This is a genomic window from Streptomyces sp. ML-6 (assembly GCF_030116705.1).
Lineage (GTDB): Bacteria > Actinomycetota > Actinomycetes > Streptomycetales > Streptomycetaceae > Streptomyces.
The window spans coordinates 171,447-286,789 of record NZ_JAOTIK010000001.1 but is presented as its reverse complement, the minus strand read 5'-3'; the positions used below and the strand labels follow the sequence as shown (position 1 = coordinate 286,789).

General features: G+C 71.5%; 94 protein-coding genes and 5 pseudogenes (2 of these 99 cut by a window edge). 47 read left to right on the top strand and 52 right to left on the bottom strand.

Annotated elements, in window-relative coordinates; genetic code table 11:
- The 5 genes and pseudogenes from OCT49_RS01350 to OCT49_RS01330 form a co-directional block, all read right to left on the bottom strand.
- A protein-coding gene (locus tag OCT49_RS01350; RefSeq protein ID WP_283850041.1) for a right-handed parallel beta-helix repeat-containing protein crosses the window boundary here: on the bottom strand, positions 1-30 show its beginning. 1,902 nt of this gene lie to the left of the window's left edge; 30 of the gene's 1,932 nt are visible here — the first part of the coding sequence; it begins with the start codon at positions 28-30; its stop codon lies off the left edge, out of view.
- A 103-nt stretch (positions 31-133) separates the two neighbouring features.
- Positions 134-1,042 carry a carbohydrate ABC transporter permease gene (locus tag OCT49_RS01345; protein ID WP_283850040.1) on the bottom strand — a complete coding sequence of 303 codons (909 nt, stop codon included), beginning with the start codon at positions 1,040-1,042 and terminating at the stop codon, positions 134-136.
- A 9-nt stretch (positions 1,043-1,051) separates the two neighbouring features.
- Positions 1,052-1,978: a carbohydrate ABC transporter permease gene (locus OCT49_RS01340; RefSeq protein WP_283850039.1), complete on the bottom strand. Its 927-nt coding sequence runs from the start codon at positions 1,976-1,978 to the stop codon at positions 1,052-1,054.
- The gene (locus OCT49_RS01335; RefSeq protein WP_283850038.1) at positions 1,957-3,201 is read right to left on the bottom strand and encodes an ABC transporter substrate-binding protein; all 1,245 of its coding nucleotides are present in this window, start codon (positions 3,199-3,201) and stop codon (positions 1,957-1,959) included. Before OCT49_RS01335 ends, OCT49_RS01340 begins: the two co-directional genes overlap by 22 nt.
- A 354-nt stretch (positions 3,202-3,555) precedes the next feature.
- Positions 3,556-4,824 (bottom strand): annotated as a pseudogene (locus OCT49_RS01330) (alpha-L-fucosidase); the annotation flags it as partial.
- Between the two features lie 84 nt (positions 4,825-4,908).
- Here OCT49_RS01330 and OCT49_RS01325 point away from each other — a divergent pair.
- Positions 4,909-5,724: an RraA family protein gene (locus OCT49_RS01325; RefSeq protein ID WP_283850037.1), complete on the top strand. Its 816-nt coding sequence runs from the start codon at positions 4,909-4,911 to the stop codon at positions 5,722-5,724.
- Positions 5,725-6,006: 282 nt separating this feature from the next.
- On the opposite strand, the gene OCT49_RS01320 is transcribed toward OCT49_RS01325, so the two are convergent.
- From OCT49_RS01320 to OCT49_RS01305, 4 genes are all read right to left on the bottom strand, one after another.
- Positions 6,007-6,801 carry an SDR family NAD(P)-dependent oxidoreductase gene (locus OCT49_RS01320; RefSeq protein ID WP_283850036.1) on the bottom strand — a complete coding sequence of 265 codons (795 nt, stop codon included), beginning with the start codon at positions 6,799-6,801 and terminating at the stop codon, positions 6,007-6,009.
- Between the two features lie 103 nt (positions 6,802-6,904).
- Positions 6,905-7,729, bottom strand: coding sequence for an aldo/keto reductase (locus tag OCT49_RS01315; RefSeq protein ID WP_283850035.1), 825 nt, complete (start codon positions 7,727-7,729; stop codon positions 6,905-6,907).
- Between the two features lie 107 nt (positions 7,730-7,836).
- On the bottom strand, positions 7,837-8,256 hold the full coding sequence (locus OCT49_RS01310; RefSeq protein WP_283850034.1) for a GlcG/HbpS family heme-binding protein: 420 nt from the start codon (positions 8,254-8,256) through the stop codon (positions 7,837-7,839).
- A 76-nt stretch (positions 8,257-8,332) separates the two neighbouring features.
- Positions 8,333-9,535, bottom strand: a complete 1,203-nt coding sequence (locus tag OCT49_RS01305) for an MFS transporter (protein ID WP_283850033.1) — start codon at positions 9,533-9,535, stop codon at positions 8,333-8,335.
- Between the two features lie 166 nt (positions 9,536-9,701).
- On the opposite strand from OCT49_RS01305, the gene OCT49_RS01300 reads away from it, so the two are divergent.
- Entirely contained in the window at positions 9,702-10,169 is a 468-nt protein-coding gene (locus tag OCT49_RS01300; RefSeq protein WP_283850032.1) for a MarR family winged helix-turn-helix transcriptional regulator, read from the top strand.
- 270 nt (positions 10,170-10,439) lie between these two features.
- On the opposite strand, the gene OCT49_RS01295 is transcribed toward OCT49_RS01300, so the two are convergent.
- The 5 genes from OCT49_RS01295 to OCT49_RS01275 all read right to left on the bottom strand — a co-directional run bounded on the left by OCT49_RS01295 (position 10,440) and on the right by OCT49_RS01275 (position 15,084).
- The gene (locus OCT49_RS01295; protein WP_283850031.1) at positions 10,440-10,631 is read right to left on the bottom strand and encodes a hypothetical protein; all 192 of its coding nucleotides are present in this window, start codon (positions 10,629-10,631) and stop codon (positions 10,440-10,442) included.
- A 19-nt stretch (positions 10,632-10,650) separates the two neighbouring features.
- Positions 10,651-11,307 carry a phosphatase PAP2 family protein gene (locus OCT49_RS01290; protein ID WP_283850030.1) on the bottom strand — a complete coding sequence of 219 codons (657 nt, stop codon included), beginning with the start codon at positions 11,305-11,307 and terminating at the stop codon, positions 10,651-10,653.
- The gene (locus OCT49_RS01285) at positions 11,300-12,673 is read right to left on the bottom strand and encodes a diacylglycerol/lipid kinase family protein (RefSeq protein ID WP_283850029.1); all 1,374 of its coding nucleotides are present in this window, start codon (positions 12,671-12,673) and stop codon (positions 11,300-11,302) included. Before OCT49_RS01285 ends, OCT49_RS01290 begins: the two co-directional genes overlap by 8 nt.
- A gap of 349 nt (positions 12,674-13,022) precedes the next feature.
- Positions 13,023-14,021, bottom strand: a complete 999-nt coding sequence (gene gap / locus OCT49_RS01280; RefSeq protein ID WP_283850028.1) for a type I glyceraldehyde-3-phosphate dehydrogenase — start codon at positions 14,019-14,021, stop codon at positions 13,023-13,025.
- A 106-nt stretch (positions 14,022-14,127) separates the two neighbouring features.
- Complete coding sequence (locus tag OCT49_RS01275; RefSeq protein ID WP_283850027.1) at positions 14,128-15,084, bottom strand: GlxA family transcriptional regulator; 957 nt, start codon at positions 15,082-15,084, stop codon at positions 14,128-14,130.
- Between the two features lie 613 nt (positions 15,085-15,697).
- Here OCT49_RS01275 and OCT49_RS01270 point away from each other — a divergent pair.
- Positions 15,698-16,492, top strand: a complete 795-nt coding sequence (locus tag OCT49_RS01270) for a GH25 family lysozyme (protein WP_283855635.1) — start codon at positions 15,698-15,700, stop codon at positions 16,490-16,492.
- A gap of 231 nt (positions 16,493-16,723) precedes the next feature.
- Positions 16,724-17,866, top strand: a complete 1,143-nt coding sequence (locus OCT49_RS01265) for a glycoside hydrolase family 3 N-terminal domain-containing protein (RefSeq protein ID WP_283850026.1) — start codon at positions 16,724-16,726, stop codon at positions 17,864-17,866.
- A gap of 61 nt (positions 17,867-17,927) precedes the next feature.
- On the opposite strand, the gene OCT49_RS01260 is transcribed toward OCT49_RS01265, so the two are convergent.
- The 4 genes from OCT49_RS01260 to OCT49_RS01245 form a co-directional block, all read right to left on the bottom strand.
- On the bottom strand, positions 17,928-18,488 hold the full coding sequence (locus OCT49_RS01260; protein WP_283850025.1) for a cysteine hydrolase family protein: 561 nt from the start codon (positions 18,486-18,488) through the stop codon (positions 17,928-17,930).
- Between the two features lie 330 nt (positions 18,489-18,818).
- Positions 18,819-19,841 (bottom strand): endonuclease/exonuclease/phosphatase family protein, encoded by a 1,023-nt coding sequence (locus OCT49_RS01255; RefSeq protein ID WP_502963324.1) that lies wholly within the window; start codon positions 19,839-19,841, stop codon positions 18,819-18,821.
- 111 nt (positions 19,842-19,952) lie between these two features.
- The gene (locus tag OCT49_RS01250) at positions 19,953-21,329 is read right to left on the bottom strand and encodes a cryptochrome/photolyase family protein (RefSeq protein ID WP_283850024.1); all 1,377 of its coding nucleotides are present in this window, start codon (positions 21,327-21,329) and stop codon (positions 19,953-19,955) included.
- 180 nt (positions 21,330-21,509) lie between these two features.
- On the bottom strand, positions 21,510-22,631 hold the full coding sequence (locus tag OCT49_RS01245; RefSeq protein ID WP_283850023.1) for a PP2C family protein-serine/threonine phosphatase: 1,122 nt from the start codon (positions 22,629-22,631) through the stop codon (positions 21,510-21,512).
- Between the two features lie 173 nt (positions 22,632-22,804).
- Between OCT49_RS01245 and OCT49_RS01240 the strand changes: the two genes are divergently transcribed.
- Together OCT49_RS01240 and OCT49_RS01235 are read left to right on the top strand one after the other, a co-directional pair.
- Positions 22,805-23,839 (top strand): helix-turn-helix domain-containing protein, encoded by a 1,035-nt coding sequence (locus tag OCT49_RS01240; protein ID WP_283850022.1) that lies wholly within the window; start codon positions 22,805-22,807, stop codon positions 23,837-23,839.
- A 132-nt stretch (positions 23,840-23,971) separates the two neighbouring features.
- Entirely contained in the window at positions 23,972-27,364 is a 3,393-nt protein-coding gene (locus tag OCT49_RS01235) for a S8 family peptidase (RefSeq protein WP_283850021.1), read from the top strand.
- Positions 27,365-27,435: 71 nt separating this feature from the next.
- Here the strand turns inward: OCT49_RS01235 and OCT49_RS01230 are convergent, their stop codons facing one another.
- Both OCT49_RS01230 and OCT49_RS01225 read right to left on the bottom strand, forming a co-directional pair.
- Positions 27,436-28,968 (bottom strand): amidohydrolase family protein, encoded by a 1,533-nt coding sequence (locus OCT49_RS01230; RefSeq protein ID WP_283850020.1) that lies wholly within the window; start codon positions 28,966-28,968, stop codon positions 27,436-27,438.
- A gap of 135 nt (positions 28,969-29,103) precedes the next feature.
- The gene (locus OCT49_RS01225; RefSeq protein ID WP_283850019.1) at positions 29,104-29,868 is read right to left on the bottom strand and encodes an aminoglycoside adenylyltransferase family protein; all 765 of its coding nucleotides are present in this window, start codon (positions 29,866-29,868) and stop codon (positions 29,104-29,106) included.
- Positions 29,869-30,157: 289 nt separating this feature from the next.
- Here OCT49_RS01225 and OCT49_RS01220 point away from each other — a divergent pair, with 289 nt between their 5' ends.
- The 3 genes from OCT49_RS01220 (at position 30,158) to OCT49_RS01210 (ending at position 32,196) form a co-directional block, all read left to right on the top strand.
- Positions 30,158-30,367: a hypothetical protein gene (locus OCT49_RS01220; protein ID WP_283850018.1), complete on the top strand. Its 210-nt coding sequence runs from the start codon at positions 30,158-30,160 to the stop codon at positions 30,365-30,367.
- A 152-nt stretch (positions 30,368-30,519) separates the two neighbouring features.
- Entirely contained in the window at positions 30,520-31,131 is a 612-nt protein-coding gene (locus OCT49_RS01215) for a restriction endonuclease (protein WP_283850017.1), read from the top strand.
- 195 nt (positions 31,132-31,326) lie between these two features.
- Positions 31,327-32,196, top strand: coding sequence for a hypothetical protein (locus OCT49_RS01210; protein ID WP_283850016.1), 870 nt, complete (start codon positions 31,327-31,329; stop codon positions 32,194-32,196).
- Positions 32,197-32,275: 79 nt separating this feature from the next.
- Here OCT49_RS01210 and OCT49_RS01205 read toward each other — a convergent pair whose 3' ends face one another.
- Positions 32,276-32,716: a hypothetical protein gene (locus OCT49_RS01205; RefSeq protein ID WP_283850015.1), complete on the bottom strand. Its 441-nt coding sequence runs from the start codon at positions 32,714-32,716 to the stop codon at positions 32,276-32,278.
- A gap of 364 nt (positions 32,717-33,080) precedes the next feature.
- Here OCT49_RS01205 and OCT49_RS01200 point away from each other — a divergent pair, with 364 nt between their 5' ends.
- From OCT49_RS01200 to OCT49_RS01190, 3 genes are all read left to right on the top strand, one after another.
- Positions 33,081-33,224, top strand: coding sequence for a hypothetical protein (locus OCT49_RS01200; RefSeq protein ID WP_283850014.1), 144 nt, complete (start codon positions 33,081-33,083; stop codon positions 33,222-33,224).
- A gap of 75 nt (positions 33,225-33,299) precedes the next feature.
- A complete protein-coding gene (locus tag OCT49_RS01195; protein ID WP_283850013.1) occupies positions 33,300-33,848 on the top strand; it encodes a GNAT family N-acetyltransferase in 549 nt (182 codons plus the stop codon).
- 177 nt (positions 33,849-34,025) lie between these two features.
- Positions 34,026-34,709, top strand: coding sequence for a maleylpyruvate isomerase N-terminal domain-containing protein (locus OCT49_RS01190; protein WP_283850012.1), 684 nt, complete (start codon positions 34,026-34,028; stop codon positions 34,707-34,709).
- Positions 34,710-34,740: 31 nt separating this feature from the next.
- Here the strand turns inward: OCT49_RS01190 and OCT49_RS01185 are convergent, their stop codons facing one another.
- Both OCT49_RS01185 and OCT49_RS01180 read right to left on the bottom strand, forming a co-directional pair.
- Complete coding sequence (locus OCT49_RS01185) at positions 34,741-35,535, bottom strand: SAM-dependent methyltransferase (protein ID WP_283850011.1); 795 nt, start codon at positions 35,533-35,535, stop codon at positions 34,741-34,743.
- A complete protein-coding gene (locus OCT49_RS01180) occupies positions 35,532-36,401 on the bottom strand; it encodes a helix-turn-helix domain-containing protein (RefSeq protein ID WP_283850010.1) in 870 nt (289 codons plus the stop codon). Before OCT49_RS01180 ends, OCT49_RS01185 begins: the two co-directional genes overlap by 4 nt.
- A gap of 164 nt (positions 36,402-36,565) precedes the next feature.
- On the opposite strand from OCT49_RS01180, the gene OCT49_RS01175 reads away from it, so the two are divergent.
- The 3 genes and pseudogenes from OCT49_RS01175 to OCT49_RS01165 all read left to right on the top strand — a co-directional run.
- Entirely contained in the window at positions 36,566-36,865 is a 300-nt protein-coding gene (locus OCT49_RS01175) for a hypothetical protein (RefSeq protein WP_283850009.1), read from the top strand.
- 66 nt (positions 36,866-36,931) lie between these two features.
- The gene (locus OCT49_RS01170; RefSeq protein WP_283850008.1) at positions 36,932-37,600 is read left to right on the top strand and encodes a phosphotransferase; all 669 of its coding nucleotides are present in this window, start codon (positions 36,932-36,934) and stop codon (positions 37,598-37,600) included.
- A gap of 257 nt (positions 37,601-37,857) precedes the next feature.
- Positions 37,858-38,220: pseudogene (locus OCT49_RS01165) on the top strand (aldo/keto reductase); the annotation flags it as partial.
- A 99-nt stretch (positions 38,221-38,319) separates the two neighbouring features.
- Here the strand turns inward: OCT49_RS01165 and OCT49_RS01160 are convergent.
- Complete coding sequence (locus OCT49_RS01160; protein ID WP_283850007.1) at positions 38,320-39,231, bottom strand: poly(ethylene terephthalate) hydrolase family protein; 912 nt, start codon at positions 39,229-39,231, stop codon at positions 38,320-38,322.
- A 449-nt stretch (positions 39,232-39,680) separates the two neighbouring features.
- Complete coding sequence (locus OCT49_RS01155) at positions 39,681-40,550, bottom strand: hypothetical protein (protein ID WP_283850006.1); 870 nt, start codon at positions 40,548-40,550, stop codon at positions 39,681-39,683.
- A 637-nt stretch (positions 40,551-41,187) separates the two neighbouring features.
- On the opposite strand from OCT49_RS01155, the gene OCT49_RS01150 reads away from it, so the two are divergent.
- Positions 41,188-43,761, top strand: a complete 2,574-nt coding sequence (locus tag OCT49_RS01150) for an SdrD B-like domain-containing protein (protein WP_283850005.1) — start codon at positions 41,188-41,190, stop codon at positions 43,759-43,761.
- A 201-nt stretch (positions 43,762-43,962) separates the two neighbouring features.
- Positions 43,963-44,793 carry a hypothetical protein gene (locus OCT49_RS01145; RefSeq protein ID WP_283850004.1) on the top strand — a complete coding sequence of 277 codons (831 nt, stop codon included), beginning with the start codon at positions 43,963-43,965 and terminating at the stop codon, positions 44,791-44,793.
- A gap of 74 nt (positions 44,794-44,867) precedes the next feature.
- Here the strand turns inward: OCT49_RS01145 and OCT49_RS01140 are convergent, their stop codons facing one another.
- Positions 44,868-45,968, bottom strand: coding sequence for a Dyp-type peroxidase (locus tag OCT49_RS01140; RefSeq protein ID WP_283850003.1), 1,101 nt, complete (start codon positions 45,966-45,968; stop codon positions 44,868-44,870).
- Between the two features lie 268 nt (positions 45,969-46,236).
- Between OCT49_RS01140 and OCT49_RS01135 the strand changes: the two genes are divergently transcribed.
- Positions 46,237-47,421 (top strand): right-handed parallel beta-helix repeat-containing protein, encoded by a 1,185-nt coding sequence (locus OCT49_RS01135; RefSeq protein ID WP_283850002.1) that lies wholly within the window; start codon positions 46,237-46,239, stop codon positions 47,419-47,421.
- Between the two features lie 173 nt (positions 47,422-47,594).
- On the opposite strand, the gene OCT49_RS01130 is transcribed toward OCT49_RS01135, so the two are convergent.
- From OCT49_RS01130 to epsC, 11 genes are all read right to left on the bottom strand, one after another.
- Positions 47,595-48,365, bottom strand: coding sequence for a hypothetical protein (locus tag OCT49_RS01130; protein ID WP_283850001.1), 771 nt, complete (start codon positions 48,363-48,365; stop codon positions 47,595-47,597).
- Positions 48,366-48,787: 422 nt separating this feature from the next.
- Positions 48,788-49,411, bottom strand: a complete 624-nt coding sequence (locus OCT49_RS01125) for a flavin reductase family protein (protein ID WP_283850000.1) — start codon at positions 49,409-49,411, stop codon at positions 48,788-48,790.
- Positions 49,408-50,895, bottom strand: coding sequence for a dihydroorotase (locus OCT49_RS01120; protein ID WP_502963323.1), 1,488 nt, complete (start codon positions 50,893-50,895; stop codon positions 49,408-49,410). Before OCT49_RS01120 ends, OCT49_RS01125 begins: the two co-directional genes overlap by 4 nt.
- On the bottom strand, positions 50,883-52,133 hold the full coding sequence (locus tag OCT49_RS01115) for an acyl-CoA dehydrogenase family protein (RefSeq protein ID WP_283849999.1): 1,251 nt from the start codon (positions 52,131-52,133) through the stop codon (positions 50,883-50,885). Before OCT49_RS01115 ends, OCT49_RS01120 begins: the two co-directional genes overlap by 13 nt.
- A complete protein-coding gene (locus OCT49_RS01110; RefSeq protein ID WP_283849998.1) occupies positions 52,112-53,212 on the bottom strand; it encodes a PrpF domain-containing protein in 1,101 nt (366 codons plus the stop codon). The genes OCT49_RS01115 and OCT49_RS01110 overlap by 22 nt, the downstream gene beginning before the upstream one ends.
- A complete protein-coding gene (gene asnB, locus OCT49_RS01105) occupies positions 53,209-55,068 on the bottom strand; it encodes an asparagine synthase (glutamine-hydrolyzing) (RefSeq protein WP_283849997.1) in 1,860 nt (619 codons plus the stop codon). The genes OCT49_RS01110 and asnB overlap by 4 nt, the downstream gene beginning before the upstream one ends.
- 8 nt (positions 55,069-55,076) lie before the next feature.
- Positions 55,077-55,904: a cupin domain-containing protein gene (locus OCT49_RS01100; protein WP_283849996.1), complete on the bottom strand. Its 828-nt coding sequence runs from the start codon at positions 55,902-55,904 to the stop codon at positions 55,077-55,079.
- Between the two features lie 364 nt (positions 55,905-56,268).
- Positions 56,269-57,219 (bottom strand): DMT family transporter, encoded by a 951-nt coding sequence (locus OCT49_RS01095; protein ID WP_283849995.1) that lies wholly within the window; start codon positions 57,217-57,219, stop codon positions 56,269-56,271.
- Between the two features lie 50 nt (positions 57,220-57,269).
- Entirely contained in the window at positions 57,270-57,854 is a 585-nt protein-coding gene (locus tag OCT49_RS01090; protein ID WP_283849994.1) for a cupin domain-containing protein, read from the bottom strand.
- Between the two features lie 2 nt (positions 57,855-57,856).
- Positions 57,857-58,840 (bottom strand): PLP-dependent cysteine synthase family protein, encoded by a 984-nt coding sequence (locus tag OCT49_RS01085; protein ID WP_283849993.1) that lies wholly within the window; start codon positions 58,838-58,840, stop codon positions 57,857-57,859.
- Between the two features lie 133 nt (positions 58,841-58,973).
- Entirely contained in the window at positions 58,974-59,705 is a 732-nt protein-coding gene (gene epsC, locus OCT49_RS01080) for a serine O-acetyltransferase EpsC (RefSeq protein ID WP_283849992.1), read from the bottom strand.
- A 252-nt stretch (positions 59,706-59,957) separates the two neighbouring features.
- On the opposite strand from epsC, the gene OCT49_RS01075 reads away from it, so the two are divergent.
- The 3 genes from OCT49_RS01075 to OCT49_RS01065 all read left to right on the top strand — a co-directional run bounded on the left by OCT49_RS01075 (position 59,958) and on the right by OCT49_RS01065 (position 61,988).
- Entirely contained in the window at positions 59,958-60,200 is a 243-nt protein-coding gene (locus tag OCT49_RS01075; RefSeq protein ID WP_283849991.1) for a tautomerase family protein, read from the top strand.
- A gap of 68 nt (positions 60,201-60,268) precedes the next feature.
- Positions 60,269-61,183: a hypothetical protein gene (locus OCT49_RS01070; protein WP_283849990.1), complete on the top strand. Its 915-nt coding sequence runs from the start codon at positions 60,269-60,271 to the stop codon at positions 61,181-61,183.
- Between the two features lie 397 nt (positions 61,184-61,580).
- On the top strand, positions 61,581-61,988 hold the full coding sequence (locus OCT49_RS01065; RefSeq protein ID WP_283849989.1) for a hypothetical protein: 408 nt from the start codon (positions 61,581-61,583) through the stop codon (positions 61,986-61,988).
- 154 nt (positions 61,989-62,142) lie between these two features.
- Here OCT49_RS01065 and OCT49_RS01060 read toward each other — a convergent pair whose 3' ends face one another.
- Positions 62,143-65,112 carry an AfsR/SARP family transcriptional regulator gene (locus tag OCT49_RS01060; protein ID WP_283849988.1) on the bottom strand — a complete coding sequence of 990 codons (2,970 nt, stop codon included), beginning with the start codon at positions 65,110-65,112 and terminating at the stop codon, positions 62,143-62,145.
- A gap of 910 nt (positions 65,113-66,022) precedes the next feature.
- Positions 66,023-67,231, bottom strand: coding sequence for an IS701 family transposase (locus OCT49_RS01055; protein ID WP_502963322.1), 1,209 nt, complete (start codon positions 67,229-67,231; stop codon positions 66,023-66,025).
- A gap of 199 nt (positions 67,232-67,430) precedes the next feature.
- On the opposite strand from OCT49_RS01055, the pseudogene mobF reads away from it, so the two are divergent.
- A pseudogene (mobF, locus tag OCT49_RS40000) lies at positions 67,431-69,159 on the top strand (MobF family relaxase).
- Positions 69,156-69,495, top strand: a pseudogene (locus OCT49_RS01045) (hypothetical protein). The pseudogenes mobF and OCT49_RS01045 overlap by 4 nt, the downstream one beginning before the upstream one ends.
- Positions 69,496-69,694: 199 nt before the next feature.
- Here OCT49_RS01045 and OCT49_RS01040 read toward each other — a convergent pair.
- Together OCT49_RS01040 and OCT49_RS01035 are read right to left on the bottom strand one after the other, a co-directional pair.
- The gene (locus OCT49_RS01040) at positions 69,695-70,549 is read right to left on the bottom strand and encodes a MerR family transcriptional regulator (RefSeq protein ID WP_283849987.1); all 855 of its coding nucleotides are present in this window, start codon (positions 70,547-70,549) and stop codon (positions 69,695-69,697) included.
- A gap of 172 nt (positions 70,550-70,721) precedes the next feature.
- A complete protein-coding gene (locus tag OCT49_RS01035) occupies positions 70,722-71,261 on the bottom strand; it encodes a DEAD/DEAH box helicase family protein (protein WP_283849986.1) in 540 nt (179 codons plus the stop codon).
- Between the two features lie 347 nt (positions 71,262-71,608).
- Here OCT49_RS01035 and OCT49_RS01030 point away from each other — a divergent pair, with 347 nt between their 5' ends.
- From OCT49_RS01030 to OCT49_RS01020, 3 genes are all read left to right on the top strand, one after another.
- Positions 71,609-72,616, top strand: a complete 1,008-nt coding sequence (locus OCT49_RS01030) for a hypothetical protein (RefSeq protein ID WP_283849985.1) — start codon at positions 71,609-71,611, stop codon at positions 72,614-72,616.
- A gap of 165 nt (positions 72,617-72,781) precedes the next feature.
- Positions 72,782-73,534 carry a hypothetical protein gene (locus OCT49_RS01025; protein ID WP_283849984.1) on the top strand — a complete coding sequence of 251 codons (753 nt, stop codon included), beginning with the start codon at positions 72,782-72,784 and terminating at the stop codon, positions 73,532-73,534.
- Between the two features lie 9 nt (positions 73,535-73,543).
- On the top strand, positions 73,544-74,194 hold the full coding sequence (locus OCT49_RS01020) for a hypothetical protein (protein ID WP_283849983.1): 651 nt from the start codon (positions 73,544-73,546) through the stop codon (positions 74,192-74,194).
- 941 nt (positions 74,195-75,135) lie between these two features.
- Here OCT49_RS01020 and OCT49_RS01015 read toward each other — a convergent pair.
- A complete protein-coding gene (locus OCT49_RS01015; RefSeq protein WP_283849982.1) occupies positions 75,136-75,702 on the bottom strand; it encodes a group II intron maturase-specific domain-containing protein in 567 nt (188 codons plus the stop codon).
- Between the two features lie 186 nt (positions 75,703-75,888).
- Here OCT49_RS01015 and OCT49_RS01010 point away from each other — a divergent pair, with 186 nt between their 5' ends.
- Positions 75,889-76,683, top strand: a complete 795-nt coding sequence (locus OCT49_RS01010; protein WP_283849981.1) for an IS5 family transposase — start codon at positions 75,889-75,891, stop codon at positions 76,681-76,683.
- Here OCT49_RS01010 and OCT49_RS01005 read toward each other — a convergent pair.
- A complete protein-coding gene (locus OCT49_RS01005) occupies positions 76,640-77,185 on the bottom strand; it encodes a hypothetical protein (RefSeq protein ID WP_283849980.1) in 546 nt (181 codons plus the stop codon). The genes OCT49_RS01010 and OCT49_RS01005 overlap by 44 nt on opposite strands.
- Positions 77,186-77,675: 490 nt before the next feature.
- On the opposite strand from OCT49_RS01005, the gene OCT49_RS01000 reads away from it, so the two are divergent.
- The 7 genes and pseudogenes from OCT49_RS01000 (at position 77,676) to thpR (ending at position 84,285) form a co-directional block, all read left to right on the top strand.
- Positions 77,676-78,947, top strand: coding sequence for a sensor histidine kinase (locus OCT49_RS01000; RefSeq protein ID WP_283849979.1), 1,272 nt, complete (start codon positions 77,676-77,678; stop codon positions 78,945-78,947).
- A complete protein-coding gene (locus OCT49_RS00995) occupies positions 78,944-79,618 on the top strand; it encodes a response regulator (RefSeq protein WP_283849978.1) in 675 nt (224 codons plus the stop codon). The genes OCT49_RS01000 and OCT49_RS00995 overlap by 4 nt, the downstream gene beginning before the upstream one ends.
- A gap of 158 nt (positions 79,619-79,776) precedes the next feature.
- On the top strand, positions 79,777-81,024 hold the full coding sequence (locus tag OCT49_RS00990; protein WP_283849977.1) for an alpha/beta hydrolase: 1,248 nt from the start codon (positions 79,777-79,779) through the stop codon (positions 81,022-81,024).
- A 308-nt stretch (positions 81,025-81,332) separates the two neighbouring features.
- A complete protein-coding gene (locus OCT49_RS00985; RefSeq protein WP_283849976.1) occupies positions 81,333-81,653 on the top strand; it encodes a hypothetical protein in 321 nt (106 codons plus the stop codon).
- A gap of 152 nt (positions 81,654-81,805) precedes the next feature.
- Positions 81,806-82,960: an aminoglycoside phosphotransferase family protein gene (locus OCT49_RS00980; RefSeq protein ID WP_283849975.1), complete on the top strand. Its 1,155-nt coding sequence runs from the start codon at positions 81,806-81,808 to the stop codon at positions 82,958-82,960.
- A 63-nt stretch (positions 82,961-83,023) separates the two neighbouring features.
- A pseudogene (locus OCT49_RS00975) lies at positions 83,024-83,425 on the top strand (nSTAND1 domain-containing NTPase); the annotation flags it as partial.
- A gap of 263 nt (positions 83,426-83,688) precedes the next feature.
- The gene (gene thpR / locus OCT49_RS00970; RefSeq protein WP_283849973.1) at positions 83,689-84,285 is read left to right on the top strand and encodes an RNA 2',3'-cyclic phosphodiesterase; all 597 of its coding nucleotides are present in this window, start codon (positions 83,689-83,691) and stop codon (positions 84,283-84,285) included.
- A 187-nt stretch (positions 84,286-84,472) separates the two neighbouring features.
- Here thpR and OCT49_RS00965 read toward each other — a convergent pair whose 3' ends face one another.
- The gene (locus OCT49_RS00965) at positions 84,473-85,111 is read right to left on the bottom strand and encodes a TetR/AcrR family transcriptional regulator (protein ID WP_283849972.1); all 639 of its coding nucleotides are present in this window, start codon (positions 85,109-85,111) and stop codon (positions 84,473-84,475) included.
- A 181-nt stretch (positions 85,112-85,292) separates the two neighbouring features.
- On the opposite strand from OCT49_RS00965, the gene OCT49_RS00960 reads away from it, so the two are divergent.
- From OCT49_RS00960 to OCT49_RS00940, 5 genes are all read left to right on the top strand, one after another.
- Entirely contained in the window at positions 85,293-86,786 is a 1,494-nt protein-coding gene (locus tag OCT49_RS00960) for an APC family permease (RefSeq protein ID WP_283849971.1), read from the top strand.
- On the top strand, positions 86,786-87,886 hold the full coding sequence (locus OCT49_RS00955) for an alcohol dehydrogenase catalytic domain-containing protein (RefSeq protein ID WP_283849970.1): 1,101 nt from the start codon (positions 86,786-86,788) through the stop codon (positions 87,884-87,886). Before OCT49_RS00960 ends, OCT49_RS00955 begins: the two co-directional genes overlap by 1 nt.
- A gap of 88 nt (positions 87,887-87,974) precedes the next feature.
- Positions 87,975-89,309, top strand: coding sequence for an NAD-dependent succinate-semialdehyde dehydrogenase (locus tag OCT49_RS00950; protein ID WP_283849969.1), 1,335 nt, complete (start codon positions 87,975-87,977; stop codon positions 89,307-89,309).
- 24 nt (positions 89,310-89,333) lie between these two features.
- Positions 89,334-90,707 carry a hypothetical protein gene (locus OCT49_RS00945; RefSeq protein ID WP_283849968.1) on the top strand — a complete coding sequence of 458 codons (1,374 nt, stop codon included), beginning with the start codon at positions 89,334-89,336 and terminating at the stop codon, positions 90,705-90,707.
- 359 nt (positions 90,708-91,066) lie between these two features.
- Positions 91,067-92,251 (top strand): cytochrome P450, encoded by a 1,185-nt coding sequence (locus OCT49_RS00940; RefSeq protein ID WP_283849967.1) that lies wholly within the window; start codon positions 91,067-91,069, stop codon positions 92,249-92,251.
- A 481-nt stretch (positions 92,252-92,732) separates the two neighbouring features.
- On the opposite strand, the gene OCT49_RS00935 is transcribed toward OCT49_RS00940, so the two are convergent.
- Positions 92,733-93,404, bottom strand: coding sequence for an AAA family ATPase (locus OCT49_RS00935; protein WP_283849966.1), 672 nt, complete (start codon positions 93,402-93,404; stop codon positions 92,733-92,735).
- Between the two features lie 273 nt (positions 93,405-93,677).
- Here OCT49_RS00935 and OCT49_RS00930 point away from each other — a divergent pair, with 273 nt between their 5' ends.
- The 4 genes from OCT49_RS00930 to OCT49_RS00915 all read left to right on the top strand — a co-directional run bounded on the left by OCT49_RS00930 (position 93,678) and on the right by OCT49_RS00915 (position 99,950).
- Positions 93,678-95,930, top strand: coding sequence for an MMPL family transporter (locus OCT49_RS00930; protein WP_283849965.1), 2,253 nt, complete (start codon positions 93,678-93,680; stop codon positions 95,928-95,930).
- 133 nt (positions 95,931-96,063) lie between these two features.
- A complete protein-coding gene (locus tag OCT49_RS00925) occupies positions 96,064-97,572 on the top strand; it encodes a streptophobe family protein (protein ID WP_283849964.1) in 1,509 nt (502 codons plus the stop codon).
- Positions 97,573-97,641: 69 nt separating this feature from the next.
- Positions 97,642-98,382, top strand: a complete 741-nt coding sequence (locus OCT49_RS00920) for a response regulator transcription factor (protein WP_283855631.1) — start codon at positions 97,642-97,644, stop codon at positions 98,380-98,382.
- On the top strand, positions 98,379-99,950 hold the full coding sequence (locus tag OCT49_RS00915; protein WP_283849963.1) for a sensor histidine kinase: 1,572 nt from the start codon (positions 98,379-98,381) through the stop codon (positions 99,948-99,950). Before OCT49_RS00920 ends, OCT49_RS00915 begins: the two co-directional genes overlap by 4 nt.
- Here the strand turns inward: OCT49_RS00915 and OCT49_RS00910 are convergent.
- From OCT49_RS00910 to OCT49_RS00900, 3 genes are all read right to left on the bottom strand, one after another.
- Complete coding sequence (locus tag OCT49_RS00910; protein WP_283849962.1) at positions 99,895-101,226, bottom strand: MFS transporter; 1,332 nt, start codon at positions 101,224-101,226, stop codon at positions 99,895-99,897. The two genes, OCT49_RS00915 and OCT49_RS00910, sit on opposite strands and share 56 nt — an antisense overlap.
- A gap of 20 nt (positions 101,227-101,246) precedes the next feature.
- Positions 101,247-101,396 carry a hypothetical protein gene (locus OCT49_RS00905; RefSeq protein WP_283849961.1) on the bottom strand — a complete coding sequence of 50 codons (150 nt, stop codon included), beginning with the start codon at positions 101,394-101,396 and terminating at the stop codon, positions 101,247-101,249.
- A 208-nt stretch (positions 101,397-101,604) separates the two neighbouring features.
- Positions 101,605-102,504 (bottom strand): alkyl sulfatase dimerization domain-containing protein, encoded by a 900-nt coding sequence (locus tag OCT49_RS00900; RefSeq protein WP_283849960.1) that lies wholly within the window; start codon positions 102,502-102,504, stop codon positions 101,605-101,607.
- An 11-nt stretch (positions 102,505-102,515) separates the two neighbouring features.
- On the opposite strand from OCT49_RS00900, the gene OCT49_RS00895 reads away from it, so the two are divergent.
- Entirely contained in the window at positions 102,516-103,586 is a 1,071-nt protein-coding gene (locus OCT49_RS00895; protein WP_349632821.1) for an alkyl sulfatase dimerization domain-containing protein, read from the top strand.
- A 150-nt stretch (positions 103,587-103,736) separates the two neighbouring features.
- On the opposite strand, the gene OCT49_RS00890 is transcribed toward OCT49_RS00895, so the two are convergent.
- Positions 103,737-105,857 carry a SpoIIE family protein phosphatase gene (locus OCT49_RS00890; protein ID WP_283849959.1) on the bottom strand — a complete coding sequence of 707 codons (2,121 nt, stop codon included), beginning with the start codon at positions 105,855-105,857 and terminating at the stop codon, positions 103,737-103,739.
- A gap of 974 nt (positions 105,858-106,831) precedes the next feature.
- On the opposite strand from OCT49_RS00890, the gene OCT49_RS00885 reads away from it, so the two are divergent.
- Positions 106,832-107,032 carry a response regulator transcription factor gene (locus OCT49_RS00885; RefSeq protein WP_502963321.1) on the top strand — a complete coding sequence of 67 codons (201 nt, stop codon included), beginning with the start codon at positions 106,832-106,834 and terminating at the stop codon, positions 107,030-107,032.
- A gap of 234 nt (positions 107,033-107,266) precedes the next feature.
- On the opposite strand, the gene OCT49_RS00880 is transcribed toward OCT49_RS00885, so the two are convergent.
- Entirely contained in the window at positions 107,267-107,989 is a 723-nt protein-coding gene (locus tag OCT49_RS00880) for a response regulator transcription factor (protein ID WP_283849958.1), read from the bottom strand.
- On the bottom strand, positions 107,986-109,212 hold the full coding sequence (locus OCT49_RS00875; protein ID WP_283849957.1) for a sensor histidine kinase: 1,227 nt from the start codon (positions 109,210-109,212) through the stop codon (positions 107,986-107,988). Before OCT49_RS00875 ends, OCT49_RS00880 begins: the two co-directional genes overlap by 4 nt.
- A 253-nt stretch (positions 109,213-109,465) precedes the next feature.
- Here OCT49_RS00875 and OCT49_RS00870 point away from each other — a divergent pair, with 253 nt between their 5' ends.
- Both OCT49_RS00870 and OCT49_RS00865 read left to right on the top strand, forming a co-directional pair.
- The gene (locus tag OCT49_RS00870) at positions 109,466-111,730 is read left to right on the top strand and encodes an MMPL family transporter (protein ID WP_283849956.1); all 2,265 of its coding nucleotides are present in this window, start codon (positions 109,466-109,468) and stop codon (positions 111,728-111,730) included.
- Between the two features lie 313 nt (positions 111,731-112,043).
- The gene (locus OCT49_RS00865) at positions 112,044-113,783 is read left to right on the top strand and encodes an alpha/beta hydrolase (protein ID WP_283849955.1); all 1,740 of its coding nucleotides are present in this window, start codon (positions 112,044-112,046) and stop codon (positions 113,781-113,783) included.
- A gap of 593 nt (positions 113,784-114,376) precedes the next feature.
- Here OCT49_RS00865 and OCT49_RS00855 read toward each other — a convergent pair.
- Positions 114,377-115,343 carry the 3' portion of a glycosyltransferase family 39 protein gene (locus OCT49_RS00855; protein WP_283849954.1) on the bottom strand. 314 nt of this gene lie beyond the right edge of the window, so 967 of the gene's 1,281 nt are visible here — the last part of the coding sequence; its start codon lies beyond the right edge, outside the window; it ends in the stop codon at positions 114,377-114,379.

The window sequence follows — 115,343 nt, the reverse complement described above, 5'->3', positions numbered from 1 at the left end:
GGCCGCCACCACGGACAGGGACGCGAGCACGGCGCCCGCGGACCACGGGCCCCGACGGGACCGTGACCACCATTTCCTCAGCACAGCATGTCCTTTCTCCTTCGACGGACGGTCCGCGGACGGCGGGCCCGGATCATCCCTTCACCGCACCGACCGTGAGGCCGCTGATGATGTGGCGCTGCATGTAGATGAAGAAGATGATCACGGGCGCCACCGCGAGCAGCAGATTGGGGAACACCTTGGTCAGATCGGTCGAGTACTGACTGACCCCGGCGTAGATCGCCGTCGTCACGGTGTAGTGCCCGGACGACGGGCTGAGCAGGATCTGCGGGCTGACGAAGTCGTTCCAGATTCCTATGGAGTTGAGGATCAGCACCGTCACGACCGCCGGACGCATCAGCGGGAAGATGATGGTCCAGAAGGTCCGGTACCTGCCCGCCCCGTCGATGGTTGCCGCATGGTCGATGTCCACCGGGATGGTGCGGATGAAGCCGACGAACAGGAAGATGCTCACCGGCAGGGTCGTCGCCACGTCGTGCGCGACCAGACCGGTCACGGTGTTCGCGAGACCGATCTCGCGCAGCACGTAGATCACCGGAATGATCACGGCGGCGCCGGGGATGAAGGTGCCGGCCAGGAAGTACAGCAGCACCAGTTGGGTGCGGCGCTTGAGACTGCGCGCGATCGCGTACGCGGCCGGCCCGGCCAGCAGGATGCACAGCACGTCCACGACCACGACCAGGAAGAGGGTGAACCCGTAGCCCCCGATCACGTTGTACTGGGGGCTGTTGACGGCCGCGGAGAGGTGCTCCAGCGTCAGACCGCCGAGCGGCAGCGAGAACGGGCTGTCGAGGATCTCCTCCTGCGACTTGAACGCGTTCACGACGAGCAGGTACACCGGCACGATCATGACGAAGAACAACACGCCCAGCAGCAGCCCGCGCAGGAGCGAGCGGGGCTCGCGCCGCTCGTCCCCGGCCCGGGGGCCGGGCACCGGCGGTGCCGTCCGCTCCTCGCGGACCTTCGCCTCGGTTACGACCACCACCTGCTCCTAACCAGCCGCGGCTTGATCTTGACGGTTGCGCAGCGCCGTCACGAGGAGGGCGAGCACGGCGGACACGACCATCAGGAAAACCGCCTGGGCTGTTGCATAACCGACCTTGGTGCCCTCGAAGGAACGGGCGAGGATGAGATAGGTGAACGTCTGCGTCGAGCCGGCGGGACCGCCGCCGGTCAGGCTCACCACGATGTCGTAGGCCCGGATCAGGCCCACCAGATTGAGCACCGTCGCCACGGTCACCACCGGCGCGATCATCGGGACCACCACGCGCAGATTGGTCTGGCGCCGGGTGGCGCCGTCGATCGCGGCTGCCTCCAGCAGCTCCTTCGGCACCGTCTGCAGCGCCGCCACGAACAGCACGACGTTGAACCCGAACCCGGCCCACACGATGACCCCGATCAGGGTGATGAGCGCGAGCTTCTCGTCGAAGAGGAACCCGATGGGTTCCATGCCGAACTTGGCGAGGGTGTTGTTGACGGCGCCGTTGGTGCCGAGGATCGCCGCCCACAGGTACCCGAGGATCAACGCGCTGATCACGTGCGGGAAGTAGGCCACGGCCCGGAAGAACGAGTTCGTGCGCGACCGTCCCTTGAGCACCAGCGCGTACACCAGGCCCGCGCCGACCATGAGCACGGTGCCGACCCCGGCGATGAGCGCGGTCACGTACCAGGCGTCGCCCGAGCTCGGGTCGTCGAACAGGTGCCGGTAGTTGTCGAGGCCGATGAACCGGGACGGCGAGAAGCCGTCCCAGTCCGTCAGGCTGAGATACACCGCGACGCCCACCGGAATCACGGTCATCACGGTGTAGAGCAGGACGGCCGGCCCCATGAGGCCCAGGGAGACGGCGGTCTCCCGCAGCCGCACCCGCCGCCGGGCGGCGGTGTGCTCCCGCCGGGTCAGCTCTGCGAGTTCCACCACTTGTCCAATCCTTCGGCGGCGTCCTCGGCGGAGGCGCCCGTGTACAGGGACTGGACCTGCTTGTTGAGCTCGTCGCCGAAGCCGGCGATGGGCTGGGTGGGGCCCGACTTGACGATCACCGACGGTGCCCCGTCCAGGATCTTCTGCACCGAGGTGCCGAGACTGGACATCGGGTAGCTGAACCCCTCCCGCAGATTTCCGTCGGCGGCCAGCTGACTCTTGATCGCGACCGGGTCGGTGACCAGCCACTTCACGAAGTCGATCGCCTCGGCCCGGTGTCGCGACTTGTTCACCACGACGTACGGGTTGGACATGTTGCCGAACTGGCCCGAGGGGTACGCCCCGTCGGTCGGCATGGTGAACACGCCGATGTCGTCGCTCTTCTTCGCGGCGTCCGCGGCGGGCACGAAGTACGAACCCATGATGTACATCGCGGACTTGCCGTTCAGGAAGGCGGTCTGGCCGTCCGCGTAGGTGAGACCGAGGGAGCTCTTGTCGAGGTGGTCGGAGTCGATCCACTCCTTGTAGTGCTCGAAGTAGGGCAGATAGCCGTTGTCGGCGAAGGAGACCTTGCCGTCGTGGCGCTTGGCCGTCCACTTCGGGTCCTCGGTGAGGACACCGGCGTCCGCCATCATGGAGAACTGGGCCCCCGTCACCCACTGGCCGGCCGTCTGCAACGGCTTGTAACCGGCGGACTTCAACTTCCCCATGGCGTCGGTGAACTGATCGATGGTCCGGATCTTCGTCGCGTCGAGCCCGGCCTTGGCGAAGGCGGCCTTGTTGTAGAAGACGAGCGACTGGATCTGCTCGCCGACCCCCACCACGTAGCGCTTGCCGTCGATGGCGTACTGCTCGGCCAGCGGGGTGTCGGCGGCCCAGGGCTGGTCCGAGAGGTCGGCGAACAGGGAGGCGTTCTCCGTCGTCGGCGTGATCTGCTGGGCGACGTCCGGCGGGTCGCCCGCCGCCAGGTCCTGGGTCAGCTTGGCGTTCGCCGAGATCGTGCCGGTCAGTTCCAGCTTCACCTTCACGCCGGGGTTCTTCTTCTCGTACTGCGCGAAGAGGTCGTTCCAGTACTTCTCCGTGAGGTTCGGAGAGATGTTGACGATGACGCGCAGGGTGGTGCCCTCCGCGTCGTCGCCGGAGCCGCCGCCGCAGGCGACGGCGGAGGCCATCACCAGCGGAGCCACGGCGAAAGCGCAGGCCCGGCGCCAGGTAGTTCTCATTCGAGACACGCTCCCTTGCGTAGTCGTGAGTGATCGATAGTCGGCTCTTCCTGCCGGCTTGCGGCTCCGCAGGCAGGGGAGGGCGGGCGAGCTGCCGGGGTGGCACGGGGACTCGCTGACGCGCGGTGAGGGCGGGGTCGGGGATGGCCCGGCGCCTGGGGGCCTCACTCGGGGAACTATCGTCTATCGATTACTGATGCTATGGGTGGCACCCCGGCATGTTCAAGGGTGCTGCAGCCAATCCGCCCGCCCGGATCCGTACCGTCCCGCCGAACGGCCCCGCCAGGGAGCCGATCGCCGGTGCGCGGACCGGGATCCGGCACCGGCCACCTGCGGGAAGAAGCTGTAGTGCCCTCACTCGTCGTCCAGTTCGAGCTCGATCACCGGGAGCAGCACGTCCGGCCGGATGACCGGGAGCGTCAGCGTGAGCGTGCCCGGAGCGCGGCCGGGCGGCGCCATGTTGACGTGCTCGTGCTGCGTTCCGTCCAGTTCGTGGAACCGGATCTCCGAACCGTCGTGCAGCAGTTGCGCGTACCGCACCCGCCCGGCGAGGCCCGGCAGATGGAGGTGCTTGAGGGGCCATGAGAGCAGATGCAGATAGAGGTTCCGGCCGGACTGCGTGCAGAGGGTGTTCGGCGGCGCCTCGAAGGCGCTCGGCCCGGCGCCGTGCACGGCCCGCGCGTGCGGAACCATCCACCGGCCGATGGCACGCAGCGTCTCCCGGGCCCGCGGATCAAGCGAACCCCGCCCGGTGGGGCCGACGTTGAGCAGCAGATTGCCCCCGCAGGCGACGGACTGCACCAGCATCCGGACGAGCATCGCCGGATCCTTGTACTCGTGGTTGTCCCGGTCGTAACCCCATGAGCCGTTGAGCGTGTGGCACGCCTCCCACCGCACCGCCACGCCGTCCCGTTCCAACGGGCGGTCGGGTTGGTACTGCTCGGGCGTCACGTAGTCGCCCGGGATGCCGAGCCGGTCGTTGACGAGGATGCCCGGCTGCAACTCGCGGACCATGGAGATCAGTTCCTCCGCACCCCACTCGGCCGGCCCCTTGCCGGGATAGGTGAAGTCGAGGAAGAGCAGGTCGACCCGCCCGTAACCGGTCAGCAACTCGCGCACCTGACCGTGCAGATACGCGCGGTAGCGCACCATGTCCCGGGGCTCGTCGGCCGCGGCCGTACCCCGCAGCGGATGGTGCTGGTCGACGGTGAAGTCCGGGTGGTGCCAGTCGAGCAGCGAGTAGTACAGGCCCACCCGCAGCCCCTCGGCACGCATCGCCTCCGCGAACTCGGCCACCAGGTCCCGGTCCGCGGCACGCACCGAGGTGTAGTCGGTCAGGGCCGAGTCGAACAGGCAGAACCCGTCATGGTGTTTGGCGGTCAGTACGGCGTACCGCATCCCGGCCTTCCGTGCCGCGCGGGCCAGTTCCCTCGCGTCGAACAGGTCGGGATCGAATTTCCGCAGGTAACGGTCGTACTCCGGCTGCGACATGGCCTCCCGGCCGCGGACCCACTCGTGCCGCGCGGCGAGGCTGTACAGACCGAAATGAACGAACAGTCCAAAGCGTGCGGCGTCGAACCAGCCGACGGATGGTGTGGGCACTGAACTCTCCTGCCGCTGTTGACAGTTCTCATTGGTCGGCTGTTATCTACCATCGATAGGCGATAATGTCACTGGCGTTGCGTGCGGCGGAGTACGCGGAGAGGCATGCGAATGAACCCGACCGGGGACCGAGAAGCGGCGTCGACGGTGGAGGCCGAGACCTACGAATCGATGCGGGCTCCGGTCCACACCTCGTCCTTCGTACGGCCGACCGCGCGCATGGTGGAGGCACTCGCGGACGTGAGCGCCGCCACCGCCTGCGCGAAGCTGCACCAGATGGGCATCACCCGCACCTTCATCGACGGCCCCGTGCCACTGCACCGGGAGCCGGACGTCAAGGTCACCGGCGGTGCCGTGACCCTGCAGTTCCTGCCGCAGCGCGAGGACGTCTTCTCCGGCGCGGAACAGGAGGACATCGAGCGCAAGACCGCGTTGTGGGGCGTGCTGGAGTCCATCCGCCCCGGCGACGTGCTGGTCGTCTCGGCGTACGCCAGCCACTTCACGGGCTGCCTCGGGGACATGCTGGTGCGCTACTTCAAACTGCGCGGCGGCGCGGGCATCGTGGTGGACGGAAGGGTGCGCGACGCGGCACGCATCCGCGCCCTGGGCGTGCCCGTCTGGTGCACCGGAGTGACACCGCACTACGCCTCGCAGACGGAGCTCTTCCCCTCCGCGTTCAACGTCCCGGTCGGTGTCGGCGGCACCCTGGTGACCCCGGGGGACCTCATCGTGGCCGACGAGGACGGCGCCGTGGTGGTGCCGCAGCACAGCGCCGTCCCCCTGGCCGAGGACGCCCTGCTGCACCAGGACCGCGAGGCGTTCGCACGGCAACGCCTCGACGAGGGCGCCCGGTTGTCCGACTACTACCCGCTCACCGGTGCGGGCATGGCCGAGTACCTGGCGAGCCGCTCCGCCGACTGAGGCACTGGGGCACCGGCCACCGCGCGAACGGGCCGGGACGGACCGCGGCCTCCCCGCCCCGCCCCGGACCGCAAGTCCTCGGACGGACCGGGGGCGGTGGAGAGAGAACGGACTTTCTCACTCACTGGGGCGGCGATACCCGCCGGACCCTGGGCCGGAGACGGACGGAACCTCTCACGGCCCGGTGGTCGTCCTCTCGTGCTCGATGTTCGTCATGCAGACCCTGGTCGCGCTGCTGACCTGACGGACCACCGGCCAGTGCCCACCGGGCCGGCGCCGGGCTCAGGGCAGGATGGAATCGATGTAGCCGCCGTCGACGCGCACGGCGCCGCCGGTGGTGGCCGAGGCGTGGGGCGAGGCGAGGTAGACGACCATGTTGGCGATCTCCTCGGGCTCGATGAGGCGCTGGAGCAGGGACTGGGGGCGGTGCGTGACCATGAACTCGCGCTGCGCCCGGTCCCAGGGCAGCTCGTCGCCGACGAGTTCGCGGACGAAGTTCTCGACGCCGCCGGTGTGGGTCGGCCCGGCGAGGACGGAGTTGACGGTGACACCGGTGCCGGCGGCGTCCTTGGCGAACCCGCGGCTGACGGCGAGCAGCGAGGTCTTCGTCATGCCGTAGTGGATCATTTCGGCGGGGGTGACCACGGCCGAGTCGCTGGCGAGGTTGAGGACGCGTCCCCAGCCCCGTTCCTTCATGCCGGGCAGGTACGCGCGGATGAGCCGGACGGAGGCGAGGACGTTGACCTCGAAGTAGCGGCGCCACTCGGCGTCGTCGATCTCCAGCGGGGGCACGGAGCCGAAGATCCCGAGGTTGTTGACGAGGATGTCGACGTCGGGCACGGTCTCCAGCACGGCGGCGGCGCCCTGCTCCGTCGCCAGGTCGCCCGCGGCGCCGGTGACATTGTCGCTGCCGGAGCCCTCGCGCACGGTGCGGACGGCCTCCGCCACGCGCTCCTCGCCGCGGCCGTTGACGACCACACGGGCCCCTGCGCGGGCCAGACCGGTGGCGATGGCGTGGCCGATGCCCTGGGTGGAGCCGGTGACCAGGGCGGTGCGGCCGGAGAGATCGATCTGCATGAGGCGTTCTCCTCGTCGGGACGGTGGAGCGGCTGCGGTGACGACGGCGCCCCGCGGTGCCCGTCCGGTGTGGACGGGCGCCGCGGGGGCGAATCGATCGGCGTCAGTTGAAGGTGTCGGGGTCCGGGCCGGTGCGCAGGTCCCGGTCGAGGCCCGCGATGGCGGCCATGTCGGCGTCGGTGAGTCGGAAGCCGAAGACGTCGAGGTTCTGCCGGATGCGGGCGGGGGTGACGGACTTGGGGATCACGATGTTGCCGGTCTGCAGGTGCCAGCGCAGCACGACCTGGGCCGGGGTTACGCCATGTGCCTCGGCGACTCCCACGATCGCCTGGTCCTCTAGGACCGCGCCCTGGGCCAGGGGGCTCCAGGCCTCGGTGGCGATGCCGTGCTCGGCGTGGAAGGCGCGCAACTCCTTCTGCTGGAGGCCGGGGTGCAGCTCCACCTGGTTGACGGCCGGGGTGACACCGGTGTGCTCCATGAGCTGCTGCAGGTGGGAGACCTGGAAGTTGGAGACACCGATGGCACGGGCCCGTCCGTCGGCGAGGATCTTCTCCAGCGCCTTGTAGGTCTGCACGTACAGATCGCGGGCCGGGGTGGGCCAGTGGATGAGGTAGAGGTCGACGTGGTCGAGGCCGAGCTTGTCCAGGGAGGCGTCGAACGCGGCCAGGGCCCGGTCGTAGCCCTGGTCCTCGTTCCACAGCTTGGTCGTGACGAACAGCTCCTCGCGGGGGATGCCGGAGGCGGCGAGGGCCTTGCCGACCCCGCGCTCGTTGCCGTAGACCGCGGCGGTGTCGATGCTGCGGTAGCCGGCCTCCAGGGCACTGGCGACCGCGGCGGTGGTCTCCTCGTCGGGGACCTGGAAGACGCCGAAGCCCAGCTGCGGCATGGTCACCCCGTTGTTGAGCGTCACGTTCGGTACGGAGGTCATCGGGGGTCCTTACATGGTGAGTGGGTTGGGTCGAAGGGGCCCGGGGAACGGGGCGGGCGGCGGTCCGTCGTTGCCGGTCGTCGCCGCCCCGCCGGCCGGGGGTGGGTTCAGAGGGCCTGGAGGGCGGTCCGGGCGAAGGAGTGGTCCTGCTCGGGGGCGCCGCCGCCGAGGCCGAGGGCGCCGATCAGCTGTCCGTCGCGGTGGACCGGTATCCCGCCGGCGATGAACAGCAGGGGCTTGTCCAGCGCGGTGGGCAGGGAGTGGAAGGGTCCGCCCGGCTTGACCAGGTCGACCAGGTCGGCCGTCGCCGCGTTCAGCTGAAGGGCGGTGCGGGCCTTGGCCGTGCTGGTCTCGCCGGAGATGAGCACGGCGCGCTCGTCACGGCGGAAGGCCAGCAGGTTCCCGCCCGCGTCGAGGACGGTGATGCTGACGGGGACGCCTGCCGCGTCGGCGGCGTGGCGGGCGGCGCGGACGAGGGTCTCCGCGTCGTCGGCGGTCAGCGGGGCCACGGGGGCGATGGTGCTCATGAGCATTCCTTGTATTGGTGGGAGGGGGGAAGAGTGGTGAGGGACACGCGGCCGGTACGGCGCGGGTGTGGGTGAATCAGGAGTGGACGGCTTCCGCCGGGGCGGCGGGGACCGTGGCGGGGGCGGCGGTGCGGGCCGGCCTCAGTTCGAGCCGGTGCGAGACGACGGCCAGCACCAGGGCGGCGGCGGCCAGGACGGCCCCGACGGCGTTGGGCGCGGTGTAGCCGAGACCGGCCGAGATCACCAGACCGCCGAGCCAGGCGGACAGGGCGTTGCCCAGGTTGAAGGCGCCGATGTTGACCGCGGAGGCCAGCGTCGGGGCGCCGTGGGCGTGGTCCAGGACGCGCTTCTGCAGCGGCGGGACGGTGGCGAAGCCGAGGGCCCCGATGAGGAAGACGGCCACGACGGACGCGGCCTTGCCGGAGGCCAGGAAGGTGAACAGCAGCAGGACCAGTGCCAGACCGCCCAGGGCGGTGTAGAGCATCGGCATGAGCTTGCGGTCCGCGAAACGGCCGCCGATGAGGTTGCCCGCCACCATGCCCAGCCCGAAGACCACCATCAGCCAGGTCACGGAGGACTCCGCGAAGCCGCTGACCTCGGTCATCATCGGCGCGATGTAGGTGATCGCGGCGAACACGCCGCCGAAGCCGAGGACCGTCATGGCCATGGCCAGGATGACCTGGGTGTTCCTGAAGGCGGCGACTTCGTCCCGCAGTCGCACCCCCTCCGGCGCGGGCACGTCGGGCACGAGCTTGGCGACACCCACCAGACCCAGGACGCCGAGTCCGGCGACGATCAGGAAGGTCACGCGCCAGCCGGCGCTCTGGCCCACGAAGGTGCCCAGGGGGACCCCGACGACGTTGGCCACGGTCAGGCCGGTGAACATCATGGAGATGGCACCGGCCTTCTTCTCCGGCGCCACCAGTTCGGCGGCGACGACGGAGCCGATGCCGAAGAAGGCGCCGTGGGCCAGCGAGGCCACCACCCGGCCGATCAGCATGACGGCGAAGACCGGGGCGACGGCGGAGATCAGGTTGCCGAGGATGAACAGGCCCATGAGCAGCATGAGCATGTTCTTGCGGGAGATCCTGGTGCCGAGGACGGTCATGATCGGCGCACCGATCATGACACCGAGAGCATATCCGGTGACCAGGAAACCGGCTGTCGGCACGGACACGCCGAGGTCCGCCCCGACCTGGGGCAACAGCCCCATGATCACGAATTCCGTGGTGCCGATTCCGAAGGCCCCTATGGCCAGGGCCAGCAGTGCGAGTGGCATGACAGGGTCCTTTGACATGCTGAGAAGGGGGTTGCGTGAGCGCTTTACGTGCTCCGACAATAGTTGCATGCGATGGCTAATGGCAAACGCGGGTATAGTGAGATCCGTGATAAGCCGTCGGAGCCCACCGACGCCCCGCCCGCCCGACCCGACCGAGGAGCCGCTCATGACCGCCACCGATCCGGCGATGACCGCACTGGCACACAGCTGGTCGGCACTCTCGCTGCTGCACGGACGCATCGAGAGCAGAGTCGAACGCGCGCTCCAGGCCGGACACCGGCTGAGCGCACGCGAGTACTCGCTGCTGGACGTGCTGAGCCGCCAGCACGACGGCGAGGGCGGACACCTGCAGATGCGGCAGGTCGCCGACTCCGTCGTCCTCAGCCAGAGCGCCACCACCCGGCTGGTGACCCGGCTGGAGGACCGCGGACTGCTCTCGCGCTACCTGTGTCCCACCGACCGCCGGGGCATCTACACCGACGTCACCGAGGACGGCCTGCGCCTGCTGGAGGAGGCCCGCCCCACCCACAACACCGCCCTGCGCGAGGCCCTCGACCAGGCGGCCGCCGACCCCTCGCTGGCACCCCTGGTCCAGGCCGTCCAGCACCTGCAGAGCGAGACCCGGTCGGCCTGACCCGCCGCCCGGGGCGAGGGCCGGCCGCCCCCGGCCGGCCACCGGAACCGTACGGGGCCTCCGGCGCGGCCGGCCTGCCACACATCGGGCCCGGGACACACCAGGGCTGGGACACATCCGGCCTGGGCCACACCGGGCCCCGCGCGCGCCAGGTCGGCCGGACCCCACCGCGCGCTCACCGGGCGGATCCTTCCGGGGCACGCCGCGCCCCGCGGACCGGTGCGCGGACCGGTGCGCGACGCGCGAGCCGGCGGGCGACGGGCTCCGCCGTCACGCCGGGCGGGACGGCACCGGGCAGGCGGTCGCGGCCGCCACCAGGAGGACGAACGCCCCCTCGCCCGGCGGGAGCCGGGTGTGCGCGAGGGCCGCGAAGACGATCGAGGTCACCCTGCGGGAACCGAGCCGGCCGCCGGCGCCGCGCTCGGCCAGGTCGAAGCCGGCGCCGGTCCCGCCCCGGCGCACGGGAAGCCCCGCCCGGCGGTCACCCGGACGACGGCCTCCGCATCCGGCCCGCCGCCCTTCGTACGACCGCTCGGACCACGTGGTGGCCCGGCCGGACCCGCCCGACGGCCAGGGACCCGGCGGCGGCCGCGAAGCCGAGGACCGCGCCGGCCGCCACATCGCCGGGATAGTGGACGCCCGTGTGGACGCGGGAGTAGCCGACGGCGGCGGCCAGCGCCCCGAGCGGCACCGCCGCCGGGGGCAGCACGACGCCCACCGCCGTGGCGAACGCGGTCGCCGACGCCGTATGACCGGACGGGAAGGACGCCGACTCCGGCATGGGCACCTGCCGGGCCACGATCACCCGGGCCAGCTCCCGGTCGGGCCGGCGCCGACGGACCATCCTCTTGCCGAACAGGTTCGCCGTCGCCGACGCCAGCGCGATCGCGCCGACCCCGGCCACCGCCGCCCTGCGGGAACGGCCGGGCCTCAGCGCGAGACCGGCCGCGACCGCCAGCGAGATCTTCGAGTGGTCGGCCGAGTGCGACAGCCGTCGCAGCGCACGGTCCAGCGTGGGCGTGGGGGTGGCGGCCACGCTCGCGTACAGAGCTCCGTCGATCGCCTGCAGATCGCCCAGCACGGCCGCCGCGGCCCGGCGGACCGACGCGACGGACGCGGGGAAGCGGTGCTCAGTCATGGTGCCGCCCTTCGGAGGTCTTGCCGGGCCGGCCGAACGCGAGGTCGACGAGGCGTCGCCAGTCCACGGGCGGAGCGGGCGCGGCCGCGCCCGGCCGGTCGCGCGGCACCAGGACCCGCAGCGCCCCCGGCCGCGACGTGCACACGACCGGTGTGGACATGCGCAGTGCCTCGCCGTCCACCGCCACGGGGAGTTCGTCCGTGTCGGAGGTCACCTCGACCCGGTGCGCGGACAAGACGGTCAGCCCCGTGGACTGCGCGCCCCGCACGGCCAGGTCGGCCGCCTGCACGGCACTCTCCACCCGGATGCCCAGCACCCCCAGCACACCGTCGTCGAGCCGGGGCCGACGGCCGTCGCCGGTGATGTCGTCGGGGGAGACGTACGGGTTGTTGCTGATCAGCAGCGCCTGCTGGGACGAGAGCTCGACGCCGTCGACCCGGGCGTCGAGCCGTCGTACCCCCTCGCCGACGAGCAGGTCCGGCATCAGGCTCAGCGCCGTGCCCGCCTTGTCGTCCCGGTACTCCGGGTGGTGCACGACGTCCGCGTACACACCGAAGGACACGGTGTTGACGAAGCTCCGGCCCGCGACCTCACCGAGGTCGACCCGCAGCTCCTCGCCGTCGGTCAGCGCGTCGAGGCAGCGGACCGGGTCGGCACGGTCGAGGCCGAGGTCCATCGCGAAGTGGTTGCGGGTACCGGCGGAGATCACGAGGAACGGCAGGTCGTGCTCGACGGCGACCGCCGCGACCAGCGCCTGGGTGCCGTCGCCGCCCGCCACTCCGAGCAGGTCCGCGCCGTCGGCCACCGCCTCGCGGGCCAGCGCGGCCACGTCGGTGGAGGTGGACAGGTCGAGCAGGATCACCCGGGCCCCCAGCGCCTCCGCCCGTTCGACCAGGCCGAAGCGTTCCACCTTCCCGTCCCCGGACTTCGGGTTCATGATCAGCGCCGGCCGTCTCGGGCGGGGTGCGGCGGCTCCCCGCTTCGGCCGCTTCGGCCCCGACCTCCGCAACGCGGCCCGGGCGCAGGCCAGGGTCACGGCCCAGCACAGGAGCCCGGCCGCCGCCGTCGGCCACAACCCGTTCCGGGCGAAGAGCAGCACGACGCCGACCGGCGCGGCGATCGCGACGAGAGCACCGCCCAGCCGCACCACACCGCGGTACGCGAGGAACCACCACACGCCGACGGCACACGCGACCAGCCCGAGCAGCCCGGCCCCGATGACCAGGAGCCCGCGCTGGCCGAGCGGGAACACCAGCACGAGCACGGCCCCGATCGCCGTCAGCACCGCCAACCGCGCCAGCACCCGGGCGCTCGTGCCCCCGCCGGGATCCGCCGCCCGCGTCCCGCCCGTGTCTCCTCGCCCCATGCCGTGTTCCGCCTCCCGGCCTCGCCCGTCACCCCAGTCTGCGCGCTCCCGGGCCGCGGATCATCCCCGCTGCGCCGGGTGATTGAGTACCGTGCCCCGCCCGGGGCGTCCTCAATCCCGGCCGCCGAGCCATCGGTGGACGGTGAGTGCGGTCGTACGGAGGTGTTCCTCCAGCACGGTGGAGTGGGCCCCGGGAACGGCGACTTCGGCGGGCGGCGGGCGCCGTTCCCGGGACGGACCCGGCCGGACGGCACCCTCCCGGCGTGCTCCGGCCGGGCCCGACCGGAGCGCCCGCACGAGGTGCCGGGCGGTTGCGGCCGGCCGGAGGCGGATGCCGCCCGGCGTCCGGTCAGTGGGCGGCGAGGAGACCGAGCGTGTCGATCACACGGTTCGAGAAACCCCACTCGTTGTCGTACCAGGCGACCACCTTGATGTGGCGTCCGTCGACGCGGGTGAGGGCCGAGTCGAAGATCGACGAGGCCGGGTTGCCCGTGATGTCGGACGACACGAGCGGGTCCTCCGAGTACTCCAGCACGCCGGCGAGCGGACCCTCCGCGGCGGTGCGGTACGCGGCCAGCACCTCGTCGCGCGTCACGTCGCGGGCGACGGTCGTGTTGAGTTCGACGATCGAGCCCACCGGGACCGGCACCCGGATCGAGTCGCCCGACAGCTTGCCGTCGAGGTTCGGCAGCACGAGGCCGATCGCCTTGGCGGCGCCCGTGGTGGTCGGCACGATGTTGACCCCGGCGGCGCGGGCGCGGCGGGGGTCGCGGTGCGGGCCGTCCTGCAGGTTCTGCTCCTGCGTGTAGGCGTGCACCGTCGTCATGAAGCCGTGCTCGATGCCGGCGAGCTCGTCGAGCACCGCGGCCAGCGGCGCGAGCGCGTTGGTGGTGCAGGAGGCGTTCGAGACGATGGTGTGCACGTCCGGGTCGTACGCGTCGGTGTTGACGCCGTACGCGAGCGTCACGTCCGCACCGTCCGACGGGGCGCTGACCAGGACCTTCTTAGCACCCGCGTCGAGGTGGCCGCGGGCGGCCTTGGCCGAGGTGAAGCGGCCGGTGGCCTCCAGGACGATGTCCACGCCGAGCTCCGCCCACGGCAGCTGCGCCGGCTCGCGCTCGGCCAGCACCTTGATGCGGCGGCCGTCCACGACGAGGACGTCACCGTCGACGCTCACCGGGCGGCCGAGGCGGCCGGACGTCGAGTCGTAGGCCAGCAGCCGGGCGAGCGCGGTGGGCTCCGTGAGGTCGTTGACGGCGACGACCTCGAAGTCGCTGTCGCGCTCCAGCAGTGCGCGCAGCACGTTGCGTCCGATGCGGCCGAATCCGTTGATGGCGATGCGAGTCATGAATGGTGTCCCTTCGGTTCGCCACCAATGTCGCCCGCCGCGCCCGCCCGCGACAGCGGCATGATCGCCATGGTTCAAAAGGATCTCGCCACACGGTGGCGGCGGGCTACTCGCCCTGGGTGAAGGTGCGCCGGTACTCGCTGGGCGTCGTGCCGAGGATCCGCTGGAAGTGCAGCCGCAGATTGGCCCCGGTGCCGAGACCGACGTCGATGGCGATCTGCTCGACGCTCCGTTCCGAGCGTTCGAGCAACTCGCGGGCCAGATCGAGGCGGGCGCGCATGATCCACTGCATCGGTGTGTATCCCGTGTCCTCGACGAAGCGGCGCGAGAACGTGCGCGGCGACACCGCCGCGTGCCGGGCGAGCGCGTCGAGGGTGAGGGGCTCGCCGAGTCGGTGGAGCGCCCACTCGCGGGTGGCCGCGAACCGCTCGCCGAGCGGTTCGGGCACGCTGCGCGGCACGTACTGCGCCTGGCCGCCGCTGCGGTAGGGGGCCGCGACGAGGCGCCGGGCCGCATGGTTCGACGCGGCCACTCCGAGGTCGCCGCGCAGGATGTGCAGGCACAGGTCGATGCCCGAGGCGGCGCCGGCCGACGTCAGTACGCTGCCCTCGTCGACGAACAGGACGTTCTCGTCGACCCGGACGAGCGGATGCCGTGCCACCAGTGCCCGCGTGTAGTGCCAGTGCGTCGTGGCGCGCTTGCCGTCGAGCAGGCCCGTGGCGGCGAGCGCGAAGGCGCCCGTCGAGATGGCGGCGAGCCGCGCGCCCCGGCCATGGGCGGCGATCAGCGCGTCGAGCACGGCCCGCGGGGGATCGTCGCGGTCCGGGAACCGGTAGCCGGGGACGAAGACGATGTCGGCCCACGCGAGGGCGTCGAGGCCGTGGGCGACGTCGTACGACAGGCCGTCGCCGCCGGTCACGAGACCGGGCGCCGCCCCGCACACCCGCACCTCGTACGGCATGCTCGCGCGGGTCGCGAAAACCTGCGCGGGGATGCCGACATCGAGCGGCTTCGCCCCTTCGAGCACGAGGACGGCGACGCGATACAGACGGGAGGGTGACACGGGAGAGAGGTTACGTGGGGTGCGCCCCGGCGCGCCCACCGCCCGGACCCGTCGTCATCCCGTACGCCCGCAGGCCGGACCGGCGGCCCGTACGGCCCCGCCACTTGTAAAAGTTCTGTCGGGGCCGATGTGTTTCCGCAGCTCACCGGAGCGCGGATTGGTCTGGACCACTAACGAAGCGGAAAACCGTTTACCGCGTGCGCGTTCCTGTGGCTCACTATGACGTGTCCGCATCAAGTAGACGCGCGTAGACCGCTCGGCGGGAAGCGCGCGGCCGAGCCTTTCGACCGGACGCGATCGGTGCCGTCCGGGCACGACCACTGCCACCGGGGCCCGCACCACGACGCAGGTGTACCCGCGGCGCCGCACGGACCGGCCGCTCCTGGCGGCCGACCCCGCACCATGCCCGTCCTTCCGTTCGTCGTGCCACCCCCACCCCGGGCGCGCCGAGGTCCACCGCACCGGAGCACCGACCGGCACCACCACCGCATCCCGTCCCTCGACCAAGCAGGAGGAAACCTTGTTCTCCCGGATCCGTTCCGCGAAGTCCGTACAGGGAAGACTCACCGTGGCCGGTGCCGTCGGCGCGAGCGTCGCACTGACCCTCGGCCTGATGTCGGGCACCGCCTCCTCGGCGCCGCTGCCCTCCGACAGTGCCGTGCCGCTGGGCAAGGGCTACATGGGCGTGGGCTACGTCCAGGACGGCAAGGACTTCAAGCCGGACACCCGGCAGCTGCACCTCGGGAAGAAGGTGCCGGGCGTGGACCTCCTGGCGAACCCCATGGGGGTGGACGTCTCCCACTACCAGGGCACCATCAACTGGGGCTCGGTGCGTGCCGCGGGCATCGAGTTCGCCTGGATGAAGGCGACCGAGGGCACCTCGTACAAGGACCCCAAGTTCAGCGCCAACTACCTGGGCGCCTACAACGCCCGCGTGATCCGGGGCGCGTACCACTTCGCGCGGCCCGACGTGTCCGGTGGCGCGGCGCAGGCGGACTTCTTCGCCAGCAACGGTGGCGCCTGGTCCCGCGACAACCTGACGCTCCCGGGCGTGCTGGACATCGAGGGCAGCTGCTACGGCAAGTCGGCCTCGGCGATGCAGTCGTGGATCCTCGACTTCTACAACAGGTACAAGGCCCGCACCGGCCGCGACGTCGTGATCTACACCAGCCCGAGCTGGTGGAACTCCTGCACCGGCGGCTGGACCGGCATGTCCGCCCGGAGCCCGTTGTGGGTGGCCCACTGGACCACCGCGGGCAGCCCGAGCATCCCGAAGGGCTTCCCGTACTGGACCGTCTGGCAGTACACCTCCACCGGTTCGGTGAGCGGCATCTCCGGGAACGTCGACCGCGACCGCTTCGGCGGCGACCGTTCCCGCCTGCTGGCCCTGGCCAACAACACCCCGTGACGGCGGGCCCGGGCGCACGGTGACCGTCCCCGGGGGCCTGTGCCCCCGGGAGCGACCGCCCCCTCGGGGCGGAGCGGGCCGACGGGCCCGCCCCGCCCCGGGGCGGTGACCGATGACCGGGGCAGGGAGGTTCCCTGCCCCGTCGGGCGGCCCCCGTTCCGGACCGGGCCGTGCGGCGCGGTCGTACTTGCTCCGGCCGGACACCACGGCAGTTCGCGAAGGAGAAGAACCATGAGTTCGACATCGGAGTTCCTCAGCAGGCGCGGCGCCCTGCTCGCCGGAACGGCGGCCCTGGTCGCCGGGCTGGGCCCGGCGGGCCGTACGGACGCGGACGTGCGGATCCCCGACAGAACGCGTTCCCCGCTGCCCGCCCTGACCCCGGCCCAACGCGCCGGGCAGTGCGTCATCCACTCCTACCCGGGGCCCACCCCTCCGGCCCGGCTGATGGACGCGATTGGTCAGGGCCGTACGGCCGGGGTGATCTTCTTCGGGGAGAACATCGGGAGCCCGAGCCGGATCGAAGGCGTCCTCCGGGAGATGAACGAGGCGAACGCCTCCGCCCCCGTCGAGGCCCCGCTCCTCCTGATGACCGACCAGGAGGGCGGCATGGTGCGCCGCCTGCCGGGCGAGCCCCTGCTGTCCGCGAAGGACGTCGGCGCCTCCGCCGACCCGGAGGGGCGGGCGGAGTACACCGGCAACGGCGCGGGCCTGAACCTCGCGGGCGTCGGCATGAACGTCAACCTGGCGCCGGTGCTCGACGTGTACCGCAGGACCGGTGACTTCACCGACCAGTACGAGCGGTCGTACGGCAAGCGCCCGGAGGCGGTCGGCGCCTGCGGCTCGGCCTTCATCACCGCGCAGCAGAACGTCGGGGTGGCGGCCACCGCCAAGCACTTCCCGGGCCTCGACCCCGCCGCCGCGAACCAGAACACCGATCTGGGCCCCGTCACCCTCACCACGTCCGCGGCCACCCTGCGCGGCATCGACGAGGTGCCGTACAGGGCGGCGATCTCCGCCGGGACGAAGCTGGTCATGCTCTCCTGGGCCGTCTACCCGGCACTGGACGCCGACCGGCCCGCCGGTCTGTCCCCCACGGTGGTGGGCGAGTTGCGGGACCGGCTCGGCTTCCGGGGCGTGACGGTCACCGACGCCCTGGAGGCCGGAGCCCTTCAGTCGTACGGTGGCGCGGCACGGCGCGCCGTACTGGCCGCCGCAGCCGGCATGGACCTGATCCTGTGCTCGGCCCGCGACGTCGACCAGGGGGACGAGGCCGTGATCGCGCTGAGCGAGGCCCTGGGGGACGGAACCCTCGACGGGACCGCCTTCGACGCGGCCGCCGGGCGCGTCAACGCCCTTCGCGGCAGCCTGTCCTGACCGGGCTCGCCGCCCTCCGGGCGCCGGTGCGGGGCCCGGGCGCCGACGGCCCGGCCCGCCCCTAACGGGGTGCGACGGTGCTGAGCCAGTCGTCGACGGTGACGACGTCCGCCCACTGCGGGAACAGCTTCTCGGTGAGGAACCGGTGCACCTCGGCATCGATGTCCAGGCAGGCGTCGGCGAGGACGGTGAGGCCGAAGTCCAGGTCGTTGGCCTGGCACAGGGTGTGCAGCACCACGGCGCTGGTGGCGATGCCGGTGAGGACGAGGCTGTCGATGCCGCGTGCCCTGAGCACCACGTCGAGGTCACTGCCCGAGAACGCGCTCGCCCGCCTCTTGGTGACCACCACCTCGCCCGGCCGGGGCGCGATGTCGGGGTGGATCTCGGTGCCGGGATCACCCTCGACATGGAGCCCGGCCCGTGCGACGGCGGTGAGCGCCCTGTTGCGCGGGCCGACTTCCGGGAAGCCCGGACGCAGCGCGATGACCACGTAGATGACAGGAATGTCCGCCGCCCGGGCGCCGTCGATCGCCCTGCGCAGGCGCGGCAGGTATCCGGAACCGTCGTCGGCGATGTCCACGACGGCGCGCTGGACGTCCATCACGAGAAGGGCGCTGCTCATACGGTCTCCAGGAACGGTGTCGGTGCGGGGCCGGGAGGCAAAAGGGGTCTGGGAGGCGGGTGTTGGAGCGGGCCGGGCTCTCCGCAGCGTACAGGCGCGGCGGATTCGACGCGGACGGCGCCCGGCAGGTGAGCGCGACGGTCGAACCGCCCGGCATCCACCCGGCGTGCGCCCTGATCGCCGAGCGGCTCCAGCAGGTGGCGAGCGCCGCGCCGCCACCACGCCCGGCCGCCCGGGTACCAACAGCCGTTCCTCCTCGCCGTGCGCTGCGGCGAAGGCATGCTCTCCCGGACTTTCACATCCACCCCGTAAGGAGGTCGAATGCGTCACTCAGTCCAGTTCGATCCGGGCGACGACCGGCAGATGGTCGCTTCCGGTGGGCGGCAGGGTGCGGATCTGACGGACGGTCGCCGAGCGGGCCATGACCTGGTCGATCCGGGCCAGCGGGAGGCCGGCGGGGAAGCTGAAGGCGAAACCCCGTTCCGCCGTGTTCATCCGTGAGGTCAGCGGGGCCAGCCCGCGGTCGTCGACGGTGCCGTTGAGGTCGCCGAGCAGGAGGACCGTTCGCACGCTCTCGGCGGCGACGGCCCTGCCCAGCAGACCGGCACTCTCGTCGCGCCGGGAGGACGCCAGGCCGCTCGCCCCGACGCGGACCGAAGGCAGATGTGCGACGTACGCCGCGATGTCACCGTGCGGAGCGCGGACCACGGCCCGCAGCCCGCGGCTCCAGGCCCCCGTGATCCCCCGGGGTCTGATGTCCACCGTCCCGGCGTCGGCCAGCGGATGCCTCGACCAGAGCCCGACGGTGCCCCGGACGGCGTGGTACGGGTAGTCCGGGGCGAGGGTTTGCGCGTACACCGTCAGCGCCGGGGGCACCAGCTCCTCCAGCGCGATGAGATCGGGCCCGGCGTCGGCCAGGGCACGGGCCGTACCCGCCGGATCGGCGTTCTCGTCGCTGACGTTGTGCTGCACCACGACCAGCTCGTCCGGCCCGGGCCCGGCCCCGGGCAGGAGCAGCCCGCCGAAAAGGTACGTCCAGGCCGCCACCGGCAGCAGCAGCGCCGTCAGTGCGAGCGCCGAACGGCGCAGCAGCGCCAGGACCAACAGCACCACGACCACCGGGCCGAGCCACGGAAGGAACACTTCCAGCAGACTGCCCAGGCGGCCCACGGAGTTGGGCACCGCCCGGTGGAAGGCCATGAGCCCGGCCGTCAGCACCGCGCACACGGCGAGCACCCGCCCCCGCTCCCAGGCCGGCCGGTGCGGCGCGTCCCGCTTCGCGCCGTCGCCCGCGGCCCGCGGCACGGATCGCCGTCGTATCCACCGGGCCCCTGCTGTCTTCCCCTCCACCATGGCTCCCCATCTGCGTCCGCTTGCCTCGCTGCCCAGGACGGGCCGGCGGGCAGAACAGTTCCCGGCCTCCGCCCCAGGAGGGTACGGGCGGGGGCCCGGGCCCGGACGCGCTCAGTCCGCCAGCCCGCAGGCCCTTCGGAAACGGTCCCTGCCCTCGGCCAGCGTGACGACGGGGTCGGGGTAGTCGTACCGGGCCCGCTCCGGGGCCGGCAGTTTCCACGGCTCGTGCACCGCCGTCCCCGCGATCCCGCCCAGCTCGGGCACCCAGCGGCGGACGTACACCCCCTCGGAGTCGTACCGCTTGCCCTGCGTCACGGGGTTGAGCACCCGGTTGGGCCGGGTGTCCGTGCCGGTACCGGCCACCCACTGCCAGTTGAGCTGGTTGTCGGCCACATCGCCGTCCACCAGCAGGTCCAGGAAGTGGCGGGCGCCGACCCGCCAGTCGACGTACAGCGTCTTGACGAGGAAGCACGCCGCGAGCAGACGCCCCCGGTTGTGCATCCAGCCCTCGTGGGCGAGCTGTCGCATCGCCGCGTCGACCACCGGATATCCCGTACGGCCCTGCTTCCACGCGGCGATGTCACCTGCCGCCGCCGTACCCGAACGCCAGCGGTCGTGCCGGGGCCGGTAGTCCACGACGGCTGCCTCGGGCCGGGCCGCGAGCACCTGGTGGTGGAAGTCGCGCCAGCACAACTGCCGGACGAACGCCTCGGCACCCGCACCCCCCACCAGGCGCGCACGGTGGACGAGTTCCGCGGGGGAGAGCGTGCCGAAATGCAGGTGCGGGGAGAGCCGGGAGGTCGCGTCGCCGGCCAGATCGTCATGGCGGTCCCCGTAATCCGCCGCACCGGTGCGCCACCAGGCCGCCGCGCGCCTGCGGCCCTCGCTCTCCCCGCCCGTGGCCAGCCCCTTCGACACCCCCGTCACCGAGGTGCGGGAAGGCAGGTCCTCCGACGCGACGCCGTCGGGCACGGGCACCGCCCGCGGGGCGGGCAGCGGGGTCCGCGGGAGCACCTGCGACCAGCGGCGGAAGTACGGGGTGAAGACCGCGAAGTGGTCCGACCCCGCGGGCGTCACCGCACCGGGCGGGACCACGGTGGTCACCGCGTCGTGCACGCGCAGGCGCCGGCCCGCCGATGCCAACGCCTCACGCAGCCGCGCCTCCCGCGCCAGCGCGAAACGGCTCACCCCGGCCGACATGTGCACCTCGTCCGCGTCCACCTCCGCGGCGACCCGGCACACCTCCTCCACCGCGCCGCCCGAGCGCACCACCAGCCTGCCGCCGCGCCCGCGCAGGGCGGCGTCCAGGTCGGCCAGGCAGTCGGCGAGGAACGCCCGGCGATTGGGCGGGGCGAAGCCGGCCGCGTCGATGGCGGAGTCCCGCACGAACAGCGGTACCACCTCGCCCGAGGCCGCGAGCGCCGCGCGCAGCGGCGGGTGGTCGTGCACCCGTAGATCGGCGGTGAACAGGACGATCGGGACGGTCATGGCATCACTCCTGGTCGGGTCCGGCCGAGGGAACGGCCCCCTGACAACCGCGCGGACCCCCGGGCGGTGGCGGGGCCGCGGCTGTTTTTCGGGCCCGTGCGGCGCGTCCCCGTCGGGCGGCGACCGGCGACGGGGCGACGGGCCCGGCGGACCACCGGAACACCGGACGCGCCCGGCCCGTCAGCGGCGCGGGGACCGGCGCACCGTCAGCACCGCCACGTCGTCGTGCCGGTCGCCGCCCCCGGCGAACGCACGCGCGTCGTCGCAGAGCGCGCGCGGCAGATCGGTGGGGGAGAGCGACACGTACCGGGTGAGGCTCTCGGTGAGGGGGTAGAACGAACCGTCCGCACCACGGGTCTCGGTGAGCCCGTCCGTGGTCAGGAGCAGGGTCGCCCCGGGCGGGAAGACGAACCAGTCGACCGTCGCGGGTTCGTCCGCGAGATCGGCGAGACCGAGGGGGACACCGGAGGTGAGGGCCGGCGTCGTGACGGAGGCGTCCTGCAACAACTGCGGCAGGATGTGACCGCAGTTGATGGCCTGCGCCTCCGCGCCCGCGTCGATGCTGAGGACGAGCGCGGTGACGAACCGCTCGTCGTCGCCGGTCTGCGCGGCATAGGAGTTGTGCCGTACGACGGAGGCGTCCAGGGCGTCGACGAGCGCGGTCAGGGTGGGCTCCCGGTGGGCCGTCGCACGAAAGGCACCGATGACGGCGAACGCGGCGCCGACCGCCGGAAGACCCTTTCCCTGGACGTCGCCGATCAGCACCCGGGTACCCCACGGCGAGTCGACGACGTCGTAGATGTCCCCGCCGACCAGACGGTCCTCCTGCACCGGCTCGTACACCCCGTTCACCAGGACGTCGTCGGTGAGCATCGGCAGGGGGCGCAGGATGTGACGCTGCATCGCGGCCGCGGTGGAACGCAGCCGCATCATCTCCTGCTCCCGGTTGATGCGGCGGTGGCACGCGTAGACGGAGGCCGCCCCCAGGACGAGGGTGAGCAGGATCATGAGGATCCTGTCGAGCCACGGCCATCCGTCCCCCTGCCGGACCAGCATGGCGAGAACGACGACGAACTCGGTCCAGGCGGCCACGAACTGCGTCTGCCGGACGGTGCACAGCGCGGACGCCGCCCCCGGAAGGAACACGAGAAGCCCGAGAAGCCACACCGGGGACTGCGACAGGGCCCCCAGAACCGCCACCAGCAGAGTCACCACGGCGACGGCGATCACGACTTCGGTCCCGCTCGGGGGCTCGATGGCCTCCACCGGGCGCGTCGGCTTCTTCGAATGCTTGCGGAGCACGGGACCTCCGGGACAGATGGTGCATTTCCCTTTACCGTAGACAGCCCCCGACCGCAGGGCGACCGCGCCTCGCCGGACGTCCGCGCCCCTCCCGGCGGCAGGCATTCCGGGTCGGCGCACGGCGCGCCGGGCGGCAGGGATAGGGTTCCGTCCGAAAAGGGGGAGGGAACCGGATGCTGCGGGCGCTGGGGCTGGGACCGGCCGAGGAGGCCGTCTACACCGCTCTGCTGCCCCGGTCGTCCGCCTCCGCCCAGGACCTCGTCCGGCAGACCGGACTGGAACGTGCCGGCATCGCCCGCGTCCTGCGCGACCTGGCGGCACGCGGCCTGGTCGCGGTGGTGTCCGAGGAAGCGGGCGGCGGGGCACCCGCCCCGGCCGGCCGGGAAACCGGCGACGGCCCCGCCACCCGCTACCGGCTCACCCCGCCGTCCGTGGCCCTCGCCCCGCTCCTCGTCGAGCAGCGCAACGCGCTGCAACGGGCCGAGACCGCGTTCTCGGTGCTCACCGAGCAGTACCGGAACACCGCCGCGCACTCCGCGGGCAGCGTCGTGGAGGTGGTCGTCGGCGTGGAGCAGGTCGCCCACCGGTTCCACCAGTTGCAGCGCGGCGCGCAGCGCGAACTGCTCGTGTTCCTCGTGGGCGCGCCGATCGCGGTGCCGCGCGAGGACACCGACCTGGCGGAGAGCTCCGCACTGGACCGCGGGGTCGAGTTCCGGGTAGTGGCCACGAAGGACTACCTCGACGGACACGAGGTGGCGCCGGACATGCGGGAGGCCATCACGGCGGGGCTGGAACTCCGCCTGGTCGAGACCCTGCCGCTGAAGATGGTCGTCTCGGACCGGGAACGCGCCATGGTGCCGCTGGAAGTGGTCGGCTCCTGCGGCGAACCGAGCGCCATCGTCGTGCACCGCAGCGGCCTGCTCACCGCCCTTGTGCACCTGTTCGAGAAGGAGTGGGCGCAGGCCCGGCCGCTGTACCCCACCACCACGGGTGTACGGGCGCAGGTCGCAGCGGAGAAACAGCCGACCGAAGGCGAACTCGAGGTCCTGTCCCTGCTGTTGGCGGGGGTCTCCGACCGGCGTGCGGCCTCGCAGCTCGGCGTCTCCATCCGGACCGTGGAGCGGCGGACGCGCCGCCTGATGGACCTCGCGGGAGCGGACTCCCGACTGCAGCTCGGCTGGCACGCGGCCCGCGCGGGCTGGCTGTGACCAGCACCCCGGCATGACCGCCTGACGGAAAACCGACATGCGGGAAACCCGTCACGCGCAGGCATCCCTGCACCATGCGCATGTCTGCCAGGCTGCAGCCGCACCAAATCTTTGTGCCGAGTAGGGAGATTCATGCATCCCATCACGCGTATAGCCATGGGTGCGGCGTCCGCCGCGACCCTGGCCTTCACGGCGGTCACGCCGTCCGGGGCGGCGGACGCGCCCCATGACGCCGCCTCGGGGAAGAGACCCATCGTCGGCAGCGAGGCCGCGCAGAACCGCGGCAAGCAGACGACGGTCACGCTCGTCACCGGCGACAAGGTCCTTGTGACCACGGACAAGTCGGGCCGCAGCTCCGCGGCGGTGCTGCCCCGTGAGGACGGCACGCAGCCGATGTTCCGGACCTACCAGTCGGGCGAGGACCTCTACGTCTATCCCGACGGCGTCACCCGGGCCATCAGCGAGGGCGTGGTCGACGACCAGTTGTTCAACGTCACCGGTCTCATCCGCCAGGGCTACGACGACGCGCACACCGACGCGCTCCCGCTGATCGCCACCTACGGGAATGGCGTGAATGTCGCCAGGAACGCGCCGGAGGCACCTCGCGGCTCCGAGCAGAGCCTGCTGCTCCCCGCCGTGGGCGGCGTGGCGCTCAAGGCGGACAAGGACACCGCCGCCACGTTCTGGCGGGACGTCACCGACCCCCGCTCGCGTTCCGCCTCCGCGCTGAAGAAGCTGTGGCTGGACGGCAAGGTCGAGGCCACTCTGGACCGGTCCACCAAGCAGGTCCACGCGCCCGAGGCATGGGGGGCCGGCTACGACGGCAAGAACACCAAGGTCGCCGTGCTGGACACGGGCGCGGACGCCGAGCACCCGGACCTGGCCGACCGGATCACCGGTACCAAGAACTTCACGGACTCCAAGACCTCCGACGACTATGTGGGCCACGGCACCCACACCGCCTCCACGGTCGGCGGGTCCGGCGCCGCGAGCGACGGCAAGAAGAAGGGCGTCGCCCCCGGCACCTCCCTGCTCATCGGAAAGGTCCTCAACGACAGCGGGGCCGGTCTGGACTCCTGGGTCATCGCCGGGATGCAGTGGGCCGTCGACCAGCAGGCCGACATCGTCTCCATGAGCCTGGGCAACCTGTCGGCCAGGGACTGCACCGACCCGGTGGCACAGGCCACGGAGCAGCTCGCGCAGAGCAAGCACACCCTGTTCGTCGTCGCCGCGGGCAACTCCGGACCGGGCACCGAGACCGTCTCCTCGCCCGGGTGCGTGCCCGACGTGCTGACCGTCGGCGCCGTGGACCGGGACGACACCACCGCCCAGTTCTCCAGCCGCGGCCCCGTGGCCGTCACGCACACGCTCAAGCCCGAGATCGCGGCCCCGGGCGTCGACATCTCGGCGGCCTCCGCCGGCGGCCGCGGCGTCTACGCCTACCGGTCGATGTCCGGCACCTCGATGGCGACCCCGCACGTGGCGGGCGCCGCGGCCATCCTCCGCCAGGCCCACCCGGACTGGACCGCGCAGCAGATCAAGGCCGCACTCGTCTCCTCGGCCCGCACCGGCGGGAAGGTGGCCGGTGCCGAGGAGACCGGCGGCGGCGTCCTCGACGTGTTCGCCGCGGTGAACCAGAAGGTGCTCGCGGCTCCCTCCGTCCAGGCCGGCAGCTACAACTGGCCCCAGGACGCGTCCGACCGCACCACCGTGCAGGTGCCGTTCACCAACACCGGCACCAAGGACGTCACCCTGGACCTGAAGGTCAGTGACGTGCACGGCAACGACGGCAGCGCGGTCCGCTCCGGCATCATCAAGGCGGAGCAGCGCAAGCTGACGGTCCCCGCAGGGGCCACCGTCCAGCTGCCGGTGCGGATCGACCCCACCGCCCGCCTCCAGGACTCCCAGTACGGCGCGGTCACCGGCCGGATCCTGGCCACCGGAAACGACGTGCACGTCTCCGTGCCGGTCACGCTCCACGTCGAGCCGGAGACGGTCACGCTCCGGGTCAAGACCCTCGACCGCAACGGTGCCGCCGCGACCGGCGACTCCTCCCTGGACCTCGTCAGCCTGGACACCGACGAGGGAGAGCGCCGCAAGAACGCCGGAGCGCCCGACCAGACCTACCGCGTCCGTCCGGGAAGCTACTCCCTCAGCGGCTTCGTGACGACGTACGGCGCCGGCAACGCGCCCGAATCGATGAGCTACCTCGCGCAGCCGCAGCTCCGTCTCACCCGGGACACCACCGTCGTCCTCGACGCCCGCAAGGCCCACCGGCTGAGCCTGGACACCGAACGGCCCGCGAAGGTGGACACGACCACCTTCAGCTATGCCCGCACCTGGGACGACACCTGGCTGGTCTCCGGCTCGCTGACCACGGACGGCACCGTCCAGAAGTTCTACGCGGACATCGACGGGCGCGTCACGGACGGCACCTTCACGTTCCGGCCCACCTGGCGTGCCTCCGGCTCCCAGGACGACTCGTCGTACGTCTACAACCTGACGTTCCCCACCCACGGCCCGCTCGGCGCCGACCGGACGTACCGGCCCAAGGACTCCCGGCTGGCGCGGGTCACCGAGACCTGGAACGCCATGGGCAAGGAAGCGGACTACCTCGACGCCCTGTTCCTGCGCCCCGCCGAGGACAGCGCCGCGTACGTTCCCGTGAGCCCGTACGGCTCGGTGCACGTGCCCGGTACCCGCACCGCCTACTACACGGCCGCCGAGGACGCCGTCTGGTACCACGGCGCCATGACCAGCTTCCCGTTCGCCGCGTTCATGGGAGACCAGAACCGTGTCTACCGGCCCGGGGAGCACCGCACCGAGGAGTGGTACGGCGACCTCCTGAGGCCGTCCGCGCCGCGTGACACCGACGGCAAACTGCTGCTGACCGCCGAGCGCCAGGGCAACCTGATGGGCTTCCAGACCGGGTTCTGGCTCGACGGCTCCGGGGACCACTGGTCCTACGGCGGCTCCTTCGGTGACATCGGCAACCTGGCGCTGAAGCGCGACGGCGAGCTGATCGGCAAGCGCGTCGACCCCTACGGCGTGTTCGAGGTGCCGGACGACGACTCCGTCTACGAGCTGACCCAGAACCTGCAGAAGATCGCGTCCTCGGACCGGAACTGGCTGCGCTCCACCGCCGTCTCCACCTCCTGGACCTTCCGCTCCCACCGGGAGACGGACGTCTTCTCGCGCGGCCTGCCGCTGCTCTTCCCGGCCTACGACCTGCCGGTGGACGGCATGAAGACCCTGCCCGCGGAGAAGGACCTGAAGGTCGGCCTGTCCGTCGAGGGCCACGCCGGATACACCCCGGCCGCGCTCACGAAGGCCACGCTGTCCTACTCCTACGACGGGGGCACCACCTGGACCCAGGCGCCGACCGAGCAGCAGGACGGCCGCTGGACGGCGGTCCTCGACCACACCGGAGCCTCCGGTGAGAAGGTCACCCTGAAGGCGGCCTTCACCGACGCCAACGGCAACGCGGTCACCCAGACCGTCACCCGCGCCTACGACGTCCGGTGAGCACCCGGTAGACACCCGGCAGGGCCGCGTGGGCCAGTACGTTCGCCACGCGGCCCGGCCGGGTCGGGCCGTCAGTGGGCGCAGACGTGGGGAGCCGCGACACCCGTGGCCGGGGGCTCGCTCGCGGCGGCGGCGCGTGCCACGTCGGACAGCAGGCGCAGGCGCTCCGCACGGTCCAGATAACGGCCCGCGACCAGGACGGAGTCGATCCGTCGGGTATGGCGGACATCGGTGCGCGGGTCCGCGTCCAGGACCAGCAGATCGGCGCGGTCGGCGGGCAGGCCGAGCATCCGGGCGGGCGCGGTGGTCGCGGCGCGGAGGACGTCCCGGGTGGGCAGCCCGGCCTCGGCGAGCAGTTCCAGCTCGTGGTGGAGGGAGAAGCCGGGTACCGCGTAGCCGGTGCCGGTGTCGGTGCCCGCGAGCAACTGCACACCGGCCCGGTGGAGTTCCGCGACGAGGCGCAGCCGGTGCTCGTAGATCCGGTGGATGCGGGCGGTGTCCCGCGCGGTCCGTCCTGCGGTCAGGGCGGACCAGACGGTGGGCCATTCTCCGGTCATCCAGCCGGGCAGATAGGCGAACTCGGGCGAGTCATCGGGGAGTTGGGCGGTGCGCTCCAAGGAATGGTGGACGGTGAGGGTCGGTACGACGCGGGTGCCGTTGGCGGCGAGCCGGTCGAACAGGGCACGGGCGCGGCCGACGTCGTACGTCTGCACCGCCCGCCACTCCACCGCGTGCACCTGCCGGAACCAGCTCGCATAGCGCTCGAAGCTGGTGCCGGTGGCGGGGTCGATGCGGACCTTCGCCATGGCCCGCCTGATCTCGGACTCCCGGGCCGAAGTGGCGAGGAGGAGGGCGTGGAGGTGCTCGATGGACTGCTGCCCGGCGTCACTCGCACGGGCGATGGGCAGGGTGTCGGGGCAGTGACCCGCGTAACGCAGGCCCTGCCGACGGGACTCGTCGGCGATCGCCTCGTACGCCTCGGGCGTGAGCCGCGAGTACACCTTGACGAAGTCGGCGCCGCTCGCCTTCGTCCCGCGCACCGCGCGGCGCGCGGACGGGGCGTCGGTGACCTCGACGACGCGTTCTTCGAGGTCTCCGGCCCACAGCGAGGGGCTCCCGTCGATGATCGAACCGGCGATCACCCAGCGGGGGCCGAGGAGTTCACCCGCGCGGACCTTGTCCCGCCACTCGTGGTGGACCGGCCTGCCCCACATCTCGCGCACCGCGGTCACACCGTTGAGCGGGAAGAGGGGCGGCAGCACGTCTTCCGGCCCGTTGTTGTGGACGTGGGACTCGACGAGGCCGCCCGGGACGATGTACTTGCCGGTCAGGTCGTACACCGTCGCCCCGGGGGGAACCGGAACCTCGGCCGAACGGCCCGTACGGGTGATGCGGCCGTCGTGCACGAGGACGGTGTGGTCGGCGCCCGCGCCGAGGACGGTGGCGTGGGTGAGGGCGATGGCGGTACCGGAACGCCGATCGGACACGGCCGCCGCGCGTTCCGGCGTCGTGCGGGGACCGGCCGCCGCGGACGGTGCGGCGGACAGGAGGACGCCGCCGGTGAGGGCGGCGGAGGCGGCGAGGGTTTCGCGTCGAGTGGGCATGGCACCACTCTGGTCCCGGCCCGGGCACCGGTCACTGGCTCCAGGCAGCGGGTGGGAGGTGTCGGTGGCGACACCAAGGGGGGTGGCACCACGGAGTCCCCGCCGACGACCGGCGGGGACTCCCTCGTACCGGGATCACGGCCGTGGGTGGTGCGGAGCGTCGATTTCGGTGAGCACGTGCTCGACGTGCGGGCGCACCCGGGCCCTCAGCTCGTCGCTCCAGGTCTCGTCCTGGTAGTGGCGGGTGAGGTACAGGTTCCTGGCGTGTTCCAGGACGGGGCGGTGCTCCGGGGGCAGTCGGGCGAGGGCCCAGTCGGCGGCGGCGTCCTTCGACCTGATCCCGCCCGTGGCGAGGGTGGTCCAGACGCGCGCGAGGGTGAGCAGGACGTTGCGGGTGTCGTCCTCCACTTCCTCCAGGAGCGCGGGGACGCCCTCGACGCTCGCCCGCACGAGGTCGGCGTGCGGCACCGGGTCGAGGACCTCGGCGGGACGGGGTCCGGTCAAGGGGTGATCGCCCGCCAGGACCGCGGTGAGCACGAGGGCGAGGTCCGGCATCGGACCGGGCCGCGGAACGTGTCCCGCCTCGTATTCGGCACGCAGCCACTCGCCGTGGAGGAAGTCACCGGTCGGCGGGAACCTCCAGGGACGGACCTCGGACTGGACCACCACGGTGAGTTCGACCGGCCGGACCGCGGGCGTGAGACCGGAGATCTCCAGCAGCCCCTCCAGGAGCGATCTCCGCTGACGGCCACTCAGGCTCCGGCGTGCGACGGCCAGGACGTCCAGGTCACTGGCCGGGACGAGACCCCCGAGCACGGCGGACCCGTGGAGATACGTGCCGACGAGGTCCGGCCCCAATGTGTCGCGGACGATTCCGACGGTCTGTTCGAGCTGATCCATCACCACAGTGTCGGACACGCGCGACCACGGCGACCACATCGGCATCGGAGAAGGGCACACCCCCCTCCCCGATGGCCCGCCTGAAGGCATGGATCCACCTCGTGCGTGAGGGGCGGGGCGGGGCAGGTTCCTCCGGCCGGCAGTCGCGTGATATTCGGCCAGGACCGATCGCTTCGTGCCATTCGTCAGCAACTGTCCTCCGGCCCGACCGGTATCCGGCTACACAGGAGAACGGGACTGACACTCTGCGTCCCCGAATGGTGACTGGTCGTTGAGGAGGTCTGGACGGTTGCTGACCATCAATGTGGCGGTGCTGCTCGCAGTTGTCGTCGTCCTGCGGCTGCGTCGGCGTACGCAGGCCCGTAGCCGCTTCGACGAGAAGATGACCGTCGTCATCGTCCTGGCGCTCGGAATACTGCTGGCCCCCACCCCGGTGGGCCAAGGCACCCTGCACGTCCTGGGGCAGCTCGCGAGCGGCGTAACGCAGGCCGGCCGGTGAGCCCCCGCAGACGTCGGCCCGCGGCGGCCGGGCACCCGTCGGCCCGGCGGCGCACCCGTGGACCCAACAGGCCCCGCCGCCCCAACAGGCCCCGCCGTCCCAACCGGCTCCGCAAACGGCGACAGGCCGACGACCAACTGATCGGACCCCGCGTGGCCGTGGCCCTGGGCGTCGCCCTGACGGTGACCGTCGTCAACTGGCTGCTGGCCCACTGGTGGGTCCTGATCGCCCTGTGCGTCCTCGCGGCACTGGCCGGCGCGGGCCTGCTCCGCCGGAGGCAGCAGCGGGCACGATGGGAAGCGGTCCGGGCACGGGGACTGCGCTACGCGCTGCCCCAGCTGGACACCCTGCACCACACCCGGTTCGAGGACGCGGTACGGGACCTGATGCACCGTGACGGCTGCCGGGACGCGACCCGGGTCGGCGGCAGCGGCGACCTGGGTGCCGATGTGAAAGCCACCGACCCCTACGGGCGCAGATGGGTGATCCAGTGCAAGCACCGCCGTGACGGCCTCGCCGGCTCCGCCGTGGGCACGCCGGACCTCCAGATCCTCAACGGCACCGCCCGCCAGGTCCACGGCGCCGACATCGCGGTGATCGTCACCAACGGCCGGGTGACCGCCCCCGCCGTGACCTTCGCCGAGCAACAGCGCCTCCACGTCGTCGACCGCCACACCCTGGGAGCGTGGGCGGCCGGCTCGCGCCCGTTGTGGGAGCTGCTCCGCGCCGTCCCGCCACCCCGCGGACCGACCTCGCTCTCCTGACCACCGAGGGGCCGCGCCGAAAAGGACGTCCCCACCGCGAAAACCCCCGCCGCTCCGGGCCGTCGACCCTCGTCCCCCGCGCGAGCTGGAGCCGGATGCCCACCGTGAGGTGGTGCTCCTCGGCCACCGGATCCGTGGGGGAGGCTGAGGAGTACGACCCACGACGGCGGCCCGACCGACAGAACGGGACATGCGATGGCCGAGGCACGGCAGGACGACGCGGGGAAGCCCGCGCAGCACACGATGACCTCGTTCGACGACATCTACGACCAGCCCGACCCCCGCGCCTTCTTCCGCGAACTCGGCGCGTTCGGCTACCGGACACCGCACCACGCCCAACGCGTCTTCCGCCGCCTGGCGGCGCTGCGGCTGCGGGCCCCGGGGGAAGCGGTGCTGGACCTGTGCTGTTCGTACGGCATCAACGCGGCCCTGCTCAACCACGAGTTGACCCTGGACGACCTGTACGCCCACTACACGTCGCCGCGCGTGACCGCCATGACCTCGGAGGAACTGACCGAGTACGACACGTCCTTCTACCGCGCCCACCGCAGACGGGACGCCGTCCCGGTGATCGGCCTCGACATCGCGCCCCACGCCATCGCCCACGCACGGGCGGTCGGCCTGCTCGACGCCGGGTTCGCCGAGAACCTGGAGACCGCCCGGCCGACCCGGGACCTGCTGGACGCGGTCCGGAGCGTCCGGCTCATCACCGTCACGGGCGGGGCCAGCTTCCTGTCCCGGGCCACGTTCCAGCCCCTCCTGGAAAACGCCCGCACCCTGCCGTGGGTCGCGGCCTTCGTCCTGCGCACCGGCTCCTACGCGCCGATCGCCGAGCATCTGGCCGGTCACGGCCTGGCCACCGAGACGTACACCGGGCGCACCTTCGTCCAACGCCGCTTCACCGGCGCCGCCGAGCAGCGGTACGCCATCGACGCGGTGACCGCCCAGGGACATGACCCGGACGGCAGGGAATCGGCGGGCCATTTCCACACCGCACTGCACCTCGCCCGCCCCGCGGCCGAGGCCGGCACGCCCCCGCTCGACGAACTGGTGGCGGGCGAATGACCCCCGCCCTCCACCGGGAGCGCGGAACACGCCCCTCGGGCCACCGCCCGGCAGGGGCCGCGGCCCCCGGCCCCCGTGCTCAGCCGTCTTCGCCCAGGACGACCCCGTACTCGTCGTCGTAGCCCTTGTCCTTCAACCGGAGCGACAACGTGCCGCGTTCCCCGGCGAAGCGGATGTCGACGGTGCTCTCCTTCTCTCCCGGGAAGAAGCGGGCCGTGGCCGGACGTCGGGCGGCCTCGCCCCAGCGGGCCACCCAGCGTTTCGCGTCGTCCCCGGAACCCTCGCCCTCCACCGCGAGACCGGCCAGCCCGTCGACGTCCCCGGCCCCGAGCCGCGCCAGAACCCGCTCCGTGACGGAGAGACTGCCGGGGGTGGGGCGGCCGGTGACCTCCAGATCGAGCTCGGAGACACCGCTCTTCACCCGGGCAGGCGTCTTGTCCGTGTTCAGGGCATTGCACCCGCCGAGCAGCAGCGCCGCCGCACCCATCAGGCCCAGGGCCCGGTACGCCGCCCGCCTCAACTGCGCCTCCCCGGACGGCCGACGGCCAGCGGGCCACGGAACACCGGGCCGAGGGCCGAGCACCACCTGGATCCGGGCATGGCTGTACGCAGCAAGAAGAACCCCTCCCACAAAGGCCGAGAAATTGTGAAGGTAGTGGATTCTTCCTGTTCCACGAGTCTTCCAAGGTCCCGAACCGGACAGGCCCAAAGTCCCGTCTCTTCGCGACCACGCAGGCGCAGGGGCGGAGCGAGGGCCCGTCGGACAGACGGGCCACGGACGGCGCGCCCCGGACACTCCCGGCCGGGGCCCGCCGCTCTGGCGGAGCGGCGGTCGGCGCGGTGACGAACGCGGTGGCGCCGGTCGCGTCGCCACCACCCACCCGATGCACGACGCCGTCGGTCAGTACGGTCTCGATGTCCCGCCCGCCGTCGGGCCGGGCTTCCCCGGCCACCGCGAACGGGATCTCGGCGCGGGCATGGCCCCGGAGGAGGCCGCCGCGCTCGCCCGTACCCCGACGGCGCACTGAGCGCGCAACCGGCGAAGCGAACCACCGGCATACGCGAAAACCGATCGGGGCAGCCGGGACGATAGGTTGCCCCCCATGACCGAACTCGGACCCGACACCTGGCCCCCCGCCCCGATACGGACCGAACGGCTCGTGCTCCGTGAGTCCGGGGCCCGGGACCGCGCAACGTTCATCGAACTGTTCGCCTCGCCCGAGGTGGGCACGTACATCGGCGGTGCCCGGCCGCGCGACGAACTCGAACGCGCGGTGCCCGAAGTGCCCGGGCAACGCCCCGGCTGTTTCGTCGTGGAACTCGACGGAGCGATGATCGGCATGATCACGCTCGACCGACGCGGCGCGGACCGCCGGGGGCACGTCCGCCCCGAGGGCGGGGAGGCCGAGTTCGGCTACCTGTTCCTGCCGCAGGCATGGGGGCGGGGGTACGCCGCCGAGGCGTGCGCGGCGGCCCTCGAATGGTCCGCCGCCGCACTGCCCGGCGAACCGGTGGTGCTCAGCACGCAGAGCGCCAACGAACGCGCGATGCGCCTGGCGGCCAAGCTGGGGTTCACCGAGGTGGAACGGTTCGAGGAGTGGGGCGCCGAGCAGTGGTTCGGCGTACGGCACCCGGGTACGCCGGCCGATTGAGCCGATGCCCGGCCTCACACCCCGCACAGCGCCGGCCCGGCAGGCCGGTCAGGTACTACGTGCACGTCCGGCGGCCACGTGCACGCCTGGCGGCCACGGGCACGCCCGTGGCCGCGGGCAGCGGAACGACCCGATGATCTACTCCATGCTCCGCACGGAGCGGAACGGTGGTGCAGCATGAACCAGGACCGTGTGCGCGAAGCGTTTCGTCTGGAATCCCAGGCACTCACCGATGCCGTGTCGGGGCTCTCCGGGACCGAGTGGAACCTCCCGACCCGCTGCACCCCCTGGACCGTGCTCGGCCTGCTCGGGCACGTATGCGTGGTGGTGGACTGGCTTCCGGCCATGCTGGACGCGCCGGCACCCGGGGAAGCGGAGATCTCCGCGGTGGAGTACTACCGGCCGGACGACCGCTTTTCGCCGCGGACCAACGGTACGCGGATCGCATTGGCCCAGGACCGTGCGGCGCGGTCGGCGGACGGCACCGCCTGCGCCGAGGATTTCGCCGGGACGTGGCGACGAGCCGATCGGCTGTGCCGCGCCCAACCGGCCGGCCGGACCGTCCGGACGCGCCATGGCGACGCCATGCTCCTGTCGGAGTTCCTCCTCACCCGGGTCGTGGAGGTCGCCGTCCACGGCCTCGACCTGGCCGACGCGCTCGGCCGCAAACCCTGGCTGACACCGGCGGCCGGTGAGGCCGTGACGGAGCTGCTCCTCGGTACGGAACACGCCGCGGCCATTGACGGGCTGGGGTGGAGCCGGCCCCATTTCCTGCGCAGGGCCACCGGCCGGGAGCCGCTGACCGAAGCCGAAGCGGCGCAGATCGAACGGCTCGGCATCCGATGGCTCGCCCTGGGCTGAGCCCGCGTCCGGCCGTCCGCCCCGGCGCGTCCTAAGCCGCCTTGTAGGCGACGTACCCCCATTGCTCGCTGTCCGGGCCGGGGCCGGCGTGCGGGTCGGGGAACCAGTGGTTGATCGGTCCGAGGCCGGGCGGAGGAATGGTGAGGCCCTTCGCCATCGCCGTCATCGTCTCGGCGGAGCTCGTCACGTAGGGGACGGCCCCGGAAGATCCGTAGGAGTCGCTCGCGGCGTCGGCCTCGGGGGACGCCAGGGTCGTGCACAGCACCAGACAGCTGCCCGGCGCGAGGCGGGTCATGTACTCCTGCACCAGGGCGGCGGCCTCGACGGGGTCGGTGACGTGGCCGATGACGGACATCAGCATCAGCGCGACCGGCCGGTCCAGGTCCAGTGTCCGCGCGGCGTGGGCGAGCACCGTGTCCGGGTCCGTCAGATCGGCGTCCACGTAGTCGGTGGCGCCCTCGGGCGTGCTGGTGAGCAGGGCGCGGGCGTGCGCGAGGACGATCGGGTCGTGGTCGACGTAGACGATCCGGGCGTCGGGCGCGACGCGCTGCGCGACCTCGTGGGTGTTGTCGGCGGTCGGCAGCCCGGTGCCGATGTCGAGGAACTGCCGGTACCCCTGCTCGCCGGCCAGGTGCCGCACCGCCCGCCCGAGGAACGCGCGGGTGGCGAGGGCCAGGTCGACCACGACGGGGTACTCGCGTTTGATCTGCTCGCCGAGCTCCTGGTCCGCGGCGAAGTTGTCCTTGCCGCCCAGCAGGTAGTTCCAGAACCGCGCGGAGTGCGGTTTCTCGGGCTGGAGGTCCAGGTCCTGCGTGCCGTCGGTCATGAGGGGGCGTCCTTTCCGGTCCGGATGCGGGTGGTCGGGGGCGGGGCGAGGGCCGCGGTCGCGTCCATCGCGGCGAGGTAGGCGAGGACCGCCCCCTTGTCTTCCGTGACCGTCGCGGCCTCCGGGTGGAGGCCGCGCACGATCAGCCGGTCGGCGAGCTGTTGGTGGGGGTAGCGCATGATCTCCGCCGCTCCGCTCAGCAGCAGCGGGTGCTGTCCGGCCGTCGCGGGGATCACCTGCAGGGTGACCGCTCCCCGGTGCACGGCGAAGTGGTCCAGGTGGGCGAGCTGCTCGGCCATCACCTCCCGGCTCCCGATCACCCGCTCCAGTACAACGTCCTCGACCAGGGCCCACAAGCGCACGGGCCGGTCCGCGCGGTGGATGGTGTGCCGCTGGCGCTCCTCCAGGAGCCGCAGCCGCCGGCAGATCTCCTCCGCGCCGGCCCGGGGGTGCCGCAGCTCCAGGAGCGCGCGGGCGTAGCCGGGGGTCTGGAGCAGTTCGGGAACCACGCCGGGGGCGTAGGCACGGATCAGGCTGGCGGCCGATTCCAGGTCGATCACCCCGGCCAGGTGGTCGGGGAGGATGTCGCGGTACGGGTGCCACCAGCCCGGCCGCCGCACCTCCTCCAGCGAGGCCAGAACCGCCTCCGCCTCGGTGTCCGGGGTCCCGTACAGGCGCAGCAGGTGGCTCACCGTCGCGCGGCGCGGGGCGGTCCTGGCGAGCTCCAGACGGCTGAGCGTCATTTCGTGCACGCCGAGCGCCGCGGCGGCGGCCTCCAGGGTGAAGCCCGCGGCCTCGCGCCGGGCGCGCAGCTCGGAGGCGAACAGGCGCAGGGCCACCGTGGGGCCGGAGCGGGGCCGTGACACAGACAGAGCCCTTTCTCGTCGGCGGGTCCGCGTTCCACGATCCACCAGGGACCGCCGCCCCGCACTCTGCAGGGTTGCAGAGTGTCAGGCGACCCTAGATAGTGGTTTAGGCCACCTGGCCGAAAATTCTTCTCCTGGGTGTCCCCCGAGGAGTGGAGGTACTCATGTACGTCTGTATGCCGGCAGGCCTCGGCTCGATCCGTCACACCCAGCGCGTCGTCGCCGCCGAGCTTCGGCTGCGACGCTGTCCGCCCGAGCAGATAGCCGATGCCCAGCGGGTCGTCGCCGGTCTTCTCGATCCGCTCTGCCGGGCCGCGGACGTCAGCCAGTACGGCCTCACCGTCCAGCAGTCCACCACCCTGGGCACGGTCTTCGTGAGCGTGGACGCGGGCGGGACGAACATGCGACGCGAGATACCCATCCCCCGCCCCCGGCCCCCTGTCGACGACGTCCCGGGATTCTGACGACGTCGCCGGAGTCCCGGGGACTCCGAGCGGGCAGTGGGCGGGCCGACGGGACAGACTTCCCGTATGGAGCTGATCGCGCGGGGGCGGGACGCCGACGTGTACGCCCTGGACGGGGCCAAGGTGCTGCGGCGCTACAGGCACGGGGGACCGACGGAGCTGGAAGCGCGGCTGATGGAGCACCTGGCGGCCCGCGGGTATCCGGTGCCGCAGGTGTACGGGTTCACCGACACCGACCTGGTCCTGGAGCGGCTGACCGGGCCGACGATGCTGGACGAGCTGGCCCGGCGCCCGTGGCGGGTCGGCTCCCTCGGCCGGGCACTGGGCCGCCTCCACGACCGGCTGCACGCGTTGCCGGCGCCGCAGTGGCTGCCCCGGCGGTTCGCGACGGCGGACGACGACCGGGTGCTGCACCTGGACCTGCATCCGGGCAACGTGGTTCTGACCCGACGCGGTCCCGTGGTGATCGACTGGCGCAACGCGGGCGCCGGCGATCCCGCCGCGGACCTGGCGATGACCCTCGTGACGGTCGGCGGCGCGGAGGTCTCCGGACCGGCCGCCCGCCTGGGCCGGAGCCTGTTCGTGCGCGGCCTGCGCAAGGGCTGCCGGATCGACCCCGAGGGACGCGTCGAGGAAGCGATCGAGGCCAGACTGGCGGACCCGAACCTGACAGCCGCGGAGGCGGCATGGCTGCGGCGTCACGCCGGCGGCCGGACCGGACGACGAGGCCGCTGAACGGAGGCCGGGCGCGCGTGTCGCCCCCGCCACTAGCCACGACGTACCCCGCGGCGCCGAATCCGGCCCTTGACTTCGAGTCCGCTCCAACTCGTAGGCTCCGCCGGGCATACCGCAGGCACCACGGCCCAGGAGTCCTCTTGCGATACCGCACGCTCGGCAGAACCGGCATCGAGGTCAGCGTCCACTGCCTCGGCACGATGATGTTCGGCGCGATCGGCAACCCCGACCACGACGACAGCGCCCGCGTGATCCACGCCGCCCTGCAACCGTTCCGCTTCGACCCCGCGCTTCCGGAGAACGCCGCCAAGTACGAGGCCGTGGAACAACTGGCCGAACTGGCGGCCGACCTCGGCTGCTCACTGCCCGAACTGGCCGTCGCCTTCGCCGCGACGCACCCCGCCGTCACTTCGGTGATCATCGGCCCGCGCACCACGGACCAGCTCGAGGGTCTGTTGAAGGGCGCACGACTCGCTCTCGACGACGCGACCCTGGACCGCATCGACGAGATCGTCCCGCCGGGCACGGACGTCTACCGCACGGATGCCGTCTGGACCCCGTCGTCCCTGACCGACCCGGCCCGCCGGCGCCGCCCCCTCGCGGAGCGCTCCGCGGCTTGAACACCGTATCCACTCCGGGGCGGACGGTGCCGCCAGCCCCGGGGCGGGACAACGAACTCACCAGCCGGTCAGCCGAGTTGACCGATGCGGGGCTGCCCCTCAGGCCGTCGGGGCGGAAAGCCGCAGCGCGGCGGCGTTCCGCTCCCAGCCGGACCACAGGGCGGAATCCGTGCAGTAGCCGCAGTCCGGGCCGAAGAACATCCGGCCGGCCGCCCCGTCCCCCATCAGCCAGTAGCGGAACCAGGCGGTGGCCGGGGCACGGAAGTCCCCGCCGTCGCCGATCGAGTCGAGGTGACCGGCGCCCCGGACCTCGCCGTAGACGGCAGGGACGTGGTCGGAGTCCTGGTACATCCCCTTCACCAGCACCGGCCACACGATCCTGTCCTGCTGCCCGGCCAGATAGAAGACGGGCTCGTCCATCAGATCCGGATCGGTCAGGGGACCCGGCTGGATGGGCACGGCGGTGATCACCCGTGGATCGATCGCCGCGTTGACGGCGGCCGCGCCGCCCTGCGAATGACCGGCCGACCCGATGTGCGCCAGATCCACCTTGCGGTGGTAGGGACTCGAACTGTCCGCGTTCCGCTGCTCCAGCACGTCGATGCCCAGGCGCATGCTGATCGCGTAGTTGGAGGTGGGCGTGTTGGCGGCGGCCACGATGAAACCGTGACTCGCCCAGTGCCGCAGCAACGAGCTGTACACGGCGGGCACCGCGCCCGTGCCGTTGCCCCAGATGATCACGGGATGGGGCTTGCCCGACTGCCCCAGGTCCTGCGGCCGGTAGAAGGTGTGCACGATCCCGACTTCCACGCTCACGGCGTACGGCCCCGGCGCACCCCAGTCGGTGCCGACGGCCGGGACGCTTCCCGCGTCCACCGAAACCACCGACGGCACCCCGGCCGCGCCACCCGCCCCGACGGCACCCGCGGAAACCCCGGGCGCCGCACCCACCATCAACACGGCGGCGGCCAGAAGCCCACCGACCGTACGCCACCTTCTCCTGCCCGACATGGCAACTCCTCCACGGATACGGCACGTTGCGCGTCCTCGCATCGTGACCAGAGCCATGATGGGATCTCGTTCCGCTCCTGTCTGTCCGCAGGTGCCCAGCCGTCACACCGGATTCCTGGGCATCTGCACAACGCCGCTCACGTGTTCCCGGGGCGAGCCGGGGTGCGGCGGACCCCACTTCTCCCACGGGGCGACGCCGGCACGTACGCTGCGGTCATGGACGACCCCGTGCTCACCGCGCATTGGCCGAAACCGCCGCGCAGGCGATGTCCGGCGACGTGAAGCCCTTCGCCGCGGTCGTGGCAGAAGTGCTGGACCGGTTCGGCGGCCCCCTGTGGGACGGGTACGCCATCCGAGGAGTCCGGCGGGGCGGGTTCCCGGACGGCCGGGGCCCGCTCACCGGGACGCAGCCGGACGGGACCGAGCCGTTCACGCGGGGACCGGCATCCTCATCCGCCGTTGAAGAAGACCGACAGCCCTTGCGCCGAATCGGACGCGGTGGACAGGTTGGCCACCGCGACAACAGCCACGACCAGCGACAACGCGACCGTCAGCACACCGCATGCCCCCAGCGCACGCCTGGAGTGCTCGCCGGACGGTCCCGTGCGCAGGAACCGCCTCCACAACACCCCGCTCAGGGCGACGAGGGCGACCGCCACGATCGCGGCCGTCACCGCCAACGCCACGTGATACCGGGAGTTGTCGCTGATCATCGCATCGAGGGCGGGCGGGGGAGAGGCGCCCGTGGTCAAGGAGTCGGCCAGTCGCTGCCGGACTTGATCGAGCGTGTCGGCGAGTTTTCCGTGGCGGGTTCCCACGGGCAGCATCGACAGCAGCGAGGTGAACGGCGCCACCGCACCCTGGATGTTGACCACCACGATCACCGACGAGAACAGGGCGAGCACCGTGACGACGACGCGGCCCGTCGCGACGGCGGCCCTTCTGGCCGGCCCGGCACCGCCGCCCCGCGGGAAGGACTTCCGGAGAAGAACGCCGAGCGCCACGACCACGATCAACAGGACCGCGGCGATCACCGCCTTGACCACGTGGAAACGGAACCAGTAATCGACGACCCTCTCCATCCCGGGGGAAAACATCCGGTCACCGGAGTTCCAGTATCGGACGAATTCCTCGCCGACGGTGTCGATGAGGTTGCGCTGATCCGCGAAGCCGTCCTCCGATCCGTCCGCAGCCAGCATGTGCGGCACCACGAAAACGGCGGGGAGGAGGACGGCGGCGAGGGCGGCGAGCAGGGCGGGCGCGCGGCCCGGGACGCCTGCGAACCGCCCGGACCGCCCAGGGACCGCGGGACTGGACATGATGGAGGATCCCCCTGGAGAACGGTGCAGTGTTCGGGCGGGACAACCCTGCCTCACCCCGCCCGCCCGGTCCCTGGGGAACGCCACCTGTTTCGCCGGGGGTTTTCCCCACCCGGCGACGAGGCGCCGCGCGGGATGCGGTGACGGTGGCCCGGTTCCCGAGGCGGTGCCCCGGGAAGCCGGCGGAGACGAATCCGTAGCGGGCACGGGAGTCAATTACCCGCTACCGAACGCCTGTCCCATTTATTCTTCTCGCCGGACGGTTCCTGCGGCGTGTGCACCGCACGGGCACCGACGGGAAGGCACGGAATTCTCCTGAAAAGGGTGCCGCCCGAGGGCAAATTCACCATTCGGTCACGATCTTGCTTAACTTCCCTTTAGGATCGCCGACAATGCGGTTCTCCGTATCTCCATGTACTCCCTCACGAGCAGGGCTGCAAGCCCTTCCGAACGCTGAGAGCAAGGGATGACATCAATAAATGAACAAGTGAAGGGAGCCGCGCCCCGACCGCGTCGGCGGCGACCGGGGTTACTCGGCCGCCGCACCGTCGGCTGTCTGGTCGCGCTCGCTTCGGGAATCGGTAGTGGTTCGTTGGCCGGGGCGCCCGCGGCGCACTCGCAGGAGAAGGATGGATCAGTGACGGTCCGGGTGGTCCGGGCCGTGGACACCGACGGAGTGTGGGCACCCGCGCTGGAACCCGGGATGGCCGGCGTCGAGGTGACCCTCACCGACGACGCCGGGGTGGGCACCGAGGGGGTCACGGCAGCCGACGGCACCGTGACACTGACCCCGCCGGCGGGCAAGGCCACCAGCGGCAAGTACCGGGTACAGGTGATGAATCCGAAGCCGGACGTGCTGTTCCCGGCCTTCGCCTCACGCCAGGGACTGGACGGCGCGCCCAACCAGTTGAGCAGCAACGAGGAGTTCGTCGACCTCTCCGACGGGAAGAGCGTGGCGTACACCACCGGGCTGTGGAATCCGGGTGACTACTGCCAGAAGAACGCAACGCTTGTGACGACCTGTCAGCCCACCACCCGAGAGGGCGGGGCGCAGCGCACGCTGGTCTCCTTCCCGTACGATGCGCGCGGCCAGGCCGGCGTCGACGCCGACGTCACGGACATCGCCACCAACGCCGAGACCGGCGCGCTGTTCGGCATCGCGTGGAACAAGGCCGACAAGCGGGTGTTCTCCTCGGCGGTGGCCAAGCGCACCACGGGCTACGGCCCGGGCGGCGCCGGGGGGATCTACGTGAGCGATCCCGCGCGGAAGAAGACCACCCTGTTCACCGTCGTCCCGGACGCGGGGACGACGGCGCACGGCTCGGGCACCGATGACGCATTCCTTGCCGTACCCGGCAAGGAGAGTCTGGGCGGCATCAAGATCACCGATGACGGCAAGGACCTCTTCGTCGTCAACCTCAACAACCGCAAGCTCTACCGCTACGACGCCACGGCGGCGACCGCGTCGGCGCCCAAGGCCGTCGTCGGCATCCCGGACCCGGGCTGTCCGGCGGCGGGGGACTGGCGCCCGTTCGGCCTCGGCCTGCATGACGGCGTCGGCTACGTCGGCGGGGTGTGCTCCGGCGAGTCCACCGGGAAGGTCTCGGACCTGCGCGCGGTGGTCATGCCCTTCGACCTCGCCACCGGAGCGTTCCGGAGGCCAGTGCTGGACCAGCCGCTGGACTATCCGCGCCAGTCCACGGTCGGCGGGCCCCCGTGCGACGGCGCGGGCTGGTTCCCCTGGACCAGCACCTTCCCGACCTCCCAGAACGGCCAGCCGTGCCGGAGCTATCTGGCCCAGCCCGAGCCGGAGTTGGGCGAGATCGACTTCGAGGCCGACGGCTCCATGCTGCTGGCCTTCCGCGACCGCTTGGGCGACCGCGCCCCGGCCGCCCCCACGCCCGACTCGGTTGCCAACGTCCTGTCCGGCGGCGACCTGAACAAGGCATGTCTGGCGAACGGCATGTATGTGATGGACACCAACAACGGCTGCGGGCTGTCCCCTCGGGGCACCCGGTTCTTCGACACCGGCTGGGGTGGTCACCACAACACGGCGTTCGCCGGCATGGCGCTCTCCAAGGTCGAGAACACCATCGCGACCTCCGCTTTCGACCCCAACCACACCGCCTTCGGCTATGGCACGTCGTTCCTCCAGCGTGATGGCAAGCAGGACCCGAAGTTCGGCCTGCGCCTCAACCCGCCGGGCACCGCAGCCCCGTTCGGCAAGGGCGCCTCGATGGGCGACCTGGAGGTGCTCTGCGACCAGGCACCCCTCCAGATCGGCAACCGGGTCTGGTACGACCCCGAGCGCACGGGCATTCAGCGCCCCGGCCAGAAACCGGTCGAGGGCGTGACCGTCAACCTGTACGACCAGGCGGGCAAGGTCGTGGGGACGACAAGGACGACGGCGCGGGGTGAGTACTACTTCGACGACTCCAACGTCGCCGGCGGCCTGAAGCCGAGGACCAAGTACACCGTCCGCCTCGACGAGCCGGCCGACTACGCCAAGGGCGGACCGCTCCACCAGTGGGTGCCCACGAAGGCGGATGTCGGTGACAACCACTTCGTCGACTCCAAGGGCATCGTCCCGGACGGTGCGAAGTTCCCCCAGCGGGAACTGACCACCGGCGGACCGGGGGAGAACGACCACACCTACGACTTCGGTTTCCGGCAACAGGAGGGCGTGCTGCGTCTGGTCAAACATGACCAGGACGGCAAACCGCTGGCCCGCGCGAAGTTCCAGCTGTGGAAGGAGACGAACGGCTCCGACGACCTGCAGACCACCGGAGCGAAGCCGGACACACGGGTCGGCAAACCCTGCGCGACCAAGACCGACGGCATCTGCCGCGGCACCGGCACACCGGGCACGTACTACTGGCAGGAGATCAGCCCGCCCGCCGGGTACGCCGCACCGGACGTGGCGGTGTTCGGGCCACTGGTGCTGACCTCCGAAAACCTCGACGTCGGGGTCTCGGTGACAGCGGTCAACCGACGGCTGCCCGACACCACACCGCCACCAAAACCGGACACGCCGGATGCACCGGACGCGCCGGGCGAGCCGAATGACCCGGGCCACGTGCCCAACTCGGGCCTGGCGGACACCGGAACGGGCCAGGCGGTCCTGTGGGCCCTGGCCGGTTGCGCGGTGCTCACCGTTCTCGGCACGGGCCTGGTCGTGCTGATGCGCAGACGAAGGGTGCGGCACCCCTAGGGCGTTCCCGGCCGGACGGGACTTTCGAAACACGCCCTGGCCCCTGAGGGCCTGCCGCACGAGCGGCTGCCCCGCCCCGGCAGGTTCCGGGCGGGGCGGCCGGTGACGGTGGACCCTCCGGGCCGGACCGGGCGGGTTCGCGGACCAGCGGTTCGCGGACCCGCCCTCCCGCGTGACCGACCGACGAGAGAAGGCAATTGCATGGCTCGCAGGAGGAAGACCGGTGGCCGTACGCCGCATCGGACCCTCTGGCTCGGAACCCTGATCGCGATCGCGGTGTGCGGCATCGCGGCGGGCGGCGCGGCCGCCTACCGGAACCTCTCCGAGGACCGTCCCGCCGAGCGGCCGGTGACGATGGACGAGGCGTCCAGGCTGGGGCTGTCACGGCTGAACCTGTACCAGGCCAGTCCCGTGAGGGTGACCCTCACCGCCGCCGAGGGCGGCGGAACGGTGGTGCGGGTGGAGGGGGTCGTGGACTACCGGACCCACCGGGCCGTGGGCACGTACCGGGTCACCGGTCCCGCCGGGGCCCCCGAATCCTCCGGGCCCGCCGCCGGGGGGCTCGACCACGGCCTGATCGTCTGGGACGCCGGCGGCCTCGGTCTGGCCCCCGCGCCGAAGGGCGGCAGCGGTCCGCCCTGGCGGCAGGCGGAGCACGTCCCGCGCTCGGGCTGGTCCGCGCGCTCCTACACGGCCGATCCGCTGGACGCCGGGCTCCGGCTGCTGATCGGGCTCGGCGCGGACCGCCCCGACAACCCGCTGCTACTTGCACAGTCCGGGGCCCGCTGGCTGCAGCGCGACCGTATCGACGGCCGCGACTACGACCGCTTCGCCGGGCCACGAGCCCGGGGCACCGCGCCCGGTGCGGGGCCCGAAGGCGGACGGTCGCCGCTGACGTACTGGGTCGACGGCGACGCCGACCTGCGGCGGGTGACGATGCGGATGCCGGGTCTGGGCACCCCGACCACGGTGGAGTTCTCCGGGCGCGACAGCGGCGCGAAGCTCCCCGCGGCACCATGGGGCACCGGATGACGCCCCCGCTCCCGCGCGCCCCGGTGCCCGTCGGGAGCGGCCCCGCGGCCGATGGGGGCGAACTCGGCTGCTGGTCAGCGCAGTTGGTCGCCGAGGGATTCGCCGGGTGGTGGAGCGGGGAGTACGTGGGCCACGGCGGACGCCCGGTGTTCGATGAAGGGGTTCATCGCGTCGTTGGCGGCCAGGCGTTCCTGGACGCGGGTGAACAGGGCGGGATCGCGGAGATAGGCGAGGAAGAGCAGGCCCTGGTCATGGGGGGTGTTGCGGTAGGAGTAGCCCCGGCGCAGCATGCGGGCGCCGCCGTCGAGGCGGGAGTGGGCGAGACGGATGTGGGCGTCGGCGGGGATGTCGTAGCGGCCCTGGGGGGATTTGGCGTAGAGGTCGACCGGGTCGTGTTCGTGGCGTGCGCCCAGGGGTGCTCCGGTGGTGCGGTGGCGTCCGATGATCTGTTCCTGCCGGGTGGGGGGCAGGGCGGTGAACGTGTCGGTGTCCATGTGGATGCGCCGATAGACGAGGCAGGTGCTGCCGTCGTCGTGCCAGACCCAGCGGGCGAGTTCGTCCGCCGGGGGGTTTTCCGTGCCGTCCTTGAAGCCGAAGAGGTTGCGCGGGGTCTCGCCCGTGGCGCGGGGCGGCAGGAATCCGGGCTGCCGCCAGCGCGGGACCAGGACACCGGCGGCCCGTGCGGCGAGCCGGGCGGCGGCCCGGTCACAGGCGGCGGCACTCGGCCCGCAGACCTGGACCAGCACATCACCGCCGCCGCGCCGGGCTTCGAGGCGGTCGTGGGGGAAGGACGGCAGGTCCTTCAGCCGGGGCGGGGCGGTCATACCCAGCTTGCGGTACAGGGTGGGGCCGACGGCCACGGTCGGTGTCACTCCCGGAACGGGGCGGGAAGCCCAGTCGGTCCACCAGTCGGACAGGACACGGCGGACGGCAGCCGCCTTCGGGCGGGTGGGGGACAGGTCGTGGGCGAGCAGCAGCACATGGGCGGGCTGCGGAGTGGCGATGCCCGGCTGAGTACGGAGAACGGGACCGCTTTTGTTTCCGGTTCTGCTTCCGGAGGCACCGGAGGCCGTGGTGCGGGTGGAGTCCGTGTCGGAGGGGGCACCGCAGGCGGTGGCCGCGGCGAGCGGGGCGACCAGCAGCGTACGGCGGCGGGGCGAAGGCAGGGCGGTCACCAGGACTCCAGGGCAGAAACGCGGAAACACAGGATGCGATGAGGGCAGAGTGCACACAGGATCCACCGGAAGGCGAGGCGCAATGATACACCTATCCACCATGAGATCCCTTGTCATGAAATCCCGTAAATCCCGTACGTGCAACCGGAGTTCAGGAAACTTACGCAGTGCCGCGCTGGCTGCTGCGGTGCTCCTGGTGCTGTCGGGGTGTGGTTCTGACGGTGCCGAGGGCGAGCGGGGGGTGTCGGGGCCGCCGGGGGTGTTGCGGGTGCCCGGGAAGTACCGGACCATTCAGCAGGCGGTGGATGTCGCCCGGCCGGGGGATGTGGTGCTGGTTTCCTCGGGTGTGTACCGCGAGGCGGTGGCCGTGCGGCGTCCGGGGGTGGTGCTGCGGGGTGCGGACCGTAACGGGACGGTGGTGGACGGGGAGTTCCGGCGTGCCAACGGGATCACGGTCACCGGTGCGGGGTCGGTGGTGGAGAATCTGACGGTCCGCAATCATCTGGCGAACGGGGTGCTGTTCACCGGCGTCACCGACGAGCGCCTGCAGGGGGCGGGTGCGGGCGGGGGTGCGGGGTACGAGCCGCTGGACACGGCCGGGTTCCCGCCGCTGAGGGGTTTCCGGGCCTCGTACGTGACCGCGTACAACAACGCCCTGTACGGCATCTACGCCTTCGACGCGCGCAGCGGTGTCATCGAGCGCTCCTACGCCTCGGGGCACTCCGACTCGGGGATCTACGTCGGGCAGTGCGACCCGTGCGAGACGGTGGTGCGCGACAACGTGGTGGAGCACAACGCCATCGGCATCGAGGTCACCAACGCCTCCCGCCGCCTGTACTTCCTGGCCAACACCGCGCGCCGCAACCGGGTCGGTGTGACGGTCAACTCCGACAGCCTGGAGGCCCTGGGGCCGCAGCGCGAGGCCGTGGTGGTCGGCAACACCGTCACCGGGAACAACGACGACCGCAGCCCCGAGCAGGCCGACGGCGGTTTCGGCATCGGGATCGGGATCGGCGGCGGCACCCGCAACCGCATCGAACGCAACCGCATCGAGAACCACCGCGTGGCCGCCCTCGTCCTGCGGGACGTCCAGGGCTACCCGGTGCGGGGCAACAGCATCCGGGACAACGCCATCGGCGGCGGCACCGCGCTGGTCCTCGCCGCCGCCCGCACCGGAGGCAACTGCATCACCGGCCCCACCCCCGCCTCCACCAGCCCGCGCCCGCTGCCGCCCGCCGCGGCCTCCTGCCCCGGACGCGACGTCCCCCTGCCCGCACCGGGCACCACCACACCCGTGAAGGCCCCGCCCGGCCTGTCCTTCAAACAGGTCCCCGCACCGCCCCCGCAGCAGCAGATGCCGCACGCCCGAACCGCCCCGGCCCGGCCCGCCACCCACCTGCCCGGAGCGGTCGACCCCGCCCGCTACCGGCTCCCGGCACCCGCCACCGGCTGAACATCCCCGCCCCGCACAGGGGGCACCATCCGACCGGGAGAATCCGGAGGCGGATCCGCACCGGCAGCACCACTACCAAGACGTTCACCGCGACCGCGGTCCTTCAACTCGCCGCCGAGCACCGGCTCGGACATCGCGAGCGTGGCCGGGCTCCCAGGGCCGTGGGTCGGTCGTCAGGAGCAGCGGGCCTCCAGGTCCGCAGCGGAGTACCGCTTACTGATCTTGCGCCCGGAGTCGTCGCGAAGGAAGAAGTACCACTGCTGGTCCCTGTGGTGCCAGACCTTGGCCCGGACGGCACCGCGACGGGGTGTGCGGTTACGGTCGTTGAGCACCACCTGCGCCCGTTGGCCTTCGTGGAAAGCGGGCGCAGGTATTTCGACGCCATCGGGACTCAGCACAGCCGTCCGAGCCTGGTCAGTGAGCTGGTCGGCCTCCAGGGCCGAGCGAAGGACCGACCGGGCGGACGACCGATCGTGGACCGTACCGAAAGGCACCAGCTCATGGAGTTCGAAGCGGCGGCTCGGCTCGGCATTGAGTCTGGCGGACGCATACAGGTGCATCGGCACCTCGGTCCAGCCTCCGGGCGGAAGCTCCCGGTACAGCTCACCCGAGGCGCCCATGGCGGCCAGCACGTCGTGCGCGACCAGAGGATGACGGACGTAGGCCTCGACCACCGCCAGACGCAGATCCTCGGCGGGGATCCGTCGGCACAACTCCACCAGGTCGCCGGGTCTGGTTATCAGATTGATGAACGTGTGCTCGACGAACCGCTGGGCGTTGAGATGCTGCTCTTCCCGGGCGTAGACGAGGTCGACGGCGTCGGCGAAAACCGAGGGGAAAAGGTCCTCGTACGCCCACAGCCGACAGGCGTTCAACCGGTCGGCAAGCAGCCGGTAACGCGGCCCGGCCGGCAACGACATCAACTCATGGACATTGATGTCCAATGGCCTTCTCCCCTCGCGTCCGTGTCCGGCGCTTGCAACGCAGGACACCCGTCCAGCGCACAATAACCGTGGGCGTTGAAGGACGCCGCAGAGGGGCGAACGGTGCGGACGACCGCCGTACCGGCCGTATCCACGCAGTCTGCCCGTGCTACGGCAACACCTGCGTCGACGACGCCGTCAACGCGTGCTTCGCCCACGGCCTGCTGCCCTCCGCGACCTCATCCGCCGACGGCGGGACCGGCGCGTCGCGACCCATTCGACCGAACGGACCGAACGGACCGAACAGAATGAATGGAACGGATGGAACGGGCGAAACGAACGAGCGGGGGGCGTCCCCGGTACGTGCCACCGGGAACGGCCCCGCCGCTGGATGGTTCGGCACTCGCCGGCCGGTGACGGCCGGCCGGACCGGGGGTGCCCGGTCAGCGCCCCGGCACCGGCCTCGCGTGGGCGAAGCCCCTGTGATGCCAGACCAGGCCCCCCGCCGGACGGCCCTGGCAGTCGGACGCGGCCACCCGGCCCACCAGGATCGTGTGGTCCCCCGCCTCGATCGCGTCGTACCGTGCACAGGTCAACCGCAGGGCGCTGTCGGCCAGTTGGGGCGCGTGGCGCGAGGTCGGGCCGGAAGCCAGCCGGACGTTCCCGAACCGCTGCTCGGTGGGGCCCGCGAACTTCCTCGCCAGATCCTCGTTCTCCGGGCCGAGCAGATGGAGCGTGAAGGCGTCCGCCGCGACGAGCACGTCATGGGTGCGCGAGCCCCGGTCCAGGCAGACCAGGATCAGCGGGGGGTCCAGCGACAGCGAGGACACCGCGCTCGCCGTCAGGCCCCGGGGACTGCCCGTCCTGTCGTAGCACGTCACCACCGTGACGGGGGCGGCGAGCGACGCCATCGCGGCACGGAACTCGTCGGCCGGTATGTCGCCGGACATCACCATGCGCGGTGCTCCCGGCTCCGGGGCCGCGACGGCGTCCGGCAGCCCGAGCCCCGGTGCGGTGGCCGTCGCCGGGCCCGGCACGGACTGGGCCAGCAGGGTCGTGGCGCTCATCGGACCGCCCCTTCCAGTTCCCGGGCCGGTGTGGCCGGGGACTGCGCCCCGGGGAGATCCGCGGCCGGAAGGGCCGGCCCCGGCAGCCACCGGCCGAGGGGCTCGCCCACGGTTCCGCGGACCAGGTCCCAGACCACCCGGCCGCCCCGCACCACCGTGGTGAACCGGCCGGTGAACATCCAGCCCTCGTAGGCCGACCAGCCGCACAGCGACTGCACGTGCCCCGCGGAGAGCTGCCACCGCGCCGCCGGGTCGAGGAGCGCCAGATCGGCGTCCGCGCCCACCGCCAGCCGGCCCTTGCCGGCCAGCCCGAACAGGTCGGCCGGTCCCGTACCCATCAACCGCGCGAGATGGGACGCTGCGGCGTCGGGCTCGACACCCCGTGCGAGCAGGCCCGTCCACACGGAGACGGCGAGTTCCTGGACACCGGGCAGACCGGGGGGTGCCTCGGCCGGCGGACGGTTCTTCTCCTCGACGGTGTGCGGGGCGTGGTCGCTGCCGATGGTGGCCGCCTCCCCGTTGAGCACCGCCTGCCAGAGCCGCTCGCGGTCGCGCGGGGCACGGATCGCCGGGGAGAGCCGGGTCCGGGGACCGCGCCGGGCCGTGTCGTGGTCGGTGAACGACAGGTGGTGCCCGGTGACCTCGAAACTGATCGGCAGTCCCTCGGCGGCCGCGGCGACCAGCAGGTCGGTCTCCTCGGCCGACGACACGTGGAGTACGTGCACCTTGGTGCCGTGGGTGCGCACCAGGTGGACCACCTTGGCGACCGCGACGATCGCCCCGGAACGCGGCCGGTGGGGTTCGTAGGCGCCGTACGAATCGGGTTCGCCGCTGCGGGAGTCGAGCAGGTCGAAGACGTGCTGGTCCTCGGCGTGCAGCACGAGACGGACGCCGCCGCGCGAGGCCGCGGCGAAGGCCGCCTCCAGCTGGTGCGCCTCGCGGAAGACCACGGGCGCGGTGTGGTGCCCGGCCATGAACGCCTTCGCGGAGGTCGCGACGGCCGGGTCCAGGCCGGCGAGTATCTCGGGGTGGTCTGGGTCCGCCCCCATGTGGAAGCGGTGGTCCACGTAGGAGCGGCCCGCTATCAGGGCCGCCTTCGCCCGGAGCGATGCCGTGTCGAGCGACGGCGGACGGGTGTTGGGCATATCCATGACGGTCGTGACCCCGCCGGCGAGGGCCGCCCGGCTGCCGCTCTCCCAGGTCTCCTTGTGCTCCAGACCGGGAGTGCGGAAGTGCACGTGGGAATCGATGAGGCCCGGCAGGACGTACCGGCCCCGGGCGTCCAGGCGCGGTCCGGCGGGCAGCGGGTCGCCGGGGGCGACAAGAGCTGCGATCCGGCCGTCGCGGACGACGACAGCGCCCTCGACGACGCCCTCGGGGGTGACGAGACGGCCTCCCTCCACCACCAGGTCGGCCGCTGCGGCGGACCCCTGGGGGGAGGACGGGGACATACGGGAGGAGGGGGAGGTTTTCAACGTTTCCACGGCAGACTCACCAGTTCCTTGCAGAGGTCGTTGGTCGGTCCCATCAGGGCGACGGCACGGGCGTCGCGCCCGAACCGGTTGATCGGGTGCGTCTCGACGTATCCGGCCGAGCCGAGGAACCGGGCGACGTCCGCCACCACCCGCTCGGCCGCCGCGGAGGCGGCCAGCTTGGAGTGGAGCGTGGTCAGCCCCGGGTCGGCCGAGGTGCGCCGACCCGCCCGTTCCACCACCGCGCGGGCGGTCTCGACCTCGGTGGCCAGGTCCACCAGGCGGTGACGGACCGCCTGGTGGGCGTGGAGCCCGCGACGTTCGGCGTGGTGGTGCGCCACGTCGAGCGCGGCCTGGGCGATGCCCACGGCGACCGCGCCGAGCGAGGCGCCGCTGTCGCGGACCCGGGCGATGATGGAGGCGGCGACGCCCGGCGCGCCCAGCCGCGCGGAGTCCGGGACGTGGCACTCCCGCACGGACACGAAACCGGTGGCGGAGCCGCGCATCCCGGACAGCCGCATCGACGTGTCGGGCACCAGCCCCGGATGGCTCCCGGGGACCAGGAAGAAGGTCTGCCCGGCGGCACCGTACCCGGTGTCCCGCGACGCGGCGGCCGGCGCGGGGGAATCGTCCTGCGACTGGGCCAGGACGAGATACACGTCCGCGAGCCCCGCACTGGTGGTGAAGGACTTCGCCCCGTCCAGCACCCACCCCCCGTCGGAGGTGCGACGGGCCTGGGTCGCGAGGTTCTTCTTGTCCGCCCCGGCCCCGCTCTCCGACCACGCGGAGGCGGCCAGCCACTGGCCCCCGGCCAGTCTGGGCAGCAGCTCGCGGTGCTGGGCGGGGGTGCCGTTCTCGACGATCCGGCTGGTGACGGCGCAGTGCTGGAAGAGCATGATCGCGGCGGACGCGTTCACCGAGGCGACCTGCTCGACACAGGTGTTGAGCGCCACCGCGTCGGCCCCGGCCCCGCCGTGGGACTTGGGGACGACGAGCGCGAGCAGTCCGCTCCCGCGGAGCACGGCGACGGCCTCGCTGTCCGGCTCCCCGCTGAGGTCGGCCGCCTCGGCACAGGCCGCCAGTCGGCTCAGCACCTCGGGCGAGGGGACCGTGGAGGCGGCCCGGGAGGTGTCGGCGCGACCCGCCCAGCGGGCGTCGGCCGCGGCGAACGGAGCGACGGAGTGCGCGTCGGTCAGTACCCGCGCGGATGCGCTCCCACGCACGGCGGTCAGGCTGTCAACGGAACCCACGGGGTCTCCTCGGATACGCGGTCGGACGGGGGGAGTACGGAGGGGCGGGGGGCGGTGAAACCGTTCTGCGGGGCCGTGGGCCGGGGACGCGGCAGCAGCCCCCGGTACTCGACCTGCTTCTCGGCGACGGACACCCAGGCGAGCCTGCGTTCCCCGTCGGGGCCGTGCGTCGAATGGGCGGCAACCCGTACGCAGCCGCCGGGGGTGCGTACCGGCAGGAGCGCGTCGGGGTCCTGCGCCTCCCGCCCCGACAGGGACCAGGGCACGGTGTCCGCGATGCCGGCGGCGGCGCCCAGGCAGATCGCGCCGGTGAGCGCGACGGTGGGATGCCAGGACGGTACGGACACGGCCCGCACGAACAGCCCCCCGCCCTCCTGCGGCAGCAGGGCCGCGATCTTCGGGAAGGCACCGAAGGTGTCCCAGCCCAGCGATTCGCAGACCGCGATCCGCAGCCGGGTCATGACGTCGAACAGGTGGGGGTCGTCCGCGAAGAGCCGCCCGGGAGTGCCCGCCCCGAGGTGCGAGGCGTCGACGAAGGCGTAGGGATTGCCCATCGACACCAGCGAGACGGGCACGGCCCGGCCCTCGAAGGGGACCCGGGTCACCGGGTCGCCCGTCATCAGGAGCTCCGGCAGCCGCAGCGGCGGCGAGCACAGGAAGTGGGCGGTGAACCGGGTGCCGCCGTCGGAGGTCTCCTCGGTCTCGCAGACCACGTTGTCGCCGTTGTTGAGCACGTTGACCCGGACCCGGCAGCCCGGTACCAACGGCTGGATCATGCCGGTGCGGGCGGCCGCCTCGACGGCGGCCAGGATCGAGTGCCCGCAGGAACCGCGCAGGTCGAAGCTGTCGTGACTCTGCGGAAGGGACTGCACGAACCGGTAGTCGAGGTCGAACAGCGGGTGGCGGGAGGGGCGCACGATGGCGTTCTTGAGCACGTCGCCGGCACCCTGCCCGGACATCTCCGCCCGCAAGTCGGCCAGCGCGCCCAGCAGTTGGGGTTCGGATTCGGGGAAGTCGCGGCCGTCCAGGACGGCCGTGGGACAGGGCGCGCCGTGCGCCCGGGCGAGGGAGACGCTCATCCGGTGGCCACCGCCAGTTCACGCGTGCGCGGAGCCCTTCCGGCGGACCTGCCGAAGAACTCGCTGCGCCACATCTGGTGCGACATCAGCGCCCAGAGCGCCAGGGACACGCTGTCGGACGGCCGGGCGGCCTGCTCGGCGAAGAGGGCGTCGACGGCCTCGTACCGCAACCGCCCGTCGGACCGCAGCGCCTGCGGGGACAGGACGTCACGGGCCATCGCCCACAGCCGCTGGCCGGGGGCCAGCATCGCCGTGATCGGCAGGGTGAACGGCTGCTTGGGCCGGTTCAGCACGCTGTCGGGCAGCAGCCCCTCGGCGGCGCGGTACAGCGCGCGCTTGACGCCGACCCCGGGAACGGTGCGGTGCTGGTCGGGCAGTGTCGCCGCGTAGCGCACGATGCTCGGCTGGCAGAACGGGAGCCGGGCCTCCACCGAGCTCGCCATCGACAGGTGGTCGACCCGGCGCAGGTGGTACGCGGGAAGCCGGTAGCGCTGCTCGATCCGGCAGATGCGCTGGAGCCGGCTGCCCGTGCCGTACGCGAGCATGTCCGTGAGGCCCGGCGGCATGGGCGACATGCCGGGGGAGAGGACCAGCTCCGCGTACTCGGCGGTGTACAGCTCGTCGCGCAGCGCACGGGGGACGGCGGCCAGGTGGTCCAGGTAGGCACCGGCCCAGTCCGCCCCCTCGGGCGCGGCGAGCGCCTGCGTCATGCGGGCGTACCCGCCGAAGAGTTCGTCGGCGGCGTCCCCGGTCAGGGCGACCTTGAAGCCCGCGTCGCGGACCGCCCGGAAGAGCGAGAAGGTGCTGAGGGTGATCGGATCGGCGTTGGGCTGGCCGAGGTGGCGCACGACATCGCCCATCAGGTCCGGGAAGGTGGCCGGGTCGATCTCCACCTGGTGGTGCACCGTGCCGGTGTGCCGGGAGACCTCCGCGGCGAAGGCACGCTCGTCCCCGGGCCAGTCCCCGGTGTAGGCGATGTTGAAGGTGTGCAGCGCCCCGGACGCGCCCCGGTCGTGCAGGGAACGCGCGGCGAGCGCCGTGACCAGGCTGGAGTCGAGCCCGCCGGAGGTGATGGCGGCGACCGGCGCGTCGGCGACGAGCAGCCGGGAGACCTCGCAGGCCAGCAGCTCGCGCAGTTCCTCGCCCGCGTGGGCGAGGCTGCGCTCCTCGGCGACCGGCGGGGCGGACTCGTATCCCATCCGCCGGGTGCAGAGACGAAGACCCGCCTCCCGGGTCACGACCGCGGTGGCGGCCGGCGGCAGGACGTCGATGCCCCGGAACATGGTCCGCTGGCCGAAGGGGGTCTTCGCCGACAGGTAGGTGTGCAGGCCCAGTTCGTCCTCGTAGGGGCGTACGTCGGTGAAGCCGAGGAGGGCGGGCAGCTCCGAGGCGAAGTGGAAGCGGCCGCTGCGCTCCTCCCAGTGGTAGTAGAGCGGCTTCATCCCGGAGGCGTCGGTGGCGATCACGAGGCGCGGGGCGCGCCGCAGGTCCATGACGGCGACGGAAAACATGCCGTCGAGCTGCTCGGCGAACCGCTCGCCGTACGTGAGGTACAGCGCCGGCAGGATCGATCCGTCGCACCGGTCCTCGAAGTGGAAGCCCTGCCTGATGAGTTCGGTGCGCAACCGGTCGTGGTTGTAGAGCTCGCCGTTGAAGACGACGGTGATGTCACCGAGGCGGTAGGGCTGGGCACCGCCCTCGGGGTCCATGATCGACAACCGGTTGTTGCCGAGGGCCCAGCCCGACTGCTGGGCGAAGGACTGGGCATCGGGCCCGCCGTGGTGCTGGAGGGCGGCGACGTGGCGCATTTCCTGGGCGGTGGTGCGGGCGTGGAAGGATCCGTGGATACGGCACATGGCTCAGATCACCTGACGTCGGAGGAGAGACCGGCGGCGGAGTAGAGCGCCGGGTCGTACGGGCTGGGACCGCCGCAGGTCACGAAGCGACGGGCGTCGGGACCGGTGTGCGGGTTGCGCGCCCCGTGCAGGACGCCGGGCGCCGCGTACAGGACGTCCCCGGCGGCGACGTCGATCCAGCGGTCGCGCAGGTACATCTGGCCGATGCCCTCGAAGGCGATGAACGCCTCGTCGCTGTCGGGGTGCAGATGCACGTTGAAGGTCTGGCCCGGCTGCTGGATGCCGCAGTGCAGGCAGAGCTGGCTGCTGCCGTTGCCGGGCCAGAAGACGAAGTTCATGGTGGCGCGGTCGGCGTCGGGGGTGATCTGGCCGGTGCCGCCGAAGCCGCGCAGCTGGGTGGTCTCGTCCCAGAGGGTGGAGAAGGGCTCGGGGTCCGTGCCGGGCCGGCGGCCCGCCGCGAGCGGTGTGCGCCAGATGTAGACGGTCAGCCCCTCGGTGCCGGCCGTGAGGCTCAGGGCCTGCCCGGTGGGCGCGTACACGGCGTGGGACCGTTCGACCCGGTGGCTGCGGGAGCCGACCGTCGCGGTGCCGCAGCCGTCGAAGACGACCGCGGTGTTCTCCTCCCCGACGCTCCCGTCCGGGCCGAAGGACTCGCCCGCCGCGATGCGCACGACGTGCAGGGTGACGTGCGTGGCGCCCGCGGCGGGGCTCACCGGGGTGGCGAGGGTGGTGCGCCGGCCGGGCAGCGGGGCGAAGACGAACTCGGCGGCCGTGACGATCCGGGCGTCCCCGAGGGGGGACGCGGCGAGGGTTCCCGAGGCGGATGTGCGCGTCATGCGAAGGGCTCCTTGGAGGTGGGGAGGAGACGAGGGGAGGGCGGGGAGGGTGGTCCCGTCCTCGTCCTGTGCTTCCACGTTCGTCCCGGCCGGTCCCGCCGTACTCCCGCTTCGCTACCACGGAGAAGGAGATGAGCGGGAACCGTCCCGTACCGGAAGCCCTTTCGTGCGGAACTCAACTCCGTTGTGAATAAAGGGAGTTGAGGAAAAACGCACAACGGAACGGGGCCGGCGCGGACCCCTCGGAAAGGGTGTCCGCGCCGGCCCCGGCTCAGTGCGTCGTGCTGCGTTGTGTCGTGCCGTTCCGTGTGGTGCAGCGTTGTGTCGTGCTGGACTGTGTTGTGCCGTGTTGTGTTGTGGCCCGTTACGGGCAGGACTTCTCCGGCACACGGGCGGCCGCGACCGGCGCCGGCGGCGCCGTTTTCGCCCGCCGGGACAGGGCGGAGACACGCCCCTCCGCGACGGCGAGCGCGGCGATCACGACCACACCGCCCAACGGCACGTTCCAGGTCAACGGCTCGCCCAGGGCCAGCACCCCGACGACGACGGAGAACACCGGCACGAGATAGTTCACACCGGACGCCGTGGTCGGACCGGCCTCCGCGATCAGCCGGTTGAGCAGGGCGAACGCGATACCCGTGGAGGCGGCACCGAGGACCAGCAGGGCGAGCAGGGGCTTGAGGGTGAGGTCACCGTGCAGGGTCCAGCCGGTCATGAGCGTGGTGACCACCACGGTGATGACGGCCGCCATGCTCAGCTGGGCGGCGGTCACGGAGAGCGCCGGCAGCTTGTGGGGACCGATGAAGCGGCGGATGTAGACGAAGCTGACGGCATAGCTCGCCGCGGCGCCGACGCAGGCGAGCTGCCCGCCGATCGTGCCGAAACCATCGGTGTTCCACGGTCCGACGACCACGATCAGCCCGATGAACCCACCGACCAGACCGGCCACCTTGCGGGCCGTCGGCTTCTCCTCGGAGAGCGCGAGCGCGGCGACGCCCAGCGTGATGAGAGGAGTCGCGCCCTGGATCACCCCGGCCGTGGTCGCAGTGGTGTGCTGCTCACCGATGGCGAAGAGGGTGAAGGGGACGACGTTGCCGAAGACGGAGGCGACGGCGATGTGTCCCCAGAGCTTCCGGGAGGGGAAGGAGAGCCGCTTCAGGGCGAGGATGCCGAGGACGACCAGGGCGCCGACGATCAGCCGGCCCGAGGCGAGCTGGAGGGGCGCGAAGGCCTCCAGGGACATCTTGATGAAGGCGAAGCTGCAGCCCCACAGGGCGGCCAGCAGGCCGAAACGGCCCCAGTTGACGAGGTTCATGCTGTGTTTCTCCTAGGGGAGACGGGGCGGGGCGAATGGCGCCCCGTCGGTCAGTGGTGATGGTGCGGGTGGGCGCCGCCCGGGCCGTGGTGGTGCGCGGGGCCGTCGCCGTGCGCGGGTCCGTCCCCGGGCGTGGATCCGTCCTTGTGCGCGTGCGGGTGGTCGTGATCCGTGTCGGGGGCGTCGACCTCGAACTGGTCGTACTTCTCCATCAGGGCGACCATCTCCTCGCGGGACGGGCGGTTGCCGTCGGCGAGAAGAGCGGCCAGCCCCTCGAAGTACCCCTCGCGGTGCTCGGCCGGAGTGAAGATGATCAGCATCTCGGCGAGAGCGTCGCTCTCGTTGCGGAAACCGTGCACGGCGTTCTCCGGCACGTGCAGGAAGTCACCCGCCCTGGCGGTGCGCCAGCCGGTGCCGTCGTGCAGGCGCACCTCGCCCGTCAGCACGTAGAAGGACTCGGAGATCCGCGAGTGGTAGTGCGGGGCGGCGCCGCCGGCACCCGGCAGCATGGAGTGGTGGAAGAGCCCGAACCGCCCGTCGGTGGTCTCCGCGAGAGCGATGAAACGCGTCGTCGTGGCGACTCCGATCTCCGCCTTCACCGCGTCCGCGTACGCCCGGAACATCGCGTGACTCATGATCAGGCCTCCCACATGCTCAGGTAGCGCTCGCCCGTGTCGGGCAGCAGCGTCACGATCACACCGTCGGTGAACTCGGCCCTGCGGGCGACGAGCTCACTGGCACGGGCGGCGGCGCCGGACGATACACCGGTGAACAGCCCCTGACTGGTGGCGAGTCGACGGGCGGTGAGCAGGGCGTCCTCGTCGGAGATCGTCAGCACCTCGTCGATGAGCGAGACGTCGGTCGTGTCGGCGACGAAACCGCCGTTGAGGCCCGGGATGCGGTGCTGGCCCGCGTAACCCCGGGACAGGATCGGCGACTTCTCCGGCTCGACGGCTATCACCCGCACGTCCGGGTCCTGCTCCTTGAGGTGGCGGGCGACACCGGTGAGGGTGCCCCCGGTGCCGACCCCGCAGACGAAGGCCGAGATGCGGCGACCGGTGGCCGCCACCGCGGAATGGATCTCGGGACCCGTCGTCTCGTAGTGCGCCAGGACGTTGTCCTGGTTCTCGTGCTGGCACGGGAACCAGGAGCCCGGCGTGGCCGCGTGCAGCCGCTCCGCCTCGGCGATCGCTCCCGGGTAGCCCAGCGCGCTCGGCGTCTGGACGATCTCCGCACCGAAGGCGCGCAGCAGCTTGACCCGCTCGGCCGTGGCGTTGTCCGGGAGCACGATGACACAGCGGTAGCCGCGCGAGGCGGCGAACGCGGCCAGCGAGATCCCGGTGTTCCCGGAGGTGGCCTCGATGACGGTGCCCCCGGGCCGCAGCGCGCCGCGCTCCTCGGCGGCCCGCAGCATGTAGAGGGCGGCCCGGTCCTTGCTGGACGACATCGGGTTGGCGGACTCCAGCTTCGCCAGCACCCGCGCACCGGCCGCAAGGTCGCGCAGACGCAGTTCCAGCAACGGGGTGGAGCCGACGAGGTCCTCGATGCGCGAGGCGACGGCCGGGCGGACGGGGGCGATGTGGGCCGAGGGGGCCTGTGCGGTGGTCGACACGGTTCTCATCTCTCGCAATCGGGGGAGTCGGTCGGCACGGAGTTCGGAGGGGTCACCAGGAACCCGCGGGGGTGATGGCGGGGCACCAGGAACCCGGGGAGGCGATGACGGGTCACCAGGAAGCCGGGGAGGTGATGGCGGGTCACCAGGAACCCGCGGAGGCGATGACGGTGAAGACGTCCTCCATCAGTTCCGGCCGGCGACCGGGCTCCTTGATGACGGCGGTGGGCGCGAGCACCCGGGCACCGCGGGGGACGTCCTTGTTGACGAGGGCCTGCGCGCCGATGACCGCCCGGTCACCGACGGTCACCGGACCGAGGACGGTGGCGTTGGCGCCGAGGACGACGCCACTGCCGACCACGGGGTGGCGCCGGTCGCCCTCGGGCCGCTCGTTGTCGCTCCACCAGCCGACCGCGCCGAGGGTGACCTGGTGGTACATGGTCACGTCGTCGCCGACGACGGCGGTCTCACCGATCACCACGCCGGCGCCGTGGTCGATGAAGACCCGACGGCCCAGCACCGCCCCGGGGTGGATCTCCACGGCCGTCACCCGGCGCGCCCACCGGGCCAGCAGCCGGGCCGGGATCCGCAGACCGCGGCCGTGCAGGCGGTGAGCGATCCGGTGCGCCCACAGCGCGGTGAGCGCGGGGTGGAGGACGGCTTCCTTCTTGCTCCGCACGGACGGGTCCCGGGTCACCACGACGTCGAGGTCCTCACGGAGGGCGGACAGGAGTCGGGGGACTGCGGAGGCAGGAGTGGCGGAGGCAGGGGCGGCAGCCGCCGTCCCGGAGCCCGTGGCGGGGGCGGGGGCGGGGCCGGACGCGGGGTCGGAGGACGGATTCGGCTCCGGTTTCGTCGGACTGAGCAGGCTCATCGTGGCTCCAGTGGCGGGGCGGGCCTTTGACTGGAAAGGAGCGTGCCCGGCCGCCTTCCCGCCGGAGTCCCGGCCCGTTCCCGCTCGTCGGGACCGCTGCCGCCCCCGACGGAACCAAGGGGGAACGCGGCGGGAAACATACGGGAACGGCCGCTCCCACACTCGCCTGTGCACCACCCGGTTGGCTGCACGCCCGCCCACCGGACGGCCGCACCCCGTCGAGATGTCCCATTGCGAACAGAGGAGCTTCCCGTGCCTGTGATTTCCGTTGACTGGTGGAAAGGCAACGACCGTGCCCGACGCCAGGAACTGGTCGGTGAGCTGACCGCCTGCGTGTCCCGGATAGCGGGGTGCCCCGAGGAGGCCGTCACCGTCATCGTGCGGGACGTGGACCCCGGCCACTGGGGGAAGGGCGGCATGCTCGCCGACACACCCCCGGACCCCGACGCCACCGCTCTGCCCGCCCCGCAGGACACCGGGGGGCAGCAGCCGTGACGGCCCCCGCCGGATCCAGTTCCTCCGATCCGCGCTCCCTCCTCCTCGTCTGCCCGACACCCCGGCTGGTGACCGCGGCGACCGAGGCCGGATTCCAGGTCGTCACGGTCGCCGACCCGGCCGGCTTCACGGACGACCAGCTGCGCGACCACCTGGCGGAGACCGTCCGCACCCACCGGGTGGGCATACTGATCGCCTGCGGGGAAGCGAGTACCCTGCCCGCCGTGCTGGAGACGGCCGAACACCTCGGCGTGTCCCCGAACCCGGCCGCCGCGGCCCGGTTGCTCGCCGACGCGTCGCAGATCAGGGGCCTGATGACGCGCAGCGGCCCCCAGTGGGAGGAACTGACCCTGCCGACCGGGCCGGAGGACGGGCCACCGCCGTACGACATCGAGTACGGCGTGGAGACGCTGACGGCGGAGGGGATGCACCGGGTCACCGGCATCGTCGAACTGCGTTTCACGGACAGGGGAGCGCCCCGTACCGGTTCCGGGCCCGAACCGGGCACCGGGGACGACACCACCGGCACGGTACGCGGGGACACCCCCCTCCACACCTTCCCCGCGCCCCTCACCAGGCAGGAGGAAGCGGAGATCCGGGCCCTGGCCACGGGCCTCCTGGACCTGGCCGGGTACGAGTTCGGCTACGCCTTCACCCGCATCGCCCGCACCGACCAGGGACCGCGCGTCATCGAGTCGCTTCCACGACAGGCGAGCTGGCCCACCTCCCGGCTGATCGAGCTGACCACGGGGCTCGTGCCGGAACGGGAACTCGTACGCGCCCTGTCGGGCAGCCCCCCGCAGGCGCCGGCGATGGTCGGCTGCGCGGCCGCCGTTCCGCTGCCCGATCCGTCCGGGACACCGGACCGGCTCACGGCCCTCGCGGACGTACGGGAGGTGCGGGACGGGCACGTCCTGCTCACCGCCCTCACCCCTGCCGAACTGGCCGCCCGGACGGCGGCCCTCCTCGACAGCCAGGTCTGACCCGGCCCTCTCCCGTCCGGGTGAGGGCCCGTCGGACGGGGCGCCTCAAAGGAGAGCGACGAGAGGGCTCATGAGGGATTCACGAAGGGTCCACGCAAGCGCCCCGGCCGGGATTTCCCGGCCGGGCGTTCTGCGTGGGCGTTCGTGTCGTGCGACGGCGACGACGCCGAAAACGTCCGCGCGGGGGCGCCCGTACCGGATCCCTGCGCCCGGAACGCGGGTCTTCCCGCGCCCGACGGTGCGGGATTCCCAGGGCTTTCCGGGGTTTCCCGCTGTGTTCCCGGCCGCCGGGGGGAGCCGGTAACCGAAGCGGAACAACCCGGGAGCGGGGCCCGGCAAAGTCATTCCTGTCAGCAGGAAACCCCAGGCAGGACCACTTCAGAAGGCGGGATCTCAGATGCGGAACTCGGTGCTCACGATGGCGGGAATCCTCACGGCGGCCGTTCTCACGGTCGGCGGCGCTGCCGCCACGGCGAACCTCACGGGCGGCGCCGACCTCGATTCCACGGCTGCCGCGCACCTGGTCCTGGAGGGCACCGGCTTCGAGGCCGTCGGCACGGACACCGGCGAGGGTCCGAACGCGGGCGAGGGTCCGAACACGGGCGAAGGTCCGAACACCGGTGAAGGCCCCAACACGGGCGAGGGTCCGAACGTGGGTGAAGGCCCGAACGTCGGTGAGGGGCCGAACACCACGCCGGTGGTGCCGAGCTCCGGCGAGGGTCCGAACGTGGTTCCCGCCTCCGACGGTGAGGGTCCGAACGTCGGTCCCGCGCCCAGCGGCGAGGGACCCAACTTCGCCGCCTGATACCTGTCGCCGAACAGGCCCCCTGCTGGAAGGCCGGTGCCCCGCTCCCTGTCGAGGAGAGTGCGGCACCGGCCTTCCCTGCGTCGATGATGCGGGTGCCGGGAACCGGCCGCGCGGCAGCGGCGTCCGGCCGCGGCTCGGAAGGGAAGCCCCGTCAGGCCCTTCGGGCCGCGGGAATCCCCATGGCCTCGAACGCCTTGTTCGCCGCCTCCCGGTGGACCCGGGCCGAAGCGTGGTCGCCGAGGTGCTCCAGGGCGTGCGCCATACCGGCCAGCGCGTGCGCCTCCTCCACCCGGTAGCCGATGCCGGAGGCCGCGTCGTGGGCGTGCTGGTGGAGTTCGAGGGCGAGGGAGTGGCGACCGTTGCGGGTGTGCAGCCGGCCGACGATGTTGCCGACGGCGGCCTCACGCATCGGTGCGCCGCTCAGATCACCCAACTGCAGCGCCGACGCCGCCCACTCGGTGGCCGCCCTGCTCTCGCCGAGCCGGTCGGCGGCGTCGGCGGACAGGGCGAGCAGCAAGGACATGTCGGCGGGCGACATGACGTCCACGGCCAGCTTGCGGGCCCGGCCCAGCAGATCGGCGGCCGCGGCGACCTCGCCCATGCCGAGCCTGGCGATCGCCAGCTCCGTGAGCCCTTCGACCTCCTTGTCGACGGAACCGATGCCGCGGGAGAGCGTGATGGCACGGGTGGCCGCCTCCACCGCCTCCGGGAAACGCCCCCACTCGGCGTACAGGTTGCTCAGGTTGGTCAAGGACTCGGCCTCGGCACGCTCCGCCCCGAGCTCCCGCTTGATCGAGACGGACTGCTGCAGCCGGGGAAGCGCCTCGTGGTACCGCCCCAGCGCGCTGAGCAGAAGCCCCAGGACGCCGGTGTCCTTGGCCTCGCCGCGCCGGTCGGCGAGACCGACGGCCAGTTCGAACGCCTCCTCCGCCACCTCGATCCCCTCCTCGAAGCGCCCGAGCTTCCAGCAGGCCACGGAGAGGTTGGACAGACTCAACCGCAACAGGGCCGGATCGCCCAGCCGGCGGGCGGCGGTGATCGCGGTGCGGCTCAGCTCCCGGAACTCCTCCAGACGGCCACGCAGGTCGAGGGGGAAGACCACGTTGGCGGCGAGCAGCCCCACATGACTGTCCAGTTCCCAGCGGTACGCCAGTGAGACGGCGGCCATCAGCGAATCCTGCTCCCGCTCCAGCCATTCCCGGGCCTGGTCCGGGGTGTTGAGCGGGGGGAGCTCGGCGGTCGACCGGGACTCGGGGCGGCTTGTCCGGGCACGTCCCGGGAAGAGCATGTCGCAGGCGGCGTCCGTCGCGGCCAGAGCGAAGTCCAGGAGCCGGCGTACGGCGCGCGCGGCCTCCTCGTCACCCACGCCCGCGCCCGCGCCCGCGTTCGCACCGCCGGGACCGGGGGCGGGGCGCGCACTGCCGCGCGAGAGGTTCTGGGCGAAGCTGCGGACCAGGTCGTGGAAGGCGTAGCGACCGGTCTCGTGCTGCTGGAGCAGGTGCATGTCCAGGAGGTACTCCAGGACCCCCTCCGCGTCCCGCGCGCTCTTGTCGAGCAGGGCGCCGGCCGCGTACACGTCGATCTCGGTCCCGGGATGCTGGCCCAGCATCCTGAACGCCTCCCGGGTCTCGGCCGCCAGACCCTCGTACGAGAGCCGCAAGGTCACTTCGACGCTGCGCTCGCCCGAGTTGAGCTCGGCCAGCCGGTGGGCGTCGTCGCGGAGCCTGTCGACGAGGTAGCGGACGGTCCAGCGGGGTCGCTTGCGCAGCCGGGCGGCCGCGATGCGCAGGGCGAGCGGAAGGTGACCGCAGAGCTCCGCCAGTTGCGCGACGGCCTCCGGCTCGGCGCGGGCGCGGGTACGGCCGAGGACCCCCTCGACCAGGGCGACACTGTCGCCGGGCGGCATGACGCCGAGCGAGACGGTGTGCGCGGCGTCGAGGTCCACGAGAAGGGCACGGCTGGTGACGAGGACGAGGGTTTCGGTGGGGGAGGCGAGGAGCGGTCTCACCTGGGACTCGTCCAGGGCGTTGTCGAGCAGCAGGATCATGCGATGGGTGCTCATGGTGCGCCGCCACAGGGCGATGCGGCCCTCCGCGTCGTCCGGGATGCGGTCGCCCGGCACGCCGAGCGCCCGCAACAGTGCCTCGGCGGCGGCGCCCGCGCTGAGCGGTTGCCCGCTGGGTGTGAACCCGCGCAGGTCGATGTGGAGCTGCGCGTCGGGGTAGCTGTCGGCGAGCTGATGGGCGGCCCGTACGGCCAGTGATGTCTTGCCGCTGCCGCCCATGCCGTCGATGGCGATGATCAGGGGCCCCGTGCCGGGGGCTTCCGCCACGAACCCGAGCAGTTCGCGGACCTCCTCCTCACGGCCGGTGAAGTCGCGCAGATCGTAGGGGAGGGTGGAGGGCTTGCCCTCCGGGGTGAACGGGGCCACGGTGGCCTGCGGCGGGGCGGCGAGCTCGGGGCTGTTGCGCAGGATGGCGTTGTGCAGCTCGGTGAGCGAGTCGCCGGGGCCGATTCCGAGTTCGTCGATCAGGAACTCGCGGACCTTGGCGAACTCTTCCAGGGCTTCCGCCTGGCGGCCGGACCGGAAGAGGGCGAGCATCAGTTGGCCGCGCAAGGTCTCGCGCAGCGGGTGCGCGTCGATGAACTCCCTCAATTCACCGATCAGTTCGCTGTTCTCTCCCGAATCGAGCCGCAGGTCGAAGAGTTGCTCGACGGCCGTCAGGCGACGTTCCTCCAGGGCCGCGGAGGCGGCGGCGAGCACTGAGCCGCCGCTGCCCGACAACAGCGGCCCCCGCCATAACTCCAGCGCCTCGCGCAACGCCGTGGCGGCGAGGGCGTTCTGTCCGGCGGCAGTGGCTTCCCTGGCCTGTTTCAGCCCCCGGGTGAACCTGCTGAGATCCACCTGGTCGGGTGTGGTGAGCGCCCGGTAACCCGGCCCCTCGGTGACGATCAGATTGCGCCCGTCGGGGATGCGCTGACGCAACTCCGCCACTGCTTTGCGTACTTGGTGGGCGGCGGTGGCGGGCGCGTTCTCGTCCCATACGGCTTCCACCAGACGGAAGACGGGAAGCACGCGCTGGGGTTCCAGCAGGAGCGTGACCAGCACCTTTTCGTGCACGGGGCCACCCACCCGAACGCGTTCCGGCCCGTCCCAGCATTCGAACGAGCCCAGAATCCGGAACCGTACTCTCAGTTCCCCTGTGTTCTCGCCCATGAAACGTTTCCCTCCAGCGGGCCCTGGAGCGGCCCTGCCGCCACCCCACGAATGCCGATGCTCCCAGTCCTGCCGGTCCGAATGGGTCATCACACCAGGGTGTCGAGCCGGGCGGCAAGACGGCCCTCCGTTTCATGGCCTCAAGTGAGTGTTTTTCAGCAGAATTGACTTGCCATCAACCTTTGCCAGGGGCGATTGACCAGGCATCCGATTGATCAGGCACTCGGGTGATCGGGGGCTCGGGGCTCGGGCGCTCGAGTGACCGGGCGCTCGGGTGACTGGGCGCTCAGGGCGGGTGATCTCAGCGATTACCCACCACTCGGACCGGGGCGCCGGTGGGCCCGGCCGCGGATGGCGTCGACCACGGCGCGCAGGCCCTGACCCGGATCGGTGAGGGTGCACGCGACCCGCGGTGGCCCGGTGGGGGACCTTCCGGTCGACCGGAGGGGCCGCCGACGCTGCGAGAGCGGCGGCGGCCCCTTCCCGTATTCCTTTCCCTTTCATGCCCGCACACGGTCGAAAAGACCAGCTGGAATTGCGCCCCCGTCTCGATTTTCGCGGCACGCAATGCCAGGAATGAACAGGAATGGGAACGGGAGAAGCTTACTCGCGAGAGTTTTTAGTACTCCAGTCGCAGTTCGCTATTCCTGCTGGTCAGGAGCGTGTATCTGAGTGTACTCGGCTGACGTGTTGTCAGGTTGGGTGAGTTCGTGACCTCGGGTACGGCGGCGGTAATGACAGCGGCGGGCTGCTGCTTGGTGTCGGCGCCGCCATCGGGACCAGTGCGGTATGTGGTCGATGCGCCGACGGCGCGTCATTGCGGGGCGCCCCGCTGCCAGGAGCCGCCGTATTTCTGCCACGGTGAGCGGGACCAGCGCGCCGGAACCGTTTCTGCTGCCCCCTTTTGCGCTGCCGCGGCGGCCATGGCGGCGAGGAAGGCATGGGCGAGCATGGCCAGGGTGATGTGCCGGTACCAGCCCGGATACCGGCGTACCTCGTACTGGTCCAGGCCGCACTCGTTCTTCGCCGCTTGGAAGGCTTCCTCGATCGCCCACCGCGTCCCGGCGACCCGCACCAGTTCGGCGACGGTGGTGCCGGTTGGTGCGTAGGCGAGGCAGTAGGCGATCTCGTCCGGGCGGGCCAGACTGCGACGGGCCGGCACCCACCGGCCGTGGGTGGGCTCAGGACCGTCGAAGTCGTCGATCGGCGGGAGCCTCGCGGCGGCCCAGTCGTAGACGCGTGGTCCCTTCGCTCCGGCCCCGCACGACTGGCGCTCCCAGGCGTCATCCGGGGCTCGGGAGAAGGCGAAGTCGATGCGGCCCGCCGCGTGAATGTGCTGGGACTTCGGCACGGCCAGAACATAGCCGACCCCGACCTCTTCGAGCATGCGGCGCAGCCTCTGGTCCTGGCCGTAGGCAGAGTCGGCGGTTACCCGGGCGACAGGCAGCGGGGAGCCCAGGGCTCGTCTGATCATGTCCTTCGCGAGATCGCCCTTGGTCGCGAAGGCACGCTCCCCGGGAATCCTTGCCTCTGCACAGCGGTTCGTATCCGAGGTCCAGGACTTCGGCAGGTACAACTCCCGGTCCACCAGTGCGCGGCCTTTGTGTGAGGCGTAGGCGGCGAAGACGCCTGTCTGGCAGTTCTCGGTTCGCCCGGCCGTGCCGGAGTACTGTCGCTGCACCCCGGCCGAGACCGTGCCCTTCTTGATGAAGCCGGTGTCGTCGACGATCAGCACCCCAGTCGGATCGCCGAGTCTCTCGGCAACGTATTCCTGCAGGTCGTCCCGCAGCTCGTCAGGATCCCAGCAAGCCCGGCTCAGCAGGTGCTGTACCCCTGAAGGGGTTCGGTGACCGGCGTGTTCGGCCAGTTGCCAGCTGTTCTTCCGGCCCACAGGCGCAAGCAGGCCGTGTACGTAGGCCCGCATCCGCCGCCGCAGGTCCACCCGGCCGAACCGGTGACCGACCCGCACCAACAGCTCTTCCAGCTCCGCCGACCAGAGGTCAGGCCGCACATCGTCTTGCATGACAAGCACAACGGGCCGCCGTACCCGAGGTCACGAACTCACCCAACCTGACAACACGTCAGCCGAGTACGCTCAGATACATGCTCCTGACCAGCAGGAATAGCGAACTGCGACTGGAGTACTAAGATTCCATGGGCTGATGATCAGCATGTCGCCAGTTCGCCCGGGGAATGGGTGGCGCTATCTCTTCCGTGGTGTGATGGTCGGTGACGGCCACCGCCCTGCAGGCAAGGCGCTGCGCGCCGCCCAGGACGAAGCCGGTGTCCCGGCCGACGTGTGGAAGGGCCGGGGCCTGGCCGCGCTCGGGCTCAAGGACGGGGACGTGGTCACCGAGCGGCAGGCCGAACTGCTCCTGGGGGAGGGGCGGCACCCGGACGCCGACCGGATCGAGCGCGGGCTCCTGGCGCAGGGCAAGAGCCCGGCGCAGGCGAGGCGGGCGACCGTGCTGGGCAGGCCCATCGAGCACCACCGCTCACCCAAGACCGACAAGGCCAAGGAGCGCACCCCCTGGCTGGCCTTCGACCTGACGTTCCGGCCCCCGCCGATGGCACACCTCGCATGGGCCCTGATGGACGACAGGCACTGCCGGGTGCTGGAGCTGTGCCAGGACATCGCCCGCGACAAGACGCTGGATTGGGTGGGGGAGGCGGTCGCGGAGATCCGTTGGAAAGCCGGCGGCAAGCGCCGCGCCCGGGTCAAGGACGGGCTGATCGTCGCGGTCTTCCGGCACTACGAGTCGCGAGCCGGAAAGCCGCTGCTGCACGATCACGCGATCGTGTCGATCCGCGCCCGGCGGCCGCACGACGGGAAGTGGGGCAACCTGTCGGCGGACTCGCTGATGGCCCACATAGTCGCCGCCGACACCCTCTACACCCTCCACTTCATGGAGGAGATGTCCGCGAGGCTCGGGTGGGCGTGGGAGCCGCGCGAGGTGACGCCCGGCCGCCGGCCCGTCATGGAGATCGCCGGACTCGACCAGCGGCTCATCGGCTGGCAGTCGACCCGCCGTCAGCAGATCCAGGACGCACTGTCCGTCCTCACGGCCGACTACGAGCAACGCCGGGGGCACCCGCCGGGGGAGCGGGCCGCCTACGCGCTGGCCTGCCAGGCCGCCGACCAGACCCGCCCGCCCAAGCGCACCGAGCTGTGGTCGCTGACCGAGCTGCGCAAGCGATGGCGCGACTCGGCGATCCGGGCCTACGGCGCCGACGTCGTCGACCGACTGGCGGAGCGGGCGCGGGCGGCGGCCGCAGCGGTATGGGCACGGGTGCGGCCAGTGGTCGACATAGCGCTCGCGGCCGTCGACGTCGTCGCCGTGGTCTACGTGATGCGCGGCGCGTTCAAACACCACCACCTGCTCGCCGAAGCCCGACGCCACCTCGCCCACGCCCTGCGCGGCCGGCCCCACCAACCCGGCCTGGACGAACAGATCGTGCAGACGGCCGTCGACGACTACACCCGTCCGGCCAGCCGACGGATGATGACCGCCGACCTGCGCGCCCTGTACCCGCGCGACACCGAGGACCAGGCCGTGGTGCGCCCGCTGACCCGCAAGCGGCCCGCGACCCCGTACGAGCGGGCCCGCCTCGCCGCCGGCACCCTGGCCGCCCGGGTCAACGCAGCGCGGCGTGCGGAGCGTCTGGGCTCCCGCCCCCGGCCGTACGCGGTCTCCGTGCCCGCCGCCTCGAGGACGCACCCGCGGCCGTTCCGCACCGGCCCGAAGGACGGCCGCCTCCTGGAGCCGGAGACCGGTGTCGACACGGTGGAGCAGACCCGCCGGACCTTCGAAGCCGCCGCACGGCTGGCCGCCAGGCTTCAGGACGGCAAGCGGGAGCGTGCCATCGCCCCCGGCCACAGCCCCGCAGCCGCACACTCAGCAGCCCGGCACCCAGCACACACCAGGCCGGACCACAGAAGGAGTCGCATGAGCACCCCGGAAGAACGACCCAACCCCGACGACGCACTCGCACGTGCCCACGCGGCCCGCGCGAAAATGGCCGCCGCGCTCAACGAGGACCAAGAGCCCGAGCCCGAGGAGCCCCTGGGGTGGCAGCCGATCTGGAAGCGCCCCCGGAAGCCGAAGTCCAAGGCCGCGAAGAAGCAGGAACTGCGCAAGCAGCGGCGGCGGCTCCAGGACGCCCGCAAGCGCCGCCTCGCAGTCGCGCCGGCCACGCTCCCGGCAGAACCGGATCGGCAACGCGGCCGCGCGCCGCGACGCCCGCGCCCTGTCCCGGGTGCGGCACCCCACCGCATGGCTGTGGTGACGATGCCGGGCATCGTCCCTCGAGTGGAGTCCACCCGATGGCGCGCATCGTCACCGGATGCAGAACACCGAGTGGAGCCCACCCGGTGGACTCCACTGAGCTTCCGCCAACTTGAAGCCGCAGCTCAAAGGGCTGGTATGACGGTCTTCCGAGGTGCTCACGCAGGTCAGTGGTGGCAGTCTGCGGAGTAGATCGTCTGTCATCGGTTGACCTTTTCGAGGTCGGAAATCGAGCTTGGGCGGAAGGGTATTGCGATGTCGGCCACGTGCTCGCCCGGCTCGGCGGTCGCCCAGTTCGGGTAGTACACCTCTCGATTGGAGGCGCTGACGGCATATCCGTGCTCGGCGAGCCATACGCCGACGGCGTCATGGGCGGCAGCCATCGCCGAGTAGCCCTCGTGCTGCTTCGTCAAGGCGGTGTACGCCTCGCGGTGCGCGGGCTCGATGCGTACCCCGATTTGGCCGGCTGGTTCGACATCTGGGCTCTGGGTTGGAGCGCAGATCTCGACCGGGCCGTCGGAGTCCTCGCTCACCAGGCCGTGGTAGACGGCGAAGAGCGGTCCGGACAAGCCCGCTTCTGCCTGCCGCAGGTGGGAGAAGAGCAGCTCGCTCGAGTCCGCGAGGAAGCTGGGCAGGTCTGCGGCGGTCACGTGGCGCTGGATGAACAGGACTTTCTGCTCTGGCACGTCGCGCTCGGAAACCTCGTACATGGTCGGACTTCTTCCGGTCAGAACCTCTCGGGCATAGCCCACCGCAGCCCGGCGAGCCACGTGCACAGCCTCCTGTTCTCGCCAGTACGAGGTGAGCAGCCGCACCGGCTCCTCACCGCTCGAATCGAGCACCTCCGCGATCCGCGTCAGCGGCATGCCGGTGGCACGCAGCAGCACGATACGGCGGGCCCGTTCAACCTGGGCGAGACCGTAGCGGCGGAAGCCGGTTCGCGGATCGACCCGGGCCGGGGGCAGCAGCCCTCGGTCCCCGTAGAGCCGCAGCGCCTTGAGGCTGAGCCTGGTCCTGGTGGCGAGCTCGCCGATGGTGATCAATTCCTCTTGCACGGGACCACTGTGCCCTCTGCCCTTGGGGGAGGGCCAAGTCACGGGTTCCTCTTCGCGCTCGCCGGACAGCTTCTACGATCCAGCATGCACAGAGCGTAGAAGACCGTTGATGGGGATTTCCGGAAAAGGGTGTGATCGAGCCTCCGTGACTGCTACCGCTGCAATCCGATGATCACGTCCAGCCTGCTGCCCTGAGCACCCCTACGGCGACGTCGGTGACGGATCCTGTGCCGGCGTCGACGGTGAAGTCGTCGACTGCAGACCGGCTGAGGATTCCGTCCAGTTCACCGGCCCGGTTCAGGTGCCATCGCAGTGCTTCGGGCTCACTGCCGTGGCGTTGGACCAGTCGCTGGTGGATGACCGAAAGCTCAGCCCGGAGCCGGCAGACCATGAGTTCAGCACTTACGGCATCGGCCAGCAACTTCCGCTCGTCCTGGTCCTCAACCACACCCGCGAGAACGAGGCGCGTCGCTCCGGCATCGAGATAGTGACCGGTGACGGTCTGCAGATTCCACAGGAGCATGCCGAAGTTGAACCGGTCACCGGGAGGTGTGGGCCACGACTTACGTAGCCAGTCGAGATCGATGACGGCATGAGGGATCCCGGCGTCGGCGAGAAGGTCGCCCACGGCCTCGGCAACGGTTGTCTTGCCCACGCCGACAGTGCCATTGAGGAGGAGGGCATGGGCGCCCCGAGGGCTGTCTGCGTGCATCTCGGCATGCTACGCCGAGCAGCTCGGGCGTCGGAGTCACGCCTGTCGCTGACCGAGAAACGCATGTCCGCCACCGATTCGAGCACCGAAAAGCCGGTAACCAACCGCTGACGGACGATCTACTGCGCAGACAGCCGCCCACGACCAGCGTGAGCACCCCGAGCACCGGTCACACCAGCCGTTTGACCTGCGACTTCAAGTTGGCGGAGGCTCAGTGGGCTCCACCCGGTGCGCCGGATGACGATGGACGCCACCGTGGTGCGCACCGCGAGGGTGCGCCACCGCACCCGGTGCGCCGCGCCACCCGACGATGCCCGGCACTCTCGCGCGCTGGTGCGCCGCACCCGATGCTCCGCACCGCACCGGTGCGCCCGCCACCGGCCGACCGGCTGCACCGCCTCCAGGACGCGTTCACCACGGCGGCCGACGACTCCCGCGCCCGCGCGGACCGCTACCCCGACCAGGACGACGCCAACGCAGTGCACCCGGTGCGCGACGGTCCGCCCCGATACCCGGGACGGACCGTCGCGCACCGCGCGAGCCCCGCGGGGCTCGGTGGATACTGGCGTCCGATGACTTCCGACCGCGCGACGCGCCTTCGTCGACTCGCCCGTACGCTCACCGACCGGTTTGGCTTCCAGGCAGGCGGCCCCCACCGGCACGGTGCCGTCGAGGCCGAGTGGTCCGCATCCGCACGGGCCTGGACGTTCGCGTGGACCGACGGGCCGACCGTCGCGCAGGTGCGGGCCGCCTGCCTGGAAACCGAGCCGACGGCGAGCGAGGGCCTCCGGTACGCGCGGACGCTCTCGGAGGACGCCGTCGCACTCGGAGCCGTCCGCCTGACGGTCAGCCCCGTCACCGACGCGAACCGCCGCCCCTTCCTGAGTCCGGCCGACATCGAGGCGCTGCTGAAGGACGAACCGTCCCCGGCTCCGCGCACGGACCGGGAACGCGCGCTCGTGTACGCCGTGCTCTACGAGATCCACGACGCGGACCACCGCAACCAGGCCCAGGCGGAGGAAATCTGCAACATCGTCAACCGGTACGGCCTGGCGATGTTCTTGCGCCGGAGCGGAGCGGAGCTGTCCCCCGTCGAGGTCCTGACCGCCCACTACGCGGCGACGCACGCCCATCCCCCCTGGCGCCACCGGCTGGCCCCGATGGACGCCGTCGTGCTGTTCCGGGCGGTCCGGGAAGACTTGCGGGCGACGACGGAGCTCGTCACCGCCGCCCTCGCCCTCCTGCCCGGGCTGCCTGCCGAGTACGCCGCGGCCGAGGGCGAACTCCGAAGCCGCCTCGAGCACGCCGTGTCACTGGCACAGTCAGGGAAAGACGGGAACAGCCCCTTCAGGTGACCAGACGCCGGACCGAGGCACGGCACGCCCCCGAATTCGGCCGACACTGTCGCATCCCCGTCGCGGTCGTGCCCGAAGGCGAAGACCTTCACGCCGCGGATGCCGAGGGCGGCCCAGCGAGCCACCGTGGCGGGGACGTCGGAGAAACAGCCTAGGCTCAGGGCCATGTCCGCGCTCTCCAACTTCGCCGCCTCCCTGCCCGCACCAGGCCCGCTCCGCGCACGGGCCCGCGTCCTCACCCTCCTGGAAGCGGCCTTCGGTTCCCGCTGGCCGCGCTACAGCCACGCGGCCGCCGACGGGAACGGATTCGAGCACTTCTGGTACGAGAATGGCGGCGGGGACGACTACCACGTCTTCCTCGGCCCCTCGTCGGCCTTCCTCCGAGCCTTCGACCACGAGTCGTGGATGAGCCCCTACTCCGAGGACGAACTCTGCCCCGGCCTGCTCGACGGCCTGCCGGAGGATCTCACCCCGCTGACCCGGCTGGAGAACGACGAGCCGGAATTCCCCGCCCTCACCCTCGCGCTCTGGCACGACGGGACCGCCTGGCGCCACGGCGACCCGCGGCCCGGGGACGGCCGGGAACCCGAGCTAACCTCCTGGATGCTCGCCCCGCTGGCGTCCTTCACCCCCGACCCCCTCACCAAGCACTTCGGCCACTACTACTCTCGGCCGGTCGACACCGGCGTGCTGGAGGCCCTCGTGGCAGGGGCGCCCGTCGACCGGGACCTCGTCGAACGCCTCGCCCCCGGCACCGCCTGGGAGCCCGTCGAGGAACTCGCCCGCCGCCTCGACGCTCCGGCCAGGTGTGGGGGCTCAGGCTTCATGGCCACATCGCTGGCAGGTGGACCGGGGGTGACCCAGGCTGCTTCCACCACCACGTATGCCGGATGCCGAGCCGCCGACCGCCATCCGTAGCCTTCCTCTGTGCAGACGACTTTGATGATCTACGACGGTACGGCAGCGCCCGACGCGGACGTGCTACGGACCGGGGGCGTGCCGCTGGCGCCCGAGGGATTCACCTGGCCGGTGTGCGGCGGCTGCGGAGGGCCGCTGCAGTTCTTCGCGCACCTGCCGGTCGAGTACGGCGTTGTGTTGGTGTTCGTCTGCCAGAACGATCCGGGCGCCTGCGAGATGTGGGACGCGACCTCCGGAGCGAATCGGGTCCTTCTTTTCCCGCCCGCGGGACTGGTACCGGTGGCCGTACCCGCGGAGGGCGTGACGCTGCTGCCCGCGGTGTCGGCGATCACGCTCCGGCTCGTGACCGTCGACCCCGACGAGGGCGACGGCGACGAAGGCGTCCCGCCCGATGCGTACGACCTCGCCCGTTCGGGGTGGGCGCGGGAGCCCGGCGAGCGGTTCGGGAAGCAGCGCGAGGTGCTCGGGTCCCTGGGTGGCAGCCCCTCCTACCTGGAGGACGACCGTCTGCCCGAGTGCCCCTCCTGCTCAGGGGCGACGGAGTTCGCGGCACACTTGGAGGAGGGGCTCGACCAGCAGTCGGCAATGAACCTCGGCGGCCAACTGGGTTACGTCTTCGTCTGCCGCCCCTGCGCCAAGGGCGCCTTCCTCACGGACTGAGCGCGCGCTCGTGGGCCGGACTCCCTTGGAGAAAGTCCGGCCCACGGGTTCGTCGGGACCGGTCGTCAGGACCTGCGGGTCGCCACCGCACGCCACTGTTCGTCCAGCGTCACCCTGTCGGCCTTCCCCGTGACCTGTAGCTCCCGGATGGAACGGGAGCCCTTGGGCCTGGAGACCTGAGCTTCGCACCCCGCCGTTACCAGCAACGCACGTCAGGCCCGGGGACAGATCCTCGAACACTGATCCGTAACTACACCTTCGGCATCAGCCGACCTCCTTCAGCGAAGTTCACTCATCTCGTGCGACTTTCGTGTCGCACCCCCGGCTCGGAGTACTACGGCGGCTCCGCCCCGCCCCGGCCCGACCGGCCGACGATGGACCCAGCCCTCCGTCCGAGATGGATGCACGGCAGGAGGGCGGAACCAGGACGGTTCCCGTGTTCGCTCGCTGTTCGATCGTCGGAGTAGGAGCCCGGCTATGCCCCCGCGGCCTCGCCACGGCTACCCCGCAGCACTTCACCGTGGCCTTCCCACGCGACCGAAATAAACCGCCCGGGAAGTTCCCCGCCAGCCGAATATCCAGCAGGGACGCACCGCATCCAGCCCTCATCCACCAGGTTCGAGCCGGTGAATAGTTGAGAGACGTAAAACGCCGGTTCCTCGCGTACTCCTCTCCGTCTCGCTCGCCGGGCCCACACCATCTGGCAGTACTGGCACGTCCCGGCTTTGTCGGGGCTGCTTCCCGCCCTCCCCGGCACCTCCCGGTTCAGGCTGCCCCCAGCTTCAATCGCCCTGCTGCGACAGGGTGGCGGTGCAGTAGGGGTCGGACCGGGGCGCGGTACTGGCCTTGTGACCAGCCCGTTTCCCCGGCCCGCCCTCCGCACCGGACATGCGACTCTCACCGCATCCGGCGCTCCACGGACTCCCTTGGGACCGCGCGGTTCACACCGTCGCGGCCTTCGCCCACGGTGTCGGGATGCTGTATCCACGCCAGCGATAGCGGGTCACCTTCACCCGCTGCGGGACAAACAGCGTGATCCCGTCCTCCTCGGGCCGCCAACCGGGCTCGCCGGTCAAGTAGCGGCGCCGCAGAGCCCTCCAGTCGATCCCGGGGTGCTGCTTCCTCAGCCACAACGTCACTCGACGCCAGCAGAAGTCGTCGAGATAATGGAACGTGGCTGTGGACGACCCGAACCGGAAGTAGTAACACCATCCCCGCACCGCCGAGTTGAGCTGGCGGAGCAGGTCGGCGAGAGTACGTTGACCTCTCTTGTTCGTCACCGCCCGCACCTTGCCCGTGATGGAGGCCAGTGCCTTCTTCGACGGATAGGTGTAGACGTAGTGCTCGCTGGTGCCCTTCTTGCGTCTCCGCTGGATGTGAAAGCCGAGGAAGTCCAGCCCCTCATCGATATGGCAGACCCGGGTCTTGGTAGCTGTTGTCGTTCCGATCTTGAGGGGCCGGTGTCGAACGGGAGTCTCGATCGGGTGATCGCGGCTGGCCGTGGGCATGAAGGCAGGGCCTCTTGGTAGCTCGGGGTTGCGAAGCCAACCGAGATCCAGGAGACCCTGTTGCCGCAGTTGTACGTGCTTGCGCCGGTGGAGTTCAACTCGGCTGCTCCGTCGTGTGATTGCGTCGCTCACCGGTTCGGGAATGCGGCCGATCACCCGGAACGTGTTCGGCGGTATCCCTCGGACATGACGGACGCGGAGTGGGCCGTGGTCCGGCCGCTCCTGCCCGTTCCGGGCTGGATGCGGGGCCGGGGCGGGCAGCCGGAGGCGTACTGCCACCGAGTGATACTCGACGCGATCCGCTACCTCGTGGACAACGGCGTCAAGTGGCGGGCGATGCCGGCCGACTTCCCGCCGTGGGACCGGGTCTACGCGTTCTTCCGCCGCTGGCGCGACCACGTGCTGGTCAGGGAGTTCCACGACCGGCTGCGCGAGCGGGTCCGTCAGAAGGCGGGGCGGGACGTGGAGCCGACGGCCGGTGTGATCGACTCGCAGTCCGTCAAGGCGGACGCCGCCGTCGTCGGCGCCGACAGCCGCGGCTTCGACGGTGGCAAGCTAATCAACGGACGCAAGCGGCACGTCGTGGTCGACACCCTCGGCCTGCTGCTGGGCGTCATGGTCACGAGCGCGGACATCGGAGACCGCGCCGCCGCGAAAGCGCTGCTCGCCCAGGTGGCCGACGCCCACCACCGGCTGGAACTCGTCTGGGCCGACGGCGGTTACACCGGCAGCCTCGTCGAGCACTGCCTGGCCGCATTCGCCCTGGTCCTGGCGATCGTCAAGCGCAGCGACGACACGCGCGGCTTCGTCGTGCTGCCCAAGCGGTGGATCGTCGAGCGTCTCTTCGCCCACCTGATGCGAAGCCGCCGCCTGGTCCGCGACTTCGAACGATCCACCACCAGCGCCGAAGCGATGGTCTACTGGTCGATGACCATGATCATGACCCGCCGCCTGGCCCGGTCACATTCTGCGCGAGCGTGAAGCGGCCCGCCTGCCGCTCGGCCAGCCAGCCTCGCGCGACCAGCCGCTTTGCCTTCGACCGCAACGCCTCCACCTTCGCCGGCACCGCGTCCAGCCCGAACAATACGGCCATCTCCTGGCAGGTCAACGGCCCCTGATGGAGACGATTCCGGTCCGCGAGAGCCTGCAGAATGCGCTGGTAATCCACCGACAGCACCGACGCGTCCAGGCCCTCGCGCCACACCGGCACCTGCGACTTCGGCTTCGCTGCCATCGACGCCGATGACACCTCCTCTGCCTGCCCCTGGGCCGGCACAGTCCGTTCGGTCCGGGCGTGATCTCCGGTCCAACCCACCGGACCCAGCACCTCGCCGACCCGCGAGCGGGCGATGACCCACTCCTTCCATTCCCGCTCGGCCACTGCCAGCTCGGCCTGGACACGGTCGGCCTCCTCCCGCAGCTCGTCCACACGACGGCGGGCACCCAGCTCACGCTGTTCGAGCAACCCCACGACTGACGGCATCCACGGCCTCCCCGGAGTCGATGACACGACAGGCCACCACTTCCACGGGATCACCGAACCTATGCCTGACCAGCGAAAACGCCGTCCTCAGGTTCGGTACGACAACACCTACTGAGCGAGGCCTTGGCCACCAGGGGGATGTTCTCCACCACCGGCCTGCGGTGCCTGTTGGCCGAGCGTGGCGTCGACATGCTTTCCGATCCCCGCCGGTACCTTCGAGTCTTCCCGGTACCGGGCGTACCGCTCTTCATCCCCCCAGGGCAAAATCACACGGCCCGCCGGCCTACCACCCCACCGGCCCTCGCACCCTCCTGCCCTCCCGCACCGAAGCCGCGAGCGAGCGCGCCATGCGCCGGGCCCATGGGGCGGATCCACGGCACGTAGCTCTGCGGAGCTACGTGCCGGATGGGCTCCCCAGGAGGACGCGGGCCCGGCCCGAGACCTCCTAGTGTCGGGCCGGGATCTCCTCACCCGGCACGAAGGACCAGAAATGCCCGATAATGCCCGCATGTGCGACTACGTGGAGGGCCTGGCAGCCCCGGGGCCGCCGCGGCGCCCGACCGCATGGCACCCACGGGCGGACCTGCTGACCGCACGGTCCCAGCCCCTGCCGCCCATGACCTGGCCCCGCAGCCTCCGCCTGCTGCCGCACACCCTGGTGGTACTCGCGGCCGTCGCCCTGGCCGCCACCGGGGCGGACACCACCGCACGCCTGCTGGCCGTGGCGCACGCGGCCACCGTGGTGGTGGCGCTGTGCCGCCCGGTGCCCGCCTGGTGGCTGTCGACGGGACTCGCCGTCGGGATCGTCCTGGGGCATCCGTCCACGCCCGACAACGAACTGTGGGTATGGGCCGTCCAGGCCTGCGTCCTGTTCCTGCTGACGCTGCGCGTCCCGACACCCTCGGCCGCCCTGGCCACGGGACTCAGCGGGCTCGTGATGCTGAGCCTCGAACTGGCGGGGGCGGCGGTGGGCTCATGGCAGCTCGCGGTGTTCGGCTTCGTACTGTTCGCACTCGCGCTGATCACCGGCGCGGTGGCGCGCGGACGACGTGAGGACCGGGCCCGGCTCACCGAACAGATCGCGGCCACCGCCCAGGAGCGGGCACTGCGCACCGTCCTGGAGGAACGCGCCCGGATCGCCCGCGAACTGCACGATGTCGTCGCGCATCACATGTCGATGATCTCCATCCAGGCGGACGCCGCACCGCACCGCGTACCGGATCCGCCCCAGGCCCTGGTCACCGAGTTCGTGTCGATCCGGGCCACGGCCCAGGAAGGACTCGACGAACTGCGGCGCCTGCTGGGCCTGCTGAGGGCCGAGCCGCCCGGCGACGAGCCACCGGCCACCGCCCCGCAGCCCTCGCTCGCCCAGCTCGACACACTGCTGGCGTCGGTGCGCACGGCGGGCCTGCCGGTCACCGCACACACCGGCGGCACCCCGCGTCCGCTGCCCCCCGGGGTCGAGCTGTCCGCGTACCGCATCGTGCAGGAGGCACTCAGCAACGTGCTGCGCCACGCCCCCGGCGCCACGGCCACCGTCCACGTCGACCACGGGCACAGCACACTGCGACTGCGCATCGCCAACAGTCCCGCGACACGTCCCGCCGCACCCTCGCCCGGCGCCGGCCACGGCCTCACCGGCATGCGCGAGCGTGCCACGATGCTCGGCGGCGAACTGTCGGCGGGCCCCACCCCCGACGGCGGCTTCGAGGTCGCTGCCGTCCTTCCCGTCCCGCCGTACGCCGAGGAGCCCACCCCATGACCATCCGCGTGTTGATCGCCGACGACCAGGCGATGGTGCGCGAGGCCTTCTCCGTCCTGCTCGGCGTGCAGCCCGACATCGAGGTGGTGGCCACCGCCGAGGACGGCGTGCAGGCGGTGGAGCAGACCGACGAACTGGCCCCGGACGTCGTCGTGATGGACATCCGCATGCCGCACATGGACGGCATCGAGGCCACCCGGCGCATCGCGGCACGACCGGGCAGCCGGACGAGGATCCTGATCCTGACCACCTTCAACCTCGACGAGTACGTCTACGAGGCCCTGCGCGCCGGAGCCTCCGGCTTTCTGCTCAAGGACGCCTCCGGGGACCAGCTCGCCCAGGCCGTCCGGGTCGTCGCGGCCGGCGACGCCCTGCTCGCGCCCGGCCTGACGATGCGGCTGATCACCGAGTACGCCCGGGTCACCGCCGGCCCGCGACGGGCCGCCGGAGTGCGCGTCGAGGAGCTGACACCGCGGGAGACCGAGGTGCTGTGCCAGATCGCGCTCGGCCTGTCCAACGAGGAGATCGCACAGCGCCTGACCATCGCCGAGGAGACGGTCAAGACACACGTCGGGCGCATCCTCATGAAACTGGGGCTGCGCGACCGCACCCAGGCGGCCGTCCACGCGTACGAGAGCGGACTCGTGGTACCGGGCGCACCGCCCGCCTGAGGCCGTCCCTCCGCAGAGCCAGGCGGAAGGTTGGCTCCGGCGCGGGACGCCCCACGAAGGTGCGTGGCACGACGCTGGTGGTGCGTCGGGAACAGCGGCAACAGGAGGCCGCCCCCGGCACACCACCCTTCGTTTCCCCACTGCCCAGGAGCCGCGCCATGTCCGCGTCCGCACGATCCGTGTCGCCCGAATCCACCACCACCGCCCCCGCCCCCGGGCCCGGGGCAGTGGCCCGGCCGGGCCCGCTGCGCCGCACGCTCCGCGCGGCCCTGGCCGTGTTCACCTCGTTCCTCACGTTCCTCGTCGTGGCGATCGTGCTCGGGGCGTACGTACCGGCGATACCGAAGATCGGCATCATCGGTCCCGTCCTGGGCGGGCAGTACCCGTTCCACCTGGCCCTGTTCGGACTTGCCGGGACCGCTCTGGGAGTACTGGCGTGGCGCGGCGGGCTCGTACGCTGGGGCCGGGCCCTGACCGCGCTCACCGCACTGGCCACGGCGGGCGCTCTCACCATCGGGGCCGTCCAGTTCACAGCGGCGAAGAACGCCGGGACGGATGTCTCGTTCGGCGATGTCCTCACGGAGCTCACCTATCCCGACACCACCCCGGACGCCACTCCCACCTACGCGGTGCGCGACGGTGAGCACCTGAAGGCGGACGTCTATCTGCCCAACGGCGCACGGGCCGGTGCGCGGCACAAGGTCCCGGCGATCGTGCTCGCCCACGCGGGCGGCTTCCACACCTTCGACAAGAGCGACCTGCGCGGCACGGGCCGCTGGCTCGCCGACCACGGCGTGGCCGTTCTCGCCGTCGACTACCGCCTGGCCACACCCGACCGCCCGACCTGGAACAAAGCACCCCAGGACCTCGTCACCGCGCTGCGCTGGGCCGAGGAGCACGCCGACGCGTACGGCATCGACGCCGACCGGATATCGATGGGCGGCATGTCGGCCGGCGGCACACTCGCCCTGGACACCGCCTACCGCCTGCAGAACGCCACACTGAAGGCCACCGACGGCCGGACACCGAAGGCACCGCACTCGGTCGTCGGCTTCTACCCGGGCACCGACGTGACCGACATGTGGCAGCGCGACGTCGCCGGCACGCGCGAGGCCGCCGAACTGTTCACCGGCGGCACGCCCCGTGAGTACCCCGCCCGCTATCGCGAGGTGTCGCCGACGAACCAGATCGCGAAGGGGCTGCAGCGCACCCTGCTCGTCGTCGGGGACCGGGACCGCAGCGCGCCGCCGTCCACGGTGAACGACCTCGCAACGGCACTGCGCTCCAAGGACGTCGACACCACGGTCGAGCAACTCCCCTTCGCGGAGCACGCCTTCGACGACGCGTACGGGAGCCTGACATCGCAGACGAGCCGGCAGATCCTGCTCGACTTCCTCACCCGATGAACCCACTGCCGAGGCGCACCACTGCGGAACGTGCTCGATGCCAACGACCCCGAAAGTTGACTCGCACTGGACGCGGCAGTGCGTGAAGGGGGCTGGTACCGCTCGCAGGTCGGGCCGGCATGGGAGCACACCGGTCCGCTGCCCGCCGACCTGCCCCGGCTCGACGAGCCCCGTCTCGGGCCTTGGCACGGATCCCGTTCGATGAAGCGATCGCCTTCCCCGCAGAGCCCCGGCCGGCAGGAACAGTCACCGCCCGAAGCGGAACGGGCAGCTTGTCCAGGGGCGGCGGGGGAGACGATCATTCGGTCATGAGACCCGAAGTGCAGACGTTCGTCGCCGACGGCCCGCTTCCTGACTGGGACGCGAGCGAGGAAGAGATCGACCGGCGTGAACGCCAGCTGAGGACGATCTCCCGCCCTGTCACGTCCGAAGAGGCCGCTGCCCTGGCCACCTGCTTCGGCCCCGACGACTGCTACGGCGTCGCCTGGACGCTCGTGCACCTGATCGAGACGGCTCCCGGTCCGGTACCGCCGTGGGAGGATCCGGGGCCGGAGGCCGGGGACTGGGCCGAGGTTCTGCGGGGACGATGGGGCGGCGGACTCCCACGGCTTGGCGGCTCAACTGCATGAGGTGTCTTCAGCGACTACGTGCTGCGACGGTGCAAGCGGGAGGCCGGGGTGAACGACTGAGCACACCTGAAAAATCCACAGGTACCGGAGAACCGGGCGCCGACAGGTACGTGCAAGCCGGTCGGCGGGGGAGAGAACCACGGGGTGAGCGGATGACGGATGCGCCAGGAGGGACACGCGGAGTCGACACGCTGCGGGACCTCTTGACCGAGCTGTGCGCCTCGCCGGTCGTTGTCGACCGTCGGGAGCCGCTGAAGTCATGGACCGTGACCCGGGTCCGGCTCCGGAACGCTCCGGCACTTCCGAGCCCCGTGGTCGTCAAGCGCATATCGGACGGGCAGCGCGAGAACCGCACCGCTTCATGGCGGCTGCGCACGGAACTGGCGGCACTCCGGTTCCTCGGTGAGGACCTGGGAACGGAACTCGCTCCTCGCGTCATCACTGCCGACACGACTGCCGGGTTCCTCGTCCTGGAAGACCTCGCTCCGCGGGTCTGCCTGGACCAACTGCTCCGACAGGACGGCGCGGCGGCGCACGGCGACCGGCTGGCGGCGTTCGCCCGCGCCCGCGGCACACTGAGCGCGGTCACCGCCGGGCGGGCCGAGACCTACTACGCCCGGCGGGCCGGGCTGGGACCGGTCGACACCGCGGCGGACCGGGCCGGACGACTCGTCCCACTCCGCGAGGAGGCGATCGGACACGCATCGGCGCTCGGGACGCCGCCGAGCAGCCGGACTTTCCACGAACTCACCACAGCCATGCGCGAATTGGCTGAACCGGGCCCCTTCCTCGCCCTCAGCAACGGTGACGCGGAAGCCAACAACATCATGCTGCACGCCACCGGCCCGGCCGATGCCCGCCTCATCGACTTCGAATTCGCCGGCTACACCCACGCGCTGACCGACGCGGTATGCCTGTACGTTCCAGGCCCGGCCTGGCTGACCGTGGGCGATCCAATTACTACGGGCCTCGCGGATCAATACCGCCACGCCCTGGCCCGCGGCATCCCGGAAGCCGAGGACGACCGGCGGTACGGAGACGGCCTCGCCGCCGCCTGTGCGTCCTGGGCACTCGTCCGCCTGCAGCGACTCACCCGGCTCGACACCCGCCCGCCGGGCGACCACGGCCGACTCCAACTCATCGCCACACTGGAAGCCGCCGCGCACACCGTCGGGACCCACCGGGCCCTGCCCCACGTCACCGGCTGGATCCGCCGTATCGCCGCAGTACTGCGCCGCCGCTGGCCCGACGCGGACCAGGACCTCACCGATCCAGAGGGATTCCCGCCCTACCGGCCCCGGCACTGACCCCGGACGTCCGCTCACCTCTTCACCCCGCGGTGAACGACCGCGAGGAGCGACCGGCGCCTCGCCCGGCGCGGTGACCTCAGCTCCGACCAGTGGCACCTTGCCCAACGACTCGCCACCCACACCCGGCTCCTCGTCACCGACCGCAGCGCCGAGGGCACCGAAACCGTCGAGCTCACGCACGAGGCGTTGATCGGCGAGTGGGAAAAACTCGCCGCATGGGTGGCCGAGGACCGGTCCTTCCTCGGCTGGCGGGAGACCGTGCGGCACGAAATGGACCGCTGGCAGGAAGCGGACCGTGCCCCCGAACACCTGCCCACCCCCACCGCGATGGCCGGCGCCGAACAGTGGCTCCCCGCCCGCGACGCGGCCCTGAACCGGGCCGAGCAGCAGAAGGACCAACGTGCAATACGCTTTCAGAGGCGTCACCATCGACGGCGGCACGGTGCTGTACGAGAGGCCTGACAACGCCGTCGAAGCGCTTCAGCTGTCGCCGGACCGATGGTACCGAGAGCTAGCTGTGCGACGTCATCGGCGACCGGGAACTCACCCCGGAGGAGGTGGACCCGCTTCCCGCCGATCCGAGAACCCGGAACCCCTGCGCCGCGGACTGAACCACGGCCCCACCGGGCCGGGCCGGCACCACCACCCAGTACCGCGACCGCGAGTGCTCGCCTGCCGTACCCCGGGTCATCACATCCACCACCGGGTACGGTACGAAGGCCGGTGTGAACGATCAGACTCAGCCCGCGACTGTTCGCGTGTTCATCGCGCTCGCCCCGCCCGACCACGCGAAAGAAGAACTGGCCCGGGAACTGCGCCCCGCCTACGGCACGCACCCCCGGATGCGGTGGAACCGGGTGGAGGACTGGCACATCACCCTGGCGTTCCTCGGGGAACTCCCGGTCGGGACGGTTCCGCTGTTGCGCCCGCCTCTGGCCGGCCTCGCGGCGGATCACCAGCCGCTCCGCCTGGCACTGCGCGGCAGCGGGAACTTCGACGACCGGGTGCTCTGGAGCGGGATCGAGGGAGACCTCGACGGGCTGCACATGCTCGCCGCCGATGTGCGTACCACCGTCAAGAACTGCGGTGTCGCCTTCACGGAAAGGCCCCTGCGACCCCATCTGACGTTGGCCCGTGCACGCCGGGGCGACCGGTCCTCGGTGGGGGAGATCGCCGAAGGGCTCGCCGGGTTCACCGGTCGTCAATGGCACACCGAACGTCTGCACCTGGTCGGGAGCAATGTCGGCCGCAGCCGAGGGCCGATCCATTACCGCGACATCGAGGCATGGCCGCTCGGCGACAAGAACTCCACCGGAGCCTGACGGACCGGAAGCACCAGGGGAGGCATGAGCCCCCCGAGATCTCCCGGTCTCAGCTCACCGCGGCAATGGCTGGGGACGGCTGTGGACCCGCGCCGACCACGGCAGCGTCCGGGACGAAGCACTCGGCCGCCGGCACCCCCGGCCGGGGCGTACCGTCCATCCATCCCACTTCGTGACGGGCGATGACTCAGGGCATTCGCAGGTCGCCGGCCGCCAGACCCAGTTCCGCCTCTGCGAGCGTGCGGGCGAGGTCGGTGAGGGGCGCCGCGCGACGGTCGGCGCTGGTGTTGATGTACGCGCCGGCCCCGTCGACGACGGCGAGGATGCGTACGGCGGCCGCCCACGGATCCTCGCAGCGGAACGCCCCCTCCTTCACGCCCCGCGCGACGATCTGCTCGATGCGGCGGCACCAGCGCAGCTCCTGGCTCACGACCTGACCGTGGAGCACGGGGCGGTAGCGGGACAGGTGGCGCGCGTTGAGCCAGAGCTTGCTCACGTTGTCGAACTCGGCACCCGAGATCAGCGTGAAGAAGCGCCGGAGCACCCCCAGGGGGTCGCCGTCCTCGGCCCCGTCCGCGGTGTCGGGCAGCAGGCCGTCCAGCTCCGCCGTGGTGGCCTCGGCGAACGCCTCGGCCACCAGTTCCTCGACCACCGGGAAGTAGTGGTGGATGAGTCCGGACTGGACTCCGAGACCGTCGGCGATCCGCTGACGGGTGACGCACTCCAAGCCCTCTTCGAGCCCGACCCTCGCGGCCGCCGCCACGATCTCGCGGCGGCGCTCGGCCGCCGATTTGCGAACTTGTCGCCCAGCACCCCTTGACGTCATGGCAAGGATGCTATTGGCTGTGCAGCCAAATGGCAATTGGCCTTGGAGCCAATACATGGTCGCCGCCCGTACGGCTGCTGTGGCACCAGCCCCGTGGCTGGTAGGAACCGGCAGGCCGACGGCCGACCCCCACCCTGTGAGCGACGCCGACGCGCGCCCGTAGCAACGCCAGGAGACGAACGTGGACCACAACCGCGCCGATGCCGGTGACCTGGCTCAGTACGGCTACGAACAGGAACTCAAACGCACCCTCTCCCCGTGGGCCGTGTTCGCCCTCGGCTTCGCGACGATCTCCCCGGTGGTCGGCATCTACGCCGTCGTCCAGCTCGGGTTCGTCTTCGCCGGCCCCACATGGATCTGGGCGGTCGTCGTCGCGTTCCTGGGACAGCTGCTGGTCGCCACGGTCTACGCCGAGCTCTCCTCGCAGTTCCCGATCACCGGCGGCGTCTACCAATGGGTCCGCCGACTGGGCGGACCGCGGCTGGGCTGGCTGGTGGGTTGGATCTACCTGGCCTCGGCCATCGCCTCCCTGACCACCGTGGCCTACCTCGGTTCCAGCTGGCTGCACATGCTCTTCAGCGACTCCGCACCGTCACCGCTGACCCATGTGCTGCTCGGGGTGGTCTTCATCGCCGTGGCCCTGGGCATCAACCTGCTCGGCGTCAATCCGGTCAAACACTTCCTCAACGCGGGCATCATCGCCGAAGGCGTCGCTTCCCTCGCCATCAGCGTCTTCCTGCTGCTCTTCGCGCGCAACAACGGCTTCGGCATCCTGTTCGACACCCTGGGCGCCGAGGCCGCCTCGGGCGGGTCCGTCGTGGCCGGGTTCGTCACCTGTCTGGCCGTGGCCGGCTGGGCCTTCCTGGGCTTCGACGCGACCACGCAGGTCGCCGAGGAGACCGAGCAGCCGCGCCGCAGCGTGCCCCGGGCGCTGCTGCGCTCCTACGTGTTCGTGGCGTTCACGGTGCTGCTGACCTCGGTCGCGGTGACGTTCTCGCTGCGCCGCCCCGAGGACGCCGTCTCCGGGAAGACCGCGGACCCGGTCTTCGAAGCGGTGGCGCAGAGCCTGGGCGGCTGGAGCGAGAAGCCGTTCGTCATCGTTGTCCTGGTCGCGTTCTTCGCCTGCGCCATCTCCATCCAGACCTACATCGGGCGGGCCGTCTACGCCTTCGCGCGCGACCGGCAACTGCCCTGCTCCGCCCAGCTCGCGAAGGTCGGAGAGCGCCAGATCCCCTGGGCCTCGCTCACCGTGACGGCCGTCCTCGCCGGCCTCGGCCTGCTGCTCGGGCTCAACGGCAACGCGGCGGCCACACTGATCTCCTTCGGGTCCGGCGGCTTCTACTTCATCTTCCTGACGGTCGCCCTCGTCGCGCTCTTCGCCCGCCTGAGCGGTCGCTGGAACCCGGCGGCGGGCGAGTTCCGCCTGGGCCGGGCCGGTCTGGTGATCAACGTCCTCGCCGTGGTGTGGCTGCTGTTCGAGGCCGTCAACATCGCCTGGCCCCGCGCCGAACTCGCCCCGCCGACCGGCAGCTGGATCCAGATCTGGGCCGTGGTCCTGGTCTTCTCCGCACTGCTCGTCGTCGGCCTGGTCTACGTGGCCGTCGCCAAACCCCACACCCGGCTCTCCTCCACCCCGTCGTCCGAAGAGAACTCCGAAGAGAACAAGGCCCACTGATGTCCGCGCACCTTTCCCCCGCCATCGCCCACGACCCCGTCGCCGGACTGCACATCCGCGAGATCTCCCACCGGCCCGCCGGGCCGGGCGAGGTCGAGATCGACGTCCGCGCCGCCGGGGTGTGCCACTCCGATCTGCACATCCTGACGGGCGACTGGCCCAGCGACCGTCCCCTCGTACTGGGCCATGAGGCCGCCGGTGTGGTCACGGACGTGGGCGAGGGCGTCAGCGCGGTGAAGGCGGGCGACCACGTCGTCCTTTCCTGGTTCGCGCCCTGCCGTCGCTGCCGCAAGTGCCTGGCCGGCATGGCCTGGCTGTGCACCGGCACCCGGGCCGTGGAGAACACCTTGCCCGACGGCACGACCCCCATCACCGACGCCCGGGGCGAGGAGGTCTGGCCCTACCTGGGCCTCGGCGCGTTCACGAGCCGGGTCGTCGTTCCCGAATCGGCTGCGGTCAAGGTCCCCGACGAACTGCCGTTCGGCATCGGAGCCCTCCTGGGCTGCTCCATCTCCACCGGCATCGGCGCGGTCATGAACACCGCCGGCGTGCGGCCCGGCGAGTCCGCGGTTGTCGTCGGCGCCGGAGGAGTGGGCCTGTCCGTGGTGATGGGCCTGCGCCTGGTGGGGGCCGATCCCATCGTCGCCGTCGACCTCTCGCCCGAGCGCCTGGCCGCCGCCGAACGCTTCGGAGCGACCCACACGCTCGACGCCGCCACGACCGATGTGGCCGCCTGGTGCCGGGAAGAACTCGACGGGGCCGACTACGCCTTCGAGGCCATCGGCAGCCCCGAGGTCATCGAGACCCTCCCCGGCATGCTCACCTCCGGCGGGGCGGCCGTCCTGGTCGGCATGGCCGCCACCGACGCCACGGGCGCGTTCAACCTCTTCGACCTCGCCGACCAGGGAAAGCGCATCCTCGGCTGCAACTACGGCTCCAGCGTCGGTGCGATCGACATCCCGAAACTGGCCCGTCTCCACCTGGCCGGCCGGCTGCCGCTGGACGAACTGATCGGCAACGTCCGCCCCCTCGACGAGGCAGCCGCCGCCTTCGAGGACCTCAAGTCCGCCGTCGGGGGCCGCACCATTCTCGAACCGTAGGGCTCCACGACACCGGCCTCGCGGCCCACCCGGACACGAGTCCGACACGCGGCCCCCACCACCGCTCCCCGAACTTCCTGGAGACCTGATGTACGCCGTCACCGACCCTTCCACCGGCATGACCACCCGGACCTACCCGACCGCCACCGACGCCGAGGTGGCCGCGGCCGTCGACGCCGCCCACGCGGCCACCGCCTGGGGACGAAGCACCTCCGTGGCCGAGCGTGCCGCACTCCTGCGCCGGCTCGGGGATCTGCACGCCGAGCACCGCACCGAACTGGCAACGGGCATCGTGCGCGAGATGGGCAAGCCGCTCGACGAAGCGGAGGGCGAGGTCGACTTCTGTGTCGACATCTACCACTACTACGCCGATCACGCCGAGGAGTTCCTCGCCGACGAGGAGCTCTCCGTCACCTCCGGACCCGGCCGCGCCGTCATCCGGCGCAGCCCGGTGGGGGTCCTGCTCGGCATCATGCCGTGGAACTTCCCCGCCTACCAGGTTGCCCGGTTCGCCGCCCCGAACCTTGCCCTGGGCAACACCATCGTCCTCAAGCACGCCCCGCAGTGCCCGGCCACCGCGGCACTGCTGGAACGGCTGGTCGCCGAGGCCGGCTTCCCGACCGGCGCCTACGTCAACGTCTACGCCACCAACGAGCAGATCGCCGAAGTGATCGCCGACCCGCGCGTCCAAGGCGTGTCCCTGACCGGATCGGAACGCGCCGGGGCCGCCGTCGCCGAGATCGCCGGGCGGCACCTGAAGAAGGCCGTCCTCGAACTCGGCGGCTCCGACCCGTTCATCGTGCTGTCCACCGACGACCTCGACTCCGTCGTGGACGCCGCCGTGTCCGCCCGCCTCGACAACACCGGCCAGGCGTGCAACGCCGCCAAACGGTTCGTCGTCACCTCCGACCTCCACGACACATTCGTGGAGAAGTTCACCACCGCGCTCCTCGCCCGCCAGTCCGGGGCCCCCTTGTCCTCGGTCGCCGCGGCCGACACCCTGGAGCGCCAGGTGGCCGCCGCCGTCGCGGAAGGCGCGACCCTGCACACCGGGGGCGAACGCAGCGGCGCCCGCTTCCCGGCCGGCGTCCTCACCGGTCTCACCACCGAGCACGCCACGGCGCACCAGGAACTCTTCGGCCCGGTCGCCATGGTCTTCCGGGCAGCCGACGAGGAGGACGCGCTGCGGATCGCCAACGACACCCCGTACGGTCTCGGGTCGTACGTCTTCACCACAGACCCGGTACAGGCCGCCCGCGTCGCCGACGGCATCGAGGCCGGCATGGTGTTCATCAACGGCGTCGGCGCCGAGGGCGCCGAGCTGCCCTTCGGCGGCATCAAGCGCTCCGGCTTCGGCCGAGAGCTGGGCCGCCCGGGCATCGAGGAGTTCGTCAACAAGAAGCTCATCCGCACGGTGGCGTAGCCGACGGCGGGGACGGGGCTCGCGGTGTCCGGCCGGTGTGAGCGCAAGGCGAAGGAAGCACCGGCCGCGCAACCGTTCGAGGCAGAGAAGAGTCTAGGGAACGGAAAACTTTTTCCTGGAAGCCACCGTCTGTTTTCCCGCGTGCCGACAGAGGATCTCTCCATGCCGATACCCCCGCACAGCCGTCGCACCTCCCGTGCCGTTACCGCCGTCCTCGGAGCCGCCGGACTGATCGCACTGGCCGCGGCTCCCGCCGCCTTCGGCGATGAAACCGCACCCGAATTGGTCGTCGGAGGCATCGCGCCGGTCAACGGGGTGAAACCTGGGAGCAGTTTCGATCTGCCGGCCACCGTGGCGAACAAGGGCACCAAGGCAGTCGAGAAGGTATGGGTCTACTACGCCGTCACCCGAGGGCTCGACTTCGCGGAGGTTCCCGCCAACTGCCGGACACAGCAGGTCCGGTCCTACGACGAGATGCCCGAGAGATGGACCGCGGTGTGCGCGTTCGACCAAGTGGTGGAGCCGGGCACCGTCCACACGCCCGAGAAGCCTCTCCGCGTCGAGGCACTGGACCGCGCGCTCAACGACGAACTGCGGGTGAGTGTCTGGGACGTCGATCCCGGAGAGGACGAGAACGGCACTCCGCCGGTGGCGGGAACCGCGCCGGCGGTGAAACTGGTCGAGGGACAGGCCGGGGGCGAGGGATCCGCGAGACTTGTCGATGTACCCGTCACCTCCGTCAACACGGCCGACTACCAGGTGACGGGTGCCGCGCTGAAGGGGAGCGTCGGTGACACGGTGACGATGAAGGTGAAGTTCATCAACGCCGGGCCCGCCTGGATTCTGACCAAAGAGGGGGAGCGGTCCGTCAGCGTCACGGTCACGCCTCCCGCCGGAACGTCGGTCGTCAAGCGCGGCCAGTTCTGCCGGGCCAAGGGCAATGCGTACGTCTGCGGCATGCGGTCGCTGAACGAGGGCAGCCAGGAGACCTACACCTTCGAGCTGAAGATCGACAAGCGGGTGGCGAACGCCAAGGGCCGGGTGGCCCTGAGCACCGAAGCACGACCCTTCGACCCCAACAAGGCCAATGACAAGGCCGACATCACACTGGACGTCACGGGCAGGGGACCGACCGGCTCGACGGGCGGCTCGGGCGATGCCTCGGGTGGCTCGACGGGTGGCTCGGACAATTCCTCGGGCGGCTCGGTCGGCGGCTCGGGTGGTTCGGGAGGCGGCTCGTCGACGGCCGGTGACGACGGGAGCACGACGGGCGGCGGAATCCTGGCGGAAACCGGCTCCCCGGCGCTGCCGATCACGGGCGCGGCTGCCGCAGCGGTGGCCACGGGCGCGGGCGTGCTTCTCCTCGTGCGCCGTCGCCGGGCCCAGAACCCGAGCTGACGACCGTTCGACGCCGACGGTGGTATCGGTCCCGGGCCCACTGGTCCGGGATCTCCGCGCTGCACCGATCGGGGGCCTCGGGTGGTGTCGGGGGACCGGGCCGAGTCGGCGGAAGACGGGGCCTTCCGTCGGTCCGGCAACGCGGCGAGGCGCCGATCACCGGTGTGGCACGCGCCGACATTGCCGGAGGCGGCCAACCGGATGTTCCCGCATGGAACCCCGGCGGATGGATTCCAGAGCCAAAAAGTCCAATAAATCACTGGTGGCTCGAACGAGGGGTTTGTCGTTGGTTGAGTATGAGGCGTGCCCGGCCGTCCGGGACGTCGTTCGTCGGCGCAGCAGGAACCAGGAGGAACACCGTGCCCCTCGCCCGTACCGTCCCCCTGCACCGGGTGGAAGCCCCGGTGCCGGGGCCGCCTCGGCTCATCGAACTGCCGAACGGCACACCGGTCTGGCTCGTCACCCGGTACGACGACGTGCACCAGGTCCTGACCGATCCCCGCTTCGGGCGCTCACCGGTCCACGCACCTGACGCACCGCCGGTCGTCGACGGCCCGAGCCTGCTGGACAGCCGCGATTCCATGGGACGGCAGGACGGCGACGCGCACCTGCGCCTGCGACGGGCCGTCGGCCGGGCCTTCACTCCGCGAGCGGTCGAGCACATGCGGCCCTGGGTGGCCGGGGTCGTGGACCAGCTGCTCGACGGTTTCGTCGAGCAGGGGCCGCCCGCCGATCTCGTCACCGACTACGCCCTGCCCCTGCCCTGCATGGTCATTCACCGACTGCTGGCCGTCGACGACGTTCCCACCGAGCGGCTGCTCCGCTGGGCCGAACATGCCTTCGCCGGGGCCACCGCAGCACCGGAAGAGGGCGAGTGCGCCCGGCGCGAACTGGCCGACTTCGCCACCGCGCTGATCACCGCCAGACGCAGCAAACCGGGTGACGACCTGGTCAGTTCCGTGGTCCGGGCCACCGGCCGCGAGGGCGGCATCCCCGAGGCCATGCTGGTCAACCTGATCTCCACCATGATCGTCGGCGGTCACGACACCACCATGACCATGCTCAGCAACTCCCTTCTCTACCTGCTGACCGAACAGCCCGGAGCCTGGGCCCGGCTGGGTGCCGACGAACAGGCGGCCGAGGCCCTCACCGAACGCCTGCTCCACCTGATTCCACTCGGCGACCGCGAGGAGCGCCCCGGCCACGTCCTCGCCGCCACCGCGGACATCCTGCTCAGCGGCGTGATGATCCGCACCGGCGACCTCGTCACGACCGACCATGTCGCCGCCAACCGCGACCCGGCGGCCTTCCCGGGCAACCCCCACGACGATCTGTTCGCGCCTTTGCCGAAACCCTCCCTCGCCTTCGGCGCGGGCCGGCACTACTGCCTGGGAACCTGGCTCGCCCGGGCCGAACTCCAGCTCGCCCTCCACCGCCTCGCCGACCGCCTGCCCGCCCTGCGCCTCACCATCACCGCCGACGACATCAGGTGGCGGCACGGGACCGTCACCCGCAGCCCTCTACACCTGCCCGCGGCCTGGTGACAGGCAACCGCCGAGGTTCCCCACGCCGGTCCGGAAGCGCGCGGGTGCCCGGCTCTGCCGCGCAGCCCGCGCCCCACTCCTGGGCCTGCGGCACCCCGCGGGGACGGCCAGGGCCGGCACCGCATCGTGGCGCCAACGCAGGTCGAACCCAGGCCAACGGACGGACCCGTGGGGGTGAGGGAGTTCCAGCCCACCGAGCGGCTCCCGAACCCATCGACACTGGCCACGGCAAGACCCCGTGAAGTGACGTCCGAAGCCGCCGACAAACGGCTCCCGTGAGAAGTTGAGCCGGAACCGTTGTCAGTGAACGAAGCCACCGCGCTCGCCCAACGGTCTGGTGGCGGGTGCGGACCAGGGAGTCGAGGCCGGATTTCTCCCCACTCCGTCGGCGAGTCCGGGGGCCCACAGATCCCCGCGCATGCCGCCCAGCTCGCGTGGTACCCGGCCGTCCCAGCTTGTCGTGATGGAACGCCGAGCCAGATCAGTTCACCAGGGCGCGACGGTGAGCTTCCCGGAGGATCCGATCGGCGGTCTCCTCGGAAGTGAGCGCCGCGGTGTCGAACCACCACCCGGCATCGCCGAGCTCGCGCTTCATATCGGCCTCGAGATCTTCGTAACCGTCGAAGTGGAACCGCTCCCGTGGATCACGGAGGGTGTTGCGGTACCGGCACGCCTCGATGCCCGGTGCGAGGACGACGAACAGGACCTGCCGGGCCGGGAGGAGAGAGATGAAGAAGTCCAGCTGCGCGCGGTCGGGGATCACCCAGTCGATCACGGGTGTGAAGCCGGCGTCGGAGAGGTTGTTCGCCAGCGTGCAGAGATTGCGGTTGCACAGCTTCACCTGGCGCGCCGCCTCGTCGGCAGGCTCGCCGAGGGCTCCGACGCGACCACCGACGACCAGCCTGCTGATGAAGTCGCCGTCGAGCCGGGCGGAGCGTGGCAGGCGCTCGGCCACGTGCCTGGTCACCGTCGACTTCCCGGCCCCCGGCATCCCTGTCACGATCAGGCAGTCCGGCGTCTCAGCAGTGATCACACCCGTCAGCATGTCAACGTGCCTGGCGGTCGGCAATCGTATTTGCCCTCGGCCGAGGCGGCGACCGGAAGCGATCACTTCGCCCCGTTCGTCAAGGCGTTCCCACAGCTCGGGGCTCACCCCGGGGCGACTCGGTGGACTCCCTGTGAATCACGGCGGGACAACCAGGAGAAATACCCGCTTTCCATAGCTTTTGTCCCCGGGGTGGCCGTCACGCTTCACAGAAAGCTCCCAGGACCTCTCCGGGAGCGATCAGGGTGGGCTGACAGCGTCGGTGCCGCACCGACGTGACGGACCCGGTCCTCGGCCGCCTCTTCCCCTTCCCCGGAAAGGGAAACGAGGCGAACGCCCGTCGGTCTTCCGATAAGCCTCGATCGACGTGGAGCCTTTGCTGTGGCCTCATTCCTTTCCCGGCTGGGCCGGTTCTCCTTCCGGAGGCGCTGGCTGGTCGCGTTGCTGTGGGTGGTCCTGCTCGTGGGGGCGGGGGTGCTGGCCGGGAGGGCCCCCGCCGCCCCGCCCAACGACTTCTCGATGCCCGGTACGGAGGCGCAGCAGGCGTACGACCTGCTGGAGGAGAGTTTCCCGGAGCTGAACGCCGACAGCGCGACGGCCCGGGTGGTCTTCCGGGCGGAGGACGGCAAGGTCACCGACCCCGAGACGAAAGCGGCTGTCCAGGAGACGGTCCGGGAGCTCGGGAACAATCCGCAGGTCGCGCGGGTCACCGACCCGTACGCGACCCGGTCGGTGAGCAAGGACGGCTCCACCGCCTACACGCAGGTCTCCTACAAGGTGCCTTCGCCGGAACTCGAGGAGAGCTCGCGCACCGCTCTCCAGGACACCCTCGAGCAGGCCCGCTCGCAGGAACTGACCGTCGAGGCCGGCGGCAACGCCGTCAACGAGATGCCCTCCGGAGGCCGTTCCGCCGAGGCGCTGGGCCTGGCCGTGGCCGCCCTGGTGCTCGTCATCACCTTCGGCTCGCTCCTGGCGGCCGGCCTTCCGCTGCTCACCGCCATCCTCGGAGTGGGCATCAGCGCCCTGGCAATCCGGGCGCTGGCCGAGCCGCTCGGCCTCGGCTCGACGACCTCGGGCCTCGCGACCATGATCGGACTGGCCGTCGGCATCGACTACGCCCTCTTCGTGGTCTCCCGTTACCGTGCCGAACTCGCCCATGGCCGCAGCCGCGAGGAGGCGGCCGGGCACGCGGTGGGCACCGCGGGATCGGCGGTGGTGTTCGCCGGTCTGACCGTGGTCATCGCCCTCGCGGGACTGAGCGTGGTGGGCATCCCGGTACTGACGCAGATGGGCCTCGCCGCGGCCGGCGCGGTCGTCGTCGCGGTGCTGATCGCCGTCATTCTGATCCCCGCGCTGCTCGGGATCTGCGGTCGCCGGATCGGTCCTCCCCGCCCCGGGCGCCGAGGGAAGGACAAGGACGGCCTGCCGCGACCGGGCATGGGCGTGCGCTGGGCCCGGTTCGTCATCGAGCGGCCCGTCGCCACCCTCCTCGGCGGTGCCGTCCTGCTCGGCGTGATCGCGATTCCGGCCGCCTCCCTGAAGATGGGCCTGCCGGGCGACGACAGCAAGCCCGTCTCGACGACCCAGCGCCGAGCCTACGACCTGGTCGCCGAAGGCTTCGGCCCGGGCTTCAACGGCCCGCTGACGGTGGTCGTCCAGGCCGACGACGGCAGCAACGCCCAGGCGCCCGCCCAGAGCGTCGCCAAGCAGATCGGCGGCAGGAAGGACGTTGCCGCGGTGGGGCAGCCGCGACTGAGCGAGTCCGGCGACACCGCCGTACTGACCCTCGTCCCGTCCACGTCACCGGCCGGCTCGGAGACGGCCGACCTCGTCCACACGCTGCGCGACCCTGAGCTCGCGAGCAGGAGCGATGCCCGCGTGCTGGTCACCGGCACGACGGCGATGAACGTCGACGTGTCGCAGAAACTGTCAGACGCCCTGATCCCGTACCTGGGACTCGTGGTCGGCCTGGCGTTCCTACTGCTCATCGCCGTCTTCCGGTCGCTCCTCGTTCCGCTCAAGGCGGCCCTGGGCTTCCTGCTCTCGGTCCTGGCCGGCCTCGGCGCGGTGGTCGCGGTCTTCCAGTGGGGCTGGCTGGCCTCCGTCTTCGGCGTCACGGAACCAGGACCCGTGATGTCGATGATGCCGATCTTCATGGTGGGCGTCGTCTTCGGTCTCGCCATGGACTACGAGGTGTTCCTGGTGACCAGGATGCGCGAGGCGCACGTGCACGGGCAGTCGCCGTCGGACTCCGTGATCAGCGGATTCGAGCACAGTGCGCGCGTGGTGACCGCCGCTGCCGTGATCATGATTTCGGTGTTCGCCTCCTTCATGGGTTCCGACGAGCAGATGCTCAAGACCATCGGTTTCGGTCTCGCGGTCGCCGTCCTCTTCGACGCGTTCGTCGTCCGCATGGCGCTTGTACCGGCGGTCCTGGCCCTGCTCGGCCGAAGCGCCTGGCACCTGCCCCGATGGCTGGACCGGCTCGTGCCCGACCTGGACGTCGAGGGCGAGCGGCTCGCACGGGAGCCGGACGGCCCCGCGACGGCGAACCCCGAAGCGCCCGACGGCGCAGGACCGGACCCCGTCGCCGAAACCGCGGGAAGCGGGGTCGGGCCCGGCACCGGCCACTGACCCCGCCCTCCGTCAGGGCCCGCACGCCCGCACCGGGACCCACGCGTCCCGACCCCGCGTCCCCGGGGCGGCGGCCCCCTGCCGCCGCCCCGTCCTTCCCCCGCCCCCTCCACCCCTGCACGGGAGCTTGCCCATGTCCACCGCCCCGCCGCCCTCCGCTCCTCCCGGCTCGCCCTGGCGCCACGCCCTCGAAGGAGCCCTGTCCGTCGCGACTGCCCTCGTGGCCATGTCCGCCGCCGCGTGGGCGGCGCTGACCCTGCTCGGTGCCGGCGCGTTCGCACCGGTCTCCCGCCTGGTGCCGCTGATGGTGAGCATGGCCGTCGGCGGCGGCGTCACCATGGAGTCGGCTCCCTCGGCCGAGCCCGCCGAGCCCGCCGCCGACGGCGGACTCGGCGGGCTGCTCGGCGGAGGCGGCGGCATGAGCCTCGGGCTGACCGGTGAGGCCGCGTTGACCCCGCTGACCCTGACCTTCCTGGGCATGGCCGTCCTGGCGACAGGCTTCTTCCGGCCCCTGCGCCGACGGCAGCGGCCCACCCCCGGGCTGCTGTGGGCCCGGTGCGGCGGGGCACTGCTGACCACGGCGGTGGCCTTTCCGGTCATTGCCGTGCTGGCCCGGGGCACGGCTCGACTGCCCAAGGGCGTGACCGACCGGTTCGGCAAGGGTGCGTCGTCCGGAGCGCTCAGCCGGTTCACCGGCGGCGGTGGCGGGGGAGGAGGCCTCACCAAGGGACTGTCCTCGGTGATGTTCGAGACCGATGCCGTGGCGACCGCCTTCCTCGGCCTGCTGTGGGTGGCCGCCGTCCTCGCCCTCGGCTGCCTCGCGGCCCGCCGTACGACACTGCCCCGCCCCCTCGCCCTGAGCCGGATGCGACTGAAGTGGAACGCGGTCACGTCCACCCTGACCGGGACCGCCGCCGTGCTGTGCTGCTCGCTCCTCGCCGTCGCGGTTCTGGCCGGGGCCGCCGCCCTGACCGGCCGGGACCAGGCGGCGAAGGCGGCGGGCCTGCTGCTGCTCGCCGGCCCCATCCTGATCGCCGTACTGCTCACCACCGGCCTCGGCAACTTCTGGGAGGCGGGCATGCAGCGCCTGCAGCCCGACGGCGGCGGCATGCTCGGCATGCTCGGCGGCGGGGCCCAGGGCGACACGGCGGACACGGACAAGTCCGTCGACCTCAGCGGATGGTCGGGCGCCGGCGTACCGCTGTGGCTGATCGCCATGGCGTTCATGCTGCTCCTCCTGACGATCGCCGGGTACGTGGCCGCCGCCCGCACCCCGGCGCGCACCCCCCGGGAGAACTCCGAGGCCCTGCTCGACCGCCATGTGGAGATCGCCCTGCGCATGGGCATCGCGGTCGCCGTCGCCGCCCTCGTGCTCCCTCTGGCGGCGCGAGGATCCGTGCGGATCGGCATCACCCTCATGGGCAATGAGATGGGCGGCATGGCCGCCGGTCTCGACGGCGGGCTCGGGATTTCCCCGCTCATCGGTTTCGTCCTGGCCGCCCTCGCCGCGTACGGCGGCAGCCGCCTGCAGAACCGACGGGCGCGGCGCCGTGGCCGCGGGGCGCAGCCGGCCGGCCCCGCGGTCCGACGACCCGTGGGTGCCCGGCCCACGGCCCGGGTCCCCTCCGAATCGGTCTCGTGAGCGGTGTGTGATCTCCTGGGAAGACCTTGCCAGCTCAGTCCTGTGTCCGTGAAGGCGGCGATCGACACCATGGCGGCACCCATGCCTCCCTCGCACCCCTCGGGTCGCCCCGACCGGCTGCTCGTCGTCGACGACGAGCCCACCGTCCGGGAGCTGCTGCGCACCGCGCTGCGCTACGCGGGCTTCGACGTCGACGCGGCGGCCACCGGCCAGGAGGCCCTCGACCTGGCCGCGCGGTGCACGCCCGACCTGGTCCTGCTCGACGTCATGCTCCCGGACATGGAGGGCTTCGAGGTGATCCGCCGGCTGCGGGCGCAGCCCCGCTCGCCCCGTCCCGGCCTCGGCGGTGACGTGCCGGTCCTCTTCGTCACCGCACGCGACGACCGCCAGGACCGGCTGCACGGCCTGCGCCTCGGCGGCGACGACTACGTCACCAAACCCTTCGACCTCGAAGAACTGATCGCCCGCATCCAGGCGGTACTGCGCCGCACCCGGGGCGAGCAGCCGGCCCGGCTCACCGTCGGCGACCTGGCGCTCGAACCCGACAGCCACCACGTCACCCGGGCGGGGCGGACCGTGCGGCTGTCCCCGACCGAGTTCCGCCTCCTGCACTTCCTCGTCGCCAACGCGGAACGCACCATGACGAAGAACCAGATCCTGCAGAGCGTGTGGGAGTACGACTTCGGCGGCGACCCCAGCATCGTCGACACCTACATCAGCTATCTGCGCCGCAAGGTCGACCAGGGCGAGCCCAAGCTCATCCACACCATCCGGGGTGTCGGCTACGTGATGCGCGAGCCCCGGCCATGAAGCGCCCAGGACGGTGGCCGGCCGGGCGGTGGCCGAGCAGGCTGTCCCTCCGCACCCGGCTGCTGTGCCTGTCCATCGCCCTGGTCGCGCTCGGTCTCCTCGGCACGGGCCTGATCGTCACCACGGCCCTGCGCGGCTACCTCCAGGACCGGGTCGACGACCGGCTCGTCCTGACCGGTGAGATCGCCGCCCGCCTCGCGCCGCCGACCGATGCCGACACCCCACCGGGCGTGGAGGCCCTCGGCGTCCTCGGGGACACCACCGTGACCTATCTGGACGACGACGGCGCCACGCGCAGGGCCTTCGACCCGAGCACCGCTCTCCCCGGCGGCGGGCCCGAACTTCCCGCCCTCGACCATGCGGCCGTCCTCGCCCGGGGTGGCCGTCCTTTCACCGTCCCCGCGAAGGACGACGACCACAGCTGGCGGGTCATCGCCCTGACCCAGCCAGCCCAGGTCTTCCTGCCCGAGCGCACCGAAACCGAGCGCACCGAAGCCGGGGGCAGCGTCGTCGTGGCCACCTCCCTCGACGAGGTCGACCGCACCATCACCAAGACCCGGAACCTCTCCCTGACGGTGGGGGCCGCCCTGCTTGCCCTGCTGACCGCCGCCGGCTGGTTCGCCGTACGTTCCGGACTGCGCCCCCTGACCCGTATCGAGGAGACCGCGACGGCCATCACCGCCGGTGACTACTCCCACCGGGTTCCCGAACTGACCGCCCCCCACACCGAGGTCGGCCGCCTGACCGCCTGCCTCAACCAGATGCTCACCCAGATCGACACCGCCTTCCAGGACCGTGCGGAGGCCGAGGCGAAAACCCGGCGCTTCTTCGCCGACGCCAGCCACGAACTGCGCACGCCCCTCGTGGGCATCAAGGGGTACACCGACCTCTACCGCATGGGAGCCCTGCCCACCCGCGAGGACATCGACCAGACCATGACCCGGATCGCCGCGGAGTCCGAACGCCTCACCCGGCTCGTCGAGGAGATGCTCCTCCTCGCCCGCCTGGACGAGGACATCCACCTCCCGGCCGCCCGCCCCGGCCGGGAACCGGCCTTCGCGCTCGACCTCGCCCCCATGGACCTGCGCACCCTCGCCGCCGACGCCCTCCACGACGTACGCGCCCTGGACACCACCCGCCCGGTCACCCTCACCGGCCCCGGCGGCGGCAAGCCCGCCACCGCCCCCGCGGTCGCCGACGAGGCCCGGCTCCGCCAGGTCGTCACCAACCTCATCGGCAACGCCGTCACCCACACCCCCTCCGGCACCCCCATCCGCATCGGCCTCGGCACCGTCGGCCCCCACGCCGTCCTCGAAGTCTCCGACCAGGGCCCCGGCCTCACCCCCGCCGAGCGCGAACGAGTCTTCGGCCGTTTCTACCGCACCGACGACTCCCGCACCCGCACCACCGGCGGCTCCGGCCTCGGCCTCTCCATCGCCCACGCCCTCGTCACCGCCCACGGCGGCCGCATCATCCTCGACACCGCACCCGGCCAAGGCTGCACCTTTCGCATCACGCTGCCCCTGCCCGACCCGTCACAGCACGGGATCGCCGACGAGATGACCTGAGCCGAGAAGACAGCTCGCCGACCGGGGCCCATGCGACGGGCCCCGGTCGGCGTACTGGCGCCTTCGATCGCGACGACCCAATCGAAGTCGCCTTCGGCGCCGACCCGAGCGAGCAGGGCGTGCACCCGCACCACCGGCAACCGTCCCCGCTCCGCCCCAGAAGCAGCCACAGCACCCGGCGAAGCACCATCAGGGCTGTCGTCCCGCCTCGGTGCACCGCCGGCGGGGTCTCCGCCTCCGTCACGCCCAGCCGTGCCGCGTCCCGCTCCGGGCGCAGGAAGCACACGGCGAACACACCGGCTGCCGCGACCAGCCCGGCCATCAGCAGATACGCCGAGCGGTAGCCGGCGGGCACGGAGGCACCCGCATCCACCAACCGGCCCGTGACCAGCGGGGAGAGGATTCCGGCGAGTGCGTAGACGAAGGCCGGCGCACCCAGCACCACCCCGCGCTGCCCGGCCTGCGTGATCCTGGCCACGGCCGTCTGCGAGACGGTGAGGATCACATTCGTCAGCGCCATCGGACCGACCATCAGCGCGATCTTCATGTCCACGGAGTCCACCTCGGCGAACACCGCGATCGACAGGGCGGCCACACACATCAGGAGACCCCCGCCGAGCCCCGCCGGAAGCCGGGGCGCGGCCCCGCTGGGGGAGGACCGCCGGGCCAGCAGGCCGTGGGGCAGCAGCACCACGGCGTTCCCGACGGCGGTGGCCGTCACCACCGCCCCCGCCTGCTTCGTGGTCAGCCCCGCCGCCTCGTGCAGATAGTCGGGCGCCCAGGTGAGCCCCGCCGAAAGCAGCCAGTAGGCGGCGAACGCGCCGAAGGCAGCCGTCAGCCAGGTGCCGGAGAGCAGCAGCCCGCGATGGGGGACGGTCCGGCCGGCGGTCTCGGCGCCGGGTGCCGGGGCCGCCCCCGGCGCCGGTGCGAGCAGCCCCTCCTCGCCCCATGCGTACCAGCACACCGCCCACACCAGACCGACGAGACCGACGGCGCCGAAGGCCCAGCGCCAGCCCCACGCATCGATCGCCGGGGTCAGCAGCGGGGCGGACAGCGCCACCCCGCCCGCTGCGCCGACCATCAGGACGGCGGTCGGAAGGGTCCGCTCCCGCTGCCCGAACCAGCCGTGCAGATGATGGACCGCCACCGGGGCGGCCGGCCCCTCCGCCGCCCCGAGCGGTATCCGGGTCGCCACCGGCGTCCCGAAGCCGGCGGCACCGAGCAGCATCGGCAACTGCGCCGCCGACCACAGCAGCGCCATGCCGAGCAACAGCACGGTGGTACGGACCCGGCGGGTCAGGAACGACCCCCCAGGGCGGCCAGGCTGAACAGGGCGAAGAACGAGGACTGCGCGGTGCCGAACTCGCCCCGGGTCAGCCCCAGATCGTCCCGGATCGGGCCGGCGGCCAGCCCCATGACGGTTTTGTCGGCGAAGTTCACCAGCATGAAGGCGAGCAGCAGCCACGTGGTGCCCCAGGCCCCCTGCGCGCCCGCTCCGCCACCGCGCCCGGACCGCCCGCCCGGGGCCGGCCGACGGCCCCGGGCGGCGAGGTCACCCGTCCTCCCCGGGCGCTCCGCAGCCGCACCCGTCCTCGTCCGTGACGCCGACGCTGATCATCCCGGCAGCCCGCTTCCGGCCGTCGGGGGGAGCGGGTCAGCTCGGTCTCCAGATCGGTTCCCTCCGCCACCGCGGCCGACTCCGCCGCCGCCCAGCGGAACACCCCACAGGCCATGGTCGACGTCTCGGACGCCGTCCGCTGCCCGTAGACACGTGCGCGCGCACCCGTGCCACTTCCACCTCGGCCGGGGCCGCCAGCGCGGCGGTCTCCGCCAGATGCGAGGCGAGGCGCGGCTCACCCTCCTCCAGCAGCTTCAACGCCCGCTGCGCCAGCACGGACGCGCCCCCCGCGGCGTTCGCGAACTCGGTGGCGACCGCGGCCTCCGGGGCCGGCTTGAGGTGTTCCGGGTTCTGGTCGTACCAGCCGCCCCACAACCGCCACAGATTGCGTACGACGAACTCCGGCTCGTCGTAGGCGGGGCGCAGATAAGGCTGCTCCAGCAGCTCCTGAGGCACCTGAACGCCGTGCAGCACCGCGTCGAGCCGGTGCCCGGCGTTCATCAGCTCCCTGGTCTGCTCGCAGAGCGACTCCAGAAGCCGGGCCGTGTCGTCGAGCGCCTGGTGCACCCGGTCCCTGCCGACGATCGGCACCCCGTGGCCGGGCAGCAGCAGTTCGGCGCCGAGCTCCTGCATGGCGCGCAGCGCACGGGCCCACTCCTCCGGATACCGCTGGACCTTCTGCGGATTGCCCGCGTTCGGGGTGTTCCAGATGAAGAGATCCCCGGTGCACAACGTCTTGAGCTCGGGAACCCGCACATACGTGCTGTCATCGGTCTCGCCCCTGGCGTGCACCAGCTCGAAGGTCAGATCGCCGCGCTCGACGGTCATCCGCTTGCGGTAGGTGGTGTCGGGATAGCGGTAGGTGGACGGCCAGTCCAGCGACGGTACGCCGAACTGCCTGCGGTTGATCCAGGTGTTGTAGCCCGCCGTGCTCACGTACCGGTCGAATCGGGCCGGGACCGCCTCGTGCGCGACGACCTCGGGACGGGGGCGCCCCTCTCGCCGGCGACCTGGCAGGCCGTATCCGGTCCAGGACCGACCTCCCGGTGCACACCGCGATCTACACGCACGGCCACATCGACCACGCCTTCGGCCTCGATGCCTTCCTCGTCGAGGGCCAGAACGCACCGCACGTCGTCGCACAGGAGCGCATGGCCGAGAGGTTCGACCGCTACGCGCGCAGCCCGCGGCACAACGCGACGATCAACAGCCGCCAGTTCGGCGGCCGCGACGACGATCCCACCTTCCAGGGCGAGGAGTTGCGGTTCGGCTACCCCACGCACGAACCGACGCGCTACTACCAGCGCTCCCTCGAACTCGACGTCGGCGGAACGGTATTCGAACTGCACGCCTGCCGGGGAGAGACCGACGACCACACGTGGGTCCACTGCCCCGAGCGCGGCGTGCTCTGCACCGGCGACCTGATCATCTGGGGCGTCCCCAACGCGGGCAACCCGCAGAAGGCGCAGCGCTACCCGTGGGACTGGGCCAGAGGTCTGCGGGCCATGGCGGAGACCGGCGCGGCATCGCTGTGCCCCGGACACGGCGGGCCCGTCGTGAACGATCCCGGGCTGGTCCGGCGCATCCTCCAGGACACGGCCGCCTTCCTGGAGGAGGTCGTGGACCGGACCCTGGCCGTGCTCGAAGACGGCTCGCCCCCGCACGTCGACGTCGTACGCCGGGTGAAGCTGCCGCAGTCCGAGGCGCCCTGGCTGCAACCCGTCTACGAGGAGGCCGAGTTCATCGTCCGCAATGTCATCCGCTACTACGGCGGCTGGTGGAGCGGGCGGCCGAGCGAACTCAAACCGGCCCCGCGCGAGCAGGTCGCGGCCGAGCTCGCGGCCCTGGGCGGCGGCCCCGGCACGCTCCTCGCCCGCGCCGTCGAACTCGCCCCCACAACATGCCCCTGGCCTGCCATCTCGCGGACTACGCCCTGGAAGCGGCCCCCGACGACCCCGCCATCGCCGAGGGAGTGGCCGCCCTCTACACCGAGCGCGGCGCCCGGCAGACCAGCCTGATGGCGACGAACCTCTACCGGTCCGCGGCCGCCGGCGCGCTGAGCCGCTTTCCTTCCTCGTAGATTTCGGCATGGCTGCTTTCCGCAAGCAATACGGGTGCGGAAATCGGCTCTCAGGAAACTCCCGGGAATCACTCCGGAGCCCGCCGGCCTATTGCACCTGGATGACGAGCAGGGCGATGTCGTCGTTGCGGGGTGCGTACTGGGTGGCGTGCCGGACGAGATTGTCGGCGAGGGCCTCCGCCGTCTTGCCCGGGGCCTGCGCGAGATGCTCGGCGAGGTCGGCGATGGCGTCCTCGATGTCCACCCCGGGAGTTTCGACGAGGCCGTCGGTGTAGAGAGCGAGCACGGTACCGGGCGGCAAGGCGATTTCGCTGGTCGTGTAGTCGGCGCCCGGATCGATGCCGAGCACGGTGCCGGGTGACAGGTCGAGGACTTCGGTGTGCCCGTCGGGATGGCGCAGGAGCGGCGGAGGGTGGCCGGCGGTGGCCAGGCGGGCCCGGTGGTGTTCCAGGTCGAGGTGGATGTAGACGCAACTGGTGAACAGGCCCGGATCCAGGTCGGTGAGCAGGCGGTTGGTACGGGCGAGGACTTCGCCGGGGGAGGCGCCGGCGGTGGCGTGGACTGCGGTTCGGACCTGTCCCATGAGGGCGGCGGCGTTGACGTTGTGACCCTGCACGTCACCGATGGTGGCGGCGGCGTTCGTTCCGTCGAGGCGGATGAGGTCGTAGAAGTCGCCGCCGATGTTCACGCCGTGGGTGGTCGGGAGATAGCGGGCGGCCGGCTCCAGCCCGGGGACCGAGGGCAGGGCGCGAGGCAGCAGGGCGGCCTGCAGGCTGTGGGCGAGCTGGTACTGGGCGTCGTAGAGGCGGGCGCGTTCCAGGGACTGGGCGACCAGGCCGGCGAGCGAGGTGAGGATGGCACGTTCTTCTGTGGCGAAGGGGTGGGGCCGGTCGTAGGCGAGCACCATCGAGCCGACGGTGCGGCCCGAGACGGTGAGGGGCAGGAAGGCCCAGGCGGCCATGTCGTCCTGCAGGGTGGCGGAGGGATAAGCGCTCTGGAGATCCTCGAAGGTGGAGTAGAAGGCAGGGATGCCGGTGGCCAGCACGCGCGCGGCGGGGGTGTGCGAGGTCAGGGGAGCGGCGTCGAAGCGGTCCGTGAGTTCGGTGTGGTAGCCGCGATGACCGATGATCCGCAGCCGGCCCTCCTCCGCGGTCATCAGGGCGAGGGCCTGGACACCGAAAGCGGGCATGATCTGGCGGGGGACCTGGTCGACCACGTCCTGCACGCCGACGGCTTCGGTGAGTGTCGCGGCCAGGTGCAGCAGGTAGAAGAAGTACCTCGCTCGGTTCGCCGGAGTCGACGACGCGGCGTACTGCGCCTTCGGAGCGTTCTCGGCACGGCCCGTGGGGGCAGGAGTGATACGGATACTGATGCCGGAGGCATCCGGATGGAGCTGGAAGGACAACCAGTGGTCCGGCGGGCGCCGGGCGGTGAAGGACGTGGCTTGGCGGCTGATCACCGCGGACCGGTAACGGTCTTCGAAAAGCGGGTCGTCCAGCCAGGGCAGCGCTTCCCAGGGGAGCGCGCCCAGCAGGTCGGGGATGTCCGCTCCGACCAGTTCTGCAGCGGCAGCGGTGATGAAGGAGATCCGGCCTTCCGGGTCCAGCGCCAAGCAGCCCTCCGGCAGGCGCTCGGCAAAGTCGGCTGCGGCCATTGCCTCGCCCGGACAGGGAGTGTAGGGGCGGGGGGTCGGCAGTACTCGCGGCTCCGGTCCGGGGAGCACCGGGCGGCCCCTGTCGGCGGCCTGCCACAGGAGAAGCCCGGTGTGGCGGCAGAAGACATCGATCGCCGCACGCTCGTGCTCGGACAGCTGCGGCGGATGTGAACCCGGCCAGATCAGCACCAGTCCGCCCCGGTCGGTATCGCCCGTGGTGATCGGGGCTGCGGCTGTCGCAAAGTGGTACGGCAGCACGAGCGCGGGCCTCGGGTAGAGGCGTGCCATCTCTTCGCGGCTGCTGATCCACACCACGCGTCGCTCGCGTACGGCTTCGGCCACCGGGACCGGGGCCCCCGGCTTCACCTCTGCCCAGGGTGCGACGATCTGCGGCGGGATTCCCGTCAGCACGGCCATGCGCAGTACTGTGTCGCCCGGCGGGAGCAGGTACACCGCGCCCACGGACGCACCGGTCTTCTGTACGACCCGGTGCAGAGCGGGGTCCAGCAACTCCAGGCCCGAACCTGATGCGGGGGTGAAGGTCGCCTCTCGCACGTTCCCACCATTCCTCGGCGACACCGGACCGGGCCCTCACCCGACCGCAGGGGTTTCGGGCCGTTTCAGCTCTGATGCCGAGGTCGGTGCCGCTCCTGGCTGACCACCTGCCGATGCCGACGATGGTGCGCCTCACCAGCCATACCGGGCATTACGCATATATCGACAATACGCGCCATGCCTGTCGTGGTCGCTGCCGACGTACGGCGCCACACGAACCCGCCCGGCCCGCCCCTGTACGAACGGGCTCGTCGGCAGGCGCGGTCGCCGCGTGCTCTCGGTCGGAGCGGTGCATGAGAACAGTGGTGACGACCCGTAGCGGTCGAGGCAGGGGCCCGGCATGAGGTTCGCGCGGCCTTGGGGAAGCAGCGAGACACGGGGAAGCCGGGACCTCGGCCCGCTCCCTCCTTACGAGGGGAGCGAGAAGGGGGAACTCGCCGAGGCGCCCGTCGACGAGTGCGAGGGCATGCCACCCCACCGCTTGGGATCTCATACAACAGCCGACCGTGGCTCCTCCGACATCTCCGCTACTTTCCGTGTCCGGCCGGCTGCCTTCCGGTGACGAGAAGCCGGGTGGAGCGACTCCGGTGACGGGAAGTCGTGGGGAGCGACGTGGAGCCCGGCGCACCGGCCGGACCATGGCGGGCCCTTGGCCTGAGAACCGCACTTGCGCGGCTCTGCTGATGTACTGGGACAGCACCACGATGCCGTCCGCGATCAGCACCACCTCTCTGGTGAGAGTGGCTCCGTAGGCGGGAACGAGGAACGCTCGTTGTCGAGTACGGAGAGCATCCGCACAGCTGTGCAGCAGAGGCGGATGACGCGGCCGACTGGCATTCACGACTACCAGGGGGCCTCCGCAACGTCGACGTACAGCGTCACCGTCGCGAAGAAGGACCCCGTGGTGAGACGCTCCGGCCATATCTGGCCCCCGCCCGCTGGGCTCCGCCGAGGCGCTGCCGCAGGCGGCGCTGATGGGCCGGGGGAGGCGGTGCTGCCGCTTGATGGCCACCGGCCTGTCCAACCCGGAGATCGCGGTGTCGTGCAGGGCGATCCCGGAGACGGTGAAGACGCACTTCGGGAACGTGCTGACCAAGCTCGGCACGCAGAACCGGACCCACCCGATGGTGATCGCATACGAGACCGGCACGACCATGCCAGGGGTCACGGACTGACGCGACATCAGGTGACCTGACCCGGCCTGTCCGTGCCACTGAACCAGCATCCGGGGCAGTCCCCGCTCGGGATGTCTCCCCACCCCGGGGCAGGCCCGGCTGTGGGAACTCGGGGAGTTACCCGCCCGCACGGTGGGAGAAGCCTGCCGTGCAGGAGTTTCGGGAGGCCCCGCCGATGCCCTGGTCCTCCTCGGCACCACCCTGTGCACGCAGTGGGCGCACCGGTCGTCCCGGCTATGCGGAGTTTCCGTCGCCGCGCGGGTTGCCGGCCGCCGCGCGGGCGGTGACCAGCCCCGATTCGTAGGCCGCGATGACCGCCTGGGTGCGGTCACGGACGTCGAGCTTGCCGAAGATGCTGGTGATGTAGTTCTTGACCGTGGAGATGCTGATGGCCAGGGCGTGGGCGATCTCGGCGTTGTCGAGACCGATGGCCATCAGACGCCACACCTCGACCTCCCGGGGTGTGAGTTCGCCCAGGTCGGTGGGGAGCGGCTGCGACCCGCCGTGAGGGGCCCGTACGTAGGTGGAGATCAGCCGGGTGAGCAGACGCGGCGCGACGACGGCCTCGCCTGCGTGGACGGTGCGGATCGCCGCGCTCAGGTCCTCCGGCGAGCTGTCCTTGGGCAGGAACCCGCAGGCTCCGGCGCGCAGGGCGCCCACGACGTACTCGTCCATGTCGAAGGTGCTGAGGGCCAGGACCCGGCAGCCGGGCACGGTGGCGGAGAGTTCCTCGGTCGCGCCGACACCGTCGAGGACGGGCATCCGAATGTCCATCACGACGACGTCGGGGCGCAGCCGGCGGGCGAGGGCGACAGCCTGCGCGCCGTCCTCGGCCTCTCCCACGATCTCGAAGGACGGGTCGGGGGAGAGGATCAGCGACAGGCCGCGCCGGACCAGCGACTGGTCGTCCGCGATCAGCACCCTGATCCTCGGTGTGTTCGGCCGGATGTCGGTCATCGGGGTGCCCTCTCGTGCCGGACGGCTGCTTCGGCCGCCTCGTCCGTGGGCAGTGGCAGGTCGGCCACCACTGCGAATCCGCCGTCGGCCTGCGGGCCGACGGCGAGGGTGCCGCCGTGCAGGGCGACGCGCTCACGCATGCCGATCAGGCCGTAACCACCCGAGCCCACCGACGACGCCCGCTCCTGTGGCGGGGTGCTCCCACCGTCGTCCCGCACTTCGACGGTGACCCGATCCCGGCGATATGTCAGCCGTACGGACACGCGGGCGGGCCCCGCGTACTTGCGGGCGTTGGTGAGAGCTTCCTGGGTGATCCTGAACACCGTGAGGCCGACGGTCGGGGGCAGCGGGCGCTGCGGCCCGTGGACGCGGAACTCGGTCGACAGTCCGGCAAGGCGGGATTCGACCACCAGACGGTCGAGGTCGTCGATGTTCGGCTGGGGCTGCGACGGCGCGGAGTCCGGTTCGTCACCGGCCCGCAGCACATCGAGGAGCTGGCGCATCTCGCGCAGGGCGAGCCGTCCGGAGGATTCCAGGGTGACCAGGGCATCCCGGGCCACCTCCGGCCGGGCGAGGTTGGCCCGGGCTCCGCCGGACATCAGCTGCATGGTGGTGATGTGGTGGGCCACGATGTCGTGCAGCTCCCGTGCGATGCGGCGGCGTTCGTCGGCCACCGCACGGTCGGCGAGAAGTCGGCGGTTCGCCGCCACCTCCCGCTGCCAGCGGTTGACCGCCATGGCGGTGCCGACGACGATCAGGGCGGAGAGGGGCGTGACAGCGGCATCCTGCCAGGGCGGAATCCGGCCGTGACTCTGGCTCAGCAACGTCAGCGACACCGTCGCGACGGCCGCGACCGCTGTTACCCGGCCGGTGCAGGCCCTGGCGACCGAGTACAGGGCGACCAGCAGGACGGCACCGAAGTGTCTGGGCAGCGGCGCGGTCAGGGTGGCCGTCGTGTCGAGTGCCAATACGGCAGCGAGCGCCACCACCGGGTGGCTGCGCCGGACGAGCAACGGCAGTGCTGCCAGCGCGACGAGGAGGAACCCGGCCACGCTCACGGCGTATCGGCCGGCGGGGTCGTCGAAGAACACGTAGCTGAGCAGGTTCATCGCGCAAGCCCCGCCGGTCACGAGCGCGTCGTTGCGGGACCACGGCGGCCCGGCGCCGTCGATGTGCAGCGACTCCCGGGCATCGCCGGGCCCGATGTGTCGGCGCCTGCGCATGTCTGTTCTCCTCGTGTCCGGCCTCCCGGCCCTCGGTAGAGGGTTTCACAGCAGCCGCGGGGGCAGCACCGCCGACGGCAGCTCGCGGCCCGCGACCAGGACCATGACCCGGATCGGGACCAGGACCTGGGCCCTGGTCCCTGGCCGGGGCAGGACCCAGGGCCCCGCCCCGGATCATCCGTTGCCAGGACGCTTCCCGGCCCCTCGGGGTGATGGTCTGGAGACCGGCCGGGAGCCCCCGGCAGACGTCCGCATGCAAGCCCGTCCGCCGGAGGACACCGTGATCCGCGCCCTGACCGGATACTCCACCAGACACCCGTGGAAAGTCATCGCCCTCTGGACGGTGCTGGGTGTCGTGCTGAGCGCCCTGGCCCCCACACTGATCGACCGCGTCACCCAGAACCAGACCGGGGATTTCCTGCCCAGGAGCTACGACTCGGCCGCCGCCCTGGAGATCGCCGAGAAGCAGTTCGGGGTGAACCCCGATGCCACCACCGTGACGATGCTGGTCGCCCGGTCCGACGGCAAGGCTCTCGGCGCCGCCGACCGGAAACGGATCGAGGCCGAGGCGGCGAAGTTGGCGCAGCGCCGGGTGATCATGCCCAGGGAGGACGACAGGCCGACCTTCCTGGTCCCGGACCACTCCCAGACCCCCCGGATCGCCCCGGCGATGGTGGCACCCGACCGGAGTTTCGAACTGCTCTCGGTCGAGCTGATCGGGAACCGTACGGACAAGGGGGTCCAGAGCGTATACCGGGCCTTCCGGGACGCCGCCCGGACGCAGTTCTCCGAGGCGGGGATGCGCACCGGCTTCACCGGAAGTCTTGCCGGCACCGTCGACACCACCGATTCCCACGAGACCGCCGCGAAGGTGGGGGGCGCCCTCCTGATGGGGCTCATCCTGCTGATCAACGTGCTGGTGTTCCGCAGCGTGCTGGCGGCCCTGTTGCCGCTGGTCGCGATCGCCATGATCATCGGCGTGGCGGGGGGAGCCGTCGCGGGTGCCGCGATACTCACCGGGCGCAAGCTCGACGCGGGCACCCCTGACCTGATCAGCGTGGTCCTGCTCGGCATCGGCATCGACTACTTGCTGTTCCTGCTGTTCCGCTTCCGCGAACAACTGCGCGCCCGGCCGGAGCGGTCCGCCCGCGAAGCGGCCGGGCAGGTCTCGGGACGGGTGGGCACCGCGATCACCTCGGCGGCGCTGACCATCGTGGCCGCGTTCGCCACGCTGGGCGTGGCGACCTTCGGCCAGTTCCGCTCGCTGGGGCCCGCCATCGCCGTCGCGGTCCTGGTGATGCTGCTCGGCAGCCTCACCCTGCTGCCGGCGCTCCTCGCGGCCGCCGGGCGCAACATGTTCTGGCCCTCCAAGGCCCTCGGCCACGAGCCGGGCGAGGGGCGCGCCGCCCGCTTCGGGGCTCTGGTCGCACGACGACCGCTGACGATGGTGCTCGCCTCCGTCGCCCTGCTTGCCGCGCCGGCCGCCGGGCTGATGGGGATCCGCATGGACTACGGACAGGGCAACGCCGCTGCCAAGACCCCTGCGGCGGCTACCGCCACCGAGATCTCCCGTGCACTGCCGGCCGGAGTCTCGGACCCGACGAGCGTCTTCGTCACCGCCACCGACGGCGGCACCCTCACCATCGACCGGCTGAACGGCCTCTCCCATGCCCTCACCCAGGTCAAAGGCGTGGGCCAGGTCGCGGGGACCGTCCTGAACAAGGACCACCGCGCCGCCCGGATCGACCTCTACCCCACCGCGGACCCGCAGAGCCGACAGGCCCGCGACCTGGCCTCCGGACCCGTGCGGGCAGCGGTCGCCCAGCACACACCCGCCGGAACGACCGCCCACGTGGGCGGAGCGGCGGCGATCTCCGCCGATGTCTCCACCGCCGTCGACCACGACCTGAAGATCGTGCTCCCGGTCGCGGCCGCGCTCATCGCGCTCATTCTCCTGCTGCTCCTGCGCAGCCTGTTCGCCCCGGTGATCCTGATGCTCTCGGTCGGACTCGGTTTCGCCGCCACTCTCGGCGCCGCCACCCTGCTGTTTCAGCACGTCCTCGGCAGGTCGGGCGTCAACTTCTCCCTCCCGCTGGTGCTGTTCCTGTTCGTCGTGGCACTGGGCACCGACTACAACATCCTGATCAGCGACCGGATCCGGGAGGAGATGCAGCGGCCGGGCCCGGCCCGCGCCGCCGTGGCCCGCGCGGTGCAGCACACGACACCGGCCATCGCGACCGCAGGCCTGGTCCTTGCCGGCTCCTTCGCCACCCTCGCCACGACTCCGGGCAACGAGCAGATCGCCTTCGCAATGACGCTCGGAATCCTGCTCTCCGCGCTCGTCCTCTCGCTGGTGCTGGTCCCCGCCCTCATCGCACTCCTCGGACGGAGCATCTGGTGGCCGGTCCGTCCACGGCCCACCCAGGGCAGCCACCCGCAGCACCGTGCGCATGCACCTGCCCCGGAACCCGAACGGGTCATGATGGCGGACCGACCGAACGGCTCAGGGGACCTGTGAGCACCTCATCCGTCCGGCGTGGCCCCGCATGGTTGAGCGTGCGCACCCGTGACGGCCACCAGATGTTTCAAGAGCTGTCGGAACCACCCTGGAAGACCACTGGAAATCTTGAAATCGCGCCCGGTCCAGGCAAATTTGCCCCGATCGACGTCCAGGGGCGAAGCGGTTGAGTCAGGCAGTCGGAACAAGATCTTCACCGGACTTCCAGCTCCACAGCAACGTGGTGCCCGGTACCGGGCCGAAGTCGACTTCCGCGCCGCCCCGGACACCGCGTTCCGCGCCACCGACCGTACTCACCAACCCAGGGAGACCTGTGACCCTCCTCAGCCCCACCGCGCGGCGCGTCTCCGTCGCGAGCCTCATCCTCGCCGCCTGTCTCATCACTTACCCCGCCCCGGCCACAGCTTCAGAGGCCCCCGCCAAGAACGGCACCGGAGCCGGGCTCGACCAGTACTACCGGCAGCACCTCGGCTGGGGCAGCTGCGGCACGGGCCCCGTCGACACGACGGGCCGCGTTCTGGACAAGGCCGGTGTGCAGTGCGCGGACGTCACCGTGCCGCTCGACTACGCCCACCCCGCAGGGCGCACGATCACCGTCGCAATATCCCGGCTCAAGGCCACTGACATCCACCACCGCATCGGATCGATCCTGCTCAACAACGGTGGGCCGGGCGGACCTTCGGTCCAGTCGCCCCCGGACGTCCGCAAGGCGATGAAGGATGTCGGCGCGCGCTACGACATCGTCGGCTTCGACCCGCGCTTCGTCGGCCGCAGCACCCCACTGGACTGCGGCTGGCCCGTCGGCACGTCCTGGTTCTCGGCCGGCACCAGCCGGGCGAGCTTCGAGCGGCAGGTCGCCCTCCAGAAGGACCTGGCCGACAAGTGCCGCACCCCTGGCGCCTCCGTGCTGCCGTACATCAGTACCCGCAACACGGCCCGCGACATGGACCTCATCCGCGGCGCGCTCGGCGAGAAGAAGATCTCCTACCTCGGCTACTCGTACGGCACCTACCTGGGCACCGTCTACACCCAGATGTTCCCCGGCCGCTACGACCGCGTCGTGCTCGACGGCGCGGTCGCCCCCGCCGACTACGGCCCCCGCCTGACGAAGGGCACCGAGCGCGCAAGCGAGAAGGCGCTGGCCGCCTGGGCCGCATGGGCGGCGGACCGCGACGCCGCGTACGGCCTCGGCCGCACCCGCGCCCAAGTGCTCACCACCGTCGACCGCGTCCTCGACGCGTCCGCCCGCGGTCCGCTGACCGTCGGCACCGGCTCGGACGCCTTCCGGATCGACGACTCCCAGGTGCCGGTCCTCCTCTACTCCAGCCTCGGGGACGACACCGACCCGACCCGGGAGTTCCTCGCCGAGCAGCTGGCCGTGCTGAGCGGAGCCGCACGGGGCACGGCGCCGACGCCGCTCTCACCGGAGTTCGCCGCGACCCTCCGGTACCTACTGCACGGCGCGGCCGAACCGTCGGGAGTCCAGGCCGCGGTTCTTTGCGGGGATGTGGCCGCCCCGCGCGACCCCGAGGTCTATTGGCGCGACATCGAACGGAGCCGCGCCACGCACCCGGTGTTCGGCCCGATGACCAACAACATCGGCCCCTGCGCCTTCTGGGACCGTCCCCGCGAGAAACCCACCCAGGTCCGCCGCGACGCCCCGGTACTGATCGTGGCCGCTACCGGCGACCCGCGCACCACCTACAAGAGCAGCGTGACCCTGCACGAGCAACTGCCCGGCTCCAAGCTGCTCACCCTCAAGGGTGCCGACCGGCACGCCCTCTTCGGCCGCTACGGCAACGCCTGCGTGGACGACGAGGTCAACAGGTACCTGGCTACCGGCAAACTACCGACGAAGAATCAGACCTGCCTCGGGCGCGCCGGTGAGGCATCTTCGTCGGATTCGATGACGACGAAGGCGTTGTCCGCTCCGATGGGGGCGCCGCTCAGCATCAACACTGCGGCGATCACTGGTGCAGCCGCCGTGCTGGTCGTCGCCGGTGGCGGCACCGCCGTCGCAGTACGCCGCCGCAGGACCCGCCGCGCCGCCTGAACGGAACCAGTGCTGCCCAGGGGCGGCATCCCCTCGGCGGGATGCCGCCCCTGGGTCGGCGCCCGGTCCACCGACATCCGCCGATGTGCAGTGCCTCGTCCAGGCCGGCTCGGTCCTCGGCGATCTTTTCCCGTAGGGAGCGAGAGGCCATGCAGGCGCTGAGCTGCCTGGGGAGTCGGACGCCACGAGTGATCCAGCCCTGACAGCCCTCGAGGTCGCCTTTCGAACCTCGAATTCCGAAGATCGCACTGCGGGAACGTCAGGAGCCCGCAGAGCCTTGCTGGCCGCTACCGGACCTCTTGGACCGACCGGTGGGGTGTTCCCGGACATACCGTGTCCGCGTTCGTCGGCGCTGTCACCGCCCAGAGCCTCCACAACACCGAAGCCCTTCGGCTCCCGAGGCCCGGCATCGATATCCCTGCCGAGTACGCCGGTCACGGGGCACCTCGATGAGACCGGCCTGTACGAGGATGTACGTCCCGCGGGAGAAGACGGACCGGGTGATCGAGGATCACGGTGTGCCCGAGCCGACGTTGACCGCCCGGCGGTGGACAGGGCCGTGGTCATCGGGCATCCGTTTCCGGGGCCCTCGGTCACGGAACGCCGAGTTCGAAAAGGCCGTAGCCCGCGTACGAGCCGGACGCCACGGCCGCGATGCCGAGGAGCATGAGCTGGTGGGTGAGGCTGAGGCGGCGCAGGGCGAGGGCGACCGGAAGGAAGAGCGGGAAGAGGGGGAGCAGATAGCGGGAGACGTTGGCGAATATCTGCTGGCTGCCGAGGACGAGGACAAGGGTGAGGACGGTGTAGACCACCAGGACGGCCGGGGGACGCAGCCGGATCAGCAGCGAGAGCAGCACGATCGCGAGCAGGACGACACCGACGCCGATCAGGTCCGCGAAGGGCCAGGCGGAAAGGTAGTCGGAGTGGCCCACCGGGAGGGACGTGAGGACGTCGAGGGTGTGCCGGCCGTAGTCCCACTCGTGGGCCCAGGCGTCGGACTGAAGCCTGAAGTAGCCGCTGTAGTCCCCCATTCGATGCCCCACCCAGCCGAGATAGGCGAGGAGCCCGAGCGGGGCGACGGCCATCGCGGCCACCGGACGCAGGATGCCGTCCCGGCGGCGGTGGAGCGCGAGCAGGGCCGCGACGACGACGGCGCCGATCAGCGCCACGGCGGTGGGCCGGTTGAGCCCGGCCACGCAGGTGAGGAGACCGGCGGTGAGCCAGCGGCGGCCCAGGACGGCATGGCAGGCCCAGACGGCCAGGGCCACGTAGAGGGAATCGGAGTAGACCGCCCACTCCACGCCGGAACCGGGCCAGACGGCCCAGAGTCCGGCCGCGGCCAGCCCGGCCCGTCTGCCGCCGAAGCGTTCGGCGACGGCGTAGATGCCCAGGGCGGCGATCAAGGAGGCCACGACGGAGACCAGCAGGCCGGCGCCGTACGGGCCGAGGCCGGTGAGTTCGGAGACCAGCCGCATCAGCCCCGGGTAGAGCGGGAAGAACGCCGCGGAGTTCTCTTCGAGGGTGATCGGGCCGGTGGCGCCGGGGACCGGGACCAGCCGG

Bases quoted from the DNA above. Each gene is read 5' to 3' on its own strand.
- OCT49_RS01335 (WP_283850038.1), bottom strand. From the start codon at position 3,201: ATGAGAACTACCTGGCGCCGGGCCTGCGCTTTCGCCGTGGCTCCGCTG.
- OCT49_RS01325 (WP_283850037.1), top strand. From the start codon at position 4,909: ATGCGAATGAACCCGACCGGGGACCGAGAAGCGGCGTCGACGGTGGAG.
- OCT49_RS01320 (WP_283850036.1), bottom strand. From the start codon at position 6,801: ATGCAGATCGATCTCTCCGGCCGCACCGCCCTGGTCACCGGCTCCACC.
- OCT49_RS01315 (WP_283850035.1), bottom strand. From the start codon at position 7,729: ATGACCTCCGTACCGAACGTGACGCTCAACAACGGGGTGACCATGCCG.
- OCT49_RS01310 (WP_283850034.1), bottom strand. From the start codon at position 8,256: ATGAGCACCATCGCCCCCGTGGCCCCGCTGACCGCCGACGACGCGGAG.
- OCT49_RS01305 (WP_283850033.1), bottom strand. From the start codon at position 9,535: ATGCCACTCGCACTGCTGGCCCTGGCCATAGGGGCCTTCGGAATCGGC.
- OCT49_RS01300 (WP_283850032.1), top strand. From the start codon at position 9,702: ATGACCGCCACCGATCCGGCGATGACCGCACTGGCACACAGCTGGTCG.
- OCT49_RS01290 (WP_283850030.1), bottom strand. From the start codon at position 11,307: ATGACTGAGCACCGCTTCCCCGCGTCCGTCGCGTCGGTCCGCCGGGCC.
- OCT49_RS01285 (WP_283850029.1), bottom strand. From the start codon at position 12,673: ATGGGGCGAGGAGACACGGGCGGGACGCGGGCGGCGGATCCCGGCGGG.
- gap (WP_283850028.1), bottom strand. From the start codon at position 14,021: ATGACTCGCATCGCCATCAACGGATTCGGCCGCATCGGACGCAACGTG.
- OCT49_RS01270 (WP_283855635.1), top strand. From the start codon at position 15,698: ATGTCGGGCACCGCCTCCTCGGCGCCGCTGCCCTCCGACAGTGCCGTG.
- OCT49_RS01265 (WP_283850026.1), top strand. From the start codon at position 16,724: ATGAGTTCGACATCGGAGTTCCTCAGCAGGCGCGGCGCCCTGCTCGCC.
- OCT49_RS01260 (WP_283850025.1), bottom strand. From the start codon at position 18,488: ATGAGCAGCGCCCTTCTCGTGATGGACGTCCAGCGCGCCGTCGTGGAC.
- OCT49_RS01255 (WP_502963324.1), bottom strand. From the start codon at position 19,841: ATGGTGGAGGGGAAGACAGCAGGGGCCCGGTGGATACGACGGCGATCC.
- OCT49_RS01250 (WP_283850024.1), bottom strand. From the start codon at position 21,329: ATGACCGTCCCGATCGTCCTGTTCACCGCCGATCTACGGGTGCACGAC.
- OCT49_RS01240 (WP_283850022.1), top strand. From the start codon at position 22,805: ATGCTGCGGGCGCTGGGGCTGGGACCGGCCGAGGAGGCCGTCTACACC.
- OCT49_RS01235 (WP_283850021.1), top strand. From the start codon at position 23,972: ATGCATCCCATCACGCGTATAGCCATGGGTGCGGCGTCCGCCGCGACC.
- OCT49_RS01230 (WP_283850020.1), bottom strand. From the start codon at position 28,968: ATGCCCACTCGACGCGAAACCCTCGCCGCCTCCGCCGCCCTCACCGGC.
- OCT49_RS01225 (WP_283850019.1), bottom strand. From the start codon at position 29,868: ATGGATCAGCTCGAACAGACCGTCGGAATCGTCCGCGACACATTGGGG.
- OCT49_RS01210 (WP_283850016.1), top strand. From the start codon at position 31,327: ATGGCCGAGGCACGGCAGGACGACGCGGGGAAGCCCGCGCAGCACACG.
- OCT49_RS01200 (WP_283850014.1), top strand. From the start codon at position 33,081: ATGCACGACGCCGTCGGTCAGTACGGTCTCGATGTCCCGCCCGCCGTC.
- OCT49_RS01195 (WP_283850013.1), top strand. From the start codon at position 33,300: ATGACCGAACTCGGACCCGACACCTGGCCCCCCGCCCCGATACGGACC.
- OCT49_RS01190 (WP_283850012.1), top strand. From the start codon at position 34,026: ATGAACCAGGACCGTGTGCGCGAAGCGTTTCGTCTGGAATCCCAGGCA.
- OCT49_RS01185 (WP_283850011.1), bottom strand. From the start codon at position 35,535: ATGACCGACGGCACGCAGGACCTGGACCTCCAGCCCGAGAAACCGCAC.
- OCT49_RS01175 (WP_283850009.1), top strand. From the start codon at position 36,566: ATGTACGTCTGTATGCCGGCAGGCCTCGGCTCGATCCGTCACACCCAG.
- OCT49_RS01170 (WP_283850008.1), top strand. From the start codon at position 36,932: ATGGAGCTGATCGCGCGGGGGCGGGACGCCGACGTGTACGCCCTGGAC.
- OCT49_RS01160 (WP_283850007.1), bottom strand. From the start codon at position 39,231: ATGTCGGGCAGGAGAAGGTGGCGTACGGTCGGTGGGCTTCTGGCCGCC.
- OCT49_RS01155 (WP_283850006.1), bottom strand. From the start codon at position 40,550: ATGTCCAGTCCCGCGGTCCCTGGGCGGTCCGGGCGGTTCGCAGGCGTC.
- OCT49_RS01145 (WP_283850004.1), top strand. From the start codon at position 43,963: ATGGCTCGCAGGAGGAAGACCGGTGGCCGTACGCCGCATCGGACCCTC.
- OCT49_RS01125 (WP_283850000.1), bottom strand. From the start codon at position 49,411: ATGAGCGCCACGACCCTGCTGGCCCAGTCCGTGCCGGGCCCGGCGACG.
- OCT49_RS01110 (WP_283849998.1), bottom strand. From the start codon at position 53,212: ATGAGCGTCTCCCTCGCCCGGGCGCACGGCGCGCCCTGTCCCACGGCC.
- asnB (WP_283849997.1), bottom strand. From the start codon at position 55,068: ATGTGCCGTATCCACGGATCCTTCCACGCCCGCACCACCGCCCAGGAA.
- OCT49_RS01100 (WP_283849996.1), bottom strand. From the start codon at position 55,904: ATGACGCGCACATCCGCCTCGGGAACCCTCGCCGCGTCCCCCCTCGGG.
- OCT49_RS01095 (WP_283849995.1), bottom strand. From the start codon at position 57,219: ATGAACCTCGTCAACTGGGGCCGTTTCGGCCTGCTGGCCGCCCTGTGG.
- OCT49_RS01090 (WP_283849994.1), bottom strand. From the start codon at position 57,854: ATGAGTCACGCGATGTTCCGGGCGTACGCGGACGCGGTGAAGGCGGAG.
- OCT49_RS01085 (WP_283849993.1), bottom strand. From the start codon at position 58,840: ATGAGAACCGTGTCGACCACCGCACAGGCCCCCTCGGCCCACATCGCC.
- epsC (WP_283849992.1), bottom strand. From the start codon at position 59,705: ATGAGCCTGCTCAGTCCGACGAAACCGGAGCCGAATCCGTCCTCCGAC.
- OCT49_RS01065 (WP_283849989.1), top strand. From the start codon at position 61,581: ATGCGGAACTCGGTGCTCACGATGGCGGGAATCCTCACGGCGGCCGTT.
- OCT49_RS01055 (WP_502963322.1), bottom strand. From the start codon at position 67,231: ATGCAAGACGATGTGCGGCCTGACCTCTGGTCGGCGGAGCTGGAAGAG.
- OCT49_RS01035 (WP_283849986.1), bottom strand. From the start codon at position 71,261: ATGCACGCAGACAGCCCTCGGGGCGCCCATGCCCTCCTCCTCAATGGC.
- OCT49_RS01030 (WP_283849985.1), top strand. From the start codon at position 71,609: ATGCTCCGCACCGCACCGGTGCGCCCGCCACCGGCCGACCGGCTGCAC.
- OCT49_RS01025 (WP_283849984.1), top strand. From the start codon at position 72,782: ATGTCCGCGCTCTCCAACTTCGCCGCCTCCCTGCCCGCACCAGGCCCG.
- OCT49_RS01015 (WP_283849982.1), bottom strand. From the start codon at position 75,702: ATGCCCACGGCCAGCCGCGATCACCCGATCGAGACTCCCGTTCGACAC.
- OCT49_RS01010 (WP_283849981.1), top strand. From the start codon at position 75,889: ATGACGGACGCGGAGTGGGCCGTGGTCCGGCCGCTCCTGCCCGTTCCG.
- OCT49_RS01005 (WP_283849980.1), bottom strand. From the start codon at position 77,185: ATGCCGTCAGTCGTGGGGTTGCTCGAACAGCGTGAGCTGGGTGCCCGC.
- OCT49_RS01000 (WP_283849979.1), top strand. From the start codon at position 77,676: ATGCCCGATAATGCCCGCATGTGCGACTACGTGGAGGGCCTGGCAGCC.
- OCT49_RS00995 (WP_283849978.1), top strand. From the start codon at position 78,944: ATGACCATCCGCGTGTTGATCGCCGACGACCAGGCGATGGTGCGCGAG.
- OCT49_RS00990 (WP_283849977.1), top strand. From the start codon at position 79,777: ATGTCCGCGTCCGCACGATCCGTGTCGCCCGAATCCACCACCACCGCC.
- OCT49_RS00985 (WP_283849976.1), top strand. From the start codon at position 81,333: ATGAGACCCGAAGTGCAGACGTTCGTCGCCGACGGCCCGCTTCCTGAC.
- OCT49_RS00980 (WP_283849975.1), top strand. From the start codon at position 81,806: ATGACGGATGCGCCAGGAGGGACACGCGGAGTCGACACGCTGCGGGAC.
- OCT49_RS00965 (WP_283849972.1), bottom strand. From the start codon at position 85,111: ATGACGTCAAGGGGTGCTGGGCGACAAGTTCGCAAATCGGCGGCCGAG.
- OCT49_RS00955 (WP_283849970.1), top strand. From the start codon at position 86,786: ATGTCCGCGCACCTTTCCCCCGCCATCGCCCACGACCCCGTCGCCGGA.
- OCT49_RS00950 (WP_283849969.1), top strand. From the start codon at position 87,975: ATGTACGCCGTCACCGACCCTTCCACCGGCATGACCACCCGGACCTAC.
- OCT49_RS00925 (WP_283849964.1), top strand. From the start codon at position 96,064: ATGTCCACCGCCCCGCCGCCCTCCGCTCCTCCCGGCTCGCCCTGGCGC.
- OCT49_RS00920 (WP_283855631.1), top strand. From the start codon at position 97,642: ATGGCGGCACCCATGCCTCCCTCGCACCCCTCGGGTCGCCCCGACCGG.
- OCT49_RS00915 (WP_283849963.1), top strand. From the start codon at position 98,379: ATGAAGCGCCCAGGACGGTGGCCGGCCGGGCGGTGGCCGAGCAGGCTG.
- OCT49_RS00905 (WP_283849961.1), bottom strand. From the start codon at position 101,396: ATGCTGGTGAACTTCGCCGACAAAACCGTCATGGGGCTGGCCGCCGGC.
- OCT49_RS00885 (WP_502963321.1), top strand. From the start codon at position 106,832: ATGGGCCGGGGGAGGCGGTGCTGCCGCTTGATGGCCACCGGCCTGTCC.
- OCT49_RS00880 (WP_283849958.1), bottom strand. From the start codon at position 107,989: ATGACCGACATCCGGCCGAACACACCGAGGATCAGGGTGCTGATCGCG.
- OCT49_RS00875 (WP_283849957.1), bottom strand. From the start codon at position 109,212: ATGCGCAGGCGCCGACACATCGGGCCCGGCGATGCCCGGGAGTCGCTG.
- OCT49_RS00870 (WP_283849956.1), top strand. From the start codon at position 109,466: ATGCAAGCCCGTCCGCCGGAGGACACCGTGATCCGCGCCCTGACCGGA.